Origin of the sequence: Photorhabdus thracensis (assembly GCF_001010285.1) — a bacterium.
In the GTDB taxonomy this organism is placed as follows: domain Bacteria; phylum Pseudomonadota; class Gammaproteobacteria; order Enterobacterales; family Enterobacteriaceae; genus Photorhabdus; species Photorhabdus temperata.
Map to the genome: position 1 here is coordinate 3,571,366 of NZ_CP011104.1, position 115,343 is coordinate 3,686,708.

The 115,343-nt window shown below is 43.0% G+C and carries 100 protein-coding genes, 5 pseudogenes and 1 other annotated feature (2 of these 106 only partly in view); of the genes and pseudogenes, 51 read left to right on the forward strand and 54 right to left on the reverse strand.

The genetic code is table 11. From position 1 onward, the window contains the following. On the forward strand, nucleotides 1-550 hold the 3' portion of the coding sequence (locus VY86_RS15395) for a 2OG-Fe(II) oxygenase family protein (protein ID WP_046975608.1). It extends 263 nt beyond the left edge of the window; the window shows 550 of its 813 coding nt (coding positions 264-813); the start codon falls outside the window, past its left edge; it ends in the stop codon at nucleotides 548-550. 409 nt (nucleotides 551-959) lie between these two features. Here the strand turns inward: VY86_RS15395 and VY86_RS15400 are convergent, their stop codons facing one another. From VY86_RS15400 to metG, 7 genes are all read right to left on the reverse strand, one after another. Continuing rightward, nucleotides 960-2,657 carry an NAD-dependent malic enzyme gene (locus tag VY86_RS15400; protein WP_046975609.1) on the reverse strand — a complete coding sequence of 566 codons (1,698 nt, stop codon included), beginning with the start codon at nucleotides 2,655-2,657 and terminating at the stop codon, nucleotides 960-962. A 132-nt stretch (nucleotides 2,658-2,789) separates the two neighbouring features. After that, the gene (locus tag VY86_RS25980) at nucleotides 2,790-2,936 is read right to left on the reverse strand and encodes a helix-turn-helix domain-containing protein (protein ID WP_228939744.1); all 147 of its coding nucleotides are present in this window, start codon (nucleotides 2,934-2,936) and stop codon (nucleotides 2,790-2,792) included. An 11-nt stretch (nucleotides 2,937-2,947) separates the two neighbouring features. After that, nucleotides 2,948-3,037: a type II toxin-antitoxin system RelE/ParE family toxin gene (locus tag VY86_RS26570; protein WP_420800630.1), complete on the reverse strand. Its 90-nt coding sequence runs from the start codon at nucleotides 3,035-3,037 to the stop codon at nucleotides 2,948-2,950. Continuing rightward, nucleotides 3,034-3,918, reverse strand: a complete 885-nt coding sequence (gene cdd, locus VY86_RS15405; RefSeq protein WP_046975610.1) for a cytidine deaminase — start codon at nucleotides 3,916-3,918, stop codon at nucleotides 3,034-3,036. Before cdd ends, VY86_RS26570 begins: the two co-directional genes overlap by 4 nt. Before the next feature lie 140 nt (nucleotides 3,919-4,058). Beyond that, nucleotides 4,059-4,754 (reverse strand): CidB/LrgB family autolysis modulator, encoded by a 696-nt coding sequence (locus VY86_RS15410; protein ID WP_046975611.1) that lies wholly within the window; start codon nucleotides 4,752-4,754, stop codon nucleotides 4,059-4,061. A gap of 2 nt (nucleotides 4,755-4,756) precedes the next feature. After that, on the reverse strand, nucleotides 4,757-5,185 hold the full coding sequence (locus VY86_RS15415) for a CidA/LrgA family protein (RefSeq protein WP_046975612.1): 429 nt from the start codon (nucleotides 5,183-5,185) through the stop codon (nucleotides 4,757-4,759). Nucleotides 5,186-5,317: 132 nt separating this feature from the next. Continuing rightward, nucleotides 5,318-7,345: a methionine--tRNA ligase gene (metG, locus tag VY86_RS15420; protein ID WP_046975613.1), complete on the reverse strand. Its 2,028-nt coding sequence runs from the start codon at nucleotides 7,343-7,345 to the stop codon at nucleotides 5,318-5,320. Between the two features lie 222 nt (nucleotides 7,346-7,567). Here metG and apbC point away from each other — a divergent pair, with 222 nt between their 5' ends. The 4 genes from apbC (at nucleotide 7,568) to asmA (ending at nucleotide 12,113) form a co-directional block, all read left to right on the forward strand. Beyond that, complete coding sequence (apbC, locus tag VY86_RS15425; RefSeq protein WP_046975614.1) at nucleotides 7,568-8,680, forward strand: iron-sulfur cluster carrier protein ApbC; 1,113 nt, start codon at nucleotides 7,568-7,570, stop codon at nucleotides 8,678-8,680. Nucleotides 8,681-8,932: 252 nt separating this feature from the next. Then, the gene (gene udk / locus VY86_RS15430) at nucleotides 8,933-9,574 is read left to right on the forward strand and encodes a uridine kinase (protein ID WP_046975615.1); all 642 of its coding nucleotides are present in this window, start codon (nucleotides 8,933-8,935) and stop codon (nucleotides 9,572-9,574) included. Nucleotides 9,575-9,629: 55 nt separating this feature from the next. Continuing rightward, nucleotides 9,630-10,211: a dCTP deaminase gene (gene dcd, locus VY86_RS15435; protein ID WP_046975616.1), complete on the forward strand. Its 582-nt coding sequence runs from the start codon at nucleotides 9,630-9,632 to the stop codon at nucleotides 10,209-10,211. Nucleotides 10,212-10,265: 54 nt separating this feature from the next. Continuing rightward, nucleotides 10,266-12,113: an outer membrane assembly protein AsmA gene (gene asmA, locus VY86_RS15440; RefSeq protein ID WP_046975617.1), complete on the forward strand. Its 1,848-nt coding sequence runs from the start codon at nucleotides 10,266-10,268 to the stop codon at nucleotides 12,111-12,113. 184 nt (nucleotides 12,114-12,297) lie between these two features. On the opposite strand, the gene VY86_RS15445 is transcribed toward asmA, so the two are convergent. Next, on the reverse strand, nucleotides 12,298-13,869 hold the full coding sequence (locus tag VY86_RS15445; protein WP_046975618.1) for a TerC family protein: 1,572 nt from the start codon (nucleotides 13,867-13,869) through the stop codon (nucleotides 12,298-12,300). A gap of 247 nt (nucleotides 13,870-14,116) precedes the next feature. Between VY86_RS15445 and gndA the strand changes: the two genes are divergently transcribed. Next, the gene (gene gndA, locus VY86_RS15450) at nucleotides 14,117-15,523 is read left to right on the forward strand and encodes an NADP-dependent phosphogluconate dehydrogenase (protein ID WP_046975619.1); all 1,407 of its coding nucleotides are present in this window, start codon (nucleotides 14,117-14,119) and stop codon (nucleotides 15,521-15,523) included. Nucleotides 15,524-15,785: 262 nt separating this feature from the next. Then, nucleotides 15,786-16,393: pseudogene (locus tag VY86_RS25985) on the forward strand (RNA-guided endonuclease InsQ/TnpB family protein); the annotation flags it as partial. A gap of 87 nt (nucleotides 16,394-16,480) precedes the next feature. On the opposite strand, the gene VY86_RS15460 reads toward VY86_RS25985, so the two are convergent. The 3 genes from VY86_RS15460 to VY86_RS15470 all read right to left on the reverse strand — a co-directional run bounded on the left by VY86_RS15460 (nucleotide 16,481) and on the right by VY86_RS15470 (nucleotide 18,853). Further along, nucleotides 16,481-16,687, reverse strand: a complete 207-nt coding sequence (locus tag VY86_RS15460) for a hypothetical protein (RefSeq protein WP_228939742.1) — start codon at nucleotides 16,685-16,687, stop codon at nucleotides 16,481-16,483. A 478-nt stretch (nucleotides 16,688-17,165) separates the two neighbouring features. Continuing rightward, nucleotides 17,166-17,786: a beta/gamma crystallin domain-containing protein gene (locus VY86_RS15465; RefSeq protein ID WP_046975621.1), complete on the reverse strand. Its 621-nt coding sequence runs from the start codon at nucleotides 17,784-17,786 to the stop codon at nucleotides 17,166-17,168. 575 nt (nucleotides 17,787-18,361) lie between these two features. Then, nucleotides 18,362-18,853: a YbaK/prolyl-tRNA synthetase associated domain-containing protein gene (locus tag VY86_RS15470; protein ID WP_046975622.1), complete on the reverse strand. Its 492-nt coding sequence runs from the start codon at nucleotides 18,851-18,853 to the stop codon at nucleotides 18,362-18,364. Between the two features lie 259 nt (nucleotides 18,854-19,112). Here VY86_RS15470 and yiaY point away from each other — a divergent pair, with 259 nt between their 5' ends. Then, nucleotides 19,113-20,264, forward strand: coding sequence for an L-threonine dehydrogenase (gene yiaY / locus VY86_RS15475; protein WP_046975623.1), 1,152 nt, complete (start codon nucleotides 19,113-19,115; stop codon nucleotides 20,262-20,264). Nucleotides 20,265-20,406: 142 nt separating this feature from the next. Here the strand turns inward: yiaY and VY86_RS15480 are convergent, their stop codons facing one another. The 9 genes from VY86_RS15480 to hisG are packed head-to-tail and all read right to left on the reverse strand — an operon-like array spanning nucleotide 20,407 to nucleotide 27,746. Then, nucleotides 20,407-20,601 carry a hypothetical protein gene (locus VY86_RS15480; protein WP_046975624.1) on the reverse strand — a complete coding sequence of 65 codons (195 nt, stop codon included), beginning with the start codon at nucleotides 20,599-20,601 and terminating at the stop codon, nucleotides 20,407-20,409. 45 nt (nucleotides 20,602-20,646) lie between these two features. After that, nucleotides 20,647-21,252 (reverse strand): bifunctional phosphoribosyl-AMP cyclohydrolase/phosphoribosyl-ATP diphosphatase HisIE, encoded by a 606-nt coding sequence (hisIE, locus tag VY86_RS15485; protein ID WP_046975625.1) that lies wholly within the window; start codon nucleotides 21,250-21,252, stop codon nucleotides 20,647-20,649. Further along, nucleotides 21,246-22,022, reverse strand: coding sequence for an imidazole glycerol phosphate synthase subunit HisF (gene hisF / locus VY86_RS15490; protein ID WP_046975626.1), 777 nt, complete (start codon nucleotides 22,020-22,022; stop codon nucleotides 21,246-21,248). The genes hisIE and hisF overlap by 7 nt, the downstream gene beginning before the upstream one ends. Further along, the gene (gene hisA / locus VY86_RS15495) at nucleotides 22,004-22,741 is read right to left on the reverse strand and encodes a 1-(5-phosphoribosyl)-5-[(5-phosphoribosylamino)methylideneamino]imidazole-4-carboxamide isomerase (RefSeq protein ID WP_046975627.1); all 738 of its coding nucleotides are present in this window, start codon (nucleotides 22,739-22,741) and stop codon (nucleotides 22,004-22,006) included. Before hisA ends, hisF begins: the two co-directional genes overlap by 19 nt. A 5-nt stretch (nucleotides 22,742-22,746) precedes the next feature. Continuing rightward, nucleotides 22,747-23,352, reverse strand: a complete 606-nt coding sequence (gene hisH, locus VY86_RS15500) for an imidazole glycerol phosphate synthase subunit HisH (protein ID WP_046975628.1) — start codon at nucleotides 23,350-23,352, stop codon at nucleotides 22,747-22,749. After that, the gene (hisB, locus tag VY86_RS15505; protein ID WP_046975629.1) at nucleotides 23,352-24,419 is read right to left on the reverse strand and encodes a bifunctional histidinol-phosphatase/imidazoleglycerol-phosphate dehydratase HisB; all 1,068 of its coding nucleotides are present in this window, start codon (nucleotides 24,417-24,419) and stop codon (nucleotides 23,352-23,354) included. The genes hisH and hisB overlap by 1 nt, the downstream gene beginning before the upstream one ends. Next, nucleotides 24,419-25,522 (reverse strand): histidinol-phosphate transaminase, encoded by a 1,104-nt coding sequence (gene hisC / locus VY86_RS15510; protein ID WP_046975630.1) that lies wholly within the window; start codon nucleotides 25,520-25,522, stop codon nucleotides 24,419-24,421. The genes hisB and hisC overlap by 1 nt, the downstream gene beginning before the upstream one ends. Before the next feature lie 2 nt (nucleotides 25,523-25,524). Next, a complete protein-coding gene (gene hisD, locus VY86_RS15515; protein ID WP_046975631.1) occupies nucleotides 25,525-26,841 on the reverse strand; it encodes a histidinol dehydrogenase in 1,317 nt (438 codons plus the stop codon). Nucleotides 26,842-26,846: 5 nt separating this feature from the next. Further along, nucleotides 26,847-27,746, reverse strand: coding sequence for an ATP phosphoribosyltransferase (gene hisG / locus VY86_RS15520; RefSeq protein WP_046975632.1), 900 nt, complete (start codon nucleotides 27,744-27,746; stop codon nucleotides 26,847-26,849). Nucleotides 27,747-27,772: 26 nt separating this feature from the next. Beyond that, nucleotides 27,773-27,897: a sequence feature (His leader region), on the reverse strand. A 322-nt stretch (nucleotides 27,898-28,219) separates the two neighbouring features. On the opposite strand from hisG, the gene VY86_RS15525 reads away from it, so the two are divergent. Beyond that, nucleotides 28,220-29,047: an SDR family oxidoreductase gene (locus VY86_RS15525; RefSeq protein WP_046975633.1), complete on the forward strand. Its 828-nt coding sequence runs from the start codon at nucleotides 28,220-28,222 to the stop codon at nucleotides 29,045-29,047. Between the two features lie 6 nt (nucleotides 29,048-29,053). Here the strand turns inward: VY86_RS15525 and VY86_RS15530 are convergent, their stop codons facing one another. Next, entirely contained in the window at nucleotides 29,054-29,674 is a 621-nt protein-coding gene (locus tag VY86_RS15530) for a glutathione S-transferase family protein (RefSeq protein ID WP_046975634.1), read from the reverse strand. A gap of 143 nt (nucleotides 29,675-29,817) precedes the next feature. Between VY86_RS15530 and VY86_RS15535 the strand changes: the two genes are divergently transcribed. After that, entirely contained in the window at nucleotides 29,818-31,020 is a 1,203-nt protein-coding gene (locus tag VY86_RS15535; protein ID WP_046975635.1) for a serine hydrolase, read from the forward strand. 110 nt (nucleotides 31,021-31,130) lie between these two features. Here VY86_RS15535 and VY86_RS15540 read toward each other — a convergent pair whose 3' ends face one another. The 3 genes from VY86_RS15540 to VY86_RS15550 form a co-directional block, all read right to left on the reverse strand. Then, complete coding sequence (locus VY86_RS15540) at nucleotides 31,131-31,985, reverse strand: hypothetical protein (protein WP_046975636.1); 855 nt, start codon at nucleotides 31,983-31,985, stop codon at nucleotides 31,131-31,133. 558 nt (nucleotides 31,986-32,543) lie between these two features. After that, the gene (locus VY86_RS15545; protein WP_046975637.1) at nucleotides 32,544-32,873 is read right to left on the reverse strand and encodes a hypothetical protein; all 330 of its coding nucleotides are present in this window, start codon (nucleotides 32,871-32,873) and stop codon (nucleotides 32,544-32,546) included. 1,053 nt (nucleotides 32,874-33,926) lie between these two features. Then, the gene (locus tag VY86_RS15550; RefSeq protein WP_046975638.1) at nucleotides 33,927-34,241 is read right to left on the reverse strand and encodes a hypothetical protein; all 315 of its coding nucleotides are present in this window, start codon (nucleotides 34,239-34,241) and stop codon (nucleotides 33,927-33,929) included. 1,080 nt (nucleotides 34,242-35,321) lie between these two features. Between VY86_RS15550 and VY86_RS15555 the strand changes: the two genes are divergently transcribed. Next, nucleotides 35,322-36,143: a hypothetical protein gene (locus tag VY86_RS15555; protein ID WP_046975639.1), complete on the forward strand. Its 822-nt coding sequence runs from the start codon at nucleotides 35,322-35,324 to the stop codon at nucleotides 36,141-36,143. A gap of 107 nt (nucleotides 36,144-36,250) precedes the next feature. On the opposite strand, the gene VY86_RS15560 is transcribed toward VY86_RS15555, so the two are convergent. The 3 genes from VY86_RS15560 to VY86_RS15570 form a co-directional block, all read right to left on the reverse strand. Further along, a complete protein-coding gene (locus VY86_RS15560) occupies nucleotides 36,251-37,549 on the reverse strand; it encodes an HAAAP family serine/threonine permease (protein WP_046975640.1) in 1,299 nt (432 codons plus the stop codon). Between the two features lie 948 nt (nucleotides 37,550-38,497). Further along, nucleotides 38,498-39,106: an undecaprenyl-diphosphate phosphatase gene (gene ybjG / locus VY86_RS15565; RefSeq protein WP_046976908.1), complete on the reverse strand. Its 609-nt coding sequence runs from the start codon at nucleotides 39,104-39,106 to the stop codon at nucleotides 38,498-38,500. 540 nt (nucleotides 39,107-39,646) lie between these two features. After that, nucleotides 39,647-39,907 (reverse strand): GrxA family glutaredoxin, encoded by a 261-nt coding sequence (locus tag VY86_RS15570; RefSeq protein ID WP_011145878.1) that lies wholly within the window; start codon nucleotides 39,905-39,907, stop codon nucleotides 39,647-39,649. Nucleotides 39,908-40,190: 283 nt separating this feature from the next. On the opposite strand from VY86_RS15570, the gene VY86_RS15575 reads away from it, so the two are divergent. From VY86_RS15575 to rlmC, 3 genes are all read left to right on the forward strand, one after another. Further along, nucleotides 40,191-40,529 (forward strand): YbjC family protein, encoded by a 339-nt coding sequence (locus VY86_RS15575; RefSeq protein WP_228939615.1) that lies wholly within the window; start codon nucleotides 40,191-40,193, stop codon nucleotides 40,527-40,529. Nucleotides 40,530-40,614: 85 nt separating this feature from the next. After that, complete coding sequence (locus VY86_RS15580) at nucleotides 40,615-41,127, forward strand: type III secretion system chaperone family protein (RefSeq protein ID WP_046975641.1); 513 nt, start codon at nucleotides 40,615-40,617, stop codon at nucleotides 41,125-41,127. Nucleotides 41,128-41,151: 24 nt separating this feature from the next. After that, the gene (gene rlmC, locus VY86_RS15585; RefSeq protein ID WP_046975642.1) at nucleotides 41,152-42,285 is read left to right on the forward strand and encodes a 23S rRNA (uracil(747)-C(5))-methyltransferase RlmC; all 1,134 of its coding nucleotides are present in this window, start codon (nucleotides 41,152-41,154) and stop codon (nucleotides 42,283-42,285) included. A 63-nt stretch (nucleotides 42,286-42,348) separates the two neighbouring features. Here the strand turns inward: rlmC and artM are convergent, their stop codons facing one another. From artM to VY86_RS15610, 5 genes are all read right to left on the reverse strand, one after another. Continuing rightward, complete coding sequence (gene artM, locus VY86_RS15590) at nucleotides 42,349-43,017, reverse strand: arginine ABC transporter permease ArtM (RefSeq protein ID WP_046975643.1); 669 nt, start codon at nucleotides 43,015-43,017, stop codon at nucleotides 42,349-42,351. Then, nucleotides 43,017-43,733 carry an arginine ABC transporter permease ArtQ gene (gene artQ / locus VY86_RS15595; RefSeq protein ID WP_046975644.1) on the reverse strand — a complete coding sequence of 239 codons (717 nt, stop codon included), beginning with the start codon at nucleotides 43,731-43,733 and terminating at the stop codon, nucleotides 43,017-43,019. The genes artM and artQ overlap by 1 nt, the downstream gene beginning before the upstream one ends. Nucleotides 43,734-43,746: 13 nt before the next feature. Next, nucleotides 43,747-44,481: an arginine ABC transporter substrate-binding protein gene (artJ, locus tag VY86_RS15600; protein WP_046975645.1), complete on the reverse strand. Its 735-nt coding sequence runs from the start codon at nucleotides 44,479-44,481 to the stop codon at nucleotides 43,747-43,749. 18 nt (nucleotides 44,482-44,499) lie between these two features. After that, entirely contained in the window at nucleotides 44,500-45,228 is a 729-nt protein-coding gene (gene artP / locus VY86_RS15605; RefSeq protein ID WP_046975646.1) for an arginine ABC transporter ATP-binding protein ArtP, read from the reverse strand. A 268-nt stretch (nucleotides 45,229-45,496) separates the two neighbouring features. Beyond that, nucleotides 45,497-46,396, reverse strand: a complete 900-nt coding sequence (locus VY86_RS15610) for a LysO family transporter (RefSeq protein WP_046975647.1) — start codon at nucleotides 46,394-46,396, stop codon at nucleotides 45,497-45,499. A gap of 317 nt (nucleotides 46,397-46,713) precedes the next feature. On the opposite strand from VY86_RS15610, the gene macA reads away from it, so the two are divergent. Together macA and macB are read left to right on the forward strand one after the other, a co-directional pair. After that, on the forward strand, nucleotides 46,714-47,826 hold the full coding sequence (gene macA / locus VY86_RS15615) for a macrolide transporter subunit MacA (RefSeq protein WP_046975648.1): 1,113 nt from the start codon (nucleotides 46,714-46,716) through the stop codon (nucleotides 47,824-47,826). Continuing rightward, the gene (gene macB, locus VY86_RS15620; protein WP_046975649.1) at nucleotides 47,826-49,769 is read left to right on the forward strand and encodes a macrolide ABC transporter ATP-binding protein/permease MacB; all 1,944 of its coding nucleotides are present in this window, start codon (nucleotides 47,826-47,828) and stop codon (nucleotides 49,767-49,769) included. Before macA ends, macB begins: the two co-directional genes overlap by 1 nt. Before the next feature lie 75 nt (nucleotides 49,770-49,844). Here macB and cspD read toward each other — a convergent pair whose 3' ends face one another. Continuing rightward, complete coding sequence (gene cspD / locus VY86_RS15625) at nucleotides 49,845-50,075, reverse strand: cold shock-like protein CspD (protein WP_046975650.1); 231 nt, start codon at nucleotides 50,073-50,075, stop codon at nucleotides 49,845-49,847. 343 nt (nucleotides 50,076-50,418) lie between these two features. Here cspD and clpS point away from each other — a divergent pair, with 343 nt between their 5' ends. Both clpS and clpA read left to right on the forward strand, forming a co-directional pair. Next, on the forward strand, nucleotides 50,419-50,739 hold the full coding sequence (gene clpS / locus VY86_RS15630) for an ATP-dependent Clp protease adapter ClpS (RefSeq protein ID WP_046975651.1): 321 nt from the start codon (nucleotides 50,419-50,421) through the stop codon (nucleotides 50,737-50,739). A gap of 31 nt (nucleotides 50,740-50,770) precedes the next feature. Further along, a complete protein-coding gene (clpA, locus tag VY86_RS15635) occupies nucleotides 50,771-53,047 on the forward strand; it encodes an ATP-dependent Clp protease ATP-binding subunit ClpA (RefSeq protein WP_046975652.1) in 2,277 nt (758 codons plus the stop codon). A gap of 70 nt (nucleotides 53,048-53,117) precedes the next feature. Here clpA and infA read toward each other — a convergent pair whose 3' ends face one another. From infA to trxB, 5 genes are all read right to left on the reverse strand, one after another. Next, nucleotides 53,118-53,336, reverse strand: coding sequence for a translation initiation factor IF-1 (infA, locus tag VY86_RS15640; protein ID WP_002211347.1), 219 nt, complete (start codon nucleotides 53,334-53,336; stop codon nucleotides 53,118-53,120). Between the two features lie 157 nt (nucleotides 53,337-53,493). Further along, nucleotides 53,494-54,186 (reverse strand): leucyl/phenylalanyl-tRNA--protein transferase, encoded by a 693-nt coding sequence (aat, locus tag VY86_RS15645; RefSeq protein ID WP_046975653.1) that lies wholly within the window; start codon nucleotides 54,184-54,186, stop codon nucleotides 53,494-53,496. After that, complete coding sequence (gene cydC, locus VY86_RS15650; protein WP_046975654.1) at nucleotides 54,177-55,943, reverse strand: heme ABC transporter ATP-binding protein/permease CydC; 1,767 nt, start codon at nucleotides 55,941-55,943, stop codon at nucleotides 54,177-54,179. Before cydC ends, aat begins: the two co-directional genes overlap by 10 nt. 2 nt (nucleotides 55,944-55,945) lie before the next feature. Continuing rightward, entirely contained in the window at nucleotides 55,946-57,715 is a 1,770-nt protein-coding gene (gene cydD, locus VY86_RS15655) for a heme ABC transporter permease/ATP-binding protein CydD (RefSeq protein WP_046975655.1), read from the reverse strand. Nucleotides 57,716-57,820: 105 nt separating this feature from the next. Then, the gene (gene trxB / locus VY86_RS15660) at nucleotides 57,821-58,780 is read right to left on the reverse strand and encodes a thioredoxin-disulfide reductase (RefSeq protein ID WP_021325215.1); all 960 of its coding nucleotides are present in this window, start codon (nucleotides 58,778-58,780) and stop codon (nucleotides 57,821-57,823) included. A gap of 508 nt (nucleotides 58,781-59,288) precedes the next feature. Between trxB and lrp the strand changes: the two genes are divergently transcribed. The 7 genes from lrp (at nucleotide 59,289) to VY86_RS15695 (ending at nucleotide 68,953) form a co-directional block, all read left to right on the forward strand. After that, on the forward strand, nucleotides 59,289-59,783 hold the full coding sequence (gene lrp / locus VY86_RS15665; RefSeq protein ID WP_023044766.1) for a leucine-responsive transcriptional regulator Lrp: 495 nt from the start codon (nucleotides 59,289-59,291) through the stop codon (nucleotides 59,781-59,783). A gap of 133 nt (nucleotides 59,784-59,916) precedes the next feature. Beyond that, nucleotides 59,917-63,069 (forward strand): DNA translocase FtsK 4TM domain-containing protein, encoded by a 3,153-nt coding sequence (locus tag VY86_RS15670; protein ID WP_046975656.1) that lies wholly within the window; start codon nucleotides 59,917-59,919, stop codon nucleotides 63,067-63,069. A 74-nt stretch (nucleotides 63,070-63,143) separates the two neighbouring features. Continuing rightward, nucleotides 63,144-63,755 (forward strand): outer membrane lipoprotein periplasmic chaperone LolA, encoded by a 612-nt coding sequence (lolA, locus tag VY86_RS15675; protein ID WP_046975657.1) that lies wholly within the window; start codon nucleotides 63,144-63,146, stop codon nucleotides 63,753-63,755. An 8-nt stretch (nucleotides 63,756-63,763) separates the two neighbouring features. Continuing rightward, on the forward strand, nucleotides 63,764-65,107 hold the full coding sequence (locus VY86_RS15680) for a replication-associated recombination protein A (protein ID WP_046975658.1): 1,344 nt from the start codon (nucleotides 63,764-63,766) through the stop codon (nucleotides 65,105-65,107). A 104-nt stretch (nucleotides 65,108-65,211) separates the two neighbouring features. Then, on the forward strand, nucleotides 65,212-66,501 hold the full coding sequence (gene serS / locus VY86_RS15685; RefSeq protein WP_046975659.1) for a serine--tRNA ligase: 1,290 nt from the start codon (nucleotides 65,212-65,214) through the stop codon (nucleotides 66,499-66,501). Between the two features lie 229 nt (nucleotides 66,502-66,730). Next, a complete protein-coding gene (locus VY86_RS15690) occupies nucleotides 66,731-67,291 on the forward strand; it encodes a rhomboid family intramembrane serine protease (RefSeq protein ID WP_046975660.1) in 561 nt (186 codons plus the stop codon). A gap of 450 nt (nucleotides 67,292-67,741) precedes the next feature. Further along, on the forward strand, nucleotides 67,742-68,953 hold the full coding sequence (locus VY86_RS15695) for an IS701 family transposase (protein WP_238591487.1): 1,212 nt from the start codon (nucleotides 67,742-67,744) through the stop codon (nucleotides 68,951-68,953). 308 nt (nucleotides 68,954-69,261) lie between these two features. Here VY86_RS15695 and VY86_RS15700 read toward each other — a convergent pair whose 3' ends face one another. The 4 genes from VY86_RS15700 to VY86_RS15715 all read right to left on the reverse strand — a co-directional run bounded on the left by VY86_RS15700 (nucleotide 69,262) and on the right by VY86_RS15715 (nucleotide 72,770). Beyond that, nucleotides 69,262-70,062 carry a BPSS1780 family membrane protein gene (locus VY86_RS15700; protein WP_046975661.1) on the reverse strand — a complete coding sequence of 267 codons (801 nt, stop codon included), beginning with the start codon at nucleotides 70,060-70,062 and terminating at the stop codon, nucleotides 69,262-69,264. Nucleotides 70,063-70,716: 654 nt separating this feature from the next. After that, nucleotides 70,717-71,145 (reverse strand): DUF2189 domain-containing protein, encoded by a 429-nt coding sequence (locus VY86_RS15705; RefSeq protein WP_052760854.1) that lies wholly within the window; start codon nucleotides 71,143-71,145, stop codon nucleotides 70,717-70,719. Nucleotides 71,146-71,171: 26 nt separating this feature from the next. After that, on the reverse strand, nucleotides 71,172-72,302 hold the full coding sequence (locus VY86_RS15710) for an ISAs1-like element ISPlu17 family transposase (RefSeq protein WP_046973755.1): 1,131 nt from the start codon (nucleotides 72,300-72,302) through the stop codon (nucleotides 71,172-71,174). Between the two features lie 39 nt (nucleotides 72,303-72,341). Continuing rightward, nucleotides 72,342-72,770 (reverse strand): hypothetical protein, encoded by a 429-nt coding sequence (locus VY86_RS15715; RefSeq protein ID WP_052760855.1) that lies wholly within the window; start codon nucleotides 72,768-72,770, stop codon nucleotides 72,342-72,344. Nucleotides 72,771-73,401: 631 nt separating this feature from the next. Between VY86_RS15715 and VY86_RS15720 the strand changes: the two genes are divergently transcribed. The 3 genes from VY86_RS15720 (at nucleotide 73,402) to VY86_RS15730 (ending at nucleotide 75,733) form a co-directional block, all read left to right on the forward strand. Continuing rightward, nucleotides 73,402-73,896: a leucine-rich repeat domain-containing protein gene (locus tag VY86_RS15720; protein ID WP_052760856.1), complete on the forward strand. Its 495-nt coding sequence runs from the start codon at nucleotides 73,402-73,404 to the stop codon at nucleotides 73,894-73,896. Between the two features lie 42 nt (nucleotides 73,897-73,938). After that, nucleotides 73,939-74,970, forward strand: a complete 1,032-nt coding sequence (locus tag VY86_RS15725; RefSeq protein ID WP_046976622.1) for an IS630 family transposase — start codon at nucleotides 73,939-73,941, stop codon at nucleotides 74,968-74,970. Between the two features lie 283 nt (nucleotides 74,971-75,253). Beyond that, nucleotides 75,254-75,733, forward strand: coding sequence for an Hcp family type VI secretion system effector (locus VY86_RS15730; RefSeq protein ID WP_021325205.1), 480 nt, complete (start codon nucleotides 75,254-75,256; stop codon nucleotides 75,731-75,733). Between the two features lie 678 nt (nucleotides 75,734-76,411). Here VY86_RS15730 and VY86_RS15735 read toward each other — a convergent pair. From VY86_RS15735 to ycaO, 5 genes are all read right to left on the reverse strand, one after another. After that, nucleotides 76,412-77,257 carry a DUF4225 domain-containing protein gene (locus VY86_RS15735; RefSeq protein WP_046975662.1) on the reverse strand — a complete coding sequence of 282 codons (846 nt, stop codon included), beginning with the start codon at nucleotides 77,255-77,257 and terminating at the stop codon, nucleotides 76,412-76,414. 397 nt (nucleotides 77,258-77,654) lie between these two features. Then, nucleotides 77,655-78,395 (reverse strand): pyruvate formate lyase 1-activating protein, encoded by a 741-nt coding sequence (gene pflA / locus VY86_RS15740; protein ID WP_046975663.1) that lies wholly within the window; start codon nucleotides 78,393-78,395, stop codon nucleotides 77,655-77,657. Between the two features lie 74 nt (nucleotides 78,396-78,469). Then, on the reverse strand, nucleotides 78,470-80,752 hold the full coding sequence (gene pflB, locus VY86_RS15745; RefSeq protein WP_046975664.1) for a formate C-acetyltransferase: 2,283 nt from the start codon (nucleotides 80,750-80,752) through the stop codon (nucleotides 78,470-78,472). 54 nt (nucleotides 80,753-80,806) lie between these two features. After that, entirely contained in the window at nucleotides 80,807-81,664 is an 858-nt protein-coding gene (gene focA, locus VY86_RS15750; protein WP_046975665.1) for a formate transporter FocA, read from the reverse strand. 326 nt (nucleotides 81,665-81,990) lie between these two features. After that, nucleotides 81,991-83,754 (reverse strand): 30S ribosomal protein S12 methylthiotransferase accessory factor YcaO, encoded by a 1,764-nt coding sequence (gene ycaO / locus VY86_RS15755; RefSeq protein ID WP_046976913.1) that lies wholly within the window; start codon nucleotides 83,752-83,754, stop codon nucleotides 81,991-81,993. Nucleotides 83,755-83,893: 139 nt separating this feature from the next. Here ycaO and ansB point away from each other — a divergent pair, with 139 nt between their 5' ends. From ansB to VY86_RS25195, 10 genes and pseudogenes are all read left to right on the forward strand, one after another. Continuing rightward, nucleotides 83,894-84,937, forward strand: a complete 1,044-nt coding sequence (gene ansB, locus VY86_RS15760; RefSeq protein ID WP_046975666.1) for an L-asparaginase 2 — start codon at nucleotides 83,894-83,896, stop codon at nucleotides 84,935-84,937. Nucleotides 84,938-85,095: 158 nt separating this feature from the next. Then, nucleotides 85,096-85,371, forward strand: coding sequence for a type II toxin-antitoxin system TacA family antitoxin (locus VY86_RS15765; protein ID WP_046975667.1), 276 nt, complete (start codon nucleotides 85,096-85,098; stop codon nucleotides 85,369-85,371). A 5-nt stretch (nucleotides 85,372-85,376) separates the two neighbouring features. Beyond that, entirely contained in the window at nucleotides 85,377-85,871 is a 495-nt protein-coding gene (locus VY86_RS15770) for a GNAT family N-acetyltransferase (RefSeq protein WP_021325195.1), read from the forward strand. 165 nt (nucleotides 85,872-86,036) lie between these two features. Further along, the gene (serC, locus tag VY86_RS15775; RefSeq protein ID WP_046975668.1) at nucleotides 86,037-87,125 is read left to right on the forward strand and encodes a 3-phosphoserine/phosphohydroxythreonine transaminase; all 1,089 of its coding nucleotides are present in this window, start codon (nucleotides 86,037-86,039) and stop codon (nucleotides 87,123-87,125) included. A 126-nt stretch (nucleotides 87,126-87,251) separates the two neighbouring features. Continuing rightward, nucleotides 87,252-88,538, forward strand: coding sequence for a 3-phosphoshikimate 1-carboxyvinyltransferase (aroA, locus tag VY86_RS15780; protein WP_046975669.1), 1,287 nt, complete (start codon nucleotides 87,252-87,254; stop codon nucleotides 88,536-88,538). 181 nt (nucleotides 88,539-88,719) lie between these two features. Then, nucleotides 88,720-89,412, forward strand: coding sequence for a (d)CMP kinase (gene cmk, locus VY86_RS15785; protein WP_046975670.1), 693 nt, complete (start codon nucleotides 88,720-88,722; stop codon nucleotides 89,410-89,412). Between the two features lie 172 nt (nucleotides 89,413-89,584). Further along, the gene (gene rpsA, locus VY86_RS15790) at nucleotides 89,585-91,258 is read left to right on the forward strand and encodes a 30S ribosomal protein S1 (protein WP_046975671.1); all 1,674 of its coding nucleotides are present in this window, start codon (nucleotides 89,585-89,587) and stop codon (nucleotides 91,256-91,258) included. Between the two features lie 70 nt (nucleotides 91,259-91,328). Continuing rightward, complete coding sequence (gene ihfB, locus VY86_RS15795; RefSeq protein ID WP_021325190.1) at nucleotides 91,329-91,613, forward strand: integration host factor subunit beta; 285 nt, start codon at nucleotides 91,329-91,331, stop codon at nucleotides 91,611-91,613. Nucleotides 91,614-92,071: 458 nt separating this feature from the next. Continuing rightward, a pseudogene (locus VY86_RS25335) lies at nucleotides 92,072-92,622 on the forward strand (PAAR domain-containing protein); the annotation flags it as partial. After that, nucleotides 92,623-92,757 (forward strand): annotated as a pseudogene (locus VY86_RS25195) (DUF6392 family protein); the annotation flags it as partial. It abuts the pseudogene before it with no gap. 576 nt (nucleotides 92,758-93,333) lie between these two features. Here VY86_RS25195 and VY86_RS15810 read toward each other — a convergent pair. Continuing rightward, the gene (locus VY86_RS15810; protein WP_046975673.1) at nucleotides 93,334-93,969 is read right to left on the reverse strand and encodes a LysE family translocator; all 636 of its coding nucleotides are present in this window, start codon (nucleotides 93,967-93,969) and stop codon (nucleotides 93,334-93,336) included. 4 nt (nucleotides 93,970-93,973) lie between these two features. After that, nucleotides 93,974-94,786, reverse strand: coding sequence for a 2OG-Fe(II) oxygenase family protein (locus VY86_RS15815; protein WP_046976915.1), 813 nt, complete (start codon nucleotides 94,784-94,786; stop codon nucleotides 93,974-93,976). A 563-nt stretch (nucleotides 94,787-95,349) separates the two neighbouring features. On the opposite strand from VY86_RS15815, the gene VY86_RS15820 reads away from it, so the two are divergent. The 6 genes from VY86_RS15820 (at nucleotide 95,350) to kdsB (ending at nucleotide 102,250) form a co-directional block, all read left to right on the forward strand. Then, a complete protein-coding gene (locus VY86_RS15820) occupies nucleotides 95,350-97,686 on the forward strand; it encodes a ComEC family protein (protein ID WP_046975674.1) in 2,337 nt (778 codons plus the stop codon). 35 nt (nucleotides 97,687-97,721) lie between these two features. Beyond that, on the forward strand, nucleotides 97,722-99,470 hold the full coding sequence (msbA, locus tag VY86_RS15825) for a lipid A ABC transporter ATP-binding protein/permease MsbA (protein WP_046975675.1): 1,749 nt from the start codon (nucleotides 97,722-97,724) through the stop codon (nucleotides 99,468-99,470). After that, complete coding sequence (lpxK, locus tag VY86_RS15830) at nucleotides 99,467-100,462, forward strand: tetraacyldisaccharide 4'-kinase (RefSeq protein WP_046975676.1); 996 nt, start codon at nucleotides 99,467-99,469, stop codon at nucleotides 100,460-100,462. The genes msbA and lpxK overlap by 4 nt, the downstream gene beginning before the upstream one ends. 392 nt (nucleotides 100,463-100,854) lie before the next feature. Beyond that, on the forward strand, nucleotides 100,855-101,070 hold the full coding sequence (locus tag VY86_RS15835; protein ID WP_046975677.1) for a cold-shock protein: 216 nt from the start codon (nucleotides 100,855-100,857) through the stop codon (nucleotides 101,068-101,070). Nucleotides 101,071-101,317: 247 nt separating this feature from the next. Then, entirely contained in the window at nucleotides 101,318-101,497 is a 180-nt protein-coding gene (locus VY86_RS15840; protein ID WP_036848571.1) for a Trm112 family protein, read from the forward strand. Nucleotides 101,498-101,500: 3 nt separating this feature from the next. Continuing rightward, on the forward strand, nucleotides 101,501-102,250 hold the full coding sequence (kdsB, locus tag VY86_RS15845) for a 3-deoxy-manno-octulosonate cytidylyltransferase (protein WP_046975678.1): 750 nt from the start codon (nucleotides 101,501-101,503) through the stop codon (nucleotides 102,248-102,250). A gap of 80 nt (nucleotides 102,251-102,330) precedes the next feature. On the opposite strand, the gene elyC is transcribed toward kdsB, so the two are convergent. Beyond that, nucleotides 102,331-103,170: an envelope biogenesis factor ElyC gene (gene elyC, locus VY86_RS15850; RefSeq protein ID WP_046975679.1), complete on the reverse strand. Its 840-nt coding sequence runs from the start codon at nucleotides 103,168-103,170 to the stop codon at nucleotides 102,331-102,333. Between the two features lie 153 nt (nucleotides 103,171-103,323). Between elyC and cmoM the strand changes: the two genes are divergently transcribed. From cmoM to VY86_RS15875, 6 genes and pseudogenes are all read left to right on the forward strand, one after another. After that, nucleotides 103,324-104,109, forward strand: coding sequence for a tRNA uridine 5-oxyacetic acid(34) methyltransferase CmoM (gene cmoM / locus VY86_RS15855; RefSeq protein WP_046975680.1), 786 nt, complete (start codon nucleotides 103,324-103,326; stop codon nucleotides 104,107-104,109). Then, complete coding sequence (mukF, locus tag VY86_RS15860) at nucleotides 104,106-105,428, forward strand: chromosome partition protein MukF (protein ID WP_046975681.1); 1,323 nt, start codon at nucleotides 104,106-104,108, stop codon at nucleotides 105,426-105,428. The genes cmoM and mukF overlap by 4 nt, the downstream gene beginning before the upstream one ends. After that, a complete protein-coding gene (mukE, locus tag VY86_RS15865) occupies nucleotides 105,409-106,131 on the forward strand; it encodes a chromosome partition protein MukE (RefSeq protein WP_046975682.1) in 723 nt (240 codons plus the stop codon). The genes mukF and mukE overlap by 20 nt, the downstream gene beginning before the upstream one ends. Beyond that, nucleotides 106,128-110,576 (forward strand): chromosome partition protein MukB, encoded by a 4,449-nt coding sequence (gene mukB, locus VY86_RS15870; RefSeq protein ID WP_046975683.1) that lies wholly within the window; start codon nucleotides 106,128-106,130, stop codon nucleotides 110,574-110,576. Before mukE ends, mukB begins: the two co-directional genes overlap by 4 nt. Before the next feature lie 139 nt (nucleotides 110,577-110,715). Beyond that, nucleotides 110,716-110,865: pseudogene (locus tag VY86_RS24900) on the forward strand (transposase); the annotation flags it as partial. A gap of 80 nt (nucleotides 110,866-110,945) precedes the next feature. After that, nucleotides 110,946-111,197, forward strand: a complete 252-nt coding sequence (locus tag VY86_RS15875) for a type II toxin-antitoxin system prevent-host-death family antitoxin (RefSeq protein WP_046975684.1) — start codon at nucleotides 110,946-110,948, stop codon at nucleotides 111,195-111,197. Nucleotides 111,198-111,262: 65 nt separating this feature from the next. Here VY86_RS15875 and VY86_RS15880 read toward each other — a convergent pair. Then, nucleotides 111,263-111,598 (reverse strand): annotated as a pseudogene (locus VY86_RS15880) (fucose-binding lectin II); the annotation flags it as partial. A gap of 75 nt (nucleotides 111,599-111,673) precedes the next feature. Between VY86_RS15880 and VY86_RS15885 the strand changes: the two are divergent. Continuing rightward, complete coding sequence (locus VY86_RS15885; protein ID WP_046976644.1) at nucleotides 111,674-112,711, forward strand: IS5 family transposase; 1,038 nt, start codon at nucleotides 111,674-111,676, stop codon at nucleotides 112,709-112,711. Between the two features lie 103 nt (nucleotides 112,712-112,814). Here the strand turns inward: VY86_RS15885 and VY86_RS15890 are convergent, their stop codons facing one another. The 3 genes from VY86_RS15890 to VY86_RS15900 form a co-directional block, all read right to left on the reverse strand. Next, complete coding sequence (locus VY86_RS15890) at nucleotides 112,815-113,567, reverse strand: hemopexin repeat-containing protein (protein WP_238591489.1); 753 nt, start codon at nucleotides 113,565-113,567, stop codon at nucleotides 112,815-112,817. A gap of 62 nt (nucleotides 113,568-113,629) precedes the next feature. Then, entirely contained in the window at nucleotides 113,630-114,421 is a 792-nt protein-coding gene (locus tag VY86_RS15895) for a tail fiber protein (protein WP_228939629.1), read from the reverse strand. Between the two features lie 635 nt (nucleotides 114,422-115,056). Then, nucleotides 115,057-115,343: the final stretch of a YwqJ-related putative deaminase gene (locus VY86_RS15900; RefSeq protein WP_046975686.1), read on the reverse strand. Its footprint extends 655 nt past the window's final position; 287 of the gene's 942 nt are visible here — the last part of the coding sequence; its start codon lies beyond the right edge, outside the window; it ends in the stop codon at nucleotides 115,057-115,059.

The window sequence follows — 115,343 nt, forward strand, 5'->3', positions numbered from 1 at the left end:
TGATAGTTATAAAAGATATTTTGAGAATGCATTACCTGCAATAAGAAATGTCAGAAATTTCTGTGCTCCAATGCTGGCACCTTTCGATAAATTTCGTTTAGAACTGGATGAAGTATGGTCTGCGGGTGCCAGTATTGCAAATTTTGAAGGTAAAAAGATGCATGTGGGGATTGCCAGGGTCATGAGAAGACCAGAACTCTCTATCATGTCTGAAATACAACCTCACTTTGATGGCCTTCAACAACAATCTGTCAATTTGTTAGGGCAATTTTCTGTAAACATATATATAAAAGTACCTGTGAGTGGAGGGGAATTAGAGTTGTGGGATGTTCCAGCTATTCCTATTACCGAGTTGATTGAAGATAGTTCAGAACATGATTGGCGGGGTTCTCTTCCTCCATCTATTTGTATTAAGCCAGAATTGGGAGATTTAATAATAATAAACACCAGGAAACCCCATGCAATTCGTAGCTTTTCTGAGGGAAGCAGAATATCATTGCAAAGTTTTATCGGAGTATCACCAAATAAACATCTAATGTTATGGAATTAATGATGTTATTGATGTAATTAGCATGTTGGGAATATTTTTTTAGGGATTGGGAGTATCACATCCCAATCCTATAAATATGGAAATTATGTTCAAATACTTGAATGTAAATTATCTTCATCCTATTGTTTTTTTGCTGTGAATGTGCAATTAAATAATGCTATATAAGTTAAGTATAATTTAGTGAAAATTGCCATAGACCTTCGGCTAATGTGGGCGGAAATATGAGGAAAGAATCTTGCAGGGTTTTCAGATATTAAAATGCCGCAATGAATATGCGGCATAGAGGTATAGTGGGTTTAAAGGCTGAGGTGCTCGTCGTTTCTGTCTTCTGGGTTTGTGCCAGGCTTGTCAGGGACGAGTAACAGCCGATGACGTGGGAAACGCTTTGCCCGATCCAGGCAGATAACCGTCACAATGAAGTACGTTTATATACGCGATATTCCGGTTTCCAGAAGTTACGTTCAATCGCTTCATCCAACGCACCGTCTGACGTGACAGTCGCAACACCTTGTATTTGCGCTTCTTTTGCAACTTGTTTCGCAATTTTGCGAGAAACTTCCTGAATATCATCAATGGGTGGCAGTAATGGGCCTGTACCCTCTTTAGCTAATGGTGAACAATCAGCTAATGTCCGGCTTGCCGCCATCAACATGCCGTCAGTGACGAGTTTGGCCCCGGAGGCAATAACACCTAAGCCAATTCCAGGGAAGATATAGGAGTTGTTACATTGAGCGATCGGATACTCTTGATCTTTGTATTTTACCGGATTGAATGGGCTACCTGTTGCAACCAAAGCAGCGCCATCAGTCCAGTTGATAATATCTTCAGGACGGGCTTCAACACGGGAAGTTGGGTTGGATAATGGCATAACGATTGGACGTTCACAGTGTTTATGCATCTCACGGATGATCTCTTCTGTAAACAGACCAGCTTGACCTGAAACGCCAATTAATACCGTAGGTTTAGCATTACGAACAACGTCGAGCAGAGAGATAGAATCGCTGTTCACATCCCATTCAGCCAAGGAGTTGCTTTTTTGCACCAGTTTATTCTGAAAATCCAATAAATTTGGCAGTTTATCTGTCAGTAAACCGAAACGATCAACCATGAAAATACGGGCGCGAGCTTGTTCTTCACTTAAACCTTCAGATTTCATCTGGGCGACAATCTGTTCTGCGATACCGCAACCAGCGGAACCTGCACCCAGGAAAGTGACAGTTTGATCTTTTAATTGACGACCGGCAGCGCGGCTGGCTGCAATCAGGCTACCGAGTGTAACAGCGGCGGTTCCCTGAATGTCATCATTAAAGCAACAAATCTCATGGCGATAGCGGTCGAGCAGGGGCATGGCATTTTTTTGCGCGAAATCTTCAAACTGTAGCAGCACATTTGGCCAGCGGCGCTTAACTGCCTGAATAAATTCATCAACAAATTCATCATATTCTGCCCCGGTAATACGCGGATGGCGCCAGCCCATATATAACGGGTCATTCAGACGCTGGGGGTTGTTCGTTCCCACATCCAGGACTACCGGCAGCGTATACGCAGGGCTGATACCACCACAGGCGGTATACAGGGAAAGTTTACCAATAGGAATACCCATACCGCCGATACCTTGGTCACCCAGACCAAGAATACGTTCACCATCGGTGACAACGATAACTTTTACATTTTGTTTAGTCGCATTTTGCAGCATGTCATCAATATGCGTTTTATTTGGATATGAGATGAACAAGCCACGGGCGCGGCGGTAAATATCAGAAAAATGTTCACAAGCTTCACCAACCGTTGGGGTATAAATGATTGGCATCATTTCGCTCAAATGTGCATCCAGCAGGCGGTAGAACAGAGTTTCGTTAGTGTCTTGAATATTTCGCAGATAAATGTGTTTATCTGCATCATTTTTGAAATCGAGATACTGCCGATAGGCACGTTCAGCTTGTTCTTCGATGGTTTCAACCGCTTCCGGTAATAAGCCATGAAGGTTAAAGTTGCCGCGTTCTGCTTCAGTAAAGGCACTGCCTTTATTCAGCAGGGGAAATTCCAACAGGATGGGGCCAGAATAGGGAATATATAATGGACGTTTACTTTCGTGTTCCAGTTCCATGAATCTTACTCTTTGAACTAAATGGATAACAAGGTCAGCTATAGATCCTAAGAGATAGGAAAAATATGTACAGCGAATGTTACTTAATTAGAGGTATTATGAGTAAAAATGAGAGATAACATCCAGATTTAGCTAATAAAATGTTACGTTAACTATTTTGGTAGGAGAAAATTCTCCATCAGGATCATTGATTTGCTGCTGAGTAATATTCATCGACTTTAAAAATTCTTCGTTAAGCATCTCGCCAACGGTAGTCGGTTTTGCCGTAATAGTATTCATAGTGTTCCCCATTAATATTTGTGCGGATCTAGATAAACATCATATGCGGCACCATCACGCCAGCGAAAAATGAGCCGCCATTGGATATTTACTGAATTCAGAACGTGTGGTACTCAAATTTACTACATCCTAGTACAGCAAGTGTGGATTGAGTTGCACTTTTTTGGGACAAATCGCTATTTTTTCCCTCAACTAATACTGCTCTTTCGATAGCCAGACAATCACCACCAGAAATATTCATCAGGATCAGGGCAGCTTGCAATGGGGGTAAGCTTGGATTAAATGCAGCATTTTCTGCATAACGTCCAGGATAGATTTTTCCATCTTTTCCCAGCAGTGCTATACCACTGTATGAATTGCTGTATGGGGCGTGGCTTCGGTTTGCCGCACCCAATGCGGTTAGTACAAGTTCATCAGGGGTTTCTATTTGATAACCATGATTAACCGGATCCATCAACAGGGTAGTGATACCCAGATCGTTTGGACCAAAGGAATCTGGCAAATAGTCACCTAATGTCAAAGGTTCTTGTTTTGGCAAGTGGATCTCTAATTGTGTGCCACTATTAAGTTCATTCATAAACTGGCGGCAGTGACCGCATGGAGAGTAATTAACCGTGATAGATACCAGTTTTTTCTCGCCGCGTAACCAGGCGTGAGTAATAGCACATTGTTCAGCATGAATAGTTTGCTGTAATGGCACATTGGTAAATTCCATATTTGCGCCGAAGTAGAGATTTCCGCTTGCGCCACGGGCAATTGCGCCGACATTAAAATGTGATATCGGAGCCAGGGAGCATGCTGCTGCGAGTGGCAGCAGGGCGATAGCCAATGTGTTATCGTCAAAGCCACAGGCTTTCTTGACCGATTCAGCTTGTTCAGCCGTGAACATGGCAGGAAAGTCGTCGTTTCCTGCATAGGGAAAAAGTGCATCCTGTAGTTTAGATGGCAACTGTGCCCAGATAGAGCGAAAGCGAGCTTGCATAGAATGATCTCCAAATTAACTTAAGATCATTCTAGATGCTCTGATTAGATTTTTAATGTGATAAATATCACAAAAATAATGAAAATTATGTAATTAAAGTTGGTAATTGAGAGATTTGTATCAAATTTTTCAACGGATAATTAACTAAATAGATATAGCAGCACTGGGAATATAAAAGGGGCAGTCAGTGAAGTAATGATACCGCAGGTCATCAATGCTAATGAACTGTATGCGCCTTCAACAAAATTGACTTCTGTACAACGGGCGGTGCCTAAAGCATGTGATGCTGTTCCCATTGCCAAGCCGCGGGATGCTTTGGTTTTCACCTGCAAGAGATCGAACAGGCTATGACCAAATATTGCCCCAAGAATACCGACAAAAATGACGCAAGCGGCACTGATTGCCGGAATACCGCCAATAGCATCTGCTACTGCCATTGCGATCGGTGTAGTGACTGATTTAGGCAGTATCGAGGCGGCCATTTCAGGTGTTGCGCCCATCCACAATGCAATAGCTGTGCCTGTAACCATAGCGACAATACTGCCGATAAAACAGACACTGATAATGGACTTCCATTGGGCGCGGATCTGGTGCAACTGTTCATATAAAGGAAATGCCAGCGCAACCACGGCGGGCTGGAGCAGATCATTAAGAATTCGGCTGCCGGCGAAATAGTGCTCATAAGGGGTATTGGTTATTAACAATATTGGAATCAGTACAACGATAGAAACCAATAAGGGATTCAGAATAGGAATTTTGAATCTGAGTGAAAGTTTTCTGGCGGCGTAGAATACAATCAATGTTAATGGCAGTGACCACCAAATGTGACTTAACATACTTATTTCTCTTGTTTTTCTTGTCTAGTCTTAACTTCTGATACAGAGCCAATGATTGAACGTTCGCGGTGAACATAATGGGAACTGTAAGCAACAATAATCATAACCATTGCGGTGCTGATCAGGCATGAAAGGACAATCGGTAATATCTGTTGGCTGAGTTGATCGTAATAATTCATAACGCCTACACCAATAGGCAGAAACAGCAGGGTCATATTTCTCAGTAACAGACTGCAACCTGGTTTTGCCCAGCGGGCAGGAATCAATTGAAAAGCCAATAAGACAAACAATATCAACATACCGATAATGCTGCCGGGGACTGCGATGGGTAACAGAGCAGAGATGGCATTGCCTGCCAACAAACACAGATAAATCAGTACAAATGCTCGCAGGTACTGCCAACCTATAATCAGTACTTCACGAAACGACATAATAAAATTCCTAATTCCAGTGAGGAATTCATCATACAATTAACCCTGGGAATGTGCCATAGATCACATTCAAAAAAAGCGGGGACCATTGTTGATCCCCGCTTGTAAGATATATTGGCAATAAATTGACTGTTATTTCACCTGCATACCCGGTTGTGCGCCACTGTCAGGACTGAGCAGGAAGATATCTTTTCCGCCAGGCCCAGCAGCCATCACCATTCCTTCAGAAATACCGAAGCGCATTTTACGCGGAGCCAAGTTAGCAACCATTATAGTTAAACGGCCATCCAGTGCTTTTGGATCAGGGTAGCTGGAGCGGATACCAGAAAATACCTGGCGGGTTTCACCACCAAGATCCAGCGTCAGCTTCAGCAGCTTATCTGAGCCTTCTACAAAATCAGCCTGTTTGATAAGGGCGACGCGCATATCAACTTTGGCGAAATCATCAAAAGTGATTGTCTCCTGAATCGGATCTTCTGCCAGTGGACCGCTGACTTTTTGTGGTGCATTGATGCTTTCTTTAGACGCAGTAACCATCGCATCGACTTTATCCATATCAATGCGGTTAAACAGGGTCTTAAAGGTGGAAACCTGATGATCCAGCAGAGGTTGTTCAATACCATTCCAGATCAGTTCTGTATTCAGGAAAGCTTCTGCGCGTTTTGCCAGACTTGGCAAAACCGGTTTCAGGAAAGTCATCAGAACGCGGAACAGGTTGATGCCCATTGAACAGATAGCTTGAAGATCCGCATCGCGGCCTTCTTCTTTTGCCACAACCCACGGAGCCTGCTCATCCACATAACGGTTTGCCAAATCAGCCAATGCCATGATTTCACGGATTGCTTTACTGAATTCGCGATTGTTGAACTCTTCTTCAATCACTTTCGCGCCATCAATAAACTTCTGGTAAAGCGCTGGATCAGCCAGTTTATCCGCCAGCTTGCCATTAAAGCGTTTATTGATGAAACCCGCGTTACGGGAAGCCAGGTTAACAACTTTATTAACGATATCGCTGTTAACACGCTGAACAAAATCTTCCAGGTTCAGGTCGATATCATCAATACGGGAAGAGAGTTTGGCCGCATAGTAATAACGTAGGCAATCTGCATCCAGATGATCCAGATAAGTGCTGGCTTTGATAAACGTACCGCGGGATTTGGACATTTTCGTGCCGTTGACGGTGACGTAGCCGTGAACAAACAGATTTGTTGGCTTACGGTAACCGCTGCCTTCCAGCATGGCAGGCCAGAACAGGCTGTGGAAATAGACAATGTCTTTACCAATAAAGTGATAAAGATCGGCGGTGGAATCTTTTGCCCAGAACTCATCAAAGCTTAGATTGCCGCGTTTGTCACACAGGTTTTGGAAAGAACCCATATAGCCGATAGGCGCATCCAGCCAGACATAGAAATATTTGCCTGGTGCATCAGGAATTTCAAAACCAAAATAAGGTGCATCACGGGTGATATCCCACTGCTGTAAGCCGGATTCAAACCATTCCTGCATCTTGTTAGCAACCTGTTCCTGTAATGCGCCGGAACGGGTCCATGCTTGTAACATGTCACTGAATGCAGGCAGATCGAAGAAAAAGTGCTCGGATTCACGCATTTCTGGCGTTGCACCGGAGACAACAGAACGTGGGTTAGTCAGTTCTGTTGGGCTGTAAGTTGAACCGCAAACTTCACAGTTATCGCCATATTGATCTTCTGCCTTGCATTTTGGGCAGGAGCCTTTTACAAAGCGATCAGGCAGAAACATCCCTTTCTCAGGATCGTATAACTGAGAAATAGTGCGGTTCTTAATGTGGCCGTTCTTTTTCAGCGCCAGATAGATTTCAGTTGATAATTCCTGGTTCTCTCTGCTGTGTGTAGAGTGATAGTTATCATAGCTGATTGAAAAGCCAGTAAAATCCTGATGATGCTCCTGGTTCACGGCGGCGATCATCTCTTCGGGAGCAATACCCATTTGCTGTGCTTTCAGCATGATTGGTGTTCCGTGAGCGTCATCGGCGCAGATAAAGTGAACCTCTTTGCCGCGCATTCGCTGAAAACGGACCCAAATATCTGCCTGGATATGTTCCAGCATGTGACCAAGATGGATTGGACCGTTAGCATATGGCAACGCACACGTCACCAATAATTTTTTTGCGACTTGAGACATAGTAAGGATCTGACTTCCAATAAATGAAAAGGGAGTTTGATGTTACCTGATCAAAAAAATTGTCGCTAGGGTAACTCTTGATCTTCGCGGGTTTTATTGGATAAAAATTGAATCAGTGAGTGAGAAGTGGGTTTTTATTGCTGACCTTATCCGAACTCATTGGGTTCTGTTATGATGAAAGAATGGCTTTTATAGTTAATCATGATAATCAAAGGAGCCGGGATGAGCGCAAAATCCCCCGAGCAGACCAATCCTGACCTGCTGAAATCTCAGGTAACAAAAATACTTGCTACCTTTACACATCTGACACTGGAACGCGATTTGACAGCTCTGAAAGCACTGCATCACTGTACGATGCTTGATGAGGTTCTGCACATTGAATTGATAATGCCGTTTGTCTGGCAGCGTGGTTTTGAAGCTCTGAAAGAGGCGACAACGCAAAAATTGCAGTCAGTGACCGGGGCAAAATCTGTTGCGTGGAAATTGAACCATGATATCAGCACATTACGCCGCGCTAACGATTTGCCGGGAATTAATGGTGTCCGTAATATTTTGGCTGTCAGCTCAGGTAAAGGTGGCGTGGGTAAATCCAGCACTGCGGTAAACCTGGCATTGGCGTTGGCTCAGGAAGGGGCCAAAGTCGGTATTCTGGATGCGGATATCTACGGTCCTTCGGTTCCGAGCATGTTGGGAACCACCAAAGAACGCCCAACTTCCCCGGATGGGCAGCATATGGCGCCTATTATGACTCATGGCCTTGCCACTAACTCGATTGGCTATCTGGTGACGGATGACAATGCCATGGTATGGCGTGGCCCGATGGCCAGCAAGGCATTGATGCAGATGCTACAGGATACATTATGGCCGGATCTTGATTATCTGGTTATTGATATGCCACCGGGAACCGGTGATATTCAGCTTACGTTGTCGCAAAACATCCCGGTCACGGGGGCGCTGGTAGTGACAACGCCTCAAGATATCGCCTTAATTGATGCGATGAAAGGCATTGTCATGTTCCAAAAAGTGAAAGTTCCTGTACTGGGGATCGTTGAAAACATGAGTGCGCATATTTGCGGCAACTGTGGTCACCTGGAGCCTATTTTTGGTACTGGCGGGGCGGAAAAACTGGCCGCTAAATATCATTGCAAACTGTTGGGACAAGTTCCTCTGCATATTTCGTTACGTGAAGATCTTGACCGTGGAGAGCCTACTGTTATCAGCAATCCTGATAGTGAATTCACGGATATTTACCGGGAAATTGCGGCAAATATTTCTGCACAGATGTACTGGCAGGGTGAGAAGATACCGACCGAGATCTCGTTTCGCGCTGTTTAATACCCATTTGCCATATTCGATTAGTCGTAACGGGTTATGATATTTTCATTACCCGTTTTTTGCGTATTGAAGAAAGAATTCTTTTCAGATTCATATCTGTTGCATGGTTTTTATGCGAAACGCTTCGAAAAAAATGAGACTTAATCTTGTTTACACTGGAACAGATATCATTAACTCCCTATAATCTCGCCCGACTTAGCACTCTTAGGTGCTTTGTTCCCCATTTTTTCTAGAATCAGGTTAATCTCTATTATGGCTGACGAAGCACATCAGTGCACAATTGTAGGAATTTCCGGTGCATCTGCCTCAGGTAAAAGTCTCATTGCGAATACACTTTACCGTGAATTACGCGCTCAGGTTGGTGATCACAACATCGGTATTATCCCAGAAGATTGTTACTATAAAGACCAAAGCGATCTATCAATGGAAGAGCGTTATAAGACCAATTATGACCACCCAAGTTCCATGGATCACAATCTGCTCTTTTCTCACCTGCAAGATGTGAAAGCCGGTAAATCAATTGAATTACCACAGTATGATTATGTCGCGCATACCCGCAAGTCAGAATCGATTCATTTTGCGCCGAAAAGAGTTATTATTCTGGAAGGTATTCTGCTATTGACGGATAAGCGCTTGCGCCAGGAGATGGACTTCTCTATTTTCATTGATACCCCGTTGGATATTTGCCTTATGCGTCGTATTAAACGGGATGTTAATGAACGGGGGCGTTCTCTGGATTCTGTGATTGAGCAATATCATAAAACTGTACGTCCAATGTTTCTGCAATTTATTGAGCCATCAAAACAATATGCAGATATTATTGTGCCGCGCGGGGGTAAAAACCGCGTAGCGATTGATGTGCTGAAAGCCAAAATTGGTCAGTTCTGCGAATAATAAAACTTTGCTTGTCAGGCATTGATAAGCATCATCGTATTTGAGAGGGAAAAGAATGCGACTCTGTGACCGTGACATTATTAAATGGCTTGATGAAGGTAAATTGGTCATTTCTCCGCGTCCGCCGATTGAACGAATTAACGGGGCAACGGCTGATGTGCGCCTTGGAAATCAGTTTCGTGTTTTCCGTGGTCATACTGCCGCGTATATTGATTTGAGTGGCCCAAAAGATGAAGTGAGCGCTGCCCTTGATCGCGTGATGAGCGATGAAATTATCCTGCCTGACGATGAGGTTTTTTTCCTCCACCCCGGAGAGTTGGCACTGGCTGTCACTCTGGAATCCGTCACATTGCCTGATGATTTGGTGGGCTGGCTTGATGGACGTTCTTCTCTTGCCCGTCTTGGATTGATGGTGCATGTGACGGCGCACCGCATCGATCCGGGCTGGCATGGTCAAATTGTTCTCGAATTCTATAATTCGGGTAAATTGCCTCTGGCGCTGCGTCCGGGTATGGTGATCGGTGCTTTAAGTTTTGAACTGTTATCTGGCCCGGCTGATCGTCCATATAATCGTCGTCAGGATGCAAAATATAAAAACCAGCAAGGTGCGGTGGGTAGCCGTATTGATGAAGATTAATGTTTTTATCGGTTACTGAGTCGCATTTACTGCTTTAATAAAGCTGAGGAAGTCATGAAAAGATTACTGACGACACTGGTTATTTTGCTGGTCGTGATTATTAGCGGTTTGGCGGCATTAGTCATGTTAGTGAACCCGAATGACTTTCGTGCTTATATGGTTAAGCAGGTGCAAAAGAAGAGTGGCTATCAGCTTGTTCTGCAAGACGGTATGCGCTGGCATGTCTGGCCAAAACTCAGCATTATTACCGGGCGCATGTCATTGACTGCACCGGGAGCGGCGCAGCCGGCAGTGACGGCAGAAAATATGCGCCTGGATGTGGAGTTGTGGCCACTGCTTTCCCATCAGCTTGCAGTTAAAGAGGTGATGTTAAAAGGGGCAGTGTTGCGATTAACCCCGGAAAGCAAAGTTCAGGAAAAAGGGAATGCCCCTGTTGCACCGAAAGGGAATCCAGCAAATCCTGTCGCTAAGGGGGAACGCTGGAAACTTGATATTGCCAGAATTAAAGTCGCTGATAGTTTACTTATCTGGCAAAACGATGATCACGCTCAGTTGAATGTCCGCGATATTAATCTGCTCATGAAACGGGGTGATCAAAACCATATCAGTGTGGAATTGAGCAGTAAGGTCAGTAAGAATCAGCAAGAACTGGTTTTTAATCTTAATGCAAATGTAGACATTTCTGGTTATCCATATCGTGTTGCCGGTAATATTGATTCTTTCGATTATCAGCTTCAGGGGGTAGGTATACCCACGGCAGGGATTAGTGGTTCGGGAAAAGTGAATGCTGTTTATCAGGAAAAAACGGCAGATGAACCACAAACAATCTCTCTACAGGCACTGAATTTCACTGCTAATGAGAGTGAACTGCATGGCAGTATAAAGGCAATATTAGGTGCTCACCCTGATTATCAGATAAATTTATCTTCCCAAAAATTGAATTTAGATAATCTGGTGGGGTGGGATTTGCTTCCTGAAGATAATTCAGAAGCTAAACGCCATTACCGGATAGAGAATAGTTCAGCTAAACCAGTGATTGCGGTTTCGAGCCCAGAACAGCTTGATTATAGCGCCGCATTTTTGAATGATTTTGATGCCGGTGTTACTGTTAATGCGAACAAATTTATTTATCGGGGGATGGAAATCGATGACCTGATATTTAAAGCCGCGAGTAATGAAGGTATTGCCGAAATTTCTGTTCTGAGTGGGAAATTATTTGGTGGTCATTTCTCCCTTCCAACCATTCTGGATGCAACAGGCAATCAACTTAAATTACATACCAAGCCTTTACTGCAAGATATAGAACTGGAACCCGTACTCAAAGCATTTTCTTTACCACTGGCATTTAGTGGTAAATTCAATCTGAATGGCGATCTTTTTGGTAAAGGATATGATGGTTATGCTATTTCGCATATTTGGCATGGTGATCTTAATTTCAGTTTAGTTAATGCCAAAATGTATGGATTGAATATTTCCCAATTGATCCAGCAGTCCGTTGCTCGTGCAACGAATAAAGTGAATATTCCTGATGATATGAATAACTTTACCCGTGCCAAAAGGCTTGATATTAAAGCAGTACTTAATCGGGGTGATGTAAAAATCAGTCAGCTTCATGCCGTATCCGAGTTGCTAAATATTGACGGCCAGGGTGAGGCCAACCTGCTTAAACAAGATGTTGATGTCGCCTTAAAAGTGCAGGTAACACAAGGGTGGGATGCAGATGATGAATGGGTGCGCCGTTTGCGCAAACTGAAAGTACCACTGCGGGTTTATGGTAATTGGAGTCATCTGAAATACAACCTTGATATTGAGCAATTGCTGCGTAATGAGCTGGAGAACAAAGCAAAGCAGGCTATCAATGATTGGGTTGAACGTAATAGCAATAGTAATAAAGAACGATAGAACGCTCTGGTGCATCCGGAGCGCTTTGTTGAACCATTGAAGTTTGCTGGGTTAAACTGCGAAGTTATAATGAATGCCGTCAAGGAACTCAACGCCCCGGTACAGTTCATCAGAACTGACCGGGCTTTTATTTTATTCCCGGAGGAAAATAAGAACTTGGTGATGCTGGTGAAATAGCGCCGGGTTATTCTTTATCTTCTTCCTCTGAAACCAATGGCGTAATTTTTACCTTATTAATTCGGTGACTAGTGACTTCCAATGGCTCAAACAGATAATTATCAATCTGCAATTGCTCACCTTGTTGTGGAATATGTTGTGAATGCTCCATCAATAAGCCTGCTAAGGTTTGATATTCACGCTTCTCATCGAGTTGCAAAGGAACATAAAGGATCAAATCATCCAGCGGCATATAACCATTGGCAATCCAGCAGCCATTTTCAGTCGTTTGAATATCATGACGGGCATCAGTTTCTTCGCCATCTACCGGCAGATTACCCGCGATAGTTTCCATGACATCGGTCAGAGTAACAACACCTTCCACAGAACCAAATTCATCGACGACAAACGCGAAGTGAGTCTGTGCCTGGCGGAACTGTTCCAACGCCTGAAGTAGGGAAAGCTGCTCAGGGAAAATCAGCGGTTGTTTTATCAACGAATGCAAATCAAAAGGTTGCTGGTTGAGTTGTTGATTCAGTAAATCAATGACATGGACAACACCTAATGGTTCGTCACTGACATTTTCATCTGTCACGACAATACGTGTGTGAGGGCTTTTACTCAGTATTTGTGTCAGATTTTCTGCCGGTGCATTGATATCAAGGTACTCCACGTCGTGGCGTGAGGTCATGATACTGTTGACGTTACGCTGCGCCATACCCAAAACTCTGGCAATCATCTGGCGTTCTTGTGGATCAAACACTTCCTGATTATCAGAAATCAGATTAGATGTATGGTTATCCAATTCTGCCTTTTCATGTTTACCACTGAGGATACGCAAAACCGCCTCCGCTGTTCTTTCACGCAGTGAGCGGGAAGCAGTAAGAAATCTGCGGCGGTTAAATTGAGCGAACTGGTTTAGGGACTCAATCATAATTGAGAAGCCGATGGCGGCATACAAGTAACCTTTTGGTATGTGATAACCAAAACCTTCGGCAACCAGACTAAAACCAATCATCAGTAAGAAGCTCAGACAGAGAATAACGATGGTTGGATGAGCATTGACGAAGGTTGTTAACGGCTTACTTGCCAGTATCATCAGGAACATCGCGATGGTTACCGCGGCGATCATGATACCAATATTATCAACCATACCGACAGCAGTAATCACTGAGTCCAGAGAGAAGACGGCATCAAGGACAATGATCTGCGCGACAACCGTCCAAAATTTAGACGTTTTGCGTTGTTGTCCTGAGTGTGCATCTTTGCCTTCCAGTCGTTCGTTTAGCTCCATAGTCGCTTTGAATAGCAAGAAAAGGCCACCCACCAGCATAATCAGGTCACGGGCACTGAATGGATGTTCCCAAAGCGTAATTAATGGATTAGTTAGCGTTATCAGCCAGGAGAGACTAAAAAGCAACACGACACGCATCAGTAGTGCACAGGTCAACCCTGTGATACGCGCTTTGTCTCTTAGTTTTTCAGGAAGTTTATCTGCCAGAATGGCAATAAAGACCAAGTTGTCGATTCCGAGGACAATTTCTAGAACGATAAGAGTAACCAGTCCAGCCCATATCGTCGGATCTGCGATCCATTCCATACAGTTTGTTTTACCTTCTTAATATGACGGCTTATGCCGAACAATGAATAATGGGCATTGACTCATCAAATTTCAATAGTTGATTTTTCATCTGAGGAAGTTTTTTTCAAAAAATAAGTTATGGCGATATTGATAGCACCAATAACTATCCACTGAGCCTAATCCTGAGTTAACATGTGATCACATTAACAAATTGCATACTAATGATAATTAGTGTGCAAGTATTATCATCAGACAGGAGTTATTCATGTCCAAGCAGCAGATTGGTGTTGTCGGTATGGCGGTGATGGGGCGTAACCTGGCGCTGAATATTGAAAGCCGTGGTTATTCCGTATCTATATTTAATCGTTCAAGTGATAAAACTGACGAAGTGATTGCCGAAAATCCAGGGAAAAAATTAGTCCCAAGTTACACTATCGAAGAATTTGTCGATTCACTGGAAAAACCGCGCCGTATTCTGCTTATGGTTAAGGCTGGCGAAGCAACCGATAAAACTATCGCTTCACTGACTCCGCATCTGGATAAAGGTGACATTTTGATTGATGGTGGTAATACCTATTTTCAGGATACTATTCGCCGTAACCGGGAGCTTTCTGCTCAGGGCTTTAATTTTATCGGTACAGGCGTTTCCGGTGGTGAAGAGGGCGCATTGAAGGGGCCATCGATCATGCCGGGTGGTCAGAAAGAGGCGTATGAGTTGGTTGCGCCAATTTTGCAAGAGATCGCGGCTAAAGCTGAAGATGAACCTTGTGTGGCATATATTGGCCCGGATGGTGCCGGCCATTATGTGAAAATGGTTCACAATGGGATTGAATACGGTGATATGCAGCTCATAGCTGAAGCCTATTCCTTACTGAAAAACGCTCTGAATCTGAGCAATGAAGAGTTGTATGAAATTTTCACTGATTGGAATAATGGTGAACTGAGCAGCTATTTGATTGAAATCACGGCTGATATTTTCCGTAAGAAAGATGAAGCAGGCCAATATCTGGTTGATGTGATTTTGGACGAAGCAGCAAATAAAGGGACTGGTAAGTGGACCAGCCAGAGCTCTTTGGATTTGGGTATTCCATTGACGCTGATCACTGAATCTGTATTTGCACGTTATATTTCTTCTCTCAAAGATCAGCGAGTTGCCGCCGCTAAAGTTTTGAGTGGGCCGCAAGTACAGCCATTCAAAGGTGATAAAGCTGAATTTATTGAGAAAGTGCGCCGTGCACTCTATCTGGGTAAAATCGTTTCATATGCTCAGGGCTTTCAGCAATTAAAAGCGGCATCTGATGAGTACCAATGGAACCTGAATTACGGTGAGATTGCTGGAATTTTCCGCGCCGGTTGCATCATTCGCGCTCAATTCCTGCAAAAAATTACTGATGCATATAACGGAAATGCAGGTATTGCTAACCTGTTATTGGCACCTTACTTCAAGAAAATTGCTGATGAATATCAGCAGGCGTTGCGTGATGTCGTCTCTTATGGTGTGCAGAATGGTATTCCAACTCCCACTTTTTCCGCAGCTATTTCTTACTATGACAGCTACCGTTCAGCCGTATTGCCAGCAAATCTGATTCAGGCGCAACGTGACTACTTCGGTGCCCATACTTATAAGCGTACTGATAAAGAGGGTGTTTTTCACACTGAATGGATGGAGTAGATCCTGTTATCACCGATTGACCGGAAGAGTGAAGCGTTTGTATTGGGTATGATGTAGTTTTAGCTTCCTCGATAATTCTGGGTGCGCCGTTGCGGTTTTTTGATCGTGTGCCGCAACGGTGTGGCTTAAATTAATTTTTAGCAAAAACCTCCGTAAACCCTTGCCCAGTGCGGGCGGGGGTATAAGGCGAAAAGCCCAAAGGGCTTTAAGGCGGGCTACTGCGACGTATCCTGACTGAATTGATATCTGCCGGTAAAACAGGAATCCGAAGTTGCGCGCCCAATTTCCCACGTTTAAACGCAAACAGGGCAAGCAATCGAGCTATCACTGTGTTGGGGTGAAAGTGCTGGAGGGTGCGGTGAAGCTCCCGAAATTGTCACCGATAAAGGCGCGGATACACCGAGAAATTGAAGGGGAAGTGAAGAGCATTACGCTGTCCCGAACCGCCACGGGAAAATATTTCGCCGCTATCGCAAACAAAAGGGCAGTGCTAACCGCGGGAAGGCCCGATTACGTCTGGCGGCAGTCCATGAGCGGGTAGCCAATGCCCGCGCTATCGGGGATGCGGGCTGGCATGGTTTCATCAAGAAACGGGAATACAAAGCCGCAGCAGCGGGCGTCCATCTGGTCAAACGGGATCAGTGGTTCGCCAGTTCGAAAACCTGTCATTGCTGCGGTCACAAAATGCCGGAAATGCCGCTGCATAAGCGGCTCTGGCAATGCCCTTTCTGTCGAGTCGAACATGATCGCGATATCAATGCGGCGCGCAACATCCAGCGCAAGGGCATAACAGCATTACAGGCGGCGGGACTCGTCGTTTCTGCCCACAGAGGCCAGTGTAAATCCGTCATAAAGACGGTTGCGGCCTGAGAAGTGGGAAGCCTCGCCGTTTTTTACGGCGGGGAGCAGTCACAAAATGATTTATCTGAGAGTGATGATTGTCACATTAATCCCGAATTATGAAATGGCGGCAGTACTAATAATCTGAAAATCAAAACGGCTATTTCCTGCATGAACCAGCCCCAGATTCTCAGGGAAATTGAGACCTTCATCAATGATTGCAGCGCCATGTGCATCATAAGAGAAATAGAATGATCCGTTGCCAATATATTCTTCGGTGTTGGTGTTTCTTACATATATTGAAGTGACTATCTCTTTTTGCATAAGCAGTTCATCAACGACAGCATAATTATCACCAGTTATCGTGTTAACCTCGACTGGCGGATTCGACTAATAAGTGAAACATATTGTCTGAAATATGAAAGTTTGACATTTATAGTGAGATTTTTACCATGATTTTAGTATTCACATTTAATATGAATATTTTTCATGTTTGGTGTTTTGAGTAAATATTATCGAATTATTTTACATTAATAATATTACGAAAATACCTATAAATAGATATATGATAATAGAATGGCTGGATTTGTTGATAATTAATAATGGGATCGTTAGATAAATATTTTTTCTGAATGGAAATAGAACGCTTAATTATTGCTGATATGGCTGAGTCTAATGTCTGCTTAAACAATTGGAATACACCGTTGCGGTTGATGATGATATGCCGCAACGGTGTTACTTAAATTTTCAGAACGTAGCCTGTCTGAAAACAAGGATTAATTATTATTGCATCATGCCCGAATTAGAACGAAAAGTCGGTACTGATGATATGAATATCAAAACGGTTATTACCTGCGTTGACTATTCTCAGATTTTTAGGGAAATTAGCCTTCTCATCAATAGTAACAACACCATTTGAATCACGATGAAAATAGAATGATCCGTTATTAATATATACTCCAGTTCTGGTATTCCTTATCGCAATAGCAGTGACTAACTCTATATTATATGGGAGTATGCCAACGAGCGCATAATCATCATCAGTCGTCGTTTCAACTGGGCCTACGCAATGTGTATTTGTGAACATGGAGAATCTTATACCTGAATTGGTGTCATCAATGACTCTTAATGCAACCAGGCATGTATCCTTTGGTGCGACTTTAAATTTAGATAATCCTTTAATTTCTCTATCAATATCTGGATGATCATATTCCCATTCACGATAACGTTGGCCTGGTTCCCAATTACTATAATGACGCCACGCATAGACTTTTGATAGCGTTCCAATTTTCACTGAACGAAATCTATCGTTGAGATCATAAGGCAGTGGAATAATGCTATCGTTTTCTGGATAATGATGCGCTTCTCCTAGATAGTATTTTCTATCGAAAAAAGTTGCACCTGTAACTAATTTATCAGTCATATTTCTTTACTCCTTAAAAAACTTATTTTGGAAAAATGTAATCTTTCTTTCTGAAAGCAAATTTAGAATACAATGAGTGTGGGGTTTTTGTATTTAATAAAATATAATGAACAGATATATTAAATTGTTGCCAATATAACGTTAATATAATTGACATGTCATTTTGTGGCTAAAGGTTGAAATAAAGGTTCTGAAATTAAAATAATTGAAAATTCCTATCAAGAAATACCTTTATTTGGGTGGGGAATTATTCCCTAATGTAATTGATAACTTTTTGTATATGACTAAACAGTGAATAATTAGATATTCATGGTATTTGATAATTATATCTGCCTGTTTAATGTTTATATAATGTGAAGATAATGATATGAATTTTCGGGAGGGGAATAGTTACTGCTTTAAATGAAAAATCTTAAAGTATTATCTTAAATAGCCTATTCCTATAGACTATTTAATTAATTTTTCTTCATTGAATTGAGAATTATTTGCTTACTTTAAGTTAGCAATGAAATTTACTCATGACATCTCTTCAACTTCAATCGGCCTATTATCACTTTAATTTTCCGTAATTGTATTTATTTGGTCCGCCGAAAATTCACCAGTTTAGGTTGTGCAATTCGGTGATAATCTTTGGTGTTGAGAATGACAGAGCATTCAAGACTGCCGGCATTAAAGGCAAGTTCATCAAAGCGCTCAAACAATAAAGGGTCTGCAACCAGTTTTAGATTCGGATGGAAACTGAAAGGTGGAATAGCACCGAACACACATTGAGTCAGTTCAGAAACTTCTTTAGGACTTGCCAAGGATGCACGAGTGCCACCGAGCTGTTTTGCCAGAACGAAGAGATCAGCTTGTTGATCCGCAGGAAGTACAGCAAGTACATATTGACGGAATCCTTCCCCTTTAACGTGACAAACTAATCCTTTAGCTCCTTGTCCAAGTTGTGTACCACGGATTTTTGCAACTTCTTCAGAGCGCCCTGCGGTTGAATGTTTTATCACCCGATAACGGGCATGATTATCATCCAGTAATACAGTCAGACGGTTAAATATTTCGTTAGAGGACAAAATAAACTCCTAAGCAATAGTGTAATGAATTGATATATGATCTTTTTCAATTATTGGATTTATTATATTTATATTAAGACATATTACCAACCAGAAAGATTATAAAGTTGGCATTTGAATGGATATCATCTGATTCTATCGAGGTATATATTTATATTTTTAAAGTTATACGACTTAAATAGAGCTATTATTTATATTTGTTGCAAGAGGATTGTTTATATTTTCATATTAAAACTATTTTAATATTAAGGAATTGCTGATGATGACAACGAATTTTTTTATGCCATTGGTCAATATGATAGGTGTGGGCTGTCTGGTTGAAGCGGTAAATTCGATGAAAGATTATGGTTATAAGCAAGCATTTATTGTGACTGACCATATTTTAAATGAAATTGGAATAGTAGAAAAAGTTCAATCTTTGCTGGCAGATGTGGGTATTGGGAGTGTGGTCTACGATGGTACACATCCGAATCCGACGACGGTTAACGTTTCTGAAGGTCTGGATATTCTGCGTCAGTATAACAGCGATTGTATTATTTCTTTAGGTGGTGGTTCACCACATGATTGTGCAAAGGCCATCATGTTAGTGGCAGCTAACGGTGGAGATATCCGGGATTACGTAGGTACTGATCGTTCATCTAAGCCACATTTGCCATTAATTTCTATCAATACTACTGCGGGTACCGCATCTGAAATGACGCGTTTTTGTGTCATTACGGATGTGGAGCACCACGTGAAAATGGTTATTGCGGATAAAAATATCATACCTGTTTTGTCCGTGAACGATCCGGAATTGATGGTGGGAATGCCGAAAAGTTTAACCGCAGCGACGGGAATGGATGCTATGACTCATGCGATTGAATCTTATGTTTCTGTAGACGCTAATCCAATAACAGATGCCTGTGCGTTGAAAGCAATCACGCTGATTAGCCAATCTCTGCGCCACGCAGTAGAAGATGGGAGTAACATAAAAGCCCGTGAGAACATGGCTTATGCGCAATTTTTGGCAGGTATGGCATTTAATAGTGCACTACTTGGATATGTTCATGCAATGTCTCACCAATTGGGTGGTTCCTATGATTTACCACACGGCGTATGTAACGCTGTTTTATTGCCGCACGTTCAGGAATTCAACGCCAAAGTATCTGCTGGTCGTTTGAAAGACGTTGCGGCGGCAATGGGGGTAGATGTAAGAGCCATGAATGATCAGCAGGGGGCGGCGGCGTGTATTGCTGAAATTCGTAAGTTGTCAAAAGATATTGGCATTCCGGCGGGTTTGGCTGAACTGAATGTCAAACCAGAAGATTTGCCAATGATGGCAACGAATGCCCTGAAAGATATCTGTTGTTTGACTAATCCAGCTCAGGCCAGCCATGAAGAAATTGTTGCAATCTTCAAAGCTGCCATGTGATCCGGTTGATCCATAGATAACAGGCTGGAACGTCCTGTTTTTTCTCCTGGGTATCTCTATGGCTTTGTTTAAAAAAATAGGGTAATTGAGATACCCAGAAGGGAAACGGTCAGCCCATCACCATTGGTAAAGGTAAAATCGGTCAGTTGTGGTTTTTTTGCATCCAGCTCATGTTTTTGAGCTCTTCCAGGGTAATATCTGAGCCCTGTTGCACAGTCTGCCACCGGGCTTTTATCTCATTCTCAGTCCAGGTCACGATTTTCTCCGTTTGTTCATTAACCCAGGAAAACGCGTAGCTGACCTGATGAGTTATCGGGTCAATAATCTCTTCACACACCCACTTTCCGGCTTCACTGAACCATGCCCCAAACTGGGTAATACCTCATCTTTCCCGTAGTTGGCGAATAACACAACTGAGATCCAGATTTTGGTCTTGGAGAAGAACCATCAGGTGATACATCAGGTCTGCCGCTTCATTCGTTAGCTCTTCTCTGTTATTAACCGTAGCGGCTAAAGCGGTTTCTACACCTTCTTCACCGACTTTCTGAGCGATTCGTTTGGTACCGCTGGCATATAATTTTGCGGTGTATGAGTGGTCAGGGTCTGCTGTTTTACGACCAGCCAGCAATTTTTCGAGCTGGTAGAGAAACCCCCACTCAGTTTGTGCCGGAGCAAAGCAGCTGTTTGTACCAAAATGGCAGGTGGGGCCGTTCGGGTCAACGAGGGCTAACAGGGCATCATTGTCACAATCAGGATAGATATTGACCAAATTAAGAAAATGGCCGGAGCTTTCACCTTTGGTCCACAGACGCTGTTTGCTACGGGAAAAGAAAGTGATTTTGCCTGAATTGATAGTGGTATTAAGTGCTTCTTTATTCATATAGCCCATCATGAGGACATCACCGGATACCGCATGTTGTACGATAACCGGCATCATATAAGCGACTTTTTCCCAATCCAGTTTTTCGATTTGTTGTTCGGTCAGCAAGTTCTTATCTCCACGTTTTGTTGTGCAAGGTACTGTTTTAATTCACCAATATTAATAATACGTTTATGGAATACTGATGCGGCTAGTGCGCCATCGACATTTGCCTGTTTAAAGGCGTCAAGGAAGTGCTTTGGTGTCCCGGCACCACCGGAGGCAATGAGAGGGACATGACAGACGTCGCGTACCTGTTTTAGTTGCTTCAGATCGTAGCCATTACGGACACCATCCTGGTTCATCATATTTAGTACGATTTCACCCGCGCCGCGGTGTTGTACTTCTTTTACCCAGTCAAGGGTCTGCCATTGAGTAGCTGTTGTCCGTTTTTCATCCCCGGTAAATTGATAAACCTGATAGCAGCCAGTACTCTCATCAAACCAGCTATCAATTCCTGCGACGATGCATTGAACGCCATAGCGATCCGCTAAACGTGTAATTAAGGTTGGATCAGCAAGTGCAGGGGAGTTGATGGAGATTTTATCTGCCCCAAATGAGAGGATTTTCCCCGCATCTTCGACGGTTTTAATGCCACCGGCGACGCAGAAAGGGATATCAATCACCTCTGCCACTCTGGCTACCCAACTTTTATCTACCACCCGGCCATCACATGAGGCGGTAATATCGTAGAAAACCAGTTCGTCGGCACCTTCTTTTGCATAGCGTTGAGCCAGTGGAACAATATCGCCGATGATTTCGTGGTGACGAAACTGAACACCTTTAACCACTTGTCCATCACGAACATCAAGACAAGGAATTATGCGTTTTGCCAGCATTGAATTGCCTCCGTTAGTGTAAATTTTCCGTCGAGTAATGCACGACCAATAATAACTCCGGTTACACCGCTGGCAGGCAGAGAGGCGATATCATTTAACGTGCCAATACCACCTGAAGCCTGAAACGCAATTTGCGGATAGCATTGGCAAATTTCCCGATATAGTTCGATGTTCGAGCCATTCAGCGTGCCATCGCGGGAGATGTCGGTACACAGGACATATTTCAGTCCCAAGGGCAGATATTGTTCAACAACCTGTTCCAGCGTGACAGCTGAATTCTCCTGCCAGCCATTGATAGCAACCTGTTTCATACCTGCGTCATTGATGCGTATATCCAGTGCCAGCACAATGTTTTCTGCACCATAACGCTCAAACCATTGCATAACTAATGCCGGTTGTTTTATGGCGGTGGAGCCAATGACAACTCGATTGGCACCGGCATCAAGCAATGTTTTTACATCTTCTTCTGTACGGATGCCGCCGCCAACCTGAACAGGCACGGAAACAGCCGAAAGTAACTTTCGCAGTAAAGGAGTTTGGCGGTCTGATGGATCTTTAGCTCCAGTCAGATCGACCAGATGGAGTAGTTTTGCTCCCTGTTGAGCATATTGCTGAAAATGGGACAGAGGATCATATTGATAATCCCGCTGTTGATCATAATTTCCCTGATGTAATCTTACGACCTGACCATCAATCAAATCTAGTGCCGGTATAATCATTGCGCTTACATCTCCAGAAAATTCTTTAATAGCCTGGCTCCGGCGGCACCGGAACGTTCAGGGTGAAACTGCACACCAAAGAAGTTATCTTTGGCGATTGCACTGCTGAAAGTATTGCCATATTCAGTTTGAGTGATTGTGTATGTATTCACCGGGATCGCGTAACTATGGACAAAATAAAAATAGCTATTGTCTTTAATGCCGCGGAACAGAGGATGCCCGGCTTTTGGTAGAACCTGATTCCAGCCCATATGAGGCAACGGAAGCCCATTGGTAGCCATTTTTTTGACCGGTGAGTCAATAAGCTCAAGCAGGGTGACATTATCACCTGTGACATGATCGCCTTCTTCGCTGGTGGCAGCGAATAACTGCATACCAAGGCAAATACCTAACACAGGTTGGCTCAGTACTTTAATTAACGGGATAAGTTCCCGTTGTTTCAGTTGATCCATTGCTGCACTGGCCGTGCCGACGCCAGGCAGAAGTAATTTATCTGCGGCCAGGATCGTTGCTGGGTCCAGACTGATTTCAGGCTTATAACCTAATTTTTGGATAGCATAAGCGACTGATGACAGGTTAGCGCAGCCAGTATCAAGAATGACGACTTTCATCATAGGACCCCTTTGGAACTTGGCAATGTATCGCCTTCTATTCGAATCGCCTGACGCAGTGTCCGGCCAAAGACTTTGAACAGGCTTTCCGCTCTGTGGTGATCATTGCTGCCTTTCGTTTCCAGGTGCAGTGTGCAGGCCATTGCATAAGAGAGTGAGCGGAAGAAATGCTCAACCATTTCGGTACTCAGATCACCCACTCGCTGGTATTTGAATTCAGCTTTATATTCAAGGTGGGGGCGACCAGAGATGTCCAGAGCACAGCGGGCAAGGCATTCATCCATTGGCAACACAAAACCGAAGCGGCAGATACCCCGTTTATCTCCCAGAGCCAGCTTTAACGCTTCGCCGAGAGCCAGACCGGTATCCTCAACAGTGTGGTGATCATCAATACAGAGGTCGCCTTTAACCTGGACATGCATACGGAAACCACCGTGGGTAGCAATCTGATCCAGCATATGGTCGAAGAATCCGACACCGGTATTGATTTTGTTGCCACCTTCATGATCGAGCCAAACGTCAATCTTGATGGAGGTCTCTTTTGTCACTCGCTGAACGTGAGCATGGCGATCTTTACGGGTTAGTTGTTCACTTATGGTTCGCCAGTTAAGGTTTTCCGGATGGTAACGTAACCCCTGAATTCCCATATTTTCAGCCAGTTGCAGATCTGTTCCCCGGTCACCAATAACATAGCTGTTAGTCGTATCCATCAAGCCTTCCGCCAGATATTTTTCCACCAATTTTATTTTTGGCTTACGGCAATTGCAGTTATCTTCTGGCCTGTGTGGGCAAATTAAAACTTCATCAAAGCGGATCCCTTGAGAACTAAAAATCTGCATCATCAGGTTGTGTGGTGGTTCAAACTGTTCCAATGGAAAGCTATTTGTACCAAGGCCATCCTGATTAGTGATCATAATCAGCCTGAAACCTGATTTTTGCAGGGCAAGCAAAGCAGGAATAACATCAGTTTCCAGTGCCAGTTTTTCCAGGCGATCAACCTGAAAATCGGTTAATGGTTCAGTGATCAGCGTGCCATCCCGGTCAATAAAAAGGAGTTTCTGGTTCATCAGCGTGCTGTTTCCTTTTGTTGTTCATTTTTAGTGGAAAGGGTGCTGATGGTTGCAACCACCTGCTCACACTCTTTACGGGTGCCTATGGTGATCCGCAGGCAGCCATCCAACCCGGGCTGTTTGCGCTGGTCGCGCAGGATAATGCCCTGATGCCATAATGTTCTGAAAACGGTTTCGGCATCATAGAATTTCACCAGTGTGTAGTTGGTTTCACTGGGGAATACTTTTTCAACGATGGCCAATTTATTCAGGGCTTGCTGCAAGTAGTTGCGGTTCTCCCTGATTTCTACGACCCGTTTTTGCATAACGGCGATACCTTCTGCTGTCAATGCTTGTGCTGCAATATTCGCAACAGGAGTGGAAAGCGGGTAAGGCGCAATGACTTTTAACAACAGAGTGATGATATCCACAGAGGCGAGAGTAAATCCACAGCGCAAACCCGCTAAAGCAAAAGCTTTCGAGAGGGTTCGCAAAATGACTAAATTCGGATAGTTTTTTAGCCAGCTTGCGATACTATTTTCCGGGCAGAACTCAATATAGGCTTCATCAATAGTGACAATTGCGCGATTGGCTGCCAGTTCCAGAACTTTACGCAGTGAATCAGGGGTAATCGAGTTCCCTGTTGGATTGTTAGGGCTACAGATATAGATAAGCTTTACCCGGTCGAGGTTATTTTCGATTGCTTCGATATCCAGTTGCCAATTTTTCAGTGCGGCAATTTTCTTTTGTTCGACACCGAAAGCTTCTGCGCTGACACTGTACATACCATAAGTCGGAGGGCAGAACAGCACTGCATCTTGTCCAGGTTCACAAAATACACGGATCAGCAGCTCAATGGATTCATCTGCACCACGACAGGCCAGCACCTGCTCAGGTTGTAAACCGGCATAGGTTGCATAACGGCAGATTACTGATGCAGGCTGGCAGTCAGGATAACGGTTCAGTGTCTGCCCGGTGAGTTGGAAATCAGGGGCCAGTGGGTATTCATTGGCATTCAACCAAACATCGCCATTGCCACCGAGGCGACGGGCAGACATATAAGGTATTAATTTGCGGACATTTTCGCGTGCCAACAGATTGGCATCAAAAACGTTATTCATGTTTACTCCTTATCTGCAATATTCAGTGCAGCCACGCGTAAAGTGACGGCGTTTTTGTGAGCAGTCAATTGTTCTGCCTGCGCCAGTGTTTCAATGGTCTGAGATAAGTCCAGCAACCCTTGCGGAGTGAGTTGCTGAATCGTCATACGCTTCAGGAAATCAGCCAGACCAAGGCTGGAATAAGTTGAGGTGTAGCCATAGGTTGGTAAGACGTGATTGGTTCCTGAGGCGTAATCTCCCGCAGATTCCGGCGACCAGTCACCAAGGAAAACCGAGCCGGCGCTGGTGATTGTTTCAACCAGCTGTTCTGGTTGACAAGTTTGAATAATCAGGTGTTCAGGGCCATAGCGGTTACTGATTTCCACACACTGTTGCAGGTTTTTTGTCACAATAATGCGGCTGTGTTCCAGTGCCTTGGCGGCAATCTGTTTGCGGGAGAGCAGGGTAAGCTGTTTTTCGACTTCCGCTATAACTTTTTTGGCTAGATTCTCATTAGGAGTGACCAATATGACTTGTGAATCCGGGCCATGTTCTGCTTGTGAGAGTAAATCGGCGGCAGCAAATACAGGGTTTGCACTCTCATCAGCAATAATAAGCACTTCCGATGGTCCGGCAGGCATATCAATAGCGGCACCATCCATTCTCTGGCTAATTTGTCTTTTAGCTTCAGTGACATAAGTGTTACCAGGACCAAAAACCTTATCTATTTTGGGTATGGATTCTGTTCCGAATGCCATAGCGGCAATGGCCTGCGCTCCGCCAATCTGGAATATTTCCGTAATTCCACACAGTTTGGCTGCATAGAGAATTTCATCGGCAATAGGTGGTGGAGAACAAAGTACCACTTTACGGCAACCCGCTATTTTGGCAGGCGTTCCGAGCATCAAAACGGTAGAAGGTAATGGCGCGGAACCTCCGGGGATATACAACCCGACAGAATCAATGGGTCGTGTTATTTGTCGGCAATGGACTCCAGGCTGAGTTTCCACTTTAATCTCCACAGGTTTCTGAGCTTCGTGGAAAACGCGGATATTATTCATTGCTTGCTGCATCGCCTGTTTAATTTCATTATTCAGGCGGTTCTCTGCGGCTTCTATCTCTTCCGGCGAGATACGGATATTTTTAATAGTGGTTTTGTCAAAACGTTGGCTGAGTTCCCGCAGAGTGTTATCACCATCCGCTTTGACTGCATTCAGAATTTGTTCCACTGTGCGGGAAATTTCTTCTGAAGCCGCAACAGCAGGGCGTGTCAGCAAAGCGCTTTGCTGTTCAGCATGACATTCCTGCCAACGAATCAAGGTTTCGAAACGGGTAGTCATCTTGTTTACTCCATCATTTTTTCAATTGGCAAAACTAAAATGGAACTGGCGCCAAGGGATTTAAGTTTTTCCATCGTTTCCCAAAACAGGGTTTCACTGCTCACCATATGCATAGCAACGCGGTTCTGATCACCCACCAGCGGTAGGATAGTCGGACGTTCTGCCCCCGGTAGCAGAGAAATCACTTCTTCGAGTCTTTCGCTTGGTGCATGCAACATGATGTACTTGGATTCACGGGCCTGAATCACTCCTTGAATGCGGGTCATTAACTTATCTATTAATTGCTGTTTTTCGGCGGGCATTTCGCCATCACGTTGGATTAGACAGGCTTTTGAACGGTAGATAACTTCCACTTCCCGCAGGCCATTTGCTTCCAGAGTTGCACCGGTTGAAACCAGATCACAGATGGCATCTGCCAAACCGGCCCGGGGCGCAACTTCTACTGAGCCATTTAGCAGACAAGATTTAAAGTGGATTTTTTTCTGATCAAGATAACGTTTTAGCAGGTGAGGGTAAGAGGTAGCGATACGGGCATTTTGCAGACATTCGACGCCGGTATAGTTGTAATCCAGAGGTGCTGCCAGTGAAAGGCGACAAGTACCGAAATCAAGACGGCGTAAAGTGAAATAACGTGGATCTTCTCCCTGAGCACGGCGATTTAGCAGCTCTTCTTCCAGCACATTTTCACCAATAATGCCCAGATCAACGACGCCATCCATAACCAGCCCTGGGATATCGTCATCACGTACCCGCAGGATATCAATTGGCATATTCTCCGCGAATGCAATCAGGCGTTGTTGTTGCAGATTGATTTTAATCCCACAGCGGGCCAGTAACTCTCGTGAATCTTCGCTTAATCGGCCTGATTTTTGCATCGCTATACGTAAACGTGATTTATCTAACATTTTTATCCCTATTTAAAATTGGAAACATAAAAAAACCCCCGGAAGGATTCTTCCGAGGGTTTTGTATTGCATTCATGCCACCGGAAGACCCGCTAAACGTCTTCCAGCACACAACAGCCTGAAAGACTAATCAGGATGATGGTGATGATGGTTGAGTTGAATGCGGATCATAATGGCTTCTCTTTTTTACATTGACTATGTCTAGTATTTATCATTTGCTGCCGGTTGTTTTGATTGGCTAACCCACAGTGATTAAATTTTTTACTTGCTATTCAACCTATACGATTTGGCAGGCTAAAAGCAATCAATTTTTTTAGCGATAAATTTTTATTGTAATAAGATCTTGTTTTTATTTGAAATATTGTTTTCTATAAGAAAAGTACAGGATTAATAATAATTAATTAATAAACAGTGGCTTAATGTTCAGATTATCAGCATAATCAAAGTAATATCAGGCATAAGAAGGGATGATGATGAAAAAAATTTCCATTATCGGTCTGGGTTGGTTGGGGATGCCATTAGCCAAAGCATTGAGCCGTAGCGGTATGCAGGTTGTTGGCAGTAAAACGACGCCAGATGGTGTAGAAGCAGCGCGTATGTCTGGTATCGAATGTTATTTGTTACAACTGGAACCCCAAATTAATTGTGCACTTGATGATTTGGAACAGCTGATGGTCGCTGATGTGCTGATTATCACTTTACCGGCAAGCCACACGGCGGGTGGTAGTCATAACTATGTTAAGGCAGTTCAGTTAATTGTCGATACTGCCCTGTCATATTCTGTGCCAAGGATTATTTTCACCAGTTCTACTTCCGTTTATGGTTTTATTGCCGGTAACCTGAATGAAGATGCTCCTTTTTGCCCTGAAACACCTTCAGCTCAGGCATTGGTTGAATTAGAGAATTGGTTGCACAAACTGCCAAATATTTCCGTTGATATTTTACGTTTGGCTGGGCTGGTGGGGAGTGGTCGTCATGCCGGGCGTTTTCTGGCGGGGAAAAAGGAAGTCAAAGGAGGAGGCCAGCTGGTAAATCTGGTTCATCAGGATGATGTTATTTCAGCCATTAGTCTGTTAGTTCAGCGGACTGAGGGTGGTCATATTTATAATTTATGCGCGCCTGTTCATCCAACTAAAGCTGAGTTTTACCCTAAAGCCAGCAATCAGCTTGATTTAATTCCACCTGAGTTTGCCAGAGAAGGAATTCAGGTGGAGAGCAGGATTGTTGATGGCAGCCGTATTTGTAAACAATTAGGGTTTGAGTATCAATACCCAGATCCCAGATGGATGCCAATGAGCTGATTTTTATCAATTTAATTCAATCATGACAATTTCTTTGAACGCGGGTCTTGCTGCCATCCGCTGGTACCAGCGTTCAATATTTGGCAAAGATGGACGTTGGGTGGGAATGTTAAGCCAAGGATAAATCATGGGTCCGAATGCAATATCAGCTATGCCAAATTTGTCTCCGGAAAGAAATTCCTGTTCTGCCAAGGTGTTATCTATCACTTTCATCATTTTTGCGATTTCAGTCAGTGTTTGTTCTATCTGTTTTTGATCCCGTTCGGCTTCAGGTGTGCGAATAAAACCTAACACTAGCTGTTTGATACAGGGAAATAAATGTGAACTGACCCAATCCATCCATTTATCTGCATTCGCTCTTTCTTGTAGATCTTGCGGATAAAGCAGATGTTCACCAAATTTCGCGGCAAGATAACGAACAATTGCGTTAGATTCCCACAGGATAAAATCACCTTCTTGTAAACAGGGAATTTGTCCATTTGGGTTCATTTTCAGATATTGCGGGTCATCCAGTTTGCCAAATTTACCGCCAACATCTATCTGGTTATACGGCACATTCAGCTCTTTCAGGCACCAGAGCACTTTTTTTACATTGGAAGAGTTTTTACGGCCCCAAACGGTCAACATAGGTTTCTCCTTGAATCAGGGTGATTTACATTAAAACCAATGGTCAGAACAATCTTTGCACTATTACATTGGTTTCTTATCATACAACATCTTATATTAATAGAAATCTGACATTTTTCTTGTAAGTAAAAGGGAGAAGGGTGATGAAGAACAGTTTGGCTATGACGATGAAGTGTGTTACTGCGGTGCTGTCAGCTATATTAGTTGTAAATACCAGTGCTTATGCATCGGGTGAACCTGTCGTTCCTCCGGTGGAGGCTAAAGCTTATGTGTTGATGGATTATGATAGTGGTAAAATTTTGGCTTCTGGTAACCCTGATGAGCGGCTTGATCCAGCCAGTCTGACAAAAATTATGACCAGCTATGTGGTCGGTCAGGCGATAAAAGCCGGAAAAATCACACCGGAAGATTTGGTTACGGTCGGAAAAGATGCCTGGGCAACGGGTAACCCGATACTGAAAGGTTCTTCTCTGATGTTTCTTAAACCCGGTGACAGGGTAAAAGTGATCGACCTGAATCGCGGTGTTGTTATTCAGTCTGGTAATGATGCCAGCATTGCTTTAGCTGATCATGTGGCAGGTAGTCAGGACGCATTTGTTAGTCTGATGAATAATTATGCAAAAGTACTTGGGTTGACTAATACCCATTTTCGTACTGTTCATGGATTGGATGCTGAAGGTCAATTCAGTACCGCTCGTGATATGGCGGTATTGAGTCAAGCCATGATCCGTGATGTTCCTGATGAATACGCCCTTCATAAAGAGAAAGAGTTCACCTTTAATAACATTCGACAGCCTAATCGTAACCGATTGCTGTGGAATAAAAATATGAATGTGGATGGTGTGAAAACAGGCTATACCGGCGGTGCCGGTCATAATTTGGTTGCTTCAGCGACAGAGGGGCCAATGCGGCTTATTTCCGTTGTGCTGGGCGCACCAAGCGATCGGGTTCGTTTCGCTGAAAGCGAAAAATTACTCTTATGGGGATTCCGTTTTTATGAAACGGTGACACCAATTAAAGCCAGTGAACCGTTTGTTTCAGAAAAGGTTTGGTATGGTGATCGCTCAGATGTTGCTCTTGGTGTGGAAAAAGACGCAGCAATCACGATTCCCCGTGGTCAGTTGAAAAATCTGAAAGCCAGTTATACGTTGAATCAAACACCATTGGAAGCACCTTTGACAAAAAACCAGGTTGTCGGTGTTATTAATTTCCAATTAGGCGATAAAGTTATTGAGCAGCGACCTTTAGTTGTTAAAGACGTTGTTGAGAAAGGGGGTTTTTTCAGTCGTATTTGGGATTTGATTGTCATGAAAGTTAGCGGCTGGTTTAATGCTATTTTTGGTTGATTTAACTTAACTATTTAATTTGTATGGGAAGATGAGTTCGATTGTCAACATGCAGCAGATATATTCTTCCTAGTTCAGGGCGCGGCATTTTTGCCGCGCACGTTTTACATTTATTTGTCTTTTTCCAGAGAACAGTGTCCGCTGCTTTTTACGGCAGAACCGTTATACCGGCCTTTGAATAATAAAACGCCGTTAGGTTTATTTTTCCAGTAAGCCCATAATTCGACTTCAGTTTTAACATGATGACCAATATTCTGATATCGAATATGCGTCGGTGATAAACCGCGATAATCGTGGGTTGATGTTCCTTCATATCTGAGTTCATAACTATCAGCAAATTCAGTCAAATCGCCACTTCTGAATAGAATACATGTCGCTACATCATGGAGCTCTACCCATCCATTAAGCGGTTTATTTTCACCTTCAGTATCTTTTTCAAAGACCGTGACATTTTTGCCAGTTTCAGTTTTACCAAATACATGCAGTTTCCCAGCTTCAAGAGGGCGCAATAGTGATGTTGAATTTCTCTGTGGGTCTATAATCAAGCCGCCATATTCAACTCCATTGACACTGGCTGTGTAATTGGAAAAACGACTAACATTGCCTCCTTCGAAAATGACCAGTGGTTCATTAGGATTTGAAGTATCAAGTTCACCAGCAAAAGGTCGGACGGCATCACCATCAGAAAAAATTTTCTCACTTTCTCCGGTGCCAATAGCACCATATATTTCTATTTTACTGTTCCATGCGACTTCATCCCTTTCTAAGGGAACAATAATAATATTCTCAGAAACTAATATCGGTGGGGATTGGTGAGTAATTCCTTCAAAAATGACGTCGTAAACATCAAAAAATTCAACACTGCCCTCAACGAATTTGACGGCTCTGTGCCATGCTCCATCATAGAAATGATCTGTTGCATAACCTGAAGATGGTTTTTTAATGCGTTGATTTTCTTTTGACATGTAATCACCTATTATAAAGGGTAATAAATAAAATGAAAATAGATATTCATGCACTAAAAATAGTAGTAAGTGTTATTGATATTTGTCAAGAGAACAGCTTTAAATTATTTTTTTATTATTTTATAGATAGTGTTAGATGTAAAATTAATTATTAATAAATTAAGACATCTGAGTTGTAAAGTAGAACTAATGAAATTACTTTAATATACTGTTGTTAACGTTATTAAATATATGGTGAATAAATATATTGGAATTAGTTTTTTATCTGTTATTGTTTTTATCTTACATAATATTTAGATTAATTGAATGTTGAGCTAAGAATTAAAATTAGTATTGTTGAAAATAAATAATTATTTATTGCGATGAATTTTAAGAAATAATACAAGAACAGGCAGAACCTTGAAATTCCGGTTCTGCCTGGAGAAAGGAGTATCTGGTAACAAGCTTATTTTGGCTTTGAATAAATATAAACCTTATTCTACCAAAGAAATACTGCGCCAAATCTTATTGTAACAATGTAGTATTTGACGCAGTCACCTGGCAGTTTATAATTTTATATTAAGCCAGTAATGTTGCATTGTAGATATAATTGTAACCACCAGGAGAAACAACTGATGAAGAGGTTATATTTACACGTTTGTTATTGCTGCAAGCGTTCAGAAGAAGATGGTACAGTGCTGCGCCTCTGTAGTCTTGAGCATTCCACCATAAGATATAGTTAAATTTACCGTTAGGGAATTGCATAGTCACAGTAATCTGCAATTGGTTTTGATCTGGTGCTGCTTGAACTGAAGTTACGGTACCAACAGCGAAATAGTAATTAGGAGCTTGCTCAGTTTTACTCTCTGTTACCACTTCACCAGTTGCAGAAGGATGTGCAAAGTTCATTGTATTAATCCTATAGTTTAATGTAGTTGAAAAATAAATTCTTATTACTCAAATGTGCGGACCAATAATTTGGCCGCCGAAGAAATATAAGGTAATTGGTAATTGTAATCTATATTAAAAGTTTATCCGTGTTATATAATTATTGATGCTGTTAAAATGTCGCCAGTAATATATTTCCTCTAAAGAGTTAGACTTATAATAATCAAAGGTATAACGATAATCAAAAAATAATATTGATATTTATTTCTGTCTATTTGGAAGGGTAAAATTAATAATCTATTTCGATAGGTGTTATTGATAGAGGATATTATTGTTAATAAATCATGTACAAGGAAAGTAATCTGGCATTGGGGGGCGCGTATAGTCTGTGATGAATGGTTTATCTCATTTGTCCTGGTTTGTATTTTTCAACGGATATGCTGTTTAAATATTAGGTGATTATTCGTATCTTATAATATATTCATATGAATATATAATTGTAAAATTAATTCATATAAATCTATTCTAGTTTTAATAGTATTAGCACATATGATTTTCTGTTAATAATTACAATGTAAAAATATTGTTTATATAATTATATTTCGTAATGAAATATTAACAGCGCATAAAAAGTAAAATGTTATTCTATATTGTTTTCAAAGTTTGAATTGATGGTCTGTATTATTTCATAGGTGATTTTTAACGGATATTATTTTGTTGGGAAATTAAAAAAATTAAAGTTTGAGTGATTGTTACTTCTAATGTTCTATTCGGTAAATATATAGTCAGGTGAATTAATATTAATTTTTTGATAAGTTGTTTTTATAAATTTACGTTTCTCTATTAAATGGCATTAAATATAATAATGGCAGGCAGAACGTTGATATTACGTTCTGCCTTAAGTTTGATAGAATGCGCCTTTGTAAAATCGGCATCATTCTACCTGAAAAATGTTGTGCCAAATATCCTACTGCAATAGTATTGCATTTTGCAATTCATTAAATCGCTTCAATCAGGTCGATTTTCTATTAGGAATTATTATTTAGCCCAAGCATTTAACAACAAACGATCATTTTACATGGAGATTTCTACGCAATTAATATAATCGCAGCCGAGAGGTCCGACTTTTCCTACAGTTCCTATCTTCACATCTTTCTTAGCGCAAAGAGCTTCCATAAGAACCTTATAAATAGCCATGCCTCTATTATCCATAAGATTCCACTTCAAAAGCATTTCTTCAGATACGCCATCAAGGAGTAATACAGTCACCATAACTTGCATAGCTTTGTCAGGCATAACCTTCATACCAATGATTTTACAGCTACGTAAGATTACGTCGTCTGCCATGTCTTTGTCTTTCATTAAAGAAGGATGAATGTCATTAATCATAATATAAACTCCAAAATATAATCTAATTAATTGATAAATTAACTTATATTGTCCCAAAGTAAAGAGTAGAAAAATGTTCTCTTGAGAAATATAAGGTGGTTGGTACTTCTACTATAAAAGCAATCTACATAAGAAATTTTTTAGCACTAAAAATATAGGACAGTTAATGGTTTTAATTGGCATATAACATTTTGTCTAACACATATAACTATAGGTGCCATTTAGATGTTGTCAAATAAATTTTAAAAAATAATGTAATCGCCTGATATAAATAGCTTTCCATAATACTGATACACCTATGCCTTTTGTTTTCTTTTTGAACAACATTGGTTCTGTAGCCTATCTCATTGATTCTACAGACCACTTGGATGAAAAGGCTGTATATCTTGGTACACAAGGGCTGGTTGGAAGTGGAGCATAATTATGAAAACTTATTTATGTAATTATTTTATTAAAAAATAGAAAATATATTGTCAATATGAGAAATATAAGATAATTGTAATTTTATATATTGTGTATAATTAGATGAAATTAAAATATTATTGGTAATGTATTTTTTTTGAATGATTAGTTTAATAATTAAAAATATAGATTATATTTGTATTTTTAATTATATTAAATAAATAGGGTTGCTTTATTTGTTTGAAATTTATATAAATATTAATGCGAATGAGATGCTGTACATGTTTCTCACGAAAAATCTTTTTCTTTGTGAATTGTTCATCTATTCTTTAAAAAACTAATTAACGCAAAAAATAGAGATATGGTTAATTATTTCAATATTAAGACTAAACAATGTTATGACGATTATTATATTTATCAAGTAATTAATATTCTTAAAAAGGAAATAATTATAACTCATCAGTTTTTAAATAGGGATGTGGATTGCTTGTTTTTGGTGGAAGATCAATACATTTATTTAACACTTTAGACGTAACACATTTTGGGATAAGTAAGAACAATACAGAGCAGGAGGTTGTAAATTGAAATGATAATATAGTTAACCCTTTGTTAGTAAAATAATTATCGTTTTTTTAATGGGTGTATGTGCCCACTATTTTGTGATGAAAAGGTGGTTATATGTCATATCTTGATCCGATGGAGCTTTCTATCCGCTTCGGAAATCGTAATAATTTAGGTGCTGATAAGCGATGGACAGATAAATCCGATCCTCTTCGTACTCTTAATCAAGAGCAATTTACTTACATTTATGAGGATAGTCTGCACTTTCTTTACGGTCGATATAGATTCAATTCAAGTAATGGACACGACAATATTTTGACGGATATGCAGGTGTCGAAAATCAAGACGGGAAAATATATTGATCAGTATGGTCACGATGAGCAGTATGAGGTTATTGGTCTCCTTGGTGGCATGGGAACGTTTCCTTTGCATTCAATATTCGGTACGTTCAGAACAGAAGAAATAGATTTGGTTAGTTACTATTTTTATATAGCATATGTATTGACGGGGAGTTATTCAGTTCAAAATCGTTATTTTTACCAAGGTTATCCAATGGGACCCAATAAAGATGAGGGGTTGGATTATCTTCTTTCATGGAATGCGGTTGACATCATTCCACCACCGCATGAACCTGGTTTACCGCGATATTTTCCTTTGATTAATGGTTATATTCTCTTCCCTTCAGCGACTGAGGCCGTGGTCATATCGAATATTCCCACTGGCGCGAAGTTTATCCGTTTGGAGGAAACCGGAAATAGATTTCCTTTTACTGGAGAAATTGTCACCAGAACGCCTTATATTTTAACAGATAAGTTGCGGCAACAATGGGAAGAGGAGGAACAGCAGGGGGTACCGATAGAGGAGCGCGGACATTTCGACGAAGACGACCTGTGGCAATATGACGAACAGCAAGGGGATTGGGTGAAGTGGGCAGTGTAGTTTAAATTTTTCTGCTTACTGACTCAGGTGTTTTGATACTGAGAGTCAGCAGGTGGATGTCGTTATTCGATTGCTGCCCGCAGAAGAGGGCAGCAACCGGGCGTTGATTATGCAAATAGCGAGTAAAGGACGGCGGAGATAGCAACCAGCCCCAGGAAGACGACAAATACGTTACTCAGTTTGCCGCTATATTTGCGCATAGCAGGTACTTTACGGATTGCATACATTGGCATAATGAACAGCAGCATTGCGATAATTGGACCACCCAATCTTTCGATCATTTCCAGGATACTTGGGTTCAGGGTAGCGACTATCCATGTGGTCACTAACATGAAAATGGACGTGATACGATTCAGCTTTTTAGGCTCAATGGTTTTGCCTTGGTCGCGCAGTGCCTTAACAACCATACCGTTAAAGCCTTCACGAGCCCCCAGATAATGACCAAGGAAAGACTTAGTAATTGCGATAAATGCAATAAACGGAGCAATGTAGGCAATCACTGGTGTATTAAAGTGGTTAGCCAGATAAGACAGAATAGAAATATTTTGTGTTTTGGCTTCTGCCAGGTTCTCTGAAGACAGACTCAATACGCAACTGAATACGAAGAACATGACGGTTATAACCATCATGATGTGAGCGTATGACAGAATGCGTGAGCATTTTTTCTCAGCGTTCTCACCATACTCTTCACGTTTTGCTACCGCGAACGCCGAGATGATTGGTGAGTGATTGAAAGAGAACACCATGACTGGAATCGCCAGCCACAGAGTAATCAGCAGTCCATGGCTTGCACCGGCAGTAGAAACAGTGATGTTTTCGAAGATAGCGGTGTTCCAGTTAGGAATTAAGTAAAACGCCAGTAACATCAAAACTGCAACAAATGGGAATACCAGTACGCTCATTGCCTTAACGATAGCTTGTTCACCGAAACGAACGATGCTCATTATACCGACAATCAAGATCAGCGCCAGTAGGGCACGAGGTGGAGAGGGCAGATGTAATTGATGAACAATAAAACTGTCCACGGTGTTGGTAATAGCAACGCTGTAAACCAGCAGAATCGGATAAATAGCGAAGAAGTAGAGCAGGGTGATCAATTTACCTGCCAGGTTGCCAAAGTGTTCTTCTACCACTTCGGTAATATCTTCACCTGGATTCTTGCCGGACAGAACGAAACGGCACATTCCGCGGTGAGCAAAGAATGTCATTGGGAAAGCTAGCAGTGCCATCACCAGCAGGGGCAGCAGACCACCAATACCTGCGTTGATGGGTAGAAACAGCACACCAGCACCAATCGCGGTACCATATAAGCCAAGCATCCATACTGTATCTGATTTACGCCAGGTTTTATAATCGCTTGGGCTGGTAGCCGGGGAAGCGATCGTACCTGTTTGAGTCATATCCATAGTTATCTCCGAGAATAACGCGGTAAATTAAAAAACAAAACTACAATGCCGCATGCATGTAAATGCGTGTGGTCTAACTCTTTCTTTATAAGTATAAATTCTTTAAATATCTCTGGTTTTTATTACCACATTAACATCTTGGTCGAAAATTAGACTTTAAATTAGTCAGCCAGAATTTTCGCTTTACTTTCTCTTTTGAAAGAAAGTTTGGGAATTTTAAAGCTAAAATTTTGATTTCGGCAAGATAGCGATTTTTAGTGAATACTACCGTGATCATCGTCTCAAATGCGTAATATATCCCGAAAAGTCATCATGTTACGAAATTTAGTGTAATTGTTACCCGAATATTGCCAATTTTAATAAGGTCAAATTATAACCTCAATTTATCTATTACTCAACTCTCATTATTCTCTTATGTTTTTGCTATTTCCTATCTTGTGTTTATATATTAGTGAATGCAAGCGACAAATAGAAGTAAGAGTTAATAAATTGATAAATATCAATTTGTTACCAGATATGAAAATATGTATATCTTGTGCGATGTTTGTATCTTTGTGAAAAATATATATAAAATAAGGATATCAAATTGATAACATCAATAATATGCATGAAATATGTACTATTCATTCTTTGATCAGATTTTAATAATCTCTTTCGTTATGTATTTATTTATATAGTGATTTGTACAGATTTATTGATTTATGAAAAGAGTTGAGCTGAATTTAAGAGCAAATAAATGTTAAATAGGGTGTGGGATATTATCCTGCTGTTTAACTAATACTCATTTTTGCGTGTGAAATTAGCCAACAATTTCTAATAAAAAGATCTTGATTAAGACGGAGTTTGCTTATCTGATATGATTTAGTTGCATGTATATTGTTTGTTAAAAACACTGTGCTGGCATAAATACCCGCACTTTTGTGAGTCCGGATTATTGGCAGTGTGTTGCTAGCTTTTTATCCAACCTTTCCGGATAGGAAAAGAGCAGCAGCGCTGATACAGGCTGTGTAATCTTTTTTGCAAATTTTCGCCGAACAGAGTCCATACCATTTGTGTAAAAGCACAGCCTATTAGGCTGACGAGAAATGCCCCAACCATATCCATCGGCCAATGAACGCCTAAATAGACTCTGGCCCATGCGATAACCAGTGCGGTTGCCATCAAACACAAACCGGGTAAGATTCTGTGCCAGAACAGGAAGGATAAAGCGAAAGTGAAGACAGTTGTTCCATGATTACTTGGGAATGAGGTTGTTGGCGCGTGGGGAAGAAAATTGTAACCAAAACCTTCGACGAAAGGGCGGTCGTGAGGGCAGAGTAAACCGATACAGAATGAGGCTAGTATAGCAAAACAGAAAGCCATAGCGGTTTTACTGACGATAATCCGGTGACGGGGAAGCGCGCGTTCTGAACCCCAAAACCAGAAACCAGCCAATGTCAGAGGGAAAATAAGAACCAGGTATTTCGCAATGAAAATAGCCATCGCAATCATGACAGGTGACGATTCAGGCGTAGCATTGAAAAAAGTAAACAGATTGTGGTTTATTTGCTCTAACAAATCAGGCCTCACATAAGGTCATTTATTTTGTACATCACGACAGCTGGACGTAAGAGGGTAAAATTGCTTGGCTTGTGAGTAAAGAATAATTGTCTTGATTATGTATGTTATTTATTTTTGGTTTATATTTCCATCAAGGAAATATCTGGGGGTAATGAGGGTAAAAAATGAACAATCCATTGATATATATAATAGTATTCTCTGGTTTAGCCCTGTGGTAGTACTCATATCTGATAGCTTGAGCGTCAGTAGAGCTGGTGATGTGTTGATGAACGTCATACTCTTCAGGCAATAAAAAAACCCGATAGTCTTGAACCAAAATGGATGAACTATCGGGTTCCTCAATATTGGGATATCAAAGAAAAGCAGTGGCATTAAGTCAGACTACGATTTAGCAAGAAAGTTCTTCGTGATGAAGAAAAAAATGCAGATTTTTTTTCGGTTTGATGAAAATAACATTTTTTGCACAAATCAATCTGGTCAACAGTTATAATAACCACCCGCTATTTTTACAGTAACAAAGTAGAGCGTGAAGTTTGTTTATTGCAACAGTTGGTGTTCTTTTACATACGCTTCGAAATCTGTGCAGCCACCGATATGTTTTTCATCAACGAAAATCTGTGGAACAGTTTCTACGGGTTTGCCAACTGTTTTTTCCAGATCAGCTTTAGTGATGCCTTCTGCGTGAATATCAACATAACGGAAGTCAAAGTCATCACGCTGTTCTTTCAGTCGTTCAGCCAACTCTTTCGCGCGGACACAGTACGGGCAGCCAGGACGGCCGAAAATCACAGTAAACATATAAACTCCTCTTGGTTATCTTAAGATATACCCTTCATCTTTCAAGTTGCTACTTTGTTGGCTGCGTTCACTTACCCCAGTCACATCGTTATCTATGCTCCTAGGGATGCCGTTCACTTGCCGCCGCGCTGCAACTTGAAATCTATTGGGTATAGTACTATTTGCTGTATTGCTCATGTTCATTTATCGCTACTATGCCTGTATAGATCGGCAAAAAAAAGCAGGAATTGCCTTTTGTTTTAATTAATCATACTGATTTTGGCGGCGGGATTTCGGTAGTATAATGCAAACCATATTATCAGTGAGGGTGCAAATGCAGGGTCATAAAGACGGTATGAGTTCATTGGCAGATATGCCGAAGCAGGTTATCCTGCTGGAAATTATCGGCATCGGGTGGCTGATACTGGCATATTTGACTATTAATGATATTGTCATCTTAACAGATCTACTAATGACGTCGGAAGCGCATATTGTTATGATTTTCGCTGGTATTGGTTGTTTGGTTCCTGCCGCGGTCAACATTGTCTGGCGTGCAGTATACGGCCTCTCTTTTCTGGGAATCGATGATAAAAAAGAGAGTAAAAATAAGGCAAAAGCGAGCGATAACGGTAAAGAAAAATAATTTATCAGCTATTGGTGATAGCGCGATAAAGAATTATTTCGTAAGCTATAGCGCTTTTTCATTTTCCGTTGTATGGGGTTGTTAGATGGGTTCACTTGTCATTCCTGACTTATCAGTATTGCGTGAGTGGTTGGATCAGCTCAAAATTTCCTACTTTGAGTGCGATTCGTGCCAGGCATTGCATCTACCTCATATGCAGAATATTGATGGTTTATTCGATGCTAAAATTGATCTGTTGGACAATGTAATTTTGTTCTCTGCTTTGGCTGAGGTGAAGCCAACAGCAATTATTCCTCTGATGGCTAATTTAAGCCAAATTAACTCCAGTTCGCTGACGATTAAGGCTTTTCTTGATATTCAGGATGAAAACTTACCGAAGTTAGTGGTATGTCAATCTTTCCTTGTTTCAGCCGGGCTGACTTTTTCCCAGTTTTCTCATTTTTTGCAGCAGGGCGAAGAACAGATTGCGGGCGTGGTTTTTGAAATTCACAGTAATAACTTGTTGTATATTAACCGTGATATCGAAATCGAAGGTGATATTGAAGAGGAAGAAGAGTTACAGGCTTCCGTTAAAACACCGACTTTTACTTTACACTAATATTTCCAACATGGTCATTCAACAATGCAATGTACGCAGTATTCCGCGGGGCATTGTCACTCCTGTCAGTGGCTCGAAAAACCCTATTTTCAGCAGTTAGAAGATAAACAGCAGAATTTAAAACAGTTATTGTGCCAAACCATCGTGAATCAATGGTTGCTTCCGATTGCCAGTCAACAAAACGCCTTTCGTAATAAAGCTAAAATGGTCGTCAGTGGCAGTGTAGAGCGTCCATTGCTGGGCATGTTGCATCGCGATGGGGTTGCCGTTGATCTGTGTAATTGTCCTCTCTATCCGGCGCATTTTCAGCCTGTATTTGATGTCGTTAAATCTTTCATTGCTTGTGCTGGCTTGACGCCATATAACGTTGCCCGTAAACGGGGTGAGCTGAAATACCTGTTACTGACAGAAAGTCGTCATAGCGGTGAAATGATGCTGCGTTTTGTACTGCGCTCTGAAATGAAAATTGCTCAACTGGAACGTGCTTTGCCCCGATTGCGGGAGCAATTGCCACAGCTTACGGTTATCTCTGTCAATATTCAGCCAATCCATATGGCGATCCTGGAAGGCGAAAAGGAGATCCTGTTTACTGAGCAAAAAGCACTAAAAGAAGAATTTAATGGCGTTCCTCTTTATATTCGTCCACGCAGTTTTTTCCAGACTAACCCGGAAATTGCTTCTGAGTTGTATGCGACGGCAAGGCACTGGGTTCGTGAACTGAAAATCAGCAGTATGTGGGATCTGTTCTGTGGCGTTGGTGGTTTTGGCCTTCATTGTGCGGATAAAGATACCCGTTTAACTGGAATTGAAATCAGCCCTGAAGCGATTGATTGTGCCGCTGATTCGGCCAAAACATTGGGTTTGGAAAACATCGAGTTCAAGGCGTTGGATTCAACGCACTTTGCCGTAGCAAAGGATCACATTCCTCAATTGGTTCTGGTCAATCCACCTCGTCGGGGAATGGGTAAAGAGTTGTGTGATTATCTCAGTAGAATGGCACCGGATTATATTCTTTATTCAAGCTGCAATGCTCAGACAATGGCGAAGGATATCACTGCGTTGGTCAATTACCGTGTGGAAAAGACACAGTTGTTCGATATGTTTCCTCATACTGAGCATTACGAAGTTTTGACGTTATTGGTGTCAAATCAAAACTGAATGATAGGCGTGACTGGGATGGGGTTCCGGTAGGAACGCCCTATCCCTTTTCATTACGCCCGTTTAATTACGATGCTCAAAAGCCAGCGCACGGCGTTCAATCATCCGCATCAGCAAAGTCAGGATGCCGTTAACACACAGATAAATCACACCTGCGGCAACAAAAACCATCACATCATAATTACGGCCAAACAGAAGCTGACTGTATCCCATGACCTCCAGCAAAGTTATCGTACTTGCAAGAGAAGTACTCTTGAAAATCAATACAACTTCGTTGGAATAAGAAGACAACGCCCGTTTGAAGGCATATGGCAGCAGGATCCGCATGGATTGTGCTTTAGACATTCCCAACGCCTGGCAGGATTGCCATTGACCCACGGGAATGGCCTTTACTGCGCCATAGAACAGCAGGGTAGAATATGCCGCGCTGTTAAGCGCCAGTGTTACCATTGCACACAGCCAGGGTTGAGACAGTAAATGCCAGAGCCACGGATACTCTTTTAAAGATGGAAACTGCCCAGGCCCATAATAAACTAGAAAGAACTGCACCAGCAAAGGGGTACCGGTGAACAGAGTAATGTAGGTTTTTACCAGCTGTGTCAGTACCGGCAATTTGATGGTTAGAACCATAGTGAACAGCACGGACATCATGAAAGCGGTAAAAAGAGCCGCAACGGTCAGACTCAGACTGGTTTGCAGCCCTGACAGAATTTGTTGAATATACTCAAGCATCAGGAAGCACTCCGATCAAAGCGTGTGGTATGCATCTCAATTTTCTTCAGAATAAACTGACTGATCAGGGTGATAGCCAGATAGATAAGCGCCACAATCATATACCAGGTAAAGGGTTCCTGAGTCCGTGTCGCAATACTTTTGGTTTGCAGCATCAGATCATTAACACTGATAAGCGATACCAATGCGGTGTCTTTTAGTAAAACCAGCCATTGGTTACCGAGCCCTGGCAGAGCATGTCGCCACATCTGCGGCATGATCAGACGGAAAAATATTTCAGTACGGCCGAGACCTAATGCTTGACCAGCTTCCCATTGGCCGGCAGGAATGGCTTTTATCGCGCCACGAAGTGTTTGGGATGCATAGGCAGAGTAGAGCAGGGAAAGTGCAATGACACCACAAAGGAATGGGCTGACATAAAAATCCTGAATATCTATCTGAATTCTGGGATGCCAGAAAATAAGATAAACATCAAAGCCATCCGCCAGTGTCATCAGCAGTTGTGATGCGCCGAAGTAGACGAAAAGTACGACTAAAATTTCCGGCAATCCCCGGAACAGGGTAACCCAGCAGGTGCCAAGCATGGCAAAAGGTTTCCAGCGCGCTGATTCCCAGGCAGCAAATAGCATTGCTAAAATTAGACCAAGCACTAACGCAGAAACGGCAAGGCCGACGGTGATGCCGGCGGCACTTGCTAGAGATTGAAATTCATTCATTGAGATTCAGTTATTATTCAAACCATTTTTTATAGATGATGTCATAAATGCCATCTCGTTTGATTTCAGCCAGTGCTTTGTTCAGTTTATCCTGTAGCTCTTTGTTGCCTTTACGCACCGCAATCCCTAAACCGATACCAAAGTAATTCTTGTCAGTGACTTTGTTACCCACGGTACTTAAGTTTTCATTTTTTTTCAGCCATTCGTTGACAACGGCAGTGTCACCGAAAACGGCATCCAGACGGCCATTTTTCAGATCCAGAATGGCATTTTGATAGCTGTCATAAGGAACGGTTTTAATCTCTTTTCGTTGTTCCATCAGGTACTTTTGGTGAGTTGTACCATTCTGGATACCCACTTGTTTACCTTTTAGTTCAGCGATGCTGGAAACCTTGCCTTTAACTGCGATAAATGTCGCTGAGTTATCGTAATAAGTGTTAGTAAAATCAACCTGTTCCTGGCGTTCAGGGGTGATATCAATACCTGCTGCTAAAGCGTCGAAGCGACGGAATTTCAGACTTGGGATCAGGCTGTCAAATGATTGGTTAGTGAAAGTACATGTCGCATTAATTTGCTCACAGATAGCATTAGCCAGATCGACATCAAAACCCTGAATTTTATTATTTGCATCAATGAATTCAAACGGAGGATAAGTGGCTTCCGTGGCAAAACGAAGGGTCTCTTTTCCCGTGGCGGTTGCAGATAAAGTAACGGTACCCAGGAGGGCGGCAAGGAGTAATTTTTTCATCGCTATATCCTATAATAGTTAGTGTGACAGATAATTAGCAAAGGCTTTGGTTTGTGGTTGAGTAAAATGGCTGATATCACCTTGTTCTATAATGCGGCCGTTTTCCATATAGACGACACGACTCGCGGCTTTACGGGCGATTTCTACTTCATGGGTAACGATAATCTGTGTAATACCTGTTGCGGACAATTCATGGATAATATTCACCACTTGGGCGGTGATTTCCGGGTCCAGTGCTGCCGTTGGTTCATCAAATAATAAAACCTGTGGCTCCATCATCAATGCCCGTGCAATAGCGACCCGCTGCTGTTGTCCACCGGATAAATGTTGTGGAAAGCGACCAGCAAAATCTTCCAGGCGCAAACGGGAAAGTAGCTTATCCGCCTTTTCCTGAGCCTGCTGTTTGGATAAACCGAGCACACGACAAGGTGCCTCGATCAGGTTATCCATAACAGTGAGGTGAGGCCACAAATTATATTGCTGAAAAACCATACCGACATTCTGGCGCAGAGAACGAATCTCCTTTATTCCTGGCGTTTGTTCAAAATCGAATTGATGATTAGCAATAGTCAACTGGCCGGATCGCGGTACTTCCAGTAGGTTTAATACGCGCAACAGCGTGCTTTTGCCTGCGCCACTCGGTCCTAGCAAAACCATCGTTTCCCCTGAGGAACACTTAAGATTAATATCAAACAGTGCCTGATGTGCGCCGTAATAGCAATCAATGCTTTTTAATTGAATACTCATGCTTTAATTTTGAATAGTCAGTGGTTTATCCCGATGCTAAACCCGTTGGCATAATTATGCAATATCTTACGCATAGAATATTATTAATTGATATTTCAATTATATGTCTGATTAACCTGTTCTACTCGCGCTTTGTACAATTCATTAACAAAAGCTTACTTATTCTGTTTCCATACAGCGGAAAATGAATAATTATTGCTTACTTTTTAGCAATTTCGTGCTCATATTATCATCAATAACATCAAATATCATTGTGCTGAAATGCTGATTAAGTAAAGAATGCGATCAGTAAAGGTGCCAGTAAGCTCAACAAAAAACCGTGAACAATAGCTGCTGGAACAATACTGACTCCACCACATCGTTGTAATATTGGTAAAGTGAAATCCATCGAAGTCGCACCACTTAATCCTATTGCGCTTGAGCGATACCGATTGACCAGAACGGGAATGAGCATAATTGCTACAAGTTCACGTACTAGGTCATTAAAGAATGCGGCACTGCCGATGACGGGCCCGTAAGCGTCAGAAAGTAAGATGCCAGAAAGAGAATACCAGCCATAACCGGAAGCAAACGCTAGACCTGTTTTGATCGGCAGTTCAAGGATGAGCGCGGCAATCGCACCGCCGGCAAGTGCGCTGACAGCAACGACAATCGCAATAATTGCACCCCGGCGGTTTAGCAATATCTGTTTGAGGTTCATGCCGCTGTTACGTAATTGAATACCTACCAGCAACAGTAAAACGACCAATGCAATTTCACTGGCACGATTGGCGAAATGCAGCCATGGCCAGTCGGTTAACCCAAGTAGAAAACCTAAAATCAGAACACCACATAATTTCAGTGATTCAAAAATCATATGTAAACGGGAAGGGGGTTTTTCCTGCTTATGCGGGCTGACAATCCAGGGATCGTGTTTTTCAAACAGGAATAATGCCAGCAGATTGCAGGCAAAAATACATAAGAAAAACACGGAGGCGTACTGAAAAATAAGAAATAGGTTGCTGCTTAAATTTTCCAATAAAGCAAGGCTGATTCCCATTAAAAACAGAATGACATAAACCATTGCATTAAGGAGGCGATGAACAGCATTTAACAGGGTTTTGTTATTCAAATGGATAAGATAGCCTAGCGTTAACGGCAAAAGAATGATCAGCAGTCCAGAGTACATAATTAATATCCTTTAAAAGCGGTTAACGTTTTTTTATCCAAGTTTAGTCTAAAAATTAGACTGAAAGACTACGAAAATAAAGATAACAATTTTTTTACATTAAGAGAATAGTCAGGATAGGGTGAAGTATGTTGTTGCTCAAAGAATTTTTTATTCTTAAAGTGAGTGTGTTATTAATAATTCTCTATGGGTATAAAAATCAAATGAGAACTGCATTTCTCTGGAATTGAGTGGAAATTTCTGGTTTTCGTGGTATTACAAGAAACATTGGTTTTTTACCATTCCTTTTATCCAATGCTTAAGGCGGTGATATTTAAATGAATTTTATTCGTTCGAAACGTCAATGGGTGGTGTTGTTAGCTATTGTGACAGTTATCGTATTGCTTCTAGGGTATTTTCTACATGGCCCAGAAACGGTTAAATATCAGACTGTACCTGTTATTAAAGGCGATTTGGAGAAAAATGTCCTGGCCACAGGGAAGCTGGATGCTGTCAGAAAAGTAGATGTAGGGGCGCAGGTTAGTGGTCAATTGCAAAACTTGTATGTTGAAGTGGGTGATAAGGTGACAAAAGGCCAATTATTGGCGTTAATCGATCCTAAGCCTGCTCAAAACCAGGTAAAAGAAGTTGAAGCGACAATTAAAGAATTGAGCGCTAATCTGATGGAGGCCAGAGCACAATTGAAACTGGCGCAGCTTACATTACAACGTCAGAATAATCTGGCAAAAGTGCAGGCAGTTTCTCACCAGGAATTGGATCAGGTTAAAACGGATGTTGAAGTGAAAAGAGCGAGGGTAGAAACTTTGCTGGCGCAAATCAGTAAAAATCAGGCCAGCCTTGATACTGCCCGGGCTAATTTACAATATACCCGTATTACCGCACCGATGGATGGCATTGTTGTCAATATCAAAACACTTCAGGGGCAAACGGTCATCGCCGCACAGGAAGCCCCGACTATTCTGACATTGGCTGATCTTGGCACGATGCTGGTAAAAGCAGAAGTTTCAGAGGCGGATGTTATTGGCCTGAAACCCGGTCAGAAAGCCTCTTTTACCGTATTAGGTGCACCTGATAAAAATTTCACTGGTGTGTTGAAAGATATCTTGCCGACACCAGAAAAGATTAATGATGCAATTTTCTTTTATGCCCGTTTTGAGGTGCCTAACCCTAAGCAACTTTTGCGTTTACAAATGACGGCTCAAGTAAAAGTCCAGCTCGATTCCCATCGTGGTGTGTTAATGATCCCGCTTTCTGCTCTGGGTAAACAGATTACCCCAACCCGCTATGAGGTGGATATTCTGAAAGGGGGCAAAGAAGAGAAACAGGAAGTGGCTATTGGTGTACGCAATGATGTGAATGTACAGATTTTGTCCGGTCTGAAAGAACATGAGCAGGTGATTACCGGTCGTGGTGAAACAGGGGATGAGTAATGAATGCATTACTTGAGCTGAGAGGCATAGAGCGCAGCTATTCCGCTGGCGAGCAACAGATAAAAGTACTTGATGATGTCACCTTGTCTATTCACTCCGGTGAGATGGTTGCGATTATCGGTGCTTCCGGGTCTGGCAAATCGACACTGATGAATATCCTTGGCTGTCTTGATAAACCCAGTCGTGGTGAATATCGGGTCGCGGGGCAGAATGTTGCTGAACTGAATAATGATGAACTGGCGGCACTGAGGCGGGAGCATTTTGGGTTTATTTTTCAGCGTTATCATTTGCTGACCCATTTGACTGCTGAACAGAATGTAGAAATTCCTGCTATTTACGCCGGGGCGACTAAAACTGTACGCAGACAGAGAGCAATAGAGTTGCTTGGTCGTCTGGGGCTTGACGAAAGAGTCAACTATCGGCCAGGGCAGCTCTCTGGTGGACAACAGCAGAGGGTCAGTATCGCCAGGGCGTTGATGAATGGTGGTCAGGTTATTTTGGCTGATGAGCCAACGGGGGCGTTGGATAGCCATTCTGGTGAAGAGGTGATGGCTATCCTCAAACAACTGTGTGAACAGGGGCATACCGTTATTATTGTCACGCATGATCCGAAAATCGCGGCGCAGGCACAGCGGATTATTGAGATCAAAGACGGTCACATTATGAATGACTCTGGCTCGCAACTGAGTAAAACCGTGACGGAAGCCCCACCGATAACAGTAAAAATATCATCAATACGTCAGATTTTTGGCCGGTTTAATGAAGCTTTATTGATGGCATGGCGGGCAATGGTCGTCAATAAGATGCGGACCTTGTTGACGATGTTAGGGATTATTATTGGTATCGCGTCTGTAGTGACTATTTTGGTTATTGGAGATGCCGCCAAGGCATTGGTGTTATCCGATATTAAAGAGATTGCAACCAATACCATTAGTGTTTATCCGGGAGAAGATTTTGGCAGCGATGATCCGGCCAGTAAGCAAGCGTTGAAAATCGCGGATGTAAACGCTATCAGAGCACAACCTTATATTCTGGCAGTTTCACCCGATATTGAGGGAGGGGCGCGCCTTCGTAAAGGGAACATTGATGTTGCTGCGAGAGTCTCCGGCATTGGTGATGAATATTTTCAGGTTTATGCTCTGCGTTTTGCTCAGGGAATGGGTTTTACATCGGATATGGTACGCCGTCAGGGGCAAGTTGTGGTCATTGATAAAAATACCCAGCGTAAATTATTTCCTCACCAAAAAAATGTGATTGGTGAAGTGATTCTGATGGGTAATATGCCTGCCACTATTGTCGGGGTGATAGCTGAAAGAAAATCGGCATTAGGCAGTGATAGTTCATTGCATGTCTGGTTACCTTATAGCACGATGACCAGTCGCCTGCTAAACCGGAATTATCTGGATTCAATTACTGTCAGAATCAAGGATGGTCATAACTCTAAGGAAGCAGAACAGAAGATTGTTCGATTGCTGACTTTACGCCATGGGAAAAAGGATATTTTCACCTATAACACGGATATGCTGATAAAAACGGTGGAAAAAACGACCCGTACTCTACAGCTGTTTTTGACAATGGTGGCAGTAATCTCACTGATCGTTGGTGGTATCGGGGTCATGAATATTATGTTGGTTTCGGTCACCGAACGCACGAGAGAGATTGGCATCCGTATGGCCGTAGGGGCCAGAACCAGTGATGTTATGCAGCAGTTTCTGATAGAAGCTATTTTGGTTTGTTTGGTTGGCGGTATTTTGGGAATAGCACTGTCTTATACGATAGCATTTATTGCGCAACTGGCACTGCCAGGCTGGAGTTTTGTTTTCCAGCCAGTGGCTTTACTGAGTGCTTTTGCCTGTTCTACTGCAATTGGTGTGATATTTGGGTTTTTGCCGGCCCGTAATGCTGCCCGCCTTGATCCGATAGACGCTCTGGCAAGAGAATAAGTGGAAGTTATGTCACCCCGCTGGCAAAATTGCCGGCGGGGTGTAAAAGTAACACCTGGTCATATTATCCATAGGTCAGGCTATCTGGCCTTTGGATTCGTTTTCAAGGGGAACAATAATGCTGGCATGATTTCCCTTTGGGCCTTGGTGAATGCTGAAATGCACCTTCTGGCCTGCTTTCAGAGTCCGGTAACCGTCCATCTGAATGGTTGAGTAATGAGCGAATATATCTTCTCCGCCGCTTGCCGGACAAATAAACCCAAAGCCCTTAGCATTATTGAACCACTTAACAGTACCTGTCTCCATACTTTTACATCCCTCGTTTAATCATTTCGGTTGAGATGAGTCGTTAATATAACATTCGTAAACAATCACATGTAACCAGTTACATTATCTATGTTTGTTCACAAAACATACTGTAGTAAAAATCAAATTCTCGTCAAGCACAGAACAAATGTCTGGTTGTTTTGAATGACTAAAGTTTGATATAGATAACGATATGAGTTTCGTTCATTCACTTTTATACCGGGTTTTTATAGGGGAATAACCTGTGGTAAACGGAGTTGCCCAGATAATGATAAGATAAATGGGAACGTAATTTATTTGCTGGCAGTGGCTGGTATTAGCGATTAATCCTGTTGGAAAAACAATGAGCGAGTATCATAACAATTTGAAAAGTAAAGAGTTGGTTAAGGATGAGCAACAGCAAAAATTGCAACCGCCATCAATGTATCAGGTCATTCTTAACAATGATGATTACACTCCGATGGAGTTTGTAGTTGACGTATTACGAAAGTTCTTTTCTTATGATGTTGAACGGGCAACGCAATTAATGTTGGATGTCCATTATCAGGGTAAAGCTATTTGTGGGGTTTATACCGCAGAGGTGGCAGAAACTAAAGCGGCTCAGGTAAATATGTATGCCAGGGAGCACGGGCATCCATTACTTTGTACGCTGGAAAAAATCTGACCAGGTATACTGATTTTAGGGGGAGGTGCCTATGCTCAATCAAGAGCTTGAACTTAGTCTTAATATTGCCTTTGCTAAAGCGCGGGATAACAGACACGAGTTTATGACCGTGGAGCACCTATTGCTGGCGTTGTTAAGCAATTCATCAGCGCGTGAAGCATTGGAAGCGTGCAAGGTCGATCTGGCTCAATTGCGTAAAGAGCTGGAGAATTTTATTTTACAAACAACACCGTTGTTGCCTGAGAATGATGAGCGGGAGACTCAGCCAACCTTGAGCTTCCAACGTGTTCTTCAGCGCGCGGTATTTCATGTTCAGTCCTCTGGGCGTTCAGAAGTTTCCGGTGCTAATGTGCTGGTGGCTATCTTCAGCGAACAAGAGTCTCAGGCTGCTTATTTGCTGCGTAAACATGATGTCAGTCGTTTGGACGTGGTTAATTTCATTTCTCATGGAACGCAGAAAGAAGACAGTGAATCGGATCATCAGGGGATAGGCGCTCAATCTGCGGAAGAACAGCCTGTTGGTGAAGATCGGTTGGAGAATTTTACCACTAATCTTAATCAACTTGCCCAAAGAGGGCAGATTGATCCATTGATTGGCCGCCAGGATGAGCTGGAAAGAACGATTCAGGTACTGTGCCGTCGCCGGAAAAATAACCCATTATTGGTGGGGGAATCGGGGGTGGGTAAAACAGCTATTGCAGAAGGATTGGCATGGCGGATTGTACAAAAAGATGTACCGGAAGTGATGGCTAATTGTACGATTTATTCACTGGATATTGGTTCATTGTTGGCAGGAACTAAATATCGTGGTGATTTTGAGAAACGCTTCAAGGCTTTGTTAAAAAACCTTGAGCAGGATAGGAAAAGTATTCTATTCATTGATGAAATCCATACCATTATCGGTGCGGGTGCGGCGTCTGGGGGGCAGGTCGATGCGGCTAATCTGATCAAACCCCTGTTATCCAGTGGGCGTATCAGGGTGATTGGCTCTACGACATATCATGAGTTCAGTAATATTTTTGAAAAAGACCGGGCGTTAGCTCGTCGTTTTCAGAAGATTGATATTGTTGAGCCTTCACCGGAAGAGACAGTACAGATTATTAAAGGGTTGCGGCCAAAATATGAGGCGCACCATGATGTACGCTATACCACGAAAGCTATCCGCGCTGCGGTTGATTTATCAGTGAAATATATTACTGATCGTCACTTACCAGATAAGGCCATTGATGTTATTGATGAAGCGGGGGCGCGTACTCGTCTGGTGCCGGTCAGCCGGCGTAAGAAAACGATCAATGTGTCGGATATTGAATTTATTGTTGCCCGTATTGCCCGTATTCCTGAAAAAACAGTTTCGGCCAGTGATAAGGATGTATTGAAGACGCTGGATGACCGGCTGAAGATGTTGGTATTTGGTCAGGATACCGCGATTGCAGCATTAACCGAAGCAATCAAGATGAGTCGTGCGGGATTAGGGCAGGATAATAAACCGGTGGGTTCTTTCCTGCTTGCCGGTCCAACAGGGGTAGGCAAAACAGAAGTCACCGTACAGCTTGCCAAGGCACTGAATATCAAATTATTGCGCTTTGATATGTCGGAATATATGGAGCGCCACACAGTCAGTCGCTTGATTGGCGCGCCACCGGGATATGTTGGTTTTGATCAGGGAGGATTGCTCACGGATGCGGTGATTAAACATCCTCATTCAGTGTTGCTGCTTGATGAGATTGAAAAAGCACATCCAGATGTATTTAACTTGTTATTGCAAGTGATGGATAACGGTACTCTGACCGATAACAACGGCCGTAAGGCGGATTTCCGTAACGTTATTGTTGTTATGACAACGAATGCTGGCGTACGTGAAACTCAGCGTACATCCATTGGATTTAAGCAGCAGGATAACAGCTCTGATGCGATAGAAGAGATCAAGAAGGTATTTACACCGGAATTCCGTAATCGCCTTGATGGTATCATCTGGTTTAATGCGCTTTCTATTGAAGTTATTCAACAGGTAGTCGATAAGTTCATTGTCGCACTGCAAGCACAATTGGATGAAAAAGGCGTTTCACTGGAGGTCAGTGCGGATGCTCGTCAATGGTTATGTGATAAAGGCTATGATAAAGCGATGGGCGCTCGCCCAATGGCCCGGGTTATTCAGGATAGTCTGAAGAAACCGTTGGCCAATGAACTATTGTTTGGTTCATTAGTTCACGGTGGCTCGGTTCGTATTGATCTGGATAAGGCAAAACGGGCACTGACTTACGATTTCAGCAACGCTTATAAGCAGAAACCGGAAGACGTAGTGCACTGATATAGGGTCACACCACAGGTGAATACAAAGTTGCTATTACCTGTGGTGTAATACCTGAAACGGTAATGAATCAGCGGCTACGGAAGACGATACGGCCTTTGCTCAGGTCATATGGGGTCAGCTCAACTGTAACCTTGTCGCCTGTCAGGATGCGGATGTAATTTTTACGCATTTTACCGGAGATGTGAGCAGTGACTACGTGCCCGTTTTCTAATTCAACGCGGAACATAGTATTTGGCAGCGTGTCCAGCACGGTACCTTGCATTTCAATATTGTCTTCTTTGGCCATCTAATCCTCTAAGTTTAATAACCATCGTTTTTAACCGGCAAGATAATGCCGAAAAACCCTCATTATGTAAAGGAATGTTGTCTTTTAAACCACTATATTTGCAAATAACTCATGGTTGCATTCCCGCCATAATCAACATTGGTTGGTAAAATGTTGATTATAATTCCAGTACTTGTTGCAACCAGCAGCCAGGTTTTAATGACTGGTTTCTGAATTGATAAAGATACTGAATAAATTCTTCCCTAGAGATTTCCTTTGCTCCCAGTGAAGCAGTGTGATGATTTAGCACCTGGCAATCAAGCAGTTCACCGCTGTATCGCAGAAAATGGTGATAGAAAGCAACGAAAGCGCATTTGGATGCATTCTCCATTCGGCTGAACATAGATTCACCGCAAAATAAAGTGCCAACGCTGACGCCATACAGGCCACCGACAATATGTTCACCATACCAGACTTCTACCGAATGCGCCTTTCCTGTCTGGTGTAACTCCTGATAACCTTGTTGGATATCCCTGCTTATCCAGGTTCCTTCCTGCCGTTGAGCGCAGTAATGAATCACTTGTTCAAAAGCGTGATTCACCGTAATGCGGTATGGATGATTGCGCAGAAACCGGCGTAATGTCCGGCCAGTATGCAATTCACCCGGCATGATTATCGCACGTGGATCAGGCGACCACCAAAGCGGTATTTCACTTGGTAAAAACCAGGGGAAAATTCCTTGATGATAAGCTGCGCTCAACCGCTCAGGGGATAGATCTCCGCCCACTGCCAGCAGGCCGTTCGGCTCCATTAATGCCTCTGCTGGGTGAGGGAAGTCATATGAATCATCATCCAGTTGAATTATTGGCATGGTGTATTACAGCTCCGATTCAGGCGAATCTGATATTGCCGCTGATAAAACTGATAATAGAAGCTTTGTCGAGCCAGTAACTCGTTATGCTGTCCTTGTTCAATAATGGCGCCTCCATCCATGACATAAATACGGTCCATATGGTCGAGACTGTACAGACGGTGGGTAACAATAATCAATGTCTTATGCTGGCAATGCTGGCGCAGCAGGGACAGAATTTGCTGTTCAGTATCCGCATCAAGCCCTTCCGTTGGTTCATCCAGTAACATGAGTGGCGCTGAGTGCAGTAACGCTCTGGCAATGCCCAGACGGCGCTGTTCACCGCCTGATAACTGACGACCACCTTCGCCCATCCAGCAGTTCAGCCCCTCATCTGTTTCCAGCAGATTGCTTAAACCTACCTGTTTCAACACAGTTTCCAGCTCATTATCGATGGCGTTTGGTTTTGCCAGTAATAAATTTTCACGCAACGTATGGCTGAATACATGAACACGTTGTGGAACAACCGATATCATACTGCGCAGAGCTGGTTCGTCATAAGCAGTAATGGGATGCTGGTTCAGACAGATAGAGCCTGCATTAGCATCCCAGGCACGGGTTAGTAACTGTAGCAACGTAGATTTACCACAACCTGTTTTTCCTAACAGAGCGATATGCTCTCCTGCTTTTAAACAGAGAGAAATATTTTTCAGGACAGGTAATGGCTGCCCAGGGTAAGTGAAACTGAGATTCTCGATATTAATACAGGCTTGCTCTGAACTTTCCGGCCCTGACGCCGGGAAAGTCACTTCTGGTTCTTGTTGCATCAATTGGGAAACGTGGGTTGCAGAGGTAATGACTTGTCCCAGATGTTGGAATGCAACAGCGACCGGACCCAGGGTTTCAAAAGCGGCAAGCGAGCAGAAGACAAACAGTGCAATCAAGGTGCCTGGCTGACTGTTCTCTCCTACACCATTAGCGGCTATCCACAGGATTAATGTGACGGTCATACCGGTGGCAAAAATCATGATTGCTTGTGACAAACCGGTCAGATTAGCTTGCTGTTGCTGACGCTTTAGCCAACGTGATTCAACATCCGACATCGACTTTCGGAAGCGGCCAAGAGCACCGAATACCATCAATTCGGCTTGCCCCTGCAATGTCGCCGTGAGTTGGGTGCGGTATTGACTACGCAGAATGGTCAGATCGCGGCCGATGGGTTTACCTGCGTGGTAAAATACAAATGGCAGCAGGATCAGCAGAGTCAGCATAATACTGCCAAGGGTATAGGCCAATGTGAGATCCAGAAAACCGAGGCCGAAAGTGAGGACGATGATAACGACAACCGCTGCGAATATTGGTGAAATTACCCGTAAATAGAGGTGGTCCAACGTTTCAACATCAGCAACTAGGCGGTTGAGTAATTCACCTTGGCGAAAACGGGCGATTCCTCCCGGTGAAAGTGGTAAAATTTTCTGAAAGGCAAATACCCGCAAATGCGCCAGTACACGAAAAGTTGCATCATGGCTGACCAGCCGTTCAGCATAGCGTCCGGCAGTACGAAGAATAGCGGCGCCACGGACACCTGCGGCGGGTAGCATATAGTTGAATGTATTAAGTCCGGCAAAACCTGCCAGCGCGGTGCCGGCAAGGAACCAACCAGACAGCGTCAGTAAGCCTATGCTGGCGAGTAACGTAACAATCGCCAGAACCATACCCAAACTAATAAGAAACCAATGGCGGCGATAGAGCGCCAGAAAGGGAAGCAATACCCGCATCACTAAAGCTCCTCACTCCGATGAGATAACAGACGGGCGAATGCTCCCTGAGATTGGCTCAGTGTCTGATAATCTCCCTGTTCAATGATTAACCCTTTTTCCATAACCCAGATCTGATCATATTCCAGCGTTTCTTCCAATTGGTGGGTAACTAACAGGGTTGTCTGAAGATGAGATGCCTGACTCAGTGTTTGCATAACCCGTTGTTCGCTATGAGCATCCAGGCTGGCGGCAGGCTCATCCAGTAATAATAATTGGCAAGGTTTCAATAAAGCGCGGGCAACAGCGATACGCTGGGCCTGACCAACGGATAGCCGTGCTGCATTATCACCAATGAGGGTATTCAGCCCATCAGGTAAATCATTAACAAATTCGGTGACGTATGCCTGCTCCATCACCTGATGGATTTGTTGTTGATTTGCATCCGGTTGATTCAGGCGAAGATTATCAAGCAAAGTTTGCTCAGGCAGGTGTGGATTTTGCCCAACCCAGCTCAGTTGATCACGCCATTTTTGTGGATCTAACTCACGCAGCTCAGTGCCATTGATTTGTATTGAGCCACGGTAGGGCAGGAACCCTAACAATAAATTCAAGAGTGAGCTTTTACCTGCTCCGCTTTGCCCAACTAATGCGACCCGTTGATTTTTCTCTATAGTAAAATTTAGCGGGCCAGCCAGCGGGTTGCCATCGTGAGCCAGAATTTCCAGATTATTAGCGATTATCGTCAGAGAACTTTGGCTACTTAGCGTTTTATCGCCACTCGCAGGTGCATGTTCACCATCACTGTTTAGCAAAGTCACCAATGATTCGGCTGCGCCAATAGCCTGTGCTTTGGCGTGATAATAAGTACCAAGATCACGCAGTGGCTGGAAAAATTCCGGGGCGAGGATTAATACCAAAAAACCAGCAAACAGGGTCACGCCCATACTGTAACTGCCAAAATTAAGTTCACCCAGATAGGAGAAGCCAAAATAGACGGCAACGACGGCAATAGAAACAGCAGCAAAGAACTCCAGCACCGCTGAAGAGAGGAACGCCATTCTCAGAACTTCCATTGTCTTGCTGCGGAAATCCTCAGTGGATTCGCTGATTTGTTGTACTTCCGCTTTGCCACGATAAAACAAACGCAACGTTTCCAGCCCGCGCAGACGATCAAGGAAATTACCGCTTAACCGCCCCAACGCGACAAAGTTTCGCCGGTTGGCATCTGCGGCGCCTAAACCAACCAGTGCCATAAACAGGGGAATAAGCGGAGCCGTTATAAACAAAATCAGCCCGGCAGCCCAGTTAACAGGAAATAGGGTGATCAGGATAAGAACAGGGATCATCACTGCGAGATACATCTGTGGCAGATAGCGAGAGTAGTAATCCTGCATATCGTCTATTTGCTCAAGAATAATCGTTGCCCAGCTACCTGCTGGTTTGCCTTTAACCCATACCGGGCCAAGTTGTTCAAGTTTATCCAATACCAGCGCGCGGATTTTCTGGCGCACGATTTTGCCACAAATAAAACCGATCCGTTCTCGGATAACACTGATTATTGCCCGCAGAGCAAAGGTTGTTGCCAGCATCCAGAATTTATCCATGATGTGCTCGCGGGGAATATTATCCATGATTAAAGCTTGCAGGATTGAGGCCAGTAACCAGGCTTGAGTGATAATCAACAAACCACTGATTAAGCCAAATAGCATGGACAGGCGGAGCCAGCGCCGGGCCGGAGCACTTTGCTGCTTCAACCAGCGAACCAATTCATACTGTCTTGTTTTGTCCATAGGAAAAATTCTGATTATCAAAAAGGCTGGACTCGTGTCAGCATCCTGCCGATATGTTACATGCGAAAAGGCGCTACCGAAATAGCGCCTTGAAAGAAAAAGAGTTTATTTCGCTGCCAGCCCATCCAGAAAACGTTCTGCATCAAGGGCTGCCATACAACCTGTACCCGCGGATGTAATTGCCTGGCGGTAGGTGTGGTCCATTACATCACCGGCGGCGAATACACCGGGAATGGAGGTTTGAGTCGCGTTACCCTGTAAACCGGACTGAACTTTAATGTAACCATTCTCCAGTTCCAATTGTCCTGCAAAGATAGCGGTGTTAGGAGTATGGCCGATAGCAATAAATGTGCCGGTAACAGCTAATTCTTCGGTTGTGCCGCTGTTGGTATCGCGCAGACGGACACCCGTAACGCCCATCTCATCACCGAGCACTTCATCCAGAGTACGATTAGTGTGCAGAATGATATTGCCGTTTTTAACTTTATCCATCAGACGGCCAATCAGGATTTTCTCTGAACGGAATGTATCACGGCGATGAATCAGGTGAACTTCTGCTGCAATATTTGCCAGATATAAAGCCTCTTCTACTGCGGTATTACCGCCGCCGACAACGGCAACTTTCTGGTTACGATAAAAGAAGCCATCACAGGTTGCACAGGCTGAAATACCACGGCCTTTGAACGCCTCTTCGGAAGGCAGGCCCAAATAACGTGCAGAAGCGCCTGTTGCGATAATCAGTGCGTCACAGGTATATTCTTGTTCATCACCATAAAGACGGAAAGGACGGTTTTGCAGATCAACTTTTTGAATATGGTCAAAAATGATTTCGGTCTGGAATTTTTCAGCATGTTGGTGCATACGTTCCATTAGCCCTGGGCCGGTCAGACCTTCAGGATCACCGGGCCAGTTTTCGACTTCAGTGGTTGTAGTCAACTGACCGCCTTTTTCAACCCCGGTAATAAGAACCGGATTTAAATTTGCCCGGGCAGCATAAACCGCGGCCGTATAGCCTGCCGGACCGGAGCCAAGAATAATGAGTTTATGGTGTTTGGCGGTGCTCATGAATACCTCATTTCCATTTATCGCATATCGTATATCGAGCGATTGTAGGAGAAATAGGAGGGTAAAAAAAGCTAAAAGACTCATGTTACTAACGATTTTACCGATAGATATTAACTGGCAATGACTTTAACCTGAGAAAAGTGTTCTTTTAGTACTGTTTGGCTTTCATTTGCTCATTTTTAATCAATGGTAAGCTATCGAAACGATTAACTGAAAATTTGTTCCACAGGTTGTTCTGATTTTTATTCATTTACTTTGACAATCGGCTGTGCATTTGCGAAAACATCACTGTAAGAGATAATTATCCACCTCGCTAAATTCGTTTCCATAAAAATCGACAAATCGATATGCGGATAATCCTCTCTGTGCAGCACGAAGAAAATGGCCTGTGAGCTGCTTTACTCTGATAGAGCGAGGCTTTAACTTTAAAAGACATCTTTTCCAGCTCAGACTCAAGAGAGATAGGGGAAAATGTTATGGGTGTAGGAAAATAAAGAGAGATCAAAAGATGATAGATAATAAAAAACGTCCGGGAAAAGATCTTGATCGTATAGATCGTAATATCCTCAATGAGTTGCAGAAAGATGGTCGAATTTCTAACGTAGAACTGTCTAAACGGGTAGGATTGTCGCCGACTCCTTGCTTGGAGCGTGTGCGTCGCCTGGAGCGTCAAGGGTTTATTATTGGCTACACCGCATTGTTGAATCCTCACTATCTGGATGCGTCGTTGCTGGTGTTTGTTGAAATCACTCTAAACCGTGGTGCGCCAGATGTTTTTGAACAATTCAATGCTGCTGTGCAGAAATTGGAAGAGATTCAGGAATGTCATTTGGTTTCCGGTGATTTCGATTACTTATTGAAAACCCGCGTACCAGATATGTCAGCGTATCGTAAGTTACTGGGCGAAACTTTGCTGCGTCTGCCAGGTGTTAATGACACCCGCACATATGTTGTGATGGAAGAAGTGAAGCAGAGTAACCGTTTGGTCATTAAGACTCGCTAAAATCCTGCCAAAAAAAATGTACAGGTGCAAAACTGGAAGAACTTAGGTACACTCCTGTTTATGCATACAGTTTCAACGCTGAGCTATCTCGGCGTTGTTCCGTTAAATCAACAGGAAACCTGGAGAGCCTTTCTTGAGCCAGGAATATACAGAAGATAAGAATATTAGGTTGAAGAGACTGAGTAGTGGGCGCAGGCTGTTGGAAGCTGTGTTGCTTGTCATTGTTATCTTAGCGGCTTATCTGATGGTCGCACTTATCAGTTTTAACCCTTCTGATCCCAGTTGGTCTCAGACTGCGTGGCATGAGCCGGTCCATAATTTGGGTGGTGGTGTTGGTGCATGGTTGGCCGATACGCTGTTTTCTGCATTCGGTATACTGGCTTATGCCATCCCGCCATTAATGATATTGGGTTGCTGGACTGCTTTCAAACAGCATGATGACAGAGAATATGTCGATTTTTTCGTGCTTGCTTTGCGCGTTATTGGTGCATTGGCCATCGTCTTGACTTCATGTGGATTAGCTGCGCTGAATGTTGACGATCTCCATTACTTTGCTTCTGGCGGTATTATTGGCAGTTTGTTTAGCAGTGCGATGTTGCCTTGGTTTAATGAATTGGGCGCGACGCTGGCCTTACTGGGTGTTTGGGCAATTGGGTTTACGCTATTTACTGGCTGGTCATGGTTGACGATTGCTGAAAAAACCGGGGCAATAATTCTTGGCGCGATAGGATTGATTACCAATCGCAGCCGTCATGAACAAGAATATACTCCATATGGTGAAACGGTTATTGAGCCGGAGAATTCCACCAATGGTAAAACAGAACCCGAATTTACAGCGGTTGATATTGATCATGATGATGTGCTGTTTACAGCACCTTCAGCCGCGGAATTGGCAAAAGCTGAACTGGATGAACCAGAATCAGTGAAAGCAGAAGTTGAAGAAAAACAGCAATCTGATATCCCAACCATTGGTATGGCTGATATTGATGCTGAGCCTGAAATTCAGATCGGTATATCTGATGACGCTGTATGGTCTCAGCCATTAGCAGAAGAACATGAAAAAAACAGTGACGAACCTGTTCGTTGCATGTTTGAAATTCCTTCTGAATATAATTTTAAACCTGAATCTGAGCTTGTGGTTGAAGCGGCTCCGACATTTGAGCTGGCTGGCAATGGGCAGAACAGCAGTGACTCCTTCACTTTCACGCCTGAAACAGAGCCAAAAGATATTGCGACAGCAGCTTCTGCAACGGCTATAGCAGGCAATTCTCAGATTAAACGGGGGATCGGGCCAGAACTGCCTCGTCCTAACCCAGTCCGTCTGCCAACCCGTCGTGAACTGTATGGCATCAAAGTTCCTTCACAGCGTCTTGCAGAACAGCAACAGCGTGAAGAAGAGGCCAGACAACAGATAAATGGCTGTAATGATACTGAGTCTGATAAACAGCAGGAAGAGTTGTTGCGTCAGCAGTTTCTTGAACAGCAGCGTGAGCGTTATCAAGTGCAGGGTTACCAGCCGCAGGAAAAAGAGTTCTCTACTCTGGAAAGTTTATCGATCTTGAATGATTTCTCACCGGTTGAAGATTTAGTTGCAAAAGAGCCGACAGAGCCGCTGTTTACGCCTTCTGTTCAATCAGTGCCGGAAAGTTTATCAGAACAGTCCACAGAAATTGCTTTTACACCAGTGCCTGTACACAATGTTGTGCAGCAACCGCAGCAACCGCAGCAACCGCAGCAACCGCAGCAAGACAGCTTGTTTCATCCATTTCTGGTTCGTCATGATCAGCCGTTACCAAAACCAACGACGCCAATGCCTTCGCTCGATCTGTTAGCCAGCCCTTTAGCAGAAGAAGAGCCAGTTGATATGTTTGCTCTTGAGCAAACTTCCCGTTTAATTGAAGCGCGTTTGAGTGATTATCGGGTTAAAGCTGATGTGGTTGGTTTCTCGCCAGGTCCGGTGATTACCCGGTTTGAACTGGATCTGGCTCCAGGTGTTAAAGCATCACGAATTTCTAACTTATCAAGAGACTTAGCACGTTCATTATCTGCGGTCGCTGTGCGTATTGTTGAAGTGATTCCAGGTAAACCTTATGTCGGTTTGGAATTGCCGAATAGAAAACGTCAGACGGTCTATTTGCGCGAAGTATTAGATTGCGAAAAATTTCGCGATAATCCATCACCACTGACAATTGTATTGGGTAAAGATATTGGTGGTCAGCCGGTTGTCGCTGATTTAGGTAAAATGCCTCACTTGCTGGTGGCGGGCACGACCGGTTCGGGTAAATCTGTTGGGGTCAACGCGATGATCCTCAGCATCCTTTATAAAGCAAAACCGGAGGATGTCCGCTTTATCATGATTGACCCGAAAATGCTGGAATTGTCGGTTTATGAAGGCATTCCGCATCTGTTGACTGAAGTTGTCACTGATATGAAAGACGCGGCAAATGCACTGCGCTGGTGTGTTAGTGAAATGGAACGTCGTTATAAACTGATGTCCGCGTTGGGTGTACGTAATTTGGCCGGTTATAACGAAAAGGTTAAACAGGCGGAAGAGATGGGCCGTCCAATTCCTCATCCATTCTGGAAACCTGGCGACAGCATGGATATCACTCATCCTGTGCTGAAAAAAGAGCCTTATATTGTTGTTATGGTAGATGAATTTGCTGACCTGATGATGACAGTTGGCAAAAAAGTAGAAGAGTTGATTGCCCGCTTGGCGCAGAAAGCCCGGGCTGCCGGTATTCATTTAGTTCTGGCGACCCAACGTCCATCTGTCGATATTATTACCGGCCTGATTAAAGCTAACATTCCAACCCGTATTGCCTTTACGGTTTCCAGCAAGATTGATTCCCGCACTATCCTAGATCAAGGCGGCGCTGAATCTCTTTTGGGAATGGGGGACATGCTTTATTTAGCACCAAATTCTTCTATCCCGGTGCGGGTTCACGGTGCATTTGTCCGGGATCAGGAAGTTCATGAAGTGGTTAATGACTGGAAAGCCCGTGGTCGTCCTGAGTACGTTGATAGTATCCTCAGTGGTGGTGATGATGCTGAAGGTGGTTTAGGTCTTGACAGTGATGAAGAACTGGATGCCCTGTTCGATCAGGCAGTTGAATTTATTACTGAAAAACGGCGGGTTTCGATTTCTGGTGTACAGCGTCAGTTCCGTATTGGTTATAACCGTGCTGCGCGGATTGTAGAACAGATGGAAGCACAGCAGATTGTCAGTGCTCCAGGCCATAATGGTAATCGTGAAGTATTGGCGCCACCGCCACATGAGTGCTGATAATTAATTTTAAACGCGGGAAATTCCGATAATAAATACACCGGGTAATAATGCTGAGTAAAGGTATCTCTTACATGAAGAAGCTAATATTAATGGGTTGTTTGATGGCTGGCATAAGTATCAATTCCGCATGGGCAAATGCCAGCCAGGATTTGCAGGAACGTTTGGGCAAAGTAAATAGTTTTCATGCCAGCTTTACGCAAACAGTAACCAGTGATGATGGTGCAACAATTCAGGAAGGTGAAGGGCAATTGTGGGTTAAACGCCCAAACTTGTTTAACTGGCATATGACATCACCTGATGAAAGTGTTCTGGTATCGGATGGTAAAACGTTGTGGTTCTATAATCCGTTTGTTGAGCAGGTAACAGCCAACTGGCTGAAAGATGCCACCGGCAACACACCGTTTATGTTGATTACCCGTAATGATGCTAAAGACTGGTCTCAATATAAAATCAGCCAGAAAGGAAATGATTTTGAGCTGATACCAAATAATATCAATGGCAATCTGAAACGCTTTTTTATTACGGTAACGACTGATGGCACTATTCAGAAATTTTCGGCGGTTGAGCAGGATGGACAAAAAAGTATTTATCAATTGAAGGGTCAACAAAATACCCATGTGGATGCGACAAAGTTCAGTTTTACGCTACCGAAAGGCGTCACGCTGGATGATCAGCGCCAGTGAGGTTTTAAGTGAATAACCTGTCACTCGATTTTTCACAAAATGAATTCCAGCCACTGGCCGCGCGTATGCGGCCGGTGACATTAGAGCAATATATCGGCCAGCAGCATTTACTGGCTGAAGGAAAACCATTGCCAAGAGCTATTCGGGCGGGGCAACTGCACTCCATGATTTTATGGGGGCCGCCTGGAACGGGGAAAACAACATTAGCTGAAATTATTGGACATTATGCGCAGGCGGATATTGAACAAATATCTGCGGTTACCTCCGGTATTAAAGAAATACGTGAATCTATTGAAAAAGCGCGTCAAAACCGGAATGCAGGGCGTAGAACTATTTTGTTCGTTGATGAAGTACATCGTTTTAACAAAAGCCAGCAGGATGCTTTTTTGCCACATATCGAAGATGGCACGATTACCTTTATCGGTGCTACGACAGAAAACCCCTCTTTTGAGCTGAATTCTGCATTACTCTCACGGGCGCGTGTTTATCTGCTTAAGTCATTGACGATAGAGGAGATTGAACAAGTGCTTGATCAAGCCATGAAGGATAAAGAGCGTGGTTATCATGGTCAGGATATTGTTTTGCCGGAAAACACTCGTCACATGGTTGCAGAGCTGGTTTCCGGTGATGCCCGTCGTTCGCTAAATCTGCTGGAAATGATGGCGGATATGGCAGAAACCAATACTCAGGGACAGCGGGTTTTGACACTTGAGCTATTGAACGAAGTCAGCGGAGAGCGCAGTGCCCGTTTTAATAATAAAGGCGATCGTTATTACGATTTAATTTCAGCATTACATAAATCTGTGCGTGGCTCTGCGCCTGACGCTGCGCTTTACTGGTATGCCCGGATTATTACCGCGGGTGGTGATCCGCTATATGTTGCCCGCCGTTTACTGGCTATTGCTTCGGAAGATGTTGGCAATGCGGATCCCAGAGCAATGCAGGTCGCCATTACCGCATGGGATTGTTTTACCCGGGTTGGGCCAGCGGAAGGTGAAAGGGCAATTGCTCAGGCGATTGTTTATCTTGCCTGTGCACCGAAAAGCAATGCTGTTTATACCGCGTTTAAAGCAGCGCTGGCTGATGCAAAGGAAAAGCCTGACTATGATGTTCCTGCTCATTTGCGTAATGCGCCGACAAAATTGATGAAAGAGATGGGGCTTGGTGAAGAATATCGCTATGCTCATGACGAACCTAACGCTTACGCTGCCGGTGAAGTTTATTTTCCGCCTGAAATGCGGGAAACCCGCTATTATCACCCGGCTAACAGAGGTTTAGAAGGCAAAATAGGTGATAAACTCGCCTGGCTTGCTGAACAGGATCAAAATAGCCCGATAAAACGCTATCGCTAATGTTGCTGTTGCGGTAAGGTTGACGGGTAAAAATATCTTATGGCCCATAAACTTGTGGGTCTATTCACATCATCTAACTTAATAACGACAAGCACAGGACTAGCATGCTCGATCCAAACATACTGCGTAATGAGCTAGACGCAGTCGCCGAAAAACTGGCTCGCAGGGGTTATACCCTTGACGTGGATACGCTGCGCAAACAAGAAGAGCGCCGCAAAGTTTTACAAGTTGAAACTGAAACCCTGCAAGCAGAACGTAATTCCCGATCAAAAGCTATTGGTGCGGCAAAATCCCGTGGTGAAGACATTGATCCGTTACGTCAAGAAGTGAACCAGTTAGGTGAGAAGTTGGATACAGCGAAATCCGAACTGGAAAAACTTCAGGCTGAAATCCGCGATTTGGTGTTAAGTATTCCTAACATGCCAGATGACTCTGCACCAATAGGTAAAGACGAGAATGACAATTTGGAAGTGAGTCGCTGGGGTGAACCACGTAAATATGATTTTGAAATCAAAGATCATGTTTCATTAGGTGAACTGGCGAATGGTCTGGATTTTGCCGCTGCTGTTAAACTGACCGGTTCGCGATTTGTGGTGATGAAAGGGCAGATTGCCCGTCTGCATCGTGCTTTGGCGCAGTTTATGCTGAATCTTCACACCGAGCAGCACGGTTATCTGGAAACCTACGTTCCTTATCTGGTTAACCATGACACTTTATATGGTACAGGTCAGTTGCCTAAATTTGGTGAAGATCTTTTTCATACTAAGCCCTTGGAAGAGGAAGCAGCGAACCATTACGCACTGATCCCGACGGCTGAAGTGCCGGTAACCAACTTGGTTCGTGGTGAAATTCTGGATGAAAGCGAATTACCGCTGAAAATGACAGCGCATACACCTTGCTTCCGTTCAGAAGCGGGTTCTTATGGCCGTGATACCCGTGGTCTGATCCGGATGCACCAGTTTGATAAGGTTGAATTGGTCCAGATTGTTCATCCTGACGAATCCATGAATACGCTTGAAGAGCTGACCGGCCATGCAGAGAAGGTATTGCAATTGCTGAATCTCCCTTATCGTAAGGTCTTACTGTGTACGGGTGATATGGGCTTTGGTGCATGTAAAACTTACGATCTGGAAGTGTGGTTACCGGCGCAAAACACTTACCGTGAAATCTCTTCCTGTTCTAATATGTGGGATTTCCAGGCTCGCCGTATGCAGGCGCGTTTCCGTGGTAAAGACGATAAGAAGACCCAACTGCTTCATACCCTGAATGGTTCTGGTTTGGCTGTTGGCCGTACCTTGGTTGCTGTTATGGAAAACTATCAGCAAGCAGATGGCCGTATTGAAATTCCAGAAGTATTACGTCCATATATGGGCGGTTTAGAATATATCGGCTGATTATTAATGTATTAATGAAAAGCGCCAATTTGGCGCTTTTTTATTGTCAGCCTAAACCACCGCCTAATGGAGGAATTATCTCGGAGTGAATAAAATTACATCATGGTATTGTGATGCATATCATCTTTTAATTTAAATAAGCTAATTACTTAATGGTAATAAAAAAACAAAATTTTAATTTTATTGACATAAAGGATACAACTCCAATAAATGATAAGGCAACAACCCAGTGAAAGTACGGCTAAAACAACACCTTCGTATTCTAATAGGATTATCAGTAATACTGAGCATAACCCAATTGCTTGATACTTTAACCGGTAGCGCACTAAGTAATTTCGGTATCATTCCCCGATATGCTCAAGGATTAATTGGCATTCCACTGTCTCCATTCCTACATGGTAACTGGGAGCACTTATTTAGCAATCTCCCCGCATTATTAGTACTGAGTGCGTTACTTATGACACACTCCATTCGTTATTATGTGCTAGCCAGCCTGTTTATTATCTTTGTGGAAGGGACATTAGTCTGGTTATTTGGACGCACTGCTATTCATATTGGTGCCAGTGGATGGATTTTTGGTCTGTGGGGATTGCTGCTGGCTAACGCCTTTTTCCTGAGAAGAGCAAAAGATTTCTTCTTTGCAATTCTGGTATTTGTGTACTACGGTGGGATCGTATTTGGCCTGTTGCCGTGGCAAGAGGATATTTCAACGGAAGGACATATTTTTGGCGCGATATCTGGGCTGATTTTCTCTTGGCTGTCAAAGAAATGGATAATAACGGGCCATTAGTTTTATGATATTGGGGATAGTAGATTATCCCCATTTCAGATACTCATTAATATAAACAGTAAAAAAATAGACTTAGTTACCTTTATTCTACGAATAAATTACCATTCAAAGTAGAATGACAACTTGGGATATTTAGGAATACAATATTACGACTTTTAATCATGATCTCATTTCTGAGTTAAGAGTCGTATTCCATATCATTCAACAGAATTCAATTCAACGCTGTTGAAAACAGAGTAATAAACTATGTTGTTTTTGAAACAAGACCTTATATTTGTGCTTTTAAGATAAAAAGCAAATAATATAATGTCAATAAAGGTATAAACAGGACATATCCGATGCGTAATAAACTCTTTCTTTGGCTACTTGTGCTGCCACTAGTACTACAGCCGTAGATAGATATTGTGTCATAATGCGCCAAGTTCTCATGCCAACATAGCGAAAGATTCGATGCAAACACCGTTGACCCTGTGGACACAGGAGCTGGATACATTACACGCCCGTTTAGCTCCCCTGTTCAAGCGCTCCGAACCCCGACAGCGCAGTCTGGCCTACCTTAAGGGACTCCTCAGCAACGTCGAACGCAAGAACGGCTGGCAACTGGCTGAGTGGATGGGCGAAGCCACGCCTGACGGGGTACAGCATCTGCTTGAACGTGCCTTGTGGGATGCCGACGCGGCCCGCGATATCTTGTGTGACTACGTTGTCGGCCACCTGCGGGATGACAACAGCGTGCTGATTGTCGATGAGACCGGATTCATCAAGAAAGGGCAGTACTCCGCCGGCGTACAGCGCCAGTACAGCGGCACCGCCGGACGGGTGGAGAACAGCCAGATTGGCGTCTTCCTGTGCTATGCCGGCGGTGGGGGCAGTGCCTTCATTGACCGGGAGTTATATCTGCCCCGTCAGTGGGTTGATGACCCGCCACGGCGTGAGGCGGCGGGTATCCCCACGGAAGTGAAGTTTGCCACGAAACCCCAGCTGGCCCGCCGGATGCTTGAGCGGGCACTGGATGCCGGCGTCCCCTGTGGCTGGGTCGCGGGCGACAGTGTCTATGGCGGTGACCGCCGCCTGCGGGTCTGGCTGGAGTCGCGCCAACAGCCCTTTGTACTGGGCGTCGCCCGGAATGAGCCGCTGTGGTGGAAGGGACCGGTGTTCATGAGTGCGCAGGCCATCGCCAAATCGCTGACGCCCCGAGCCTGGAAGTGCCGGTCTGCGGGAACCGGCGCCAAAGGCGAACGTCGATACGACTGGGCGTTTACCCCGCTGTGGCGCCTGCAATTAACGCGGGAAGAACGGCGTTTCGGTCACTACCTGCTCGTGCGTCGCAGTCGTGATGAGAAACAGGAATTAGCCTACTACGTGGTGTATGCCCCACGAAAGGAGGCGAAGCTCAAGACGCTGGCGCAGGTGGCGGGCCGGCGTTGGGAGATAGAGACGGGTTTCGAAGCCACCAAGGGGGAGTGCGGTCTGGCGCAATACGAAGTGCGGCGCTGGCAGGGCTGGTATCGCCACATCACGCTGTCCTTGTTAGCCCACGCGGTGCTGGTAGCCTTGCGGGTGCAGGAGAAAAAAAACGGTGCCGGGGCTGATTGCGTTGAGCGTCCCGGAGTTGCGCAGGCTACTATCACGACTGATGTGGAAAACCCAAGATGTCGTTGAACACATTCTGCATTGGTCTCTCTGGAGGCGGAGGCACCAGTACCGTGCTCAGCAGTGTTACTACCGTCGCAGAGGGGGGAGCCCACCCTCAGGATAAGTACGGCTGTAGTACTAGTTCAATATCCTACCGGAGTATAAAATAATCCAGAGAAGAGGAGATTCTCTGAATTATTTCAAAGATGCGGAGTTGTTCAAGGTATTTTAACCGAACAGCATTACCTTTTAAGGTGGTGTTCTTTTACATTTCTATTATTTACTCATTTACTGAAAATCAAATTGCTGGATTTGGTAAAGAATAGATATATCTTTTAGCTAACTAAAATGGATGATTTTTCCTTACTGATAAAAATGCTGCGGTAAGATGAATAATAGCTAGCCAAAATTAACGGCATAGAGACTAAAAGACCTAAGCCGAAAGGGATTATAGAGATTATGAGTATTACTGCCATAATGGTAAAGAATAAGAAACCGGACAGTAAATTCTTTTTCACGGCTTCTAAACTCATTGATACGGCAGCACCAAACTTCAAATTATGGAGAACGATTAATGCGGGTGCAAACCAGGTTAAAGCAGCAGCAATGATGCAGAAGATTATCAGAACAACGGCTCCAAGAAATAACGAAGACATACTGTTTTGGAGCATATCAACTGAAGGCTCACCATATTGGCTGGCCAATAGAATATCCATAATTCCACTACCGCCGACAATAATCATTGCGATAATGCCAAGGATCATAATGCCAAATGACAAAGCACCAACGCCAAGCAGCGCGGCAAAATTTTTCTGGAATCCATTGAACAACAGCCCTAGCTCAAATTTTCCGGTAGTTTTTTGCTTCTCACACAGGACAATAATACCACCAAGAAATACTGGGTTCAGAATCCCGGCAAATATCCCAAGGAGAGGAATAAGCTGGAGAATAGACACAATAGTTAAATAGACAATGTTAAGCAGTATCCACATACCCAATTTACTTTTGACGAGACTCCATGCCTGACCAATCCATTTTACCCCATTTTCCCCAGCGAGGGACTGACCACCAGCAATAAACACCTCCTGATTGTCAGATGTTGCTTGGGAATTAAAACTTAGGTTTTTATTATCCATGTATTTTTCCAATTTAATTGTTGATTTATATTAAATAGCTTTTTCTGTCTGTACTTCAAGAGTTCCAGTCAGCTGGAGAAAGCCGGAAGGTATATTATATTAATTTTATTAATCAACAAGTACTAAATAGGAGTAATAAGCCAAAAATATTGGTGTATTTCTATGCAATACATAGCTGAGAATTTTTAATTGTATAAAAATATTCCAAATATAACTTAAATAGCTAAGTCGTTCATGCAATATATTACTGTATTTTATACAATCTAATTAATGCTTATATCTCAGATAATTTGAGATGGTCGAAATATTATTTGGCTGATTTTATTCAATCATATGAATTATGTCGAAATGTTCAAAATGGACGTAGAATAAATTAGTTACTTAGTTAATCTCTTAATTGAATTTTCTCTTCATGCTTAAGTTAGAGTTATGCAACTTGCGTATACGATATAACTTGTCCGTCATTAGAAATGTTTGGAATGTGGGGCAGAGCATAGCCGGGATATTTATGCCCAATGAATATACGGCATAGAGGGATAATAGATTTCAGGGCGGCAAGACTTGTTGTTTCTGCTCACTGAGGCTGGTTTCAGATTCTGTGCGTGGAACAACAGTCTATGAAATGGAAAATTTCACCCAATAGGATAAGGCGCGTTACACGAGCAAGGTAGACGATTTTTCCTCACTGATAAAAATGCTGCGATAAGATGAGTAATAACTAACTAAAAATATTGGTATAGCGACGAAAAGACCTAAACCTAAAGTAATGATGGAAATTGTGAAAATTACCCCAATGATATTAAAGAACAAGAAGCCAGGTAATAAATTCTTTTTCACAGCTTCCAAGCTCATTGATACAGCAGCACCGAGTTTCAAATTATGGATAATGATTAATGCGGGTGCAAACCAGGTTAAAGCGGTAGTAATGAAGGAGAAAATTATCAGAGTAAAGACGCCAAGAAGTAATGCAGGTAGATTATGTTCGAGCATTCCAGTTGAAAATTCACCGTATTGGGCTGCTGACAGGATATGGATCATTGCATTACCGCCAATAATAAGCATTGCAATAGCGCCAAGGAGCATGATGCCCAGGGCAACCGCATGAATGATTAAATATCACTCACATTAGCAAAACCCGCCTGTAATACTCGCTCCAAAAATTGGGTTTTCATCCATATTCGTCTACGCTTCGCTTTAATGCTTAATTGACTCGTTTCTTTTTTCAGCATGTTTAACGAAATACGTCGTAATATCGCGATGTTTTCCGCCGCATTTTCACGGTAAATTTGACAATCATCTTCCTTAAACGTCACATCAAGCACCCAGTGAAGATTATTCTCTATTTGCCAATGGCTGCGTACTGCCTGAGAAAATTGTTCTTCTGTCAGTCTGGCTGAACTGATGTAGTAACGGTACTCCAGACTGGGCAATTTGCCGTTTTCTTGCCTGTATCCGATTGTGACACCCAGTGTTTTTAATCCCGTCCATTCCGGAAAATCGGTTTTGAATGTATCGGCATTCAGCACATGGCTTTCTCTGATTTCCAGACGACCATGACCCTGTTCTATCAACGCTTTTTCGGTTGTTAAGGGCAAAACGCGCTGGGCTTCCAGGGCTTTTTGAATGGCACGATGGAGACGTTTTTGGTTGTCTTTCACACTTAATAAATAATCCGCGCCGGCATCAATAATCTCCTGAGCGATCTGCGTTTGGCATCCCATCGCATCAATGGAAATCAGCGCGCCTTTCAGTTCCAACAACTTAATGAGTTCCGGGATTGCGGTAATTTCATTAGATTTTTTCTGGGTTTTAACCTGGCCGATGACCATTTTATTGGCTGTCGCATAAGCACTCACAAGGTGGAGAGCCGAACCGCGTTCTCCCGGGGCATAGGCACCCCGTAAGACTTTACCATCAATCGCCACTAATTCTCCCTGAGTAACCTGATGAACCGAACGCATCCAGTTGATAAAACACAGATTAAATTGTTCCGGATTAATCCGTGAGAGAAGCCGGGCAATCGTATCATCAACAGGGATCCCCGCCTTGAACATATTATGTTCAAGAAACCATTCATGGTGGCCTTCAATATACTCTTGGATCTCACTCCAACCATCTGCGCCGCCCAGAACAGCGCACAATGAGGCAAATAAAATATCGAATAAAGGGTAGGCGACTTTAGCGCTTTGACGGGGATCTTGAATGTCTGAGAAATGTTCAGTAAAAATATCAAAGCACATGGTTTTTGCTCTCAAAAAGAGAGTATGAGATCATAACTATTACCGTCGGTCAAATCTGATTTTTTTAACAAAATATTCACGATCTTGCCCTGGCATGATGCCGAATGATAAAATACCAACGCCAAGCAGTGATGCAAAGTTTTTCTGAAATCCGTTGAATAGCAGGCTTAGTTCGAATTCTCCGGTAGCTCTTTGTTTTTCGCACATGGCAATAATACTGCCAAGAAATACCGGGCTTAAAATTCCAGTAAATATCGAAAGAAAAGGAATAAATTGTGGGATGGTTATAATGGCAAGGTAGATAATACTGAATAATATCCACATACCCAATTTACTTTTGACGAGACTCCATGCCTGATCAATCCATTCCACGCCTTCTACGCCACGGAGGGACTGACCGCCAGGAATAAATACCTCCTGATTGTCGGGTATAACGTCGGAATTAAAGTTCAAGTTTTGATTATCCATGTACTTTCCAAATTTATCTGTTGGCCTATTTGAACGCTTGTTTCTGACTTCATCTCAAAATATATAGACTAGCTTGAGAAAGCAGGCAAGCACCGCATATTAATTTTAACAATTAATAAGTATAAAACACAAGCAATAAGACGAATATATAGGTAGAAATCCATTTAATATGTTGCTAAATGTTTCGGTAGATTCACATAATAAATGTAACAAAGTGTTTCAAAGTCATCTAATGGTTGAGTTATCTCTATATAATACATTTCCATTTCTCTGTGTATGGTTAAATTATTATTTGTATTTCAGTAAGTTAAAAAATTCTCGCAATGATTATTTGGTTGGCTCTAGGAAAACGACTATGGTGTGTAATTATGAAGAGATAATTTTAGTTGATATATGCTTTCTAAAATCAGAATATTCTGAATTCCATCAGATTTTTTCTATAGAATGCAGTTGAATATCAATAATAAGTAATTAGTATTTTAACACCAAATAATGATAATATATGTCAGACTTAGAGCCTGTAGTATTAGGATATGTAATAAGGTATTTTTAGGAAGAAAAGATTTCAATTTACAGGCTGTGTAATGGCATCTAAAATATAATATTGGTTAAGTAAGGGAAGGAGATATTTATGTTACTACATCAACATCTAAATGAGTTTTCTGACAACTTTGAAACCGTACATCTGAATCAGGATAGTTTGGAATTGAGTGCTATTGATGAGCGGATGTTATCAGGGACAAAATTAAAAACGGCAAGTTTTTATAACAATAACATTAATGTATTTCCTGATGCTATCTGTAATCACAAAAATTTGCAGGTTCTTAATATATCATGCAATAAATTGAAAATAATTCCTGAATCTATTTGTAAACTTTCTTCATTAAAGATGTTGGATCTCGGTCACAATGAAATAGACAACTTACCAAATGGGATAGGTGATTTAGAGTCATTGCAATATTTATATATTAGCGATAACAATATATCATTAATTCCTGAGAGTTTTCATAAACTAAGAAATATCATTTATCTTAATCTTACAGATAATTTATTTGAGCAGATCCCAGATGTGGTTTTTAAAATTAATTCTTTAGTTGAGCTGCGGTTATATACCCGTAATCATTGAAACTGCTTGATTTTCGCCCAAATGAGGTTCATGGTATCTGTCATGAAAATATTCATTACCGATGAACAAAAAGCCGAACTTGAACATCTCCATCACACCTGCCGTGATAAGAGAGAGTGTGATCGCATCAAAGCGGTCCTCCTGGCCTCTGAGGGCTGGAGTTCTGTCATGATCGCTCAGGCCCTGCGTCTTCATGAAACGACCGTTCATCGTCATATCAGCGATTACCTTAATCACCGTAAAATCAAGCCCGAAAATGGCGGCTCTCAGAGCCATCTCAGCGAAACACAGACTCAGGAACTTATCGCCTATCTGACCGCAAATCTTCTGCCCACCACACAGGCGGTTATCCGCCTTGTCAAAGAAGCGTGGGATATCCGTTACACCGTTCCCGGCATGAATAAATGGCTGCACCACCAGGGATTCAGTTATAAAAAGCCGACCGGCGTGCCACACAAGTTCAACGCGGAACAGCAGCGGGCCTTTATAGAAACCTACGGGAAACTCAAGCAGGAAGCCGGAGACCATGAGCCCATCCTGTTCATTGATGGCGTCCATCCCACGCAGGGGACGAAACTGGCTTATGGCTGGATGCGAAAAGGCCAGAAAACCGCGGTGAAAACCACGGGAAGCCGTACCCGTCTGAACCTGATGGGGGCCCTTAATCTGGCTGATATTAGTAAAACGGTAGTACGCGAGTATGACCGTATCGACAGTTATCACATCGCAGAGTTTTTCATTGCTCTGCGTGAAACCTATCCGGTCAGTCAGAAGGTTCATATTATCCTTGACGGAGCTGGTTACCACCGAAGCAGGCTGGTGAAAGACTGGGCTTATGTGATGAATATTGAGCTTCATTACCTGCCACCGTACAGCCCGAATCTGAACCCGATAGAAAGGCTGTGGAAGGTGATGAATGAACAAGTCAGGAATAACCATTATTTCGCCTCGACGACCTTGTTCAAGCAGGCAATACATCGCTTTTTTACGGAAATATTACCGGAACTGGCCGGGAACCTGTCGTGCCGTATTAATGACAACTTCCAGGTTATGAATACTGCATCTTCAAGTTAAGCGGGTATATATTATATTAATTTCGTTAATCGACAAGTGCTAATTATAATGAGTAAGCCAAAAGTTCTGGTCAATTTAAATTCAATATGTTGCTAAGTGTTTCTAATTGTATTAAGTTGTAAATAATTTTAACAAAGTGTTTCAATGTAATTTAATGGCTGAGTTTAATTGAAATATATCCCTGAAATCATAAATTTTAATTCTATTTGGGCTTTTTTTATGTAGAATGAAAACTCGTGTTAATGGTAATTCATCGGTATTTGAGCACTAAGTAGGAGTGTATATGTCAGACTTAATTTATTTAACGTTGAAAGGCCGTAAGCAGGGGTTGATATCGGCAGGTTGTTCATCTGTAGACTCAATAGGAAATAAAGGTCAATTAGATCATATAGACAAGATATTCGTATATAATCTCACCCATTCTCTAACCAGGGATCAGAATGTTAATCACCATCCTATAACATTTAAAAAACCTGTTGATAAGTCATCACCGCTTTTGGGGGTGGCGATTTCAGATAATGAAGTGTTAGATGCTTTCTTTGATATTTGTAGAACGAATCAATTTGGCATTCAGGAGTTGTATTACACTATAAAAGTGATTGAGGCGACGATAACTGATTTAGCTGTTTATCATCCTCATTCAATAACACATGCGGGGTCACAGCCGCAAGAAACGATCTCTTTGCGATATAAGAGTATCACATGGACTCATCATATAGCAGGGACTAGTGCTTATAGTATTTGGGATGATCGCATTTATTAATCTATGTGCAGGTAAAATAGTTTTATTTTACCTGCAAAAATCATCTGTTTTCTCTATAAAATCTCTTATGTGCAATCCAATGTGGAATACAGCAAAGTAGGGCAAGAATTAAGGATGCGAATTGCAATGGGTCATTAATGCCTATATTGATAATTGGAATGCGGTAAAAATTAAAAACGTACATATGGAATGCTATATAAACAAGTACAACTAATCCAGCGGAAAAATTGCAGTAATAATTATTGGATTGTAGAAGCCATTTTGAAAAAAATACAAAGGAATCATCATAATCAAGGAAAATAAAACGTAGATATAGGTTATTGCTTATATCCTTAGTATAGCTGATTATCGATCATTAATTTATCTATAAAATCACCATTTGTTTTTTCTATAATGTCTGCTGTGTGCGATCATGCAGGTAATGGTACACAACCAAGATAGTATAAAAGGACTGTAAAACATGAAGTCATTATCTGATATGGACACACCCAAAAATGGAATCCGACTAGTATAGAAAACATGTATATGGAAAAGATTAGATGCTACCATAAGCAATACAGCTGAAAAGTTAATATAAACATCATAGGGGGTTAAAAGTTTTTTAAAAGCAATGTATAGAGGATAAAGTGCAAGTAAAGAAAAAATAATGTATAAATAATCTACCATTCTATCCTTCCTTCAATACGATCTATATTGCCCATAAACGGTATTCAGGTCACCTGTGATTTCTAAAGCAATCTCTTTATAATTCATAGTTTCTATACCTTGTCGCTTCAAACCAACAAGCAGATCAGCATTTATATACCGATATAATCTTTGACTATCTGGTTCGAGTTTATAGCCAAGAAACCCATTAATAGACATACCAACATCAACCGATGTATATATCACATCAGCATTGTGCTTATCCATCCCAAAAGCTTTTTCTCCAACCCCTTCATAGACAAATTTAACCGGTCCAGTATAGCTCTCACGATAAAGGATATAATGCCCACTTTCAATAATGTTATTAAAGCCATGAGCCATCAATAGTGCTCCTGGCGCTGCTCCAACAAGGGAATCAATAGCAATAAACCCACCAAGGAATTGTATACTTCCAGATACAAATCCAATCCATGCAATAATCAAATTGACTACTTCATCTCTTCTGCTTTTAGTATTCTCATCTGGCGCTTTTTTCTTTACAACGATAGCTTGCCTTACTCTCTTTTGAGAAAGCATTGCATCCTGTTTTTCTAACGATCGCATCTCTTCATCTAACGACGCTATTGCCTCAGAGATCGAAAGCTCCCCGGTATTTATCTTTGCGGTGATATCTTCAGAATAAGCAATAACTTCATGAATAAAATGGTCTTTAGCCAGGCTCCATTTCATATATTTGTTGGCAACTCTATCCATGAGCACCATCAACTCATTTTGTTTATCCATCTGAATTTTTAGAAGTTTCCTTTCTTCATTGGTACTATTATCAAAGTACCCTCTGGCCCAAGGGTTTCTTTCGTAGAATTCATCTAAAGTATCCATAATAGACAACCTGTTTCTTTGAAGCTTAACTTAATATATACCCTTCATCTTTCAAGTTGCTGCTTTGTTGGATGCGTTCACTTGCCGCCGCGCTGCAACTTGAAATCTATTGGGTATAGTGCGATGTACTAAAAATATACAATGTAAATCATAAGTCAATATTTATTTTTGCCTATAAGGATATTTTTTTAAGCGTGTTTTAGACGCAGGAGCAGTTAGCCTGGAAATATAAGTAGCAGTTCTTCGGTTATTTCCTGAATGCATCTCTGTCTTTCGGAGAAATTAGGCTTGAATTGATAGATGTTCTCTTTTTTATTTTAATCTTGAAAACCGGAATAATCCGATTTTCAGTTTTACTGTACTTCACATTTCATTTCAGGAATGGGGGTTAAGAAATTCAATACACAACCTTATGCCCATAACTTTCCAAAATACCTTTAACTCTGTCCATTGTCTCTTTTGCAGGAGGTTTAACACCTTCCAGCTTATATTTCTCACCCATGGTAATCCATTTATGTTTACCCAGTTCGTGATAAGGCAGAAGCTCAATTTTCTCAATATTTTTCATATCCCGGGTAAATTCACCCAGCATATGAGCAGATTCATCATCATCAGACCAGCCTGGAACAACAACGTAACGAATCCAGGTTTTTTGCTTACGTTTAGCCAGATAGCGGGCAAATTCCAAAGTGCGGTGATTTGAAACACCGACCAGCTGTTGGTGGATTTCATCATTAATCTGTTTTAAATCAAGCATAACAAGATCAGTCGCGTCCATCAGCTCATCAATAACCGGATCATAGCGGCGGACAAATCCGTTGGTATCAAGACAGGTATGAATCCCCTCGGTATGGCAGGCTCTAAACCAGTCACGCACAAATTCAGCCTGAAGAATGGCTTCACCACCCGATGCGGTAACGCCGCCGCCTGAGGCGTTCATAAAATGACGATAGGTCGTTGCTTCTTTCATCAATTCTTCGACAGTGACTTCTTTACCACCGTGGGTATCCCATGTATCGCGGTTATGGCAATAGAGGCAGCGCATCAGACAGCCCTGAAAAAAGACGATAAACCGGATACCTGGGCCATCAACGGTGCCACAGGATTCGGAAGAGTGGATTCGGCCAAGTACGGACATAACAGGATTGCTCCAAAACTGACGGGATAAATGAATAAAGGCCCCAGAATTCAGGGCCTTTTGGCAATATATTATTACATAGATTGTGTGAAAGTACGGGTGATAACATCCTGTTGTTGTTCTTTCGTCAATGAGTTGAAACGCACGGCATAACCCGATACCCGGATGGTTAACTGAGGATATTTTTCAGGGTCTTCCATTGCATCCAGCAACATGTCTCGGTTCATCACGTTGACGTTCAGATGCTGACCACCCTCAATCGTTGCTTCGTGGTGGAAGTAACCATCCATCAGACCTGCCAGGTTAGTTTTACGCGCCTCATCATCTTTACCTAACGCATTCGGTACGATAGAGAAAGTATAAGAGATACCATCTTTCGCATAGGCGAATGGCAGTTTAGCAACAGATGTCAGAGAAGCGACGGCCCCTTTCTGATCACGGCCATGCATTGGGTTAGCGCCTGGGCCAAATGGCGCGCCAGCGCGACGTCCATCAGGCGTGTTGCCGGTTTTCTTGCCATATACCACGTTAGAGGTGATGGTCAGAACAGATTGAGTAGGCACGGAGTTACGGTAAGTCTTCAGTTTCTGGATTTTCTTCATGAAGCGCTTAACCAGGTCACAGGCGATATCATCAACACGCGGGTCGTTGTTGCCGAATTGTGGGTATTCACCTTCAATGTTGAAATCAACAGCTAAACCGTCTTCGTCACGGATCGGAGAGACCTTGGCATATTTGATTGCAGACAACGAGTCCGCAGCGACGGACAGACCCGCGATACCACATGCCATAGTACGGTAAACATCACGATCATGCAGCGCCATCAGTGCCGCTTCATAGCTGTATTTATCATGCATATAGTGGATGATGTTCAGTGCGGTAACATACTGTTTTGCCAGCCAATCCATAAAATGATCCATACGGGCCATAACTTTATCGTAGTCCAGGACTTCATCTTTCATTGGTTCTTCTTTCGGGCCAACCTGCATTTTCAGTTTTTCATCCACGCCGCCGTTGATTGCGTACAGCATAGTTTTCGCCAGGTTTGCGCGGGCGCCAAAGAATTGCATCTGTTTACCCACAATCATCGGGCTGACACAACAGGCGATAGCGTAGTCATCATTGTTGAAGTCAGGACGCATTAGATCATCGTTCTCATACTGTAAAGATGAGGTATCGATGGAAACTTTTGCTGCGAACTTTTTGAAACTCACAGGCAGTTTTTCAGACCACAGGATAGTCATGTTGGGTTCGGGCGATGGACCCATGGTGTATAAAGTGTTCAGGAAACGGAAACTGTTTTTTGTCACCAGAGTACGGCCATCCACTCCCATACCGGCCAGAGATTCTGTTGCCCAGATGGGGTCACCGGAAAACAGTTCATCATATTCTGGTGTACGCAGGAAACGAACCATACGCAGTTTCATAACCAGATGGTCGATCAATTCCTGAGCTTCGATTTCTGTTAGTTTACCGGCTTTCAGGTCCCGTTCGATGTAGATATCCAGGAAACTGGACACGCGCCCGAAGGACATAGCGGCGCCATTCTGAGATTTAACCGCCGCCAGATAAGCGAAGTAAGTCCATTGCACCGCTTCTTTAGCGTTAGTTGCGGGACCAGAAATATCATAGCCATATTTAGCGGCCATCTCTTTAATCTGGTTCAGAGCACGATGCTGTTCGGCAATCTCTTCCCGTAACTGAATAGTTGTCGCTAGATCTTCACCGTTTTCCAGTTTTTCTTGCAACGAATTGAATTGGGCGAATTTATCATCACGCAGATAGTCGATACCGTATACCGCAACCCGGCGATAGTCACCAATGATACGACCACGGCCATAGGCATCAGGCAAACCTGTTAGCACACCGGATTTCCGGCATTTTAGAATATCTGGCGTGTAAACATCGAACACACCCTGATTATGCGTCTTACGATATTCAGTGAAAATTTGTTTCAGTTTAGGATCGAGTTCACGGCCATAAACTTTACATGATCCTTCCACCATTTTGATGCCGCCAAATGGGATCAGGGCGCGTTTCAGCGGGGCTTCGGTTTGCAGGCCAACGATAGTTTCCAGATCTTTTTCGATGTAACCCGCATCATGGGAGGTAATGGTAGCAGCAACATCAGTATCAAAATCAACCGGCGCGTGAGTACGGTTTTCAATTTTGATACCTTCCATGACTTTTTCCCACAGGGTATCAGTTGCTTTGGTCGAACCTGCCAGGAAAGATTCATCACCTTCATAGGGTGTATAGTTTTTTTGGATGAAGTCGCGAACATTAACTTCTTTCTGCCAGTCACCCTGATTAAAACCTTGCCATGCTACAGAGAATTTTCCATTTAATTCAGTCATGATACTTCTACCTTTTAATAATCGAACTTTTGAGAAACCCGGCGAGGGAGCTAATTAATGTTTTTGCTCGCTACGCAGATAAATGAACCAGTAAGTCAAACCCACCAAAATTGCGCCACCGATAATGTTACCGATAGTGACCGGAATTAAATTGTCAGTAATAAAGTGTGAAATGGTGAGTTGAGAAAATTGTTCAGGTGTTGCTCCCACATTGATCCAGAATTCAGTTGGCGCGAAATTCTTAATAACAATACCAAGCGGAATTAAAAACATGTTAGCAATACTGTGCTCAAAGCCGCTAGCGACAAACATAGCCACAGGTAAAATCATGACAAATATTTTGTCCATTAAACTCCGTCCGGCATAACTCATCCAAACCGCGAGACAAACCATCAGATTAGCGAGAATGCCTAAAAACAGGGCTTCAATGAACGTGTGGTGTACTTTATGGTCAGCCGTTTGCAGTACGTTCAGGCCCCATAATCCGTTAGCAACATTATATTGACCGGCAAACCATATCACCGCGACGAGAAATAGTGCGCCAATAAGATTACCCAGATAAACGTTAATCCAGTTTTTAAACATTTGGCTCCAGGTTATCCGCCCGGTTGCTTTAGAAACAATTGTGAGCACAGTGGAAGTAAATAAGTCTGCCCCACAAACGACAACTAACATTAATCCGAGGGAGAAACAGATTCCGCCAACTAATTTAGCCAGCCCGTAAGGGACAGAGGCGGTTCCTGTGGTGGCGGTAATATAAAAGACAAACGCAATAGAAATAAAAACCCCGGCAGTGATGGCTGATATAGAGGTTATTGCCGGATGTTTGGTGATTTTATAAACACCCATATCATCGGCGATTTGTGTCATTACAGCAGGTGGCAATAAGTTAAAAGGGCTGTCAGCTCGCATACTAACATTCTCTTTATTATTCATTAGTTATTGTACGTAATGATAGTAACAAAGGTGCTTGGGGCTAAATTTGATATAGATCATAATCCTCAGAGCGCAAACGCTGTCTTGATGGGTTTGAATGGATAAAATGCTAATTAATTTATTGAGTTACGTGAATTAAGTTTTTTTTAAATTTTATTGTATTTTTTTTATTTGCTTATTGAAAGGTCATTCAGTAAGTAAAATTTCAGGTTAATTCGTTATTTATTTGTTGTTTTAAATAAACTTAATTTAACCTGAATTTTACTTTTAATAATAAATTATCTTTTCAGCCAAATTGAATATTATTTGGCGTTCCAGAAATGATTTTTTGCTTTTTGCAACTTATCATAAGCGGCTAATAAAGCCTGATGAGCAGACAGTGATTTTAAATCTGAATCGATTGACCACAGGCCATAAAAACAATTTTCACCGGAAATAGCCGCTGACGCTGCTTCAACAGCATCCTGCCCGTACATTTTTATGAATGCCTGGTAATATTGCGAAGGTTCTTTATCCGCTTCCAAAGCAAGTAAAAGCAGTGTTTGCAGACAACGATAATAGTTAGCCCGTTCAGCCGTAAAGACTGAGGCGTTAAAATCCTGAGTCCACTCTACCCAAATCAGTGCTTGTTCCAGATCACCGCCTGCCAGCGCCAACATGGATTTCAGTTCACCAATACGTAAGTTGCTCCAGCCATTATCTTTACCAACAGCAATACCAAGCAGTTCACGGACACGAGTAAAATCGTCCAGACCTTCTTCATCTAATTGTTCAAGCAGTGCCAGATATTCCTCCGGTTGCCATTGGCTATCCGGTAGCGCGAATAAAGTTTCACGCAGATGAATCCCCATGGTGTTATTGGCAATATGCAAATCTTCCACGGGATAAATATCAGACATACCCGGCACCAGAATACGGCAGGCATAAACACCAAGGTGTTCGTAGTCAGCAATATAAACTTCCGCATCCAGTTGTTTGAAAATAGCCATCAAGGTGGCAAATTCTTCTTCTGTGGTGCCGCTGAAATTCCAGTCAGCGAATGCATAATCAGCATCTTGCTTGAATAGATCCCAACTGATTAATCCGCTCGAATCAATAAAGTGGGTTTCCAGATTGGTATGTTCCGCAACTTCTTCATTATCGAAAGTGGGGGCGTTGAACACATCCAGATCTTTTAGACTGCGGCCCTGCAACAGTTCGGTAACTGTACGTTCCAGTGCCACACCAAATTCAGGATGAGCACCAAAAGAGGCGAAACAGGTACCATTATTGGGGTGAAGCAGAACCACGCAAATAACCGGGAATTGCCCACCAAGAGAAGCGTCATAACAATAGAGCGGGAAGCCTTCATCCTGTAATTTGTTAACTGCTTCAACAACCCCAGGATAACGATTCATCACTTCCTGGGGAATTTCTGGCAGGCTGATGCCTTCTGCGATAATCCGGTTTTTTACATAGCGTTCAAAAACTTCTGATAACCCCTGAACTCTGGCTTCATTGACTGTGTTGCCTGCTGACATACCATTGGAAACATAGAGATTGCCAATAATATTCATTGGAATATAAACGGTATGATGATCAGATTGACGGGTAAATGGCAGTGAGCAGATCCCGCGCTCTTCATTACCTGATTGCAAATCAACTAACTGACTTGCACATAAATCATTCTCAGGATCGTAAAACTGACGTAACCGGGTATCCAGAATACCTTCCGGCAGGGAATCATCTTCCGGTAAAGCAAACCATTTCTCATTGGGATAATGGACAAAATCACCGTTAGCGATAGCTTGTCCTAAGTAGAAATCAGCAAAAAAATAGTTGGTTGACAGACGTTCAAAATATTCCCCTAAAGCAGAAGCTAAAGCGGCTTTTTTACTTGCACCTTTACCATTGGTAAAACATAAAGGGCAATCACGGTCACGGATATGCACTGACCAGACATGAGGAACCGGATTCAGCCAGGAGGCTTCTTCGATATTGAAGCCAAGATGTTGCAGTTTTTGCTGAAAGCTATTGATCGAATCTTCCAGTGCGGCGTCTTTGCCGGGAATGAAGGTTTGCGTCATGATATTCACTTATGAGAGCTCATTACAAGACGCTCATCATACGAGTTTTTTTTCAGTAGCTAAAGTCTGGTATGCATCGCAGATTTATTGATATCATCATTCATAATCAAATGGGATATTTTTTATTAAGGAAAGCAGTATGAAAAAGATGAAACACACAGCTTTAGCCAGTTTATTGGCATTAATCAGCGGTTCAGCTGTTGCTTTGCCAAATATTACGCTTTTAGCAACAGGAGGAACGATTGCAGGTGGGGGCAAATCTGCAACAGAATCCAATTATGTTGCTGGAAAAGTGGGTATTGATGTATTAGTCAATGCTGTTCCTGGCATCAAAGATATCGCCAACCTGAAAGGTGAGCAGGTGTTTAGTATTGGCTCACAAGATATGAATGATCAGGTGTGGCTGACACTGGCGAAAAAAATCAACGCAGATTGTGACGAGACCGATGGTTTTGTTATCACACATGGTACAGACACGATGGAAGAAACGGCTTACTTCCTCGATCTGACGACTCAATGCCAGAAACCGATTGTGATGGTTGGCGCAATGCGCCCATCTACGGCGCTTGGTGCTGATGGTCCATTGAATCTGTATAACGCTGTGGTGGTTGCGGGTGATAAAGAATCAGCCAACCGTGGGGTGTTGATGGCGATGAATGATGCTGTTATCAGCGGGCGTACCGTGGTGAAAATGAGTACGACTGAAGTTCAGGCGTTCCAGCCAATTAATGCCGGCGCTGAAGGTTTTGTTCATAATGGCAAAGTCAATTATTACGCTGAAGCGAAGCCGAGAGCGGACAAGGCTATTTTCGATATCAGTAAATTAGATAAGTTGCCAAAAGTCGGGATTGTTTATAACTATGCGAATGCTTCTGATCTGCCAGCGAAAGCACTACTGAGTGATGGCTATCAAGGGATTGTCAGCGCAGGGGTGGGTAACGGTAATATGTACAAAACGATTTTCGATACCCTGGCTAAAGCCGCTAAAGATGGGGTTGTGGTCGTGAGAGCAAGCCGTGTACCGGTGGGTTACGTGACTCAGAATGCGGAAGTGGATGATAGCAAATATGGCTTTGTGGCATCTGAACGCCTGAATCCACAAAAGGCCAGAGTGCTTTTGCAATTAGCACTGACTAAAACTCATGATCCGGTAAAAATTCACGAGATGTTTGTTAAATATTGAATGAATTCCGAGATAACAGAAGGGCGCATGAGTGTGTGAAATGCGCCCTGATATTTCTTGCTTGAGCAATTGCTTAACAGCGGTAGTGTTCTGTCCAAAAAGTGGCTAATATATTACTCGTACGGAAATTTACCGTACGATTTTAGTTGAGGTGTATTATGGCTACTTCCACAGCGCGTTTTGAGGCGCGCATGAGTCCTGATCTACATGCCCTGATTAAACGTGCCGCTGAAATTCAGGGACGTACTATGACTGATTTTGTCGTGTCTGCTGCACAAGATGCCGCGCGGCGCGCGATTGAGCAATCAGAGCTACTCCGTTTGTCTCTGGCTGATCAGACGTGTTTTGCGCAGGCGTTACTGAATCCACCGGAACCTACTCCGGCGCTTGAGCGTGCATTCACACGTCGCCGTTCTCTGTTACGATCAGAATGAGTTCCATGATGTTTAATGTTATGCAACTCAACGAAGAACACGATCGTGATTCATTCTACAGTGGTTCAGAACCTCTGGATGGTTACTTTCAGAGACAGGTTGGTCAAGATGTTAGGCGCCGCGTAGCAGCTTGTTTTGTTGCGCTTCATGATCACCGTGTGGCCGGATATTATACTCTGGCTGCTGCCAGTATACAGTTGACCGACCTCCCGGTGGCCATGATCAAGAAACTGCCACGATACCCAACAGTGCCGGCAGTGCGGATGGGGAGGTTAGCCGTTGATCGGGCATTCAGAAATCAGGGATTAGGTGGAGCGTTGCTGGCCGATGCTCTTGAGAGAACCATTCGTTCCGAAATTGCGTCTTATGCACTGTTTGTTGACGCAAAAGATGATAATGCAGCGCAATTTTACCAGTATCACGGCTTTATTGCTTTACCCGATTCGCCATTTAAGTTATTCCTCCCTCTAACGGCGGTGAATAAAAAGGAGAAAAAATAAGAAGTTCACTTGTGATAGCGCTGAATGAACAAGTTTATTGGCTATTTTTGCGATAGTTTTGATCAACGTTTGAATAACCATTGCAGCAATGAAAGGGGAATGATACAACCGATATATCAGATTCTTATTGTTATTATTATCATTTCGTCAGATGGAGTGAAGTAAATGAGTCAGGTATATAATTTCAGTGCTGGTCCGGCTATGCTGCCAGCTGAAGTGTTGCGCCGTGCAGAACAAGAACTTTGTAACTGGCATGGTATTGGGACTTCGATTATGGAAATCAGTCACCGCAGTAAAGAATTTATCTCGGTAGCAAAAAAAGCTGAACATGATCTGCGGGATTTATTATCAGTGCCTGAAAATTATAATGTGTTGTTTTGCCACGGTGGTGCCCGCGGTCAATTTGCCGCTATCCCAATGAACCTGCTGGGTGACAATGTTAAAGCTGATTATATTGATGGCGGTTACTGGGCGAAATGTGCAGTCAAAGAAGCAGAAAAATATTGCACGCCCAATGTGATTAATATTAAAACCGAAATTAATGGTTTTAAAGGTGTTAAGCCAATGAGTGAATGGTCATTAAGCAGTGATGCGGCTTATGTCCATTATTGCCCAAATGAAACCATTGATGGTATCGCTGTTCATGAAGAGCCGGATTTTAATGATGATAAAGTGATTATTGCGGATTACTCTTCCTCTATTCTTTCCGGGCCGTTGGATGTCAGCCGTTACGGTATGATTTATGCGGGAGCGCAGAAAAATATTGGCTCGGCGGGGCTCACTCTGGTTATTGTTCGTGAAGATTTATTAGGTAAAGCCCGTAAAGAAACCCCATCGATTTTTGACTATACCGTTCTGGCGGAGTATGACTCCATGTTCAACACACCGCCAACTTTTGCCTGGTATCTCTCCGGCTTGGTCTTCAAGTGGCTGAAAGAGCAAGGTGGGGTACAAGAGATGGCAAAACGTAACCAGGCCAAAGCCGGGCTGCTTTATCATGCCATTGATAATAGTGATTTCTATCGCAACCAGATTGCCCCTGAAAATCGTTCCCTGATGAATGTACCGTTCCAGATGGCAGATGCTTCACTGGACAACAAATTTCTGGCAGAAGCAGAGGCACAAGGATTGCAGGCACTGAAAGGACACCGTGTTTCCGGCGGTATGCGTGCTTCTATTTATAATGCTATGCCGATAGAAGGCGTTCAGGCTTTGGTTGATTTTATGGCTGATTTTGAGCGCCGTAACGGCTAGCTTGTCAACCATGACCGGGAACACATGTTCCCGGAATATTCAGGGTTAAGGAAATATTTCCAAACGTAAAAATTACTCATTTTATACTTAAAATAATTTAATTGAGAATCGGAGATCCTGTTATTTATGCAATCCCTGACGCTACAACCTATTTTCTCCGTTAATGGAACTATTAACCTGCCAGGGTCAAAAAGTGTTTCCAACCGTGCACTATTACTGGCGGCTTTCGCCAAAGGCACAACCTGTCTGACTAACTTGCTGGATAGTGATGATATCTGCCATATGCTCAATGCCTTGACGGCGTTGGGGGTCAGTTATCGTCTGTCTGATGATCGTACCTGTTGTGAAGTTGACGGTATGGGTGAGGTGATTACCGGCAAAGGGCCGGTGGAACTGTTTCTTGGCAATGCCGGTACCGCAATGCGCCCATTAGCTGCTGCTTTATGCCTCGGCAAAAATGACGTTATTCTCACTGGCGAACCCCGGATGAAAGAGCGCCCGATTGGTCATCTTGTGGATGCTTTGCGTCAGGGGGAAGCGGAAATTGATTATCTGGAGCAGGAAAATTATCCGCCGTTACACATTAAAGGCGGCTTTATTGGCGGTAAAGTGACCGTAGATGGCCGTGTTTCCAGTCAGTTTCTGACTGCGTTGCTAATGACTGCGCCATTGGCGGAAAATGATTCTGAAATTCATATTCAGGGTGAATTGGTTTCCAAACCTTATATTGATATCACTCTGGTACTAATGAAAAGTTTCGGAATTACCGTAAGTCACGATCAATATCAGGTTTTCCATATTAAAGGCCGGCAGAAATACCACTCTCCAGGCCACTATCTGGTTGAAGGTGATGCGTCTTCTGCTTCCTATTTTCTGGCGGCGGCGGCAATCAAAGGTGGCAGTGTGCGTGTGACTGGAATCGGTAAAAACAGCCTTCAGGGGGATACCAAATTTGCCAATGTACTGGAAAAAATGGGGGCGAAAATTCGCTGGGGTGATGACTTCGTTGAATGTGAACGTGGTACCCTGACTGGCATTGATATGGATATGAATGCGATCCCTGATGCTGCGATGACAATCGCGACAACCGCGCTGTTTGCGGCAGGGGAGACGGTTATTCGCAATATTTACAACTGGCGGGTGAAAGAGACAGACCGGCTCCATGCAATGGCAACTGAATTGCGTAAAGTGGGTGCGGAGGTGGAAGAAGGGGAAGATTACATCCGGATTACACCGCCACAAAGATTACTACCGGCAGAAATTGGCACCTATAATGATCACCGGATGGCAATGTGCTTCTCGCTGGTGGCCCTGTCTGATACACCGGTTACTATCCTCGATCCGGGTTGTACAGCAAAAACCTTCCCGGACTATTTCAATCAATTGGAAAGATTAAGCCGGCGGAAGTCATAACTGGTGATGATTATGACTCAGTAAAGCGTATTTCTTTGATCAAAACCTACTTACCGTAGAATCCGCTTATGCCGCTTCCTTTTTGATGGCGTATAATAAACTATAGATTATTGATTGTTTTATTGAGTAAATATTCAGCATCCGGCGAAGAATGAATTCGCCATGCGAAAGGAGAACAATAATGGTGGCGATAGCCCCAGTAGTAACTGTTGATGGGCCAAGTGGCGCGGGTAAAGGCACTTTATGTCAGGCACTGGCGAAAGCTTTAGGCTGGCAACTGCTTGATTCAGGTGCTATTTATCGGGTGTTGGCGCTGGCGGCGATTCATCATCAGGTGGATATTCGGTCCGAAGACGCGTTAGTTCCTTTGGCGGCTAATCTTGATGTCCGTTTTGTCCCGGAAAAAGGGAAATTAAGTGTGATACTTGAGGGTGAAGACGTCAGCAATGAAATTCGTACCGAAACGGTGGGAAATACCGCTTCACAGGCAGCCGCTTTCCCTCGGGTGCGTGAAGCGTTGTTACGGCGTCAACGTGCTTTTCGCATTGCTCCGGGTTTGATTGCTGATGGTCGGGATATGGGAACGGTGGTGTTTTCTGATGCGCCGGTGAAAATATTCCTTGATGCCAGCGCAGAAGAACGTGCGCGCAGACGTATGCTACAGTTGCAGGAAAAGGGCTTTAGTGTTAACTTTGAACGTCTTTTATCCGAGATACAGGAACGCGATTATCGCGACCGTAACCGGACAGTTGCACCATTAGCGCCCGCTGAAGACGCATTAATATTGGATTCAACCAGTATGTCTATCGAAGAAGTTATCGATAAGGCGCTAAATTATGTGAAAAAAACGCTTTCATTACCTAAGCAATTTTAAGTTTTTAGCTTATAATTGACGGTGATGTACTGAAAATTAGGTATGTGGGTTAATAAAGTTTTCCCACAAACCAAACAACCTTGTCACAGGGAACAGTGACAGGGCATGTAAAACAACCCCATTCGGCGGGAAGCTAAGTGGACGTTAAATTGAAATCTTGAAGATCATTAACATGACAGAATCTTTTGCTCAACTCTTTGAAGAATCCCTGCAATCTATTGAAACTCGTCCAGGTGCTATCGTTCGCGGCATCGTTGTTGCTATCGATAAAGACGTTGTATTGGTTGACGCAGGTCTGAAATCAGAATCTGCTATTCCTGTAGAACAGTTCAAAAATGTTCAGGGTGAGCTGGAAATCCAGGTCGGTGATGAAATTGATGTTGCGCTAGACGCTGTTGAAGATGGTTTCGGTGAAACTGTTCTGTCCCGTGAGAAAGCAAAACGCCATGAAGCATGGCTGATGCTGGAAAAAGCTTACGAAGAAGCAGAAACTGTTACCGGCATCATCAACGGCAAAGTGAAGGGCGGCTTTACTGTCGAACTGAACGGTATCCGTGCATTCCTGCCTGGTTCTCTGGTTGATGTTCGTCCAGTTCGTGATACAACTCACCTGGAAGGTAAAGAGCTTGAGTTTAAAGTCATCAAACTGGATCAGAAACGCAACAACGTAGTTGTTTCCCGTCGTGCTGTTATCGAATCTGAAAACAGCGCAGAACGTGATCAACTGCTGGAAAACCTGCAAGAAGGTATGGAAGTTAAAGGTATCGTTAAGAACCTGACTGACTACGGTGCTTTTGTTGATCTGGGCGGTGTTGATGGCTTGCTGCACATTACTGATATGGCTTGGAAACGTGTTAAACATCCAAGTGAAATCGTCAATGTGGGCGATGAAATCGCAGTTAAAGTACTGAAATTCGACCGTGAGCGCACCCGTGTGTCTCTGGGCCTGAAACAACTGGGCGAAGATCCATGGGTAGCAATCGCTAAACGTTACCCAGAAGGGACTAAACTGACAGGCCGTGTAACTAACCTGACTGACTACGGCTGCTTCGTAGAAATCGAAGAAGGCGTTGAAGGTCTGGTACACGTTTCAGAAATGGACTGGACCAATAAAAACATCCACCCATCTAAAGTTGTTAATGTTGGTGATGTTGTGGAAGTTATGGTTCTGGATATCGACGAAGAACGCCGTCGTATCTCCCTGGGTCTGAAACAGTGTAAAGCTAACCCATGGCAGCTGTTTGCTGAAACTCACAACAAAAACGATCGTGTTGAAGGTAAAATTAAGTCTATCACTGACTTCGGTATCTTCATTGGTCTGGATGGCGGCATCGACGGCTTGGTTCACCTGTCTGACATCTCCTGGAACGTTACCGGTGAAGAAGCAGTTCGTGAATACAAAAAAGGCGACGAAATTGCTGCTGTTGTATTGCAAGTTGACGCAGAGCGTGAGCGTATCTCCCTGGGCATCAAGCAACTGGCGGAAGATCCATTCAATAACTACCTGTCTGTAAACAAGAAAGGCGCTATTGTTAATGGTAAAGTTACAGCGGTTGATGCTAAAGGCGCCACAGTAGAACTGGCTGACGGCGTTGAAGGTTACCTGCGTGCATCAGAAGCTTCTCGTGACCGTGTTGAAGATGCAACTCTGGTTCTGAACGTTGGCGATGCAGTTGAAGCTAAATATACTGGTGTTGATCGCAAAAACCGTGTAATCAACCTGTCTGTTCGCGCTAAAGACGAAGCTGATGAAAAAGACGCTATCGCTTCTGTGAACAAACAAGAAGAGACAAACTTTGCTAACAACGCAATGGCTGAAGCTTTCAAAGCAGCTAAAGGCGAGTAATTAAAGTTAATAACGGTGGATAACGCATCATATTAGTGTTATCCAAGTACGGTAGTTTAGGGAGGTACTAATGACCAAGTCTGAATTAATCGAAAGACTTGCTGGCCAGCAATCTCATATTTCGGCCAAAACCGTTGAAGATGCAGTGAAAGAAATGCTCGACCATATGGCAATAACATTGGCAGATGGTGAGCGTATAGAGGTGCGCGGATTCGGCAGTTTTTCTCTTCACTACCGTGCCGCGCGCGTAGGTCGTAACCCTAAAACGGGTGATAAAGTAGAACTGGAAGGTAAATACGTTCCCCACTTTAAACCTGGCAAAGAGTTACGTGATCGCGTGAATATCTACGATTAAGTTTGAAGATACAAGTTATTGCTTATTCTAAACAGCACCTTTGGGTGCTGTTTTAGATTAATAACAAAGTGTTGACTTTTTGGTCAGCACTTTGATTCTAATAAGGTTCATACAAAAAGAGCTGATTATTATGTTAAGAAAACCTGTCTCCATAATCTTGTCAATCTGACATGATTTCCCAAAAATCATTTAGTACATAAAACCGATGTTGCTATTGATTTTAAATTCATTTGTGATTCCCGCCTTTGCTGAAAAATTGTATCCAAATTGTTACGAGATATGATGAATTACCAGAATCAATCAACCTCATTTCTATAATTTTCGGAATATTCCTATATCTTTCTAAGTGAAATCCATTGCACTATTGATCATCTATTAACCTATAAGTGGTAAGAATATGATGACGATTTTAGTTAGTTGCACTCTTCATGCGGTAAATCAATGGAGAGGCGAATAAGATGGCAAAAGGCTATTATTTGCTCGTTGGTGATAAAACGACCTGCGGTGGAGTCATCATCACTGGTGACCAGACCATCACATTTAACGGGCGGCAACCGCCCGTGAAGGGGATCATGTCACCTGTGGTAAACATTCCGGTACTTACATGATTGCCGGGGGTGTACCCAGTATGTTTAGCATGGGACGACGATTGGCGGGCACATTAGATAGTGTCAGCACCTGTCCCTGTCGGGCCCGGTTGATTAATTCCGTGATGGACAGCTATGAGAAGCAGGAAGAGCCTGCTGACTGGGTTGTTGCTCCCACTAATATGGCGGCGCAGACTGTCTCTTCGCCTGTGAAGGCTGCGGGAAGCGTTTAGCCCGGTCCACTGTCTGTGACACAGGCTCCCCCACCGCCGATACCGGTGTTTACGAAATCCTGCCAGCGGGGCAAAGGCTGTACGGATGCGGGAACCGAAGCTGAACCCGCGAATAACTTTGGCAGAATGGGGATATATCAGGTGCCGTCATCTCCCGCTCCGGTAGCGGTGCAAGAGCCTGAACCGCCTCAGAAAGATGTTGGCTGGACAGAACTGTATACGCTACTGGATTTTCGGATACCAACCAGTATGCAGGTTGATTATGACCTGTTTGAGCATGTTGATTCTGTAATGTTTTTATCCACATCAGAAGTGCGTTGGTAGTCAATAATAGAGGGGCGGTTCTTTTTGAAAGCCAATTCATTTGCGAACAGTTTGAAAAACAAAATCGTAGATGAATTGGTTTAATCAAGAGCTGGGGTTATATAAATAAAGGCGACCAACTTCATTGGATAGTGGCTAACAAACCACTATCCATGTTTAGCATGTTTTTTTCACTGTAGGGCATATCTTGAGTATGAATAATGATAACGAAATGATTTTCTTATCATTTTTTGAGAAAATAATATACTGATTGAGATAACATTAACTTTAATTGTTCATAAATGACCTGATATTATAAATAACATTTCATAATTTTGCTACACATGGCCTTCTTCAACCCATTGTTATATATAGAATTATGAGTAGTATAAGATGTAGCGCTATTTTGGAATCTTATTTATTTCATAATGAATTTTTCTCTCTTTTGATCAACGATAAGTGATGAGACTATCGTGATTATTTTAATTTCAGCTTTTTCTAAGTACAGGTACAGAAATTTTTAATTATGCCTGAGGATATCCATGAATTTCGGTTGGTCAAGAATTTTATTCATTCCTCAGGCGCCGTGTTTTCTGCTTAAGAAAAATGCAGATTGAATAATGTTATTGAATATGAAAAGAAATAGATTCCAAGCATAATCAGAATGACTCCACTGGTATAATTAATAAATTTAATAACACGATGACTGAGCATTTTCCTGGAGAAAAAGATAACAGCATTAATCAATGCTACCCAAAATATAACACCAATAATTGTACCTGATGCACCAATAAATAAACTGTATTTACCTGATGTAATATTGTTGAGTTGAGCACTTACAGACAACCAGAAAATAACATTGTACGGATTTAAGAGTGTTAATAATACACCATCAAAAAATTGCCTGTGATAGGGTTTTCGTATGATATTTCTATTTTCTTCGTTTTTCTTATTCAGAAAACTGGCAATACCAAACCAAATGACGATTAACGCACCTAAAAAACCCAGAATAGGCATAAAAATAGTATCAGAGAATAATTGTAATACTCCAGCACCTAAAAGTAATAAATAAATTATATCGGCAAAGCAAGCGCCTAAACCGAAAATCACGGCGTGAAGACAACTGATATTCAAGTGTCTGCGCATAATTTCTATATTTATAGGACCAACGGGAGCCGCAGCTCCCAATCCTAAAAGAAAAAACGTTCCTAATGTACTCATTACATCAACCATATAATCAATTCCATAGCATGAGATGTTTATTTAGTGATAATCCAATGAAACTTTGTAATGATATTCTGCACCCATCGGAAAAACTACGAATGGCATGGGGTTTCCTAGTATTTATTATGATCAAATCTCCTTGTTCTGGTTTAATAAGGGTGGAAGGCGGAAGCGTGCCTCGCCAATCATTTTCTGCATTATCTTCGATTAACTCGGTGATAGGAATTGCAGGGACATCCCACAGTTCCAGCTCCCCTCCATTTACTGGCATTCTTATATATATATTTACTGAGAATTGCCCTAACAAATTGACAGATTGCTGTTGAAGGCCATCAAAATGAGGTTGTTTTTCAACCATGAAAGAGAGTTCGGGCCTTTTCATAACCCTAGCGATGCCAACGTGCATCTTTTTACCTTCAAAGTTTGCAATACTGGCACCCGCGGACCAGACTTCATCCAGCTCTAAACGCAATTTATCGAAAGGGGCTAACATTGGGGCACAGAAATTTCTGACATTTCTTATTGCGGATAACGCGTTCTCAAAATATTTTTTATAACTATCGCTATCTTTGGGTTTTCCAAAAGTCGTGTTGTAAGATGTACCAACTCTATCAACGCCATAATCCACAAAAATAGTTTTGTCTCCTTTTTTTAAATCATGAGCGTGAAGTTCTAGATTCTCATGAGAGAGGAAAAAATCAGAGAGCTTGTCTGAAATATGACTATCGACATATTTTTTTACATGAATTGCTAACGCTTCATCATTAAATAGTCTAGTGAGATCATTCTGTTGTAAAGAATCAGATAAAATTATTTCATTTTTCATAAAAACCACCTTGTTTGTATTTAACATGATTTGATGATTTTTCACATAAAAATAGAGTGTAAATAGTAATCTAATCTTATTCATGTTTAATCAATGAGATATTAATCACAAAAATCAGATAGTGATTTATGTAATTTTGCAAAATTAGCATTCAATATTAGAGATAATACCTGATGGTAATGGTTTTTTATTTTACATATGATTATTTTATTGCTTTACAGCCTTTACTAATGATTTCAAAAACAACAAATTTAATGGTAATAATAAATAGATAATATAACTTCTTGATAGCTTATATTGCGCGTTTGTGTCTGTAGTACAAGCATGAACTCGCAGTGTGTTTTATTCGATATTTGTGCTGAATATAAAGAGAGAAAATCAAAAGTAATATGCCAAATCTTGACTGTTTGCGAAGCTGCTCACATTTTTCTATGAAATTATTCTTGACCTAAAATTAATCTGCGAAGGTGTTTGATAATTCTTCTGATACCTCTGGCTGCCTTTTAAATAATAAGAAATACTTTGTTGAGTAAAATAAAAGGGTAAGGATAGGGTAAACAAGGATGTGGCTTTCAGTCTTGATAAACAGGATAACGACAAACTGGAAACAGCCTGTTCCAGTAATCAGTGTGAATCAGGCTGCGGTAGCCATTATTGCTGGTATTATACCATTGCTTTTTCTGCCTGAATTACCGCAAAAACAGCAAATTATTGCATTGATATTACTGGCTTCATTCTGTTTGTTTTTGCCATCCTGTCTTTGCCGGATGGTATCAATTTCGTTGCTGGCATTTCTTATCGGATGCTGGCAGGGAAATCATCTGCTCGAACAAATAATCTATCTTAGTGAGAAAGAGCACTTATCGCAGGGAATTGTTGAGAGCTTGTCATTAGGTGATGAAGTAAATGAAGGAAAAAACAGGGTTCTTCTGCGTATTATTGCAGATGAAAATAAAATTATTTTCCCACCACTGTATATCTCTGCTTATTGGAATATTTCGCTTGAATCTCTGTGTGCCGGTCAAAAATGGCAACTAAAAATGAAATTACGGCCAGTTCATAGTCAGCTAAATCAAGCGGGTTATGATAGCCAGCGCAGGGCATTGGCTATCCGCCAGCCTCTAACAGGGAAAGTGATTCACGCTGAATTAATTGACGGGACATGTAGCTTACGCCAGCAACTGGTCAGTCATATTGCTCCGGCTATGCGTGAGTTAAAACACAGTGGCATTGCAATGGCATTAGCATTCGGTGAGCGTCAATGGCTAAGTAAGGAGGATAACTTATTATTACAACAGACAGGTACAGCTCACCTTATGGCAATTTCAGGGTTGCATATTACCGTTGCCAGCATGTTTGGTTGGGGAATGGCAAGGTTATTGCAACTCTTCTTTCCTGTACGCTGGATAGGGCACAAATTCCCACTGATTACCGGCTGGATAGTGGCAATGAATTATGTCTGGCTATCTGGTTGGGGAATTCCGGCTATTCGCGCATTACTTGGATTAACTCTCTGGCTCTATTTACGCTACAGAAATATTCTGTGTTTTCCTTGGCAGTGGGCATTGTGGACAGCCGCAATTATTCTCTTATTTGATCCCTTGACCGTGCTTTCTGATAGCTTCTGGCTCTCCTTCTTTGCTGTGATGGCTCTGATGTTCTGGTTCTACTGGGCACCGTTGACTGAGCCATTTCGTTATGGCTGGAAGTGGCTATGGTTGCGTGGGTTATATATGCAAATGGGCATGATGCTGATGCTTATTCCCCTCCAGTTATTATTATTTCATGGTGTTAATTTTGCCGCTTTATTTGCTAACTTTTGGGCAGTGCCAATCATCTCTTTTATTACGGTTCCGTTGATTATGCTGGCATTAATCAGCACTTTTTGCCCTGTTATTCAGGCTTTATTATGGCAATTAGTCGATTATTCTGTGACCTTCTCTTTGATCCCTTTGCCAGTTTTGCAACAGTCATGGCGTGAAACTGGCCGTTTTCCTCTATTAATCACATTTATTGCCTGGTTTATTGTCATTATCTGGCGATTCGCCTGGTGGCAATCATACAAATTGCTGATTGGCATTTCTTTAGGGGTCATGCTCTGCTATCTGAGGCGCAACGAAGAATATCTATGGCGGTTTTCTATGCTAGATGTTGGGCATGGGCTGGCTGTTATCATTGAAAAAGAGGGCAAGGCACTGATTTTTGATACCGGTAATCGTTGGGAAACCGGCAGTATGGCTGAGAGGGTGATAATCCCTTATTTGCGTTGGCACAGACTAACGCCGGAGCAGATTATTATCAGTCATGATCACCTTGACCATACGGGCGGGCTGGAATTCTTACAACGGAAATATCCTGATATTCCTGTCAGAAGTCCTTTAATTAACAGTGAACATCTTCCATGTATACGCGGTGAACAGTGGCGCTGGCAGGGGTTGAGCTTCCGTGTATTATGGCCGCCGGCAAGATCATTACGTGCGGGTAACAATGAATCCTGCGTTATTCGTGTGGACGATGGTAAATATAGCCTGCTTTTGACTGGGGATTTGGAAAAGCAGGGGGAATATAAGCTGCTGGGAATAGAAAAAGAGAATTTAAGATCGACGATATTGCAAGTTCCACATCATGGTAGTAACACATCATCTACGGCTGCTTTTATTCATACCGTGGCGCCGCAATATGCATTGGCCTCTGTTGCACGCTATAGCCCGTGGCGGCTCCCTTCGGTCAAGGTGCAGCGGCGTTATCGTAAGGCCGGGGCAGAGTGGCGTACTACCGCGGTATCCGGGCAGATAACTGGTTGTTTTTATGGCGATTACGTTGAAGTTTTGGGCTATAGGCAACAAATTATGTCACGTTGGTATCATCAGTGGTTTGGTATTCGTGGTGATCATGAGTAGAATAACCCGCTATTTCTTTTGGTGTTGGTAACTCAATAATGAATGATAAAGACCTTTCTACCTGGCAGACCTTTCGCCGACTATGGCCAATCGTTTTTCCTTTTAAGATTGGGCTGATAGTTGCTGCGGTTGCACTGATCCTTAATGCTGCCGGTGATACGTTAATGCTTTCATTGCTTAAGCCTTTACTTGATGAAGGTTTCGGCAAAGCAAGCAGTGATGTACTGAAATGGATGCCACTGGTTGTGATTGCTTTGATGATTATGCGTGGGCTATCCGGGTTTGTATCAAGTTACTGTATCTCCTGGGTCTCCGGTAAAGTGGTTATGCAGATGCGCCGTCGTCTGTTCAGCCATATGATGGGGATGCCGGTGTCATTCTTTGATCAACAATCTACCGGGACTCTGCTTTCCCGCATTACTTATGATTCTGAACAGGTGGCCTCCTCTTCTTCCAGTGCACTGATTACCGTGGTCAGGGAAGGGGCGTCAATCATCGGCCTGTTTATCCTGATGTTTTACTATAGCTGGCAGCTATCTATGATCCTGATTGTGATTGCGCCGATAGTGTCATTAGTTATTCGTGTCGTATCGGGGCGGTTTCGCAGTATCAGTAAAAATATGCAAAACAGCATGGGGCAAGTCACCGCTAGTGCGGAGCAGATGCTGAAAGGGCACAAAGAAGTGCTGATTTTCGGTGGGCAGAAAGTCGAAGCTGAGCGCTTTAATACAGTCAGTAACCGTATGCGTCAGCAAGGTATGAAGATGGTTTCCGCTTCATCAATTTCTGATCCGATTATTCAGCTTATTGCTTCGTTTGCTTTGGCTTTCGTCCTGTACGCGGCAAGCTTTCCGGATATTATGGAAACACTGACCGCCGGTAAAATTACAGTCGTATTCTCATCAATGATTGCGCTGATGCGTCCATTGAAATCTTTGACTAATGTTAACGCACAATTCCAGCGTGGTATGGCTGCCTGTCAGACTCTGTTTGCTATTCTGGATATGGAACAGGAAAAAGACGATGGCAAATTGGAGCTTAAAAAAGCGAAAGGGGATATTGAGTTCCGTGATGTCACTTTCTGCTACCCGACCAAAGAATTGCCGGCGTTACAAAATATTTCCATGCATATCTCAGCCGGCAAAACTATCGCGTTGGTAGGGCGATCGGGTTCTGGTAAATCCACCATAGCCAATTTGATGACCCGTTTTTATGATATCAGCGCAGGTAACATTTTGCTTGATGGTCATGATTTACGGGAATATACGCTTTCCTCTTTGCGTAGCCAGGTGGCTCTGGTATCGCAGAATGTCCATTTATTTAACGACACCGTAGCGAACAATATTGCTTATGCCAGTGAAAACCAATACAGCCGCGAAGAGATTGAGAAGGCGGCTGAGATGGCCTATGCAATGGACTTTATCAGGAAGCTGGATAATGGACTGGATACCATGATTGGTGAAAATGGTGTTCTGCTTTCGGGGGGGCAGCGTCAGCGTATTGCTATCGCGCGCGCCTTGTTGCGTGATTCGCCGATTCTGATTCTTGATGAGGCAACTTCAGCATTGGATACTGAATCTGAACGGGCAATTCAGGCGGCATTGGATGAATTGCAGAAAAACAGAACTTCACTGGTTATCGCACATCGTCTTTCAACCATTGAAAAAGCGGATGAAATTCTGGTTATCGAAGACGGGCATATTGTTGAACGAGGTAACCATCTCTCTCTGTTGGAGAACAATGGGGTTTACTCACAATTACATCGGATGCAATTTGGGCAATGATTGAACGCATATGGTCAGGCCGTTCATGGCTTTATTTGCTGTTATTACCTTTTTCAGCCCTTTACGGGCTGATAAGTGGCTTACGGCGATTGAGTTATAAAGTGGGGTTGAGTCAATCCTGGAAAGCGCCTGTACCTGTTGTAGTGGTGGGTAATCTGACTGCCGGAGGTAATGGAAAAACTCCGGTTGTTGTCTGGCTGGTGGAGCAGTTGCAGAAAAAAGGTTACCGGGTTGGTGTTGTGTCCCGTGGCTATGGCGGTAAAGCAGAAAATTATCCTTTGTTGGTGACTGACAAGATCACTACGGCTCAGGCCGGTGATGAACCTGTGCTGATCCATCGTCGTACTGGTGCTCCTGTGGCGGTTGCGCCGAAACGGGTTGCAGCAGTAAAAGCGTTACTGGCAGATACGCTATTGGATATTATCGTTACTGACGATGGTCTACAGCATTATGCTCTGCAACGGGATTTTGAAATCGTGGTTATTGATGGCGTACGCCGTTTTGGTAATGGCTGGTGGCTTCCGGCTGGCCCGATGCGTGAATTATCCGGGCGGTTGAATAGGGTTAATGCCGTGATTACCAACGGCGGTACTCCTCAATCGGGCGAATTATCAATGACATTAGCCGGCAGGCTGGCAGTGAATATGGTCAGTGGTGAAAAGCGGGCAGTGAACCGCATACCTCATGCTATTGCTATGGCAGGAATCGGACATCCACCACGGTTCTTTACTACCTTGCAACAGCTGGGTGCTGATGTACAAAAAGAGTATGCATTTGCCGATCATCAAATGTACACCGAAGAGCAGCTGAGTCATCTGGCTGATACAAACCAGAATTTACTCATGACGGAAAAAGATGCCGTTAAGTGCTTTAAATTTGCCCAGCCAAATTGGTGGTATTTACCGGTAGATGCCCAATTACCACAAGAAAAAGGGCAGGCAATGCTGAATAAAATAGATTCTTTATTAGAAGCAAATAAAAAGTTTAAGTAAATTTTACAGTTGAACTAAAGCAGCCCAATATGAGCTGATAGCGAGTAAGGAGGCTGTTCTATCCGCTTCCTTATCAAGCCGTTCTCTTCTTACCAATTCATAAAATTTCAGTAATTATTCCATATTTATTTGATTTTTTATCATTGTTAAATGATATTAAACGATGCATTGTGGATGAGCAACCGTTGTATGAACTTGGTTCAGTCATCGGCAATGTTGGCAGGATACTTGTTGTTTGTATCCATGACATTAAACAAATGTGCTACTCGAATTAAGTGTATTTTAACGTATTGAAACTGAGATGAGGTTCTATTCGAAAACTTAATCAAGGGTAAAAAACATCAAAAACAATAAATTAAATTATTGTGAGATGAACAAATGGGGGATTTATCATGACATTACAATTAAAGATGGGCCGAGTGAAATGGTTTGATGAGAAGAAAGGATATGGTTTTATTTCTCCACAAGATGGGGGACAAGACATATTGGTCAGAAGAAAAGCGATTGCTAATACAAAAAGCAAATCACTCACAGAAGGACAAAATGTAGAATTTTCAATTACTCGCAATGGTTATAGCTTAACTGCAACCGATGTAATTGCATTTTAAGACTTTATCTCATTAGATTATTTTATTTGTCGTTCTTTATGATTAAAGAGAGAGTTCAATCAGTTCTCAGACAAAAGCATAACATCTACTGAGATGGTTCTGAACCTTCATATTTCCTCTATCTGGATTTTTGTGAATGATATTGGGAAAAGGATCGAAAGATCAAATAACAAGAGTTAACGGTGACACCAGGCTTATGTTATTCTGAGCCGCATCAAATGAAAGCTCCATAATCTGGGGGATGTATATGGATCACCGTTTACTCGAAATTATTGCTTGCCCTGTATGTAACGGCAAGCTCAGTTACGATAAAGAGAATTTTGAACTCATCTGTAAGTTGGATCGACTGGCATTTCCTGTACGTGATGGCATTCCCGTTCTGTTAGACCACGAAGCTCGTGAATTACCTCTGGATGAGGGAAAATAAGGCATGTTCACCGTTATTATTCCTGCCCGCTTTGCTTCTACCCGTTTACCCGGTAAACCATTAGCCGATATTCATGGTAAGCCAATGATTGTGCGGGTTATGGAGCGCGCCATGCGTTCTGGTGCTGAACGGGTTATTGTGGCAACTGATAATCACGACGTTGCTGATGTGGTTGTGGCTGCGGGTGGTGAGGCTTGTTTGACTAACGAGAATCATCATTCTGGTACTGAGCGGTTAGCGGAAGTTATTGAAAAATATCAATTCTCCGATGATGAAATTATTGTCAATGTTCAGGGTGATGAACCGTTAATTCCTGAAGAGATTATTAAACAAGTCGCAGAGAATCTGGCGGCTTGCAAAGCCGGAATGGCAACTTTGGCGGTGAAAATCCGTGATGCGGAAGAAGCCTTTAACCCCAATGCGGTGAAAGTGGTGATGGATAAACAGGGTTATGCACTCTATTTTTCCAGAGCGACGATTCCCTGGGAACGTGATCGTTTTATGCAATCACGGGAAATGATTGGTGATAATTTCCTGCGTCATATTGGTATTTATGCCTACCGCGCGGGTTTTATCCGTCGTTATGTACAATGGGAGCCAAGCCCGTTAGAGCAAATTGAAATGCTGGAACAATTGCGGGTACTTTGGTACGGCGAGAAGATCCATGTTGGTATTGCACTGAAAGCGCCGGGAGCGGGGATTGATACGCCAGAAGATTTAGCCGCAGTCAGAGAGGTTTTTGCTGAAATCTAATGACTTGTTTGAACCTATTCTCGGGTTAACGAAAGCGCGTCATTTTATTACTATTTGCGCTTTCGTTTCTCCATGTTATTTCAAGGCGTTGTTTGCCGGTCATTTACCGGTTGAGCATGCTCTGATGTTTGTGGGGGTTCTGAACTTTTCGACGGTTTAATACGTTGCCAGATAGTACCTAAAGTTTCATACCATACCCGTTCTGAATGAGACAGGAAATAAGCGGAGGGCAGGTATTTTTCCCAGGGATGTAAAGAGGATGTGATTGCTAATTGATTTGCCGGGCCGGGAATGGGGTTCAATCCACGTTGTTTAAAGAAAGTTATCGCCCGCTGCATATGATTGGCGGAGGTGACCAAAATAAAAGAGTGCTTGCCAATCAATTTTTCAACCTCATTCGCTTCTTGCTCAGTATCCATGGGTTTTGTCAGTGCGATAGTATCTTCTGCGGGCACTCCCAGAGATTGTGCTACTATAGCGGCGACTTCCGCGCTGCTTTTAGCATTCTCTCCCTGACCTCCGGTAAAGACCATTTTAGCGCCGGGGTTGAGGCGATATAAACGGATGCCTTCTGTTACCCGCGGCAAACTGTTGTTGAACAGGTTTGAACTGGGTGCCCAATTTGGGTTATAAGTGAAGCCACCACCAAGAACGACGATATAATCAACCGGTGGATTGATATCACTGGGATCAGGTTGGTAGGCTTTAGCGTAAACTGATTCCAATGGCAACAGTAGCTTATCGGCAACGGGTTGCAGACTGAGCAGAACCAAAGCAAGCCAACTGAACGTCAGAACTGTTTTCCCTGTTTTTTGCCAACGGGTAAACCACAACAGGAATAAGGCAACAAGTGAAATCAGTAGTATTAATGGCAGAGGCATTACCATTGCACCCAGGTACTTTTTAAATAAAAATAGCATTTATTTGCCTTAATTTGATTGAATTATAGCCATATGGCCCACGGTTTGTAGTCAAAAGTGGTTATGTCAATGAATGCTGTGCCAAAATAGCAGCCGGCATAATGAAATCTCAACAGATAAATCAGATCTATTCCATTAGTGAGGCAGTTTTTCATGCGGGATCGCAATTTCGATGATATTGCAGACAAATTCTCTCGTAATATTTACGGCACAACCAAAGGTAAAATCAGGCAAGCCGTTGTCTGGCAGGATATCAGCGAATTACTGGCTCAATTACCACGACGTCCACTACGTATTTTAGATGCGGGTGGCGGTGAAGGGAATATGGCATGTCAATTAGCTGAATTGGGTCATCAGGTGATACTTTGCGATTTATCAGAAGAAATGATCCAACGGGCAAAGCTGACCGCTGAAGAAAAAGGTGTCAGCCAAAATATGCAATTTATACAAAGTCCGGTACAGGAAATTAACCAATATATAGAACAGCCGGTAGATCTGGTATTGTTTCATGCAGTACTGGAATGGATTACCGATCAGAAATATGCAATAGAAGTGTTAACGAATATCATTAATCCTGGCGGCGCTCTGTCTTTAATGTTTTACAATGCCAATGGTTTGGTCATGCGTAATGCTATTTTAGGTAATTTTCATTTGGCGACACCCAATATGCCACGTCGCAGAAAACGTTCACTGTCTCCTCAGCATCCGTTGGTGCCTGAACAGGTATATCAATGGCTTGATGGATTAAATATGGCAATTACCAGCAAAACTGGTGTGCGTGTTTTTCACGACTATTTGCAAAGTCGCCAATTACAGAACGAAAACTTTCCAGCATTACTGGAATTAGAGCAGCGTTATTGCCGACAGGAGCCTTATATCAGTTTGGGGCGTTACATTCATGTTATGGCACGCAAGCCGGCGTTAAAGGATGAATTATGAGTGAATATTCCCAGACTGTCCCGGAACTGGTGTCCTGGGCCAGGAAAAATGATTTTTCCATCTCCTTGCCGGTGGAAAGACTGGCTTTTCTGATGGCAATCGCGGTATTAAACAGCGAGCGTCTTGATGGTGAGATGAGCGAAGGAGAGCTGATTGACGCTTTTCGTGAAGTTTGCAAAGGATTCGAGCAAACTGCGGAATCCGTCGCGGTACGGGCTAACAATGCTATCAATGACATGGTACGCCAGAAACTGCTTAACCGCTTTACCAGTGAACTGGCCGATGGCAATGCAATCTATCGCTTAACACCGCTTGGTATCAGTATCAGTGACTACTACATTCGCCAGCGGGAATTTTCTACCTTACGCCTCTCTATGCAGCTTTCGATTGTGGCGAATGAGCTGCACCGGGCAGCAGAGGCGGCGGAAGAAGGGGGAGATGAATTTCATTGGCACCGTAATGTTTTTGCGCCGTTGAAATATTCTGTTGCGGAAATCTTCGATAGCATTGATATGTCCCAACGTCTGATGGACGAGCAGCAAAACTTCGTTAAAGAAGATATCGCGGCGTTGCTGAATCAAGATTGGCAAGCCGCGATTGCCAATTGTGAACAGTTGTTATCAGAAACATCGGGGACATTGCGGGAGCTGCAAGACACACTGGAAGCGGCCGGGGATAAACTACAGGCCAATTTGCTGCGTATTCAGGATGCAAATATGGGCAGTGGCGGCTCAGAACTGGTTGATAAACTGGTATTTGATCTGCAAAGCAAACTGGACCGTATTATCAGTTGGGGTCAGCAGGCGATTGATTTATGGATCGGCTACGACCGCCACGTTCACAAATTTATCCGTACCGCGATTGATATGGATAAAAACCGTATTTTCTCCCAGCGCTTACGTCAATCAGTGCAGCACTATTTTGATAACCCGTGGACACTCACCGTTGCCAACGCAGAGCGTTTACTGGATATGCGTGATGAAGAACTGGCGTTACGTAATGAAGAAGTGACCGGCGAACTGCCGTTAGAACTGGAATATGAAGAATTCAGTGAAATAAACGATCAGCTGGCAGCCATGATTGAAAAAGCCCTGTTGGTATATCAGCAGGAGCAACGCCCGCTGGATTTGGGTGCGGTGCTAAGAGACTACCTTGCTCAACATCCGCTTCCCCGTCACTTTGATGTGGCGCGTATTTTGGTGGATCAGGCAGTGCGGTTGGGGGTTGCAGAAGCGGATTTCTCTGGGTTGCCAGCAGAATGGTTAGCGATTAATGATTACGGAGCCAAGGTACAGGCACATGTCATCGACACATATTGAACAATTTATGCCGGTTAAACTGGCACAGGCGTTAGCCAATTCACTTTTCCCGGAACTGGACAGCCAGCTTCGCGCGGGTCGTCATATCGGGATAGATGATCTTGATAATCACGCTTTTCTGATGGATTTTCAGGAGCAATTGGAAGAATTTTACGCCCGCTATAATGTGGAGTTGATCCGTGCACCGGAAGGCTTCTTCTATCTGCGGCCCCGTTCGACCACATTGATCCCCCGTTCGGTACTCTCAGAGCTGGATATGATGGTAGGCAAAATCCTCTGTTATCTTTATCTCAGCCCGGAACGCCTGGCTAATCAGGGGATTTTTACCTCTCAGGAACTGTATGAAGAACTGATCTCACTGGCTGATGAGGGCAAACTGATGAAGTTTGTCAACCAGCGTTCTTCCGGTTCGGATCTGGATAAACAGAAATTACAGGAAAAAGTGCGCACGACGCTTAACCGTCTGCGTCGCTTGGGCATGGTCTATTTCCTGCCGAATAACAACAATAAATTTACCATCACTGAGGCGGTATTCCGTTTTGGTGCTGATGTACGCAGTGGCGACGATCCTCGTGAAATACAACTGAGGATGATCCGTGATGGTGAGGCAATGCCGGTTGAAGGCAGCTTGTCGCTTGATGACAGTGAAAATGATGAAACACCGGATAACTCAGCAGAGGGTGCGGGAGATGAACAACCATGATTGAACGCGGTAAATTTCGTTCGCTGACGCTGGTTAACTGGAATGGTTTTTTTGCCAGAACTTTTGATCTTGATGAATTGGTAACCACCTTATCAGGCGGTAATGGCGCGGGTAAATCCACCACTATGGCGGCATTTGTTACAGCGCTGATCCCTGATTTGACGCTGCTCCATTTCCGTAACACCACCGAAGCCGGTGCTACTTCCGGCTCCCGTGATAAAGGGTTACACGGTAAGTTACGCGCGGGAGTCTGTTACTCAACCCTGGATGTGATTAACTCCCGCCATCAACGGGTGGTGGTTGGGGTGAGATTGCAACAGGTGGCGGGCCGTGACCGAAAAGTTGATATCAAACCCTTTATGATTCAGGGCTTGCCGACGGCTATCCAACCCACTCAGTTACTGACTGAAAATGTGGGTGAAAGACAGGCGCGTGTATTGCCGTTGAATGAACTGAAAGACCGCCTTGATGAAATGGAAGGCGTGCAGTTCAAACAATTTAACTCCATCACGGATTATCATGCGCAGATGTTTGATTTGGGTGTGATCCCCAAACGCCTGCGTTCAGCCAGTGATCGCAGCAAGTTTTATCGTCTGATCGAAGCTTCCCTGTACGGTGGTATCTCCAGTGCGATTACCCGTTCCCTGCGCGATTACTTGTTGCCGGAAAACAGCGGTGTTCGGAAGGCGTTTCAGGATATGGAAGCTGCATTGCGCGAAAACCGCATAACGCTGGAAGCCATTCGAGTAACCCAATCTGATCGCGATCTGTTCAAACATTTGATCACCGAAGCAACTTCCTACGTTTCTGCCGATTATATGCGCCATGCCAATGAGCGTCGTACTCATCTGGATGAAGCGTTAGCATTGCGTGGTGAACTGTTTGGCAGTCATAAACAGCTGGCGACTGAGCAGTATCGTCATGTCGAAATGGCTCGTGAACTGGCTGAACAGAGTGGTGCCTCTTCTGATTTAGAAACTGATCATCAGGCTGCCAGTGACCACTTGAATCTGGTGCAGACCGCCATGCGCCAGCAGGAAAAAATCGACCGTTATCAGGTGGATCTGGAAGAGCTGTCTTACCGTCTGGAAGAACAGACAGACGTTGTCGAAGAAGCAGGAGAGCTTCAGGCTGAATATGAAGCCAGAACGGAAGCGACAGAACAGGAAGTGGATGAACTGAAAAGCCAGTTGGCGGATTACCAGCAGGCACTGGATGTTCAGCAAACCCGGGCTATTCAGTATCAACAGGCATTACAAGCGCTGGAACGCGCCCGTGAACTTTGCCGGTTACCGGATCTTTCCGTTGATAACGCAGAAGAGTGGCTGGAAACTTTTCAGGCTAAAGAGCAGCAGGCGACAGAAGCCCTGTTGGCGCTGGAGCAGAAATTAAGTGTTGCGGACGCGGCGCATAATCAGTTCGAACAGGCGTATCAACTGGTTAAAAACATCGTTGGAGAAACCAGCCGCAGTGAAGCATGGCAGAGTGCCCGCGAATTGCTGCGTGACTGGCCGTCACAGCGACACCTGGCGGATCGGGTGCAGCCATTGCGGATGCGGTTGTCTGAACTGGAACAGCGGCTGAACAACCAGCAGAACGCAGAGCGTTTATTGAGCGAATTTTGTAAGCGCCAGGGGCGTCAGTATCAGGCTGAAGATCTGGAAGCGTTGCAAAATGAACTTGAAGCTCGGCAAGAAGCGTTGAGTTTGAGCGTCAATGAAGGCGGTGAACGCCGCATGGAGATGCGCCAGGAACTTGAACAACTGAAACAGAAAATTCAGTCACTGACTGCCCGCGCACCGGTCTGGCTGGCTGCGCAGGATACCCTGAACCAACTGTGTGAACAGAGTGGTGAGACGCTGGCAAGCAGTAATGACGTGACTGAATATATGCAGCAGCTGCTTGAGCGTGAGCGTGAAGCCACGGTAGAGCGTGATGAAGTTGCAGCGCAAAAACGTGAGCTGGAAAAGCAAATCGAGCGCCTCAGTCAGCCAAGCGGCGCGGAAGACAGCCGGATGATTGCGTTGGCAGAACGTTTCGGCGGGGTGTTGCTGTCAGAAATTTATGACGATATCACCATTGATGATGCGCCTTATTTTTCTGCACTGTATGGACCGGCACGCCACGGCATTGTGGTGCCGGATCTTTCTCTGGTACGCCCACATCTTGAAACGCTGGAAGATTGCCCGGAAGATCTCTACTTAATTGAAGGGGATCCACAATCCTTTGATGACAGCGTATTTAATGCCGAAGAGCAGACTAATGCGGTGCTGGTTAAATCTTCCGACCGCCAATGGCGTTATTCCCGTTACCCTGAATTGCCGCTGTTTGGTCGTGCTGCCAGAGAAAACCGTTTGGAAGCCTTGAACCTGGAGCGTGATGCCTTGGCAGAGCGTTATGCCACGCTCTCTTTTGATGTGCAGAAAATTCAGCGTGCTCATCAGGCGTTCAGTCAATTTGTTGGTAAACACCTGTCGGTGGCATTTGATACCGATCCGGAAGCCGAAATCCGTGAACTGAGACAGCGCCATACGGAACTGGAACGTGAAGTGTCCCGGTTTGAAGATCAAACTCAACAGCAGCGCCAGCAATATGCACAGGCGAAAGAAAGCCTGACGACATTAAACCGCTTGATCCCTCAAGTGACTCTGTTACTGGATGAAACTTTAATTGATCGCGTAGAAGAAGTGCGCGAAGAGATGGACGAAGCGCAGGAAGCGGCGCGTTTCCTGCAACAACATGGTTCAGCGCTGACAAAACTGGAACCTATGGTTGCGGTTTTGCAAAGTGATCCACAGCAACATGAACAGTTGCAGCAGGATTATGAAACCGCAAAACACAGTCAGCATCAGGCTAAACAACAGGCTTTCGCGCTGGTGGAAATCGTACAGCGCCGTGTGCATTTCAGCTACAGTGATTCTGCGGGTATGCTCAGTGAAAATGCGGATCTGAATGACAAACTGCGTCAGCGTCTGGAACATGCGGAATCGGATCGCAGCCGCGCCCGTGAACAACTGCGTCAACAGCAAGCGCAGTATTCCCAGTTTAACCAGGTGCTGGCATCCCTGAAAAGTTCCTATGAAACCAAACAGGATATGCTGAAAGAGCTGCTACAGGAGATGAAAGATATCGGTGTGCAGGCGGATGCGAATGCTGAAATGCGTGCCCGCGAGCGTCGTGATCGACTCCATGAAGCACTCAGCGTTAACCGTTCCAGAGTCAATCAGCTTGAGAAGCAGATCGCCTTCTGTGAAGCGGAAATGGAAAATGTGCAGAAAAAACTGCGGAAACTGGAACGCGATTACTATCAGATCCGTGAACAGGTGGTTTCTGCTAAAGCCGGCTGGTGCGCAGTGATGCGGATGGTGAAAGACAATGGCGTTGAACGTCGCCTGCATCGCCGTGAACTGGCGTATATGGAGGGTGGCGCGTTACGTTCTATGTCGGATAAAGCGTTGGGTGCATTGCGTCTGGCGGTGGCTGATAACGAACATCTGCGTGATGCGCTGCGTTTATCGGAAGATCCCAAACGGCCTGAACGTAAGGTACAGTTCTTTATTGCCGTTTATCAACATCTGCGTGAACGCATTCGTCAGGATATTATCCGTACTGACGATCCGGTTGACGCGATTGAACAGATGGAAATTGAGCTGGCCCGTCTGACGGAAGAGCTGACTGCCCGCGAGCAAAAACTCGCTATCAGTTCGAAGAGTGTGGCGAATATTATCCGCAAAACCATTCAGCGTGAGCAGAACCGAATCCGCATGTTGAACCAAGGGCTGCAAGCTGTTTCCTTCGGACAAGTCCGTGGTGTGCGGTTAAATGTGAATGTGCGTGAAAGCCATGCAATATTGTTGGATGTACTTTCTGAACAGCAGGAACAACATCAGGACCTGTTTAACAGCCAGCGATTGACCTTCTCTGAGGCAATGGCAAAACTTTATCAGCGTCTGAATCCGCAAGTGGATATGGGGCAGCGCTTGCCTCAAACCATCGGTGAAGAGTTGTTGGATTACCGTAACTACCTGGAGCTGGATGTTGAAGTTAACCGCGGATCGGATGGCTGGCTGAAAGCAGAGAGTGGGGCGCTGTCTACCGGTGAAGCGATCGGTACCGGCATGTCCATTTTGGTAATGGTTGTGCAGAGTTGGGAAGAAGAATCCCGCCGTTTGCGAGGTAAAGATATTTCCCCTTGCCGGTTGCTATTCCTCGATGAAGCGGCGCGTTTGGATGCCAAATCTATCGCTACCCTGTTTGAACTATGCGAACGCCTGCAAATGCAGTTGATTATTGCCGCCCCGGAAAATATCAGCCCTGAAAAAGGGACCACTTATAAATTGGTGCGTAAGGTATTTAAAAACCACGAACATGTGCATGTGGTTGGGTTACGGGGATTTGGGCAGGATGCGCCGGCGACTCAATTGATTTCAGATGTTACCGCTTAATCAAATGGATAACTTGCGATAGTCATAAAATAAAGAGAGTGCGCCACGGATGGCGCAATAGATTATTGACAAAGTACTGGTTTTTTTATCCGGCACTCTGTTTTAATTCAGCTCCGTTCACCAGACGGAGCTTGCCGCCCTGTTAAGAACACCCCCTCTCCAGACTTTCCCGCCAGAAACGCTCTCGCTTGATGAGCTGGTTCCTAAAAATCATTGGGTCCGTCAAGTCGATGCCACCATTGATTTCGAATTTATCCGCGAATTAGTTTCCCCATTGTATTGCCACAATAGATATTTATCTTGAAAAATTGTACCGTTATTTTTTGCTTATTAAGATTCGGTATTATTGATACGAGAAAAGGACATATTATGAGGAAGACAACATATAGCACTGCCAGGAAAAATCTTGCTTCGATAATGGATCAAGCCGTTCAGGATGGTGCACCAATATTGATCACCAGACAAAACGGTGGTGATTGTGTGATTATTTCAAATGCAGAATATGCAAGTCTTGAAGAAACCGCTTATTTGTTACGCTCACCAGCTAATGCTAAACATTTACTTAAATCATTAGAGCAGGTGAGTGATGGTAATTTGCAAGAAAGAGAGTCAGATAAATAAACGCTTTAATAAAGAAAAAGCGCCAAGAATGGCGCAATTATTATTCGAAACCGAGAGTTTTTAGTTTATGTCAGCGGCCAATTCAAGAACACCACACTATCATTGTAATTATCATTGGTACCATTTTCAGCGCTGATAATAGCTGTTCCCGGTTTGCCATCAAATATATTATCGAAATAACGCAGCTTGCATGGTTTGCCATCCCCCTCAATTTCAATACAGATTTTGCCTGTACCTGATGTGTAGGCTTTAGTTGCCATTAGATTATTTTGTCCTTTACCGGTTAATGTATCTACCAGAAGATTATCAATATATACTTTTACAGTTTGCGGAATATTTGTATTAGCGTAGGCTGTCAAGCCAAATCTAATACTTTGAGGTAACTTGAAACAATGGGAACCTCTAAAAACTTTTCACAGCCACAAAATTGAGTAAAATGTAGGCACAGTACATCTCTGCAAGGTAGCGCTGTCATGATACCGCCTCGTTCTGCTTTAAAAAAAGACAAGCTGGCATCCGAATATCACCGTCGAAAAATCGATGAATTAGGTGATCCGCTACTTGTTCTTGATAAGTATGTTGATTTCTCGGCACTGGCTGACACCATAGACCTTGTCGCGCCACGTATTATTTCTCCCAAAGGTGGACGCCCGCCATTCCCGACTGAGGTGATGGTTCGCATCATTATCCTGAAACATTTCCATAATCTTTCCGATGAAAAGATGGAATATCAATTGCTTGACCGAATGAGCTGGCAACGTTTTTGTCGCTTGACCGATGTCATTAATATTCCAGACCGTAACACGATTTGGTGTTTCGAAAAACGGATTGGCCAGGCAGGTGCCAGAGCGTTGTTTGAAGAGGCGAAGCATCAGCTTTCGACACAGGGATTCATTCCTAGAGGGGGTCAAATCATTGATGCCACGTTGATTCCAGTTCCTAAGCAGCACAATAAGAAGGAAGAGAATGAACAAATCCGTCAGGGTAAAACCCCGGATAACTGGACAGCAAACAAACGATGCCAGAAAGACACCGAGGCAACCTGGACGAAAAAGAACGGTAAAAGTTATTTTGGCTATAAACTGACCATTAATGTCGATACAAAATATAAAGTGATCCGCCACATCGCGACAGGAACCGCAGCTGTCCATGACAGCCAGTTTTTTGAAGCCGTTTTGGATCGGTCAAATACAAGTCGGGACATTTATGCTGATAAAGGGTATGCCAGCCAGATGCGTGAACGTGAGCTGAAGGAACAGGGCTATCGTGTTCATATTCAGAGGAAAGCGTCACGCAATAAGCCCTTATCAGACTGTCAGAAAGGCCGAAATAAGAAAATAGCGAAAACCCGGGCACGAGTAGAACATATCTTTGGCTCATTCTCTCAGATGGGTGAAAAATTTATCCGAACGATAGGCCAGCTGCGAGCCACTTTTGCGATGACTCTGAAGGCAACCTGCTATAATTTACAACGTTTGGTTTATTTTGGAAAATCCGGCATTCATGCCTTTTAATTCCGGTATGTGATGAAAAAGCGATGAGTTTATTTTTTCCCCTGAAAAAGCAAGAAAAAGTCATACACAATAAGGTCATTTATTGGTGAGTGCAAAATTGATCTTATTTTTTGTATTGAGAGTTTTTAGAGGTTCCCCAATGTTTACCCGTGTCATTAGTACCACATGTTCCACTACAGACGCTACTATTGCCTCCATTATTGCCACGGTGACTGCCTAATAAATCGGTATCGACCGATACAGCCGCTTGAATATTTTTGAAGGTTAACCCTCTCCAACCATTATTATCGCTGGAGATAATGATAGGCCCGGCATCAAGTGCATTCAAATTTGGGTCGAACCGAATAAAAGAATCACCTTTGAAAAAATAAATAAAATTTCCATCGATATCTGGCCATGAAATAATAGCATCCAGATTGCTACTAAATTTTTCATATTCCTCTGTCATTCCCCACCGGTCTGAAATAGTATTGATCTTAATTGTGTGTAAATCGATGGTGTAATCTATACAATGTCTGCCTTTAAAGAAACAGACGGTGTTGGTGGTCAATTCTATGGCTGCATCTATTCCATTTTCAAGTTCTGTTCCTTTTAATCCAGGCCAGCCATCTATAATGAAGTTTGGGCCATCAACGACCTGTGCTTTCGTGATATCGAATTTAAGATATAGTGAACCTTTAAAAAAATATAAAAAGCCATTTAAATTAATAATATCGTCAATATATCTTTGGAACCCGGAAGGTAGGTTGGGCCAATCTTTACTGATGGGTTGGGGATAATCCATGTATGTATTTAAACATTGATTATTGAACTTAATGTTCTCTTCATTTAGGAAGAAATAACTAGATATATTCATTGTTATGTATCCTTTGTGGTTAGAAAATAAGAGATAATTTAAATCTTTTTGGTGAAATGGAATTAAAGTTTCATAATAAAAGCTAATAAATAATAAGGTGGAATAATATCAACACTATGATCATGTGCAGGAGACGATGCCGTTGCCGGGTGGTTATGTCCTTGCCCTTCTCCTGTGTTTGATGTGTTGGCATAAATATTAGATCCTAGTGAAGGTTTCTGCCATATTGAGCTATTACGGCTATTATCTATTTGAAATTCGGTTCGGGGATAATAGCTATAACCATATTTCATTCCAGCCCAGAAGCAATAAGTCATACCCCCAATATGTTTATGACTAGGTATTTGTGATTCTGTTAATGTTGTATTTTCCACAGTAACATTTACCGAAACCGCAGTTGATGTTGTATTTTTGGAAAAGTTTTTTCCATTACCACTCCCACTGGTTTTACTATTACTTTGCCCTGTCTCAGAAAGAGTTTCACCACACATAACAAAACGGCTTCTTAAATCTGGTGTTCCGTTATTACCATCACAAAAAGCCCAGCCGGTAGGAGCATCCTCACCGGAGAACATCATAATCATTCCTTTTGGCAGTACATTATTGGGATCAATACTGATGCCGCTACTGTCTACTTTAATACCATTACCCGCTTTTACATTTAATCCATCTTTATCTGCTTTTAAGCCGCCGTCAGGGTTAATTTTTATTGCCTGTGTATAGTCATCACCCGGTTTTAGCGCTGAATTTGGATTATCAGTCTGACTAAGCATTTTACCAACTTCATGGCAATCCAGAGTATTGGTATTCTCTATATTGGATTCTGAAGTGGATCGGTTATGTTTTTTTTCCATTTTATCACCTTGTATATAATATTGGGTTGTTTTTTTCATCAATGAAATTGATGATTTTTTCCTTTATTTACTATTTGCATTTAAAATATAAAAAGCATTTATTACTTTGTCTTCATTAATTTTGATTCAAGGATATAGCTACCGCAATAACATGATTTATAGATGTTATTGTTTATATTTAAAAATTTATCCAATAGTTATTTAAATAATTCTCTGTGAAACAAAATGATTATGGGAGATGAATGTTTAGATGCAACATTAATTAATAATAGTGACTGTTAAATGTTTAGTGGGTTGTTTATATTAATAAATAAAACAGTTATGGTTTGGAGAATAATTTTAGATTATTTTTTGCAATATTTGAATGAAATATCTATGGAAATAGAAATAGAGGGCAGTGGGATTTATTATTTATTTGTTACGATCGCCAGCTAATGAGAAACATTTACTTAAATCATTAGAGCAGGTAAGTGGCGGAAATTTGCAGGAAATATAATTAAATAAATAAGCGTTTTGTTGGTAAATTCTGGCAAAATAACCTTTTCTGGTAACAGAATAATAAGAAGCACGTTAAGCGGATTAACGCGCTTCTTAAAAATATAGAAAGTGAATCATCTATTTAGTCAAATACTATTCTATACTGGTGATTCTTTTGTCTTATAATTCTCAGATATTGTTGATGAAAAATTACTTCCCGCACTTTCTACCTTACCAGTAACAACATTGACTGGTGCTGATAATATTCCAGAGCAATTATGGCAAGCAGCAAAATCACTTCCAGCTTGTCTTGTTGTTAGTCGCTGAGTAAAAATAGATGATTCCAGCATATCCCGCATATATTCGCCTATTTTTCGACTTCCAATAGCTTTCCCTTTCTTTTCATCATTTGAAGTTAATAAATGGTTAAGTGCTTGTACCTCTG

Coding starts and splice junctions, on each gene's coding strand:
- VY86_RS15400 (WP_046975609.1), bottom strand. CDS start 2,657: ATGGAACTGGAACACGAAAGTAAACGTCCATTATATATTCCCTATTCT.
- VY86_RS25980 (WP_228939744.1), bottom strand. CDS start 2,936: ATGAATACTATTACGGCAAAACCGACTACCGTTGGCGAGATGCTTAAC.
- cdd (WP_046975610.1), bottom strand. CDS start 3,918: ATGCAAGCTCGCTTTCGCTCTATCTGGGCACAGTTGCCATCTAAACTA.
- VY86_RS15410 (WP_046975611.1), bottom strand. CDS start 4,754: ATGTTAAGTCACATTTGGTGGTCACTGCCATTAACATTGATTGTATTC.
- VY86_RS15415 (WP_046975612.1), bottom strand. CDS start 5,185: ATGTCGTTTCGTGAAGTACTGATTATAGGTTGGCAGTACCTGCGAGCA.
- metG (WP_046975613.1), bottom strand. CDS start 7,345: ATGTCTCAAGTCGCAAAAAAATTATTGGTGACGTGTGCGTTGCCATAT.
- apbC (WP_046975614.1), top strand. CDS start 7,568: ATGAGCGCAAAATCCCCCGAGCAGACCAATCCTGACCTGCTGAAATCT.
- udk (WP_046975615.1), top strand. CDS start 8,933: ATGGCTGACGAAGCACATCAGTGCACAATTGTAGGAATTTCCGGTGCA.
- dcd (WP_046975616.1), top strand. CDS start 9,630: ATGCGACTCTGTGACCGTGACATTATTAAATGGCTTGATGAAGGTAAA.
- asmA (WP_046975617.1), top strand. CDS start 10,266: ATGAAAAGATTACTGACGACACTGGTTATTTTGCTGGTCGTGATTATT.
- VY86_RS15445 (WP_046975618.1), bottom strand. CDS start 13,869: ATGGAATGGATCGCAGATCCGACGATATGGGCTGGACTGGTTACTCTT.
- gndA (WP_046975619.1), top strand. CDS start 14,117: ATGTCCAAGCAGCAGATTGGTGTTGTCGGTATGGCGGTGATGGGGCGT.
- VY86_RS15460 (WP_228939742.1), bottom strand. CDS start 16,687: ATGCAAAAAGAGATAGTCACTTCAATATATGTAAGAAACACCAACACC.
- VY86_RS15465 (WP_046975621.1), bottom strand. CDS start 17,786: ATGACTGATAAATTAGTTACAGGTGCAACTTTTTTCGATAGAAAATAC.
- yiaY (WP_046975623.1), top strand. CDS start 19,113: ATGATGACAACGAATTTTTTTATGCCATTGGTCAATATGATAGGTGTG.
- hisF (WP_046975626.1), bottom strand. CDS start 22,022: ATGCTGGCAAAACGCATAATTCCTTGTCTTGATGTTCGTGATGGACAA.
- hisA (WP_046975627.1), bottom strand. CDS start 22,741: ATGATTATACCGGCACTAGATTTGATTGATGGTCAGGTCGTAAGATTA.
- hisH (WP_046975628.1), bottom strand. CDS start 23,352: ATGAAAGTCGTCATTCTTGATACTGGCTGCGCTAACCTGTCATCAGTC.
- hisB (WP_046975629.1), bottom strand. CDS start 24,419: ATGAACCAGAAACTCCTTTTTATTGACCGGGATGGCACGCTGATCACT.
- hisC (WP_046975630.1), bottom strand. CDS start 25,522: ATGAATAACGTTTTTGATGCCAATCTGTTGGCACGCGAAAATGTCCGC.
- hisD (WP_046975631.1), bottom strand. CDS start 26,841: ATGACTACCCGTTTCGAAACCTTGATTCGTTGGCAGGAATGTCATGCT.
- hisG (WP_046975632.1), bottom strand. CDS start 27,746: ATGTTAGATAAATCACGTTTACGTATAGCGATGCAAAAATCAGGCCGA.
- VY86_RS15525 (WP_046975633.1), top strand. CDS start 28,220: ATGAAAAAAATTTCCATTATCGGTCTGGGTTGGTTGGGGATGCCATTA.
- VY86_RS15530 (WP_046975634.1), bottom strand. CDS start 29,674: ATGTTGACCGTTTGGGGCCGTAAAAACTCTTCCAATGTAAAAAAAGTG.
- VY86_RS15535 (WP_046975635.1), top strand. CDS start 29,818: ATGAAGAACAGTTTGGCTATGACGATGAAGTGTGTTACTGCGGTGCTG.
- VY86_RS15540 (WP_046975636.1), bottom strand. CDS start 31,985: ATGTCAAAAGAAAATCAACGCATTAAAAAACCATCTTCAGGTTATGCA.
- VY86_RS15545 (WP_046975637.1), bottom strand. CDS start 32,873: ATGAACTTTGCACATCCTTCTGCAACTGGTGAAGTGGTAACAGAGAGT.
- VY86_RS15550 (WP_046975638.1), bottom strand. CDS start 34,241: ATGATTAATGACATTCATCCTTCTTTAATGAAAGACAAAGACATGGCA.
- VY86_RS15555 (WP_046975639.1), top strand. CDS start 35,322: ATGTCATATCTTGATCCGATGGAGCTTTCTATCCGCTTCGGAAATCGT.
- VY86_RS15560 (WP_046975640.1), bottom strand. CDS start 37,549: ATGGATATGACTCAAACAGGTACGATCGCTTCCCCGGCTACCAGCCCA.
- VY86_RS15570 (WP_011145878.1), bottom strand. CDS start 39,907: ATGTTTACTGTGATTTTCGGCCGTCCTGGCTGCCCGTACTGTGTCCGC.
- VY86_RS15575 (WP_228939615.1), top strand. CDS start 40,191: ATGCAAACCATATTATCAGTGAGGGTGCAAATGCAGGGTCATAAAGAC.
- VY86_RS15580 (WP_046975641.1), top strand. CDS start 40,615: ATGGGTTCACTTGTCATTCCTGACTTATCAGTATTGCGTGAGTGGTTG.
- rlmC (WP_046975642.1), top strand. CDS start 41,152: ATGCAATGTACGCAGTATTCCGCGGGGCATTGTCACTCCTGTCAGTGG.
- artM (WP_046975643.1), bottom strand. CDS start 43,017: ATGCTTGAGTATATTCAACAAATTCTGTCAGGGCTGCAAACCAGTCTG.
- artQ (WP_046975644.1), bottom strand. CDS start 43,733: ATGAATGAATTTCAATCTCTAGCAAGTGCCGCCGGCATCACCGTCGGC.
- artJ (WP_046975645.1), bottom strand. CDS start 44,481: ATGAAAAAATTACTCCTTGCCGCCCTCCTGGGTACCGTTACTTTATCT.
- artP (WP_046975646.1), bottom strand. CDS start 45,228: ATGAGTATTCAATTAAAAAGCATTGATTGCTATTACGGCGCACATCAG.
- VY86_RS15610 (WP_046975647.1), bottom strand. CDS start 46,396: ATGTACTCTGGACTGCTGATCATTCTTTTGCCGTTAACGCTAGGCTAT.
- macA (WP_046975648.1), top strand. CDS start 46,714: ATGAATTTTATTCGTTCGAAACGTCAATGGGTGGTGTTGTTAGCTATT.
- macB (WP_046975649.1), top strand. CDS start 47,826: ATGAATGCATTACTTGAGCTGAGAGGCATAGAGCGCAGCTATTCCGCT.
- cspD (WP_046975650.1), bottom strand. CDS start 50,075: ATGGAGACAGGTACTGTTAAGTGGTTCAATAATGCTAAGGGCTTTGGG.
- clpS (WP_046975651.1), top strand. CDS start 50,419: ATGAGCGAGTATCATAACAATTTGAAAAGTAAAGAGTTGGTTAAGGAT.
- clpA (WP_046975652.1), top strand. CDS start 50,771: ATGCTCAATCAAGAGCTTGAACTTAGTCTTAATATTGCCTTTGCTAAA.
- infA (WP_002211347.1), bottom strand. CDS start 53,336: ATGGCCAAAGAAGACAATATTGAAATGCAAGGTACCGTGCTGGACACG.
- aat (WP_046975653.1), bottom strand. CDS start 54,186: ATGCCAATAATTCAACTGGATGATGATTCATATGACTTCCCTCACCCA.
- cydC (WP_046975654.1), bottom strand. CDS start 55,943: ATGCGGGTATTGCTTCCCTTTCTGGCGCTCTATCGCCGCCATTGGTTT.
- cydD (WP_046975655.1), bottom strand. CDS start 57,715: ATGGACAAAACAAGACAGTATGAATTGGTTCGCTGGTTGAAGCAGCAA.
- trxB (WP_021325215.1), bottom strand. CDS start 58,780: ATGAGCACCGCCAAACACCATAAACTCATTATTCTTGGCTCCGGTCCG.
- lrp (WP_023044766.1), top strand. CDS start 59,289: ATGATAGATAATAAAAAACGTCCGGGAAAAGATCTTGATCGTATAGAT.
- lolA (WP_046975657.1), top strand. CDS start 63,144: ATGAAGAAGCTAATATTAATGGGTTGTTTGATGGCTGGCATAAGTATC.
- serS (WP_046975659.1), top strand. CDS start 65,212: ATGCTCGATCCAAACATACTGCGTAATGAGCTAGACGCAGTCGCCGAA.
- VY86_RS15695 (WP_238591487.1), top strand. CDS start 67,742: ATGCAAACACCGTTGACCCTGTGGACACAGGAGCTGGATACATTACAC.
- VY86_RS15700 (WP_046975661.1), bottom strand. CDS start 70,062: ATGGATAATAAAAACCTAAGTTTTAATTCCCAAGCAACATCTGACAAT.
- VY86_RS15705 (WP_052760854.1), bottom strand. CDS start 71,145: ATGCTCCTTGGCGCTATTGCAATGCTTATTATTGGCGGTAATGCAATG.
- VY86_RS15710 (WP_046973755.1), bottom strand. CDS start 72,302: ATGTGCTTTGATATTTTTACTGAACATTTCTCAGACATTCAAGATCCC.
- VY86_RS15715 (WP_052760855.1), bottom strand. CDS start 72,770: ATGGATAATCAAAACTTGAACTTTAATTCCGACGTTATACCCGACAAT.
- VY86_RS15720 (WP_052760856.1), top strand. CDS start 73,402: ATGTTACTACATCAACATCTAAATGAGTTTTCTGACAACTTTGAAACC.
- VY86_RS15725 (WP_046976622.1), top strand. CDS start 73,939: ATGAAAATATTCATTACCGATGAACAAAAAGCCGAACTTGAACATCTC.
- VY86_RS15730 (WP_021325205.1), top strand. CDS start 75,254: ATGTCAGACTTAATTTATTTAACGTTGAAAGGCCGTAAGCAGGGGTTG.
- VY86_RS15735 (WP_046975662.1), bottom strand. CDS start 77,257: ATGGATACTTTAGATGAATTCTACGAAAGAAACCCTTGGGCCAGAGGG.
- pflA (WP_046975663.1), bottom strand. CDS start 78,395: ATGTCCGTACTTGGCCGAATCCACTCTTCCGAATCCTGTGGCACCGTT.
- pflB (WP_046975664.1), bottom strand. CDS start 80,752: ATGACTGAATTAAATGGAAAATTCTCTGTAGCATGGCAAGGTTTTAAT.
- focA (WP_046975665.1), bottom strand. CDS start 81,664: ATGCGAGCTGACAGCCCTTTTAACTTATTGCCACCTGCTGTAATGACA.
- ycaO (WP_046976913.1), bottom strand. CDS start 83,754: ATGACGCAAACCTTCATTCCCGGCAAAGACGCCGCACTGGAAGATTCG.
- ansB (WP_046975666.1), top strand. CDS start 83,894: ATGAAAAAGATGAAACACACAGCTTTAGCCAGTTTATTGGCATTAATC.
- VY86_RS15765 (WP_046975667.1), top strand. CDS start 85,096: ATGGCTACTTCCACAGCGCGTTTTGAGGCGCGCATGAGTCCTGATCTA.
- VY86_RS15770 (WP_021325195.1), top strand. CDS start 85,377: ATGATGTTTAATGTTATGCAACTCAACGAAGAACACGATCGTGATTCA.
- serC (WP_046975668.1), top strand. CDS start 86,037: ATGAGTCAGGTATATAATTTCAGTGCTGGTCCGGCTATGCTGCCAGCT.
- aroA (WP_046975669.1), top strand. CDS start 87,252: ATGCAATCCCTGACGCTACAACCTATTTTCTCCGTTAATGGAACTATT.
- cmk (WP_046975670.1), top strand. CDS start 88,720: ATGGTGGCGATAGCCCCAGTAGTAACTGTTGATGGGCCAAGTGGCGCG.
- rpsA (WP_046975671.1), top strand. CDS start 89,585: ATGACAGAATCTTTTGCTCAACTCTTTGAAGAATCCCTGCAATCTATT.
- ihfB (WP_021325190.1), top strand. CDS start 91,329: ATGACCAAGTCTGAATTAATCGAAAGACTTGCTGGCCAGCAATCTCAT.
- VY86_RS15810 (WP_046975673.1), bottom strand. CDS start 93,969: ATGGTTGATGTAATGAGTACATTAGGAACGTTTTTTCTTTTAGGATTG.
- VY86_RS15815 (WP_046976915.1), bottom strand. CDS start 94,786: ATGAAAAATGAAATAATTTTATCTGATTCTTTACAACAGAATGATCTC.
- VY86_RS15820 (WP_046975674.1), top strand. CDS start 95,350: ATGTGGCTTTCAGTCTTGATAAACAGGATAACGACAAACTGGAAACAG.
- lpxK (WP_046975676.1), top strand. CDS start 99,467: ATGATTGAACGCATATGGTCAGGCCGTTCATGGCTTTATTTGCTGTTA.
- VY86_RS15835 (WP_046975677.1), top strand. CDS start 100,855: ATGACATTACAATTAAAGATGGGCCGAGTGAAATGGTTTGATGAGAAG.
- VY86_RS15840 (WP_036848571.1), top strand. CDS start 101,318: ATGGATCACCGTTTACTCGAAATTATTGCTTGCCCTGTATGTAACGGC.
- kdsB (WP_046975678.1), top strand. CDS start 101,501: ATGTTCACCGTTATTATTCCTGCCCGCTTTGCTTCTACCCGTTTACCC.
- elyC (WP_046975679.1), bottom strand. CDS start 103,170: ATGCTATTTTTATTTAAAAAGTACCTGGGTGCAATGGTAATGCCTCTG.
- cmoM (WP_046975680.1), top strand. CDS start 103,324: ATGCGGGATCGCAATTTCGATGATATTGCAGACAAATTCTCTCGTAAT.
- mukF (WP_046975681.1), top strand. CDS start 104,106: ATGAGTGAATATTCCCAGACTGTCCCGGAACTGGTGTCCTGGGCCAGG.
- mukE (WP_046975682.1), top strand. CDS start 105,409: ATGTCATCGACACATATTGAACAATTTATGCCGGTTAAACTGGCACAG.
- mukB (WP_046975683.1), top strand. CDS start 106,128: ATGATTGAACGCGGTAAATTTCGTTCGCTGACGCTGGTTAACTGGAAT.
- VY86_RS15875 (WP_046975684.1), top strand. CDS start 110,946: ATGAGGAAGACAACATATAGCACTGCCAGGAAAAATCTTGCTTCGATA.
- VY86_RS15890 (WP_238591489.1), bottom strand. CDS start 113,567: ATGAATATATCTAGTTATTTCTTCCTAAATGAAGAGAACATTAAGTTC.
- VY86_RS15895 (WP_228939629.1), bottom strand. CDS start 114,421: ATGGAAAAAAAACATAACCGATCCACTTCAGAATCCAATATAGAGAAT.